At 39.2% G+C, this 115,343-nt stretch carries 100 protein-coding genes and 1 pseudogene (2 of these 101 running past the window's edge); 78 read left to right on the forward strand and 23 right to left on the reverse strand.

Annotated elements, in window-relative coordinates:
- From PLANO_RS02720 to PLANO_RS02730, 3 genes are all read left to right on the forward strand, one after another.
- Positions 1–50, forward strand: partial view of a flotillin family protein gene (locus PLANO_RS02720; RefSeq protein WP_038702781.1) — the end only. The gene continues 1,438 nt to the left of window position 1, outside the view; 50 of the gene's 1,488 nt are visible here — the last part of the coding sequence; its start codon lies beyond the left edge, outside the window; it ends in the stop codon at positions 48–50.
- Between the two features lie 137 nt (positions 51–187).
- Positions 188–1,507, forward strand: coding sequence for a short-chain fatty acid transporter (locus PLANO_RS02725; RefSeq protein ID WP_038702783.1), 1,320 nt, complete (start codon positions 188–190; stop codon positions 1,505–1,507).
- 251 nt (positions 1,508–1,758) lie between these two features.
- The gene (locus tag PLANO_RS02730) at positions 1,759–2,544 is read left to right on the forward strand and encodes an Ltp family lipoprotein (protein ID WP_038702785.1); all 786 of its coding nucleotides are present in this window, start codon (positions 1,759–1,761) and stop codon (positions 2,542–2,544) included.
- A gap of 291 nt (positions 2,545–2,835) precedes the next feature.
- Here the strand turns inward: PLANO_RS02730 and PLANO_RS02735 are convergent, their stop codons facing one another.
- A complete protein-coding gene (locus PLANO_RS02735) occupies positions 2,836–3,108 on the reverse strand; it encodes a hypothetical protein (RefSeq protein WP_038702786.1) in 273 nt (90 codons plus the stop codon).
- Between the two features lie 297 nt (positions 3,109–3,405).
- On the opposite strand from PLANO_RS02735, the gene PLANO_RS02740 reads away from it, so the two are divergent.
- The 9 genes from PLANO_RS02740 to PLANO_RS02780 all read left to right on the forward strand — a co-directional run bounded on the left by PLANO_RS02740 (position 3,406) and on the right by PLANO_RS02780 (position 16,338).
- The gene (locus PLANO_RS02740; protein WP_038702788.1) at positions 3,406–5,571 is read left to right on the forward strand and encodes a hypothetical protein; all 2,166 of its coding nucleotides are present in this window, start codon (positions 3,406–3,408) and stop codon (positions 5,569–5,571) included.
- Positions 5,552–7,438, forward strand: a complete 1,887-nt coding sequence (locus PLANO_RS02745; RefSeq protein ID WP_038702790.1) for a V-type ATP synthase subunit I domain-containing protein — start codon at positions 5,552–5,554, stop codon at positions 7,436–7,438. Before PLANO_RS02740 ends, PLANO_RS02745 begins: the two co-directional genes overlap by 20 nt.
- A complete protein-coding gene (locus tag PLANO_RS02750) occupies positions 7,413–8,393 on the forward strand; it encodes a syntaxin family protein (protein ID WP_038702792.1) in 981 nt (326 codons plus the stop codon). The genes PLANO_RS02745 and PLANO_RS02750 overlap by 26 nt, the downstream gene beginning before the upstream one ends.
- Positions 8,394–8,501: 108 nt before the next feature.
- Positions 8,502–8,789, forward strand: coding sequence for a type II toxin-antitoxin system Phd/YefM family antitoxin (locus tag PLANO_RS02755; protein ID WP_038702794.1), 288 nt, complete (start codon positions 8,502–8,504; stop codon positions 8,787–8,789).
- The gene (locus tag PLANO_RS02760) at positions 8,770–9,024 is read left to right on the forward strand and encodes a Txe/YoeB family addiction module toxin (RefSeq protein WP_038702795.1); all 255 of its coding nucleotides are present in this window, start codon (positions 8,770–8,772) and stop codon (positions 9,022–9,024) included. Before PLANO_RS02755 ends, PLANO_RS02760 begins: the two co-directional genes overlap by 20 nt.
- 231 nt (positions 9,025–9,255) lie before the next feature.
- On the forward strand, positions 9,256–12,015 hold the full coding sequence (locus PLANO_RS02765) for a type I restriction endonuclease subunit R (protein ID WP_038702797.1): 2,760 nt from the start codon (positions 9,256–9,258) through the stop codon (positions 12,013–12,015).
- 296 nt (positions 12,016–12,311) lie between these two features.
- Positions 12,312–13,895, forward strand: a complete 1,584-nt coding sequence (locus PLANO_RS02770) for a type I restriction-modification system subunit M (RefSeq protein WP_038702800.1) — start codon at positions 12,312–12,314, stop codon at positions 13,893–13,895.
- The gene (locus PLANO_RS15655; RefSeq protein WP_052124271.1) at positions 13,870–15,096 is read left to right on the forward strand and encodes a restriction endonuclease subunit S; all 1,227 of its coding nucleotides are present in this window, start codon (positions 13,870–13,872) and stop codon (positions 15,094–15,096) included. The genes PLANO_RS02770 and PLANO_RS15655 overlap by 26 nt, the downstream gene beginning before the upstream one ends.
- Positions 15,097–15,126: 30 nt before the next feature.
- The gene (locus PLANO_RS02780; RefSeq protein WP_052124272.1) at positions 15,127–16,338 is read left to right on the forward strand and encodes a DUF6119 family protein; all 1,212 of its coding nucleotides are present in this window, start codon (positions 15,127–15,129) and stop codon (positions 16,336–16,338) included.
- 32 nt (positions 16,339–16,370) lie between these two features.
- Here PLANO_RS02780 and PLANO_RS02785 read toward each other — a convergent pair whose 3' ends face one another.
- Positions 16,371–17,552, reverse strand: coding sequence for an IS256 family transposase (locus tag PLANO_RS02785; protein ID WP_038702803.1), 1,182 nt, complete (start codon positions 17,550–17,552; stop codon positions 16,371–16,373).
- A gap of 958 nt (positions 17,553–18,510) precedes the next feature.
- A complete protein-coding gene (locus PLANO_RS02795) occupies positions 18,511–18,927 on the reverse strand; it encodes an ATP-binding protein (protein ID WP_269429585.1) in 417 nt (138 codons plus the stop codon).
- A 373-nt stretch (positions 18,928–19,300) separates the two neighbouring features.
- Here PLANO_RS02795 and PLANO_RS16265 point away from each other — a divergent pair, with 373 nt between their 5' ends.
- The 12 genes and pseudogenes from PLANO_RS16265 (at position 19,301) to PLANO_RS02860 (ending at position 28,127) form a co-directional block, all read left to right on the forward strand.
- Positions 19,301–19,384: a PD-(D/E)XK nuclease family protein gene (locus tag PLANO_RS16265; protein WP_442956647.1), complete on the forward strand. Its 84-nt coding sequence runs from the start codon at positions 19,301–19,303 to the stop codon at positions 19,382–19,384.
- 551 nt (positions 19,385–19,935) lie between these two features.
- Positions 19,936–20,058 (forward strand): annotated as a pseudogene (locus PLANO_RS02805) (IS21 family transposase); the annotation flags it as partial.
- An 84-nt stretch (positions 20,059–20,142) separates the two neighbouring features.
- On the forward strand, positions 20,143–20,499 hold the full coding sequence (locus PLANO_RS02810) for a hypothetical protein (RefSeq protein WP_038702811.1): 357 nt from the start codon (positions 20,143–20,145) through the stop codon (positions 20,497–20,499).
- Between the two features lie 528 nt (positions 20,500–21,027).
- Positions 21,028–21,276: a DUF7669 domain-containing protein gene (locus PLANO_RS02815; protein ID WP_038702813.1), complete on the forward strand. Its 249-nt coding sequence runs from the start codon at positions 21,028–21,030 to the stop codon at positions 21,274–21,276.
- Positions 21,277–21,353: 77 nt separating this feature from the next.
- Positions 21,354–22,139 (forward strand): hypothetical protein, encoded by a 786-nt coding sequence (locus PLANO_RS16045; protein WP_197053103.1) that lies wholly within the window; start codon positions 21,354–21,356, stop codon positions 22,137–22,139.
- Positions 22,120–22,704: a hypothetical protein gene (locus PLANO_RS02825; protein WP_038702815.1), complete on the forward strand. Its 585-nt coding sequence runs from the start codon at positions 22,120–22,122 to the stop codon at positions 22,702–22,704. The genes PLANO_RS16045 and PLANO_RS02825 overlap by 20 nt, the downstream gene beginning before the upstream one ends.
- Positions 22,705–22,728: 24 nt before the next feature.
- The gene (locus PLANO_RS02830; RefSeq protein ID WP_038702817.1) at positions 22,729–23,169 is read left to right on the forward strand and encodes a hypothetical protein; all 441 of its coding nucleotides are present in this window, start codon (positions 22,729–22,731) and stop codon (positions 23,167–23,169) included.
- 184 nt (positions 23,170–23,353) lie between these two features.
- Entirely contained in the window at positions 23,354–24,253 is a 900-nt protein-coding gene (locus tag PLANO_RS15660; protein WP_197053104.1) for a DUF4839 domain-containing protein, read from the forward strand.
- Positions 24,254–24,760: 507 nt separating this feature from the next.
- On the forward strand, positions 24,761–25,582 hold the full coding sequence (locus PLANO_RS02845; protein ID WP_038702819.1) for a hypothetical protein: 822 nt from the start codon (positions 24,761–24,763) through the stop codon (positions 25,580–25,582).
- A gap of 322 nt (positions 25,583–25,904) precedes the next feature.
- Positions 25,905–26,471 carry a DUF4126 domain-containing protein gene (locus tag PLANO_RS02850; RefSeq protein WP_038702821.1) on the forward strand — a complete coding sequence of 189 codons (567 nt, stop codon included), beginning with the start codon at positions 25,905–25,907 and terminating at the stop codon, positions 26,469–26,471.
- Positions 26,472–26,736: 265 nt separating this feature from the next.
- Positions 26,737–27,300, forward strand: a complete 564-nt coding sequence (locus tag PLANO_RS02855; protein ID WP_038702823.1) for a helix-turn-helix domain-containing protein — start codon at positions 26,737–26,739, stop codon at positions 27,298–27,300.
- Positions 27,264–28,127 carry an IS3 family transposase gene (locus PLANO_RS02860; protein ID WP_156108882.1) on the forward strand — a complete coding sequence of 288 codons (864 nt, stop codon included), beginning with the start codon at positions 27,264–27,266 and terminating at the stop codon, positions 28,125–28,127. The genes PLANO_RS02855 and PLANO_RS02860 overlap by 37 nt, the downstream gene beginning before the upstream one ends.
- Positions 28,128–28,756: 629 nt before the next feature.
- Here the strand turns inward: PLANO_RS02860 and PLANO_RS16170 are convergent.
- Complete coding sequence (locus tag PLANO_RS16170) at positions 28,757–28,891, reverse strand: cytochrome P450 (protein ID WP_231554751.1); 135 nt, start codon at positions 28,889–28,891, stop codon at positions 28,757–28,759.
- Positions 28,892–29,045: 154 nt separating this feature from the next.
- Here PLANO_RS16170 and PLANO_RS02865 point away from each other — a divergent pair, with 154 nt between their 5' ends.
- From PLANO_RS02865 to PLANO_RS02880, 3 genes are all read left to right on the forward strand, one after another.
- A complete protein-coding gene (locus PLANO_RS02865; protein ID WP_038702825.1) occupies positions 29,046–29,738 on the forward strand; it encodes a GntR family transcriptional regulator in 693 nt (230 codons plus the stop codon).
- Position 29,739: 1 nt separating this feature from the next.
- Positions 29,740–30,351 carry a sterol desaturase family protein gene (locus tag PLANO_RS02870; protein ID WP_038702827.1) on the forward strand — a complete coding sequence of 204 codons (612 nt, stop codon included), beginning with the start codon at positions 29,740–29,742 and terminating at the stop codon, positions 30,349–30,351.
- Between the two features lie 389 nt (positions 30,352–30,740).
- Positions 30,741–32,048 carry a PQQ-dependent sugar dehydrogenase gene (locus PLANO_RS02880; RefSeq protein ID WP_038702831.1) on the forward strand — a complete coding sequence of 436 codons (1,308 nt, stop codon included), beginning with the start codon at positions 30,741–30,743 and terminating at the stop codon, positions 32,046–32,048.
- Positions 32,049–32,183: 135 nt separating this feature from the next.
- Here the strand turns inward: PLANO_RS02880 and PLANO_RS02885 are convergent, their stop codons facing one another.
- Positions 32,184–32,675 (reverse strand): hypothetical protein, encoded by a 492-nt coding sequence (locus PLANO_RS02885; RefSeq protein WP_038702833.1) that lies wholly within the window; start codon positions 32,673–32,675, stop codon positions 32,184–32,186.
- Between the two features lie 306 nt (positions 32,676–32,981).
- Between PLANO_RS02885 and PLANO_RS02890 the strand changes: the two genes are divergently transcribed.
- The 3 genes from PLANO_RS02890 (at position 32,982) to PLANO_RS02900 (ending at position 37,714) form a co-directional block, all read left to right on the forward strand.
- Positions 32,982–33,410 carry a hypothetical protein gene (locus PLANO_RS02890; RefSeq protein WP_038702835.1) on the forward strand — a complete coding sequence of 143 codons (429 nt, stop codon included), beginning with the start codon at positions 32,982–32,984 and terminating at the stop codon, positions 33,408–33,410.
- Between the two features lie 264 nt (positions 33,411–33,674).
- Positions 33,675–35,327, forward strand: coding sequence for an SWIM zinc finger family protein (locus PLANO_RS02895; protein ID WP_038702837.1), 1,653 nt, complete (start codon positions 33,675–33,677; stop codon positions 35,325–35,327).
- A gap of 599 nt (positions 35,328–35,926) precedes the next feature.
- Positions 35,927–37,714, forward strand: a complete 1,788-nt coding sequence (locus tag PLANO_RS02900) for a GmrSD restriction endonuclease domain-containing protein (protein ID WP_038702839.1) — start codon at positions 35,927–35,929, stop codon at positions 37,712–37,714.
- Between the two features lie 426 nt (positions 37,715–38,140).
- On the opposite strand, the gene PLANO_RS02905 is transcribed toward PLANO_RS02900, so the two are convergent.
- Complete coding sequence (locus PLANO_RS02905; RefSeq protein ID WP_038702803.1) at positions 38,141–39,322, reverse strand: IS256 family transposase; 1,182 nt, start codon at positions 39,320–39,322, stop codon at positions 38,141–38,143.
- 254 nt (positions 39,323–39,576) lie between these two features.
- On the opposite strand from PLANO_RS02905, the gene PLANO_RS02910 reads away from it, so the two are divergent.
- Both PLANO_RS02910 and PLANO_RS02915 read left to right on the forward strand, forming a co-directional pair.
- Positions 39,577–43,320, forward strand: a complete 3,744-nt coding sequence (locus tag PLANO_RS02910; RefSeq protein WP_038702841.1) for an AAA domain-containing protein — start codon at positions 39,577–39,579, stop codon at positions 43,318–43,320.
- Positions 43,321–43,483: 163 nt separating this feature from the next.
- Positions 43,484–43,753, forward strand: a complete 270-nt coding sequence (locus tag PLANO_RS02915; protein WP_038702843.1) for a hypothetical protein — start codon at positions 43,484–43,486, stop codon at positions 43,751–43,753.
- A 316-nt stretch (positions 43,754–44,069) separates the two neighbouring features.
- Here the strand turns inward: PLANO_RS02915 and PLANO_RS02920 are convergent, their stop codons facing one another.
- Positions 44,070–45,062: an MsnO8 family LLM class oxidoreductase gene (locus tag PLANO_RS02920; RefSeq protein WP_038702845.1), complete on the reverse strand. Its 993-nt coding sequence runs from the start codon at positions 45,060–45,062 to the stop codon at positions 44,070–44,072.
- A 420-nt stretch (positions 45,063–45,482) separates the two neighbouring features.
- Here PLANO_RS02920 and PLANO_RS02925 point away from each other — a divergent pair, with 420 nt between their 5' ends.
- Positions 45,483–45,938, forward strand: coding sequence for a hypothetical protein (locus PLANO_RS02925; protein WP_038702847.1), 456 nt, complete (start codon positions 45,483–45,485; stop codon positions 45,936–45,938).
- 262 nt (positions 45,939–46,200) lie between these two features.
- Positions 46,201–47,436 carry a hypothetical protein gene (locus PLANO_RS02930; protein WP_038702849.1) on the forward strand — a complete coding sequence of 412 codons (1,236 nt, stop codon included), beginning with the start codon at positions 46,201–46,203 and terminating at the stop codon, positions 47,434–47,436.
- An 82-nt stretch (positions 47,437–47,518) separates the two neighbouring features.
- On the opposite strand, the gene PLANO_RS02935 is transcribed toward PLANO_RS02930, so the two are convergent.
- Positions 47,519–48,976, reverse strand: a complete 1,458-nt coding sequence (locus PLANO_RS02935) for an amidase family protein (RefSeq protein ID WP_038702851.1) — start codon at positions 48,974–48,976, stop codon at positions 47,519–47,521.
- Positions 48,977–49,147: 171 nt separating this feature from the next.
- On the opposite strand from PLANO_RS02935, the gene PLANO_RS02940 reads away from it, so the two are divergent.
- The 4 genes from PLANO_RS02940 to PLANO_RS02955 all read left to right on the forward strand — a co-directional run bounded on the left by PLANO_RS02940 (position 49,148) and on the right by PLANO_RS02955 (position 54,598).
- The gene (locus PLANO_RS02940; RefSeq protein ID WP_038702853.1) at positions 49,148–49,990 is read left to right on the forward strand and encodes an aldo/keto reductase; all 843 of its coding nucleotides are present in this window, start codon (positions 49,148–49,150) and stop codon (positions 49,988–49,990) included.
- Between the two features lie 382 nt (positions 49,991–50,372).
- A complete protein-coding gene (locus tag PLANO_RS02945; protein WP_038702855.1) occupies positions 50,373–51,233 on the forward strand; it encodes a CPBP family intramembrane glutamic endopeptidase in 861 nt (286 codons plus the stop codon).
- Between the two features lie 252 nt (positions 51,234–51,485).
- Entirely contained in the window at positions 51,486–53,840 is a 2,355-nt protein-coding gene (locus PLANO_RS02950; RefSeq protein WP_052124274.1) for an ABC transporter permease, read from the forward strand.
- 11 nt (positions 53,841–53,851) lie between these two features.
- Positions 53,852–54,598, forward strand: a complete 747-nt coding sequence (locus PLANO_RS02955; protein WP_038702857.1) for an ABC transporter ATP-binding protein — start codon at positions 53,852–53,854, stop codon at positions 54,596–54,598.
- Positions 54,599–54,725: 127 nt separating this feature from the next.
- Here PLANO_RS02955 and PLANO_RS02960 read toward each other — a convergent pair whose 3' ends face one another.
- Positions 54,726–55,772, reverse strand: a complete 1,047-nt coding sequence (locus PLANO_RS02960) for an FUSC family protein (protein ID WP_038705352.1) — start codon at positions 55,770–55,772, stop codon at positions 54,726–54,728.
- 381 nt (positions 55,773–56,153) lie between these two features.
- Here PLANO_RS02960 and PLANO_RS02965 point away from each other — a divergent pair, with 381 nt between their 5' ends.
- The 8 genes from PLANO_RS02965 (at position 56,154) to PLANO_RS03000 (ending at position 64,662) form a co-directional block, all read left to right on the forward strand.
- Positions 56,154–57,329, forward strand: a complete 1,176-nt coding sequence (locus PLANO_RS02965) for a M20 metallopeptidase family protein (RefSeq protein WP_038702859.1) — start codon at positions 56,154–56,156, stop codon at positions 57,327–57,329.
- Between the two features lie 11 nt (positions 57,330–57,340).
- Complete coding sequence (locus PLANO_RS02970; RefSeq protein ID WP_038702861.1) at positions 57,341–58,657, forward strand: amidohydrolase; 1,317 nt, start codon at positions 57,341–57,343, stop codon at positions 58,655–58,657.
- On the forward strand, positions 58,650–59,888 hold the full coding sequence (locus PLANO_RS02975) for a M20 family metallo-hydrolase (protein ID WP_081976618.1): 1,239 nt from the start codon (positions 58,650–58,652) through the stop codon (positions 59,886–59,888). Before PLANO_RS02970 ends, PLANO_RS02975 begins: the two co-directional genes overlap by 8 nt.
- Positions 59,885–61,204, forward strand: a complete 1,320-nt coding sequence (locus tag PLANO_RS02980; RefSeq protein WP_038702865.1) for a helix-turn-helix domain-containing protein — start codon at positions 59,885–59,887, stop codon at positions 61,202–61,204. The genes PLANO_RS02975 and PLANO_RS02980 overlap by 4 nt, the downstream gene beginning before the upstream one ends.
- 15 nt (positions 61,205–61,219) lie before the next feature.
- Positions 61,220–62,734: an AbgT family transporter gene (locus PLANO_RS02985; RefSeq protein WP_038702867.1), complete on the forward strand. Its 1,515-nt coding sequence runs from the start codon at positions 61,220–61,222 to the stop codon at positions 62,732–62,734.
- A gap of 302 nt (positions 62,735–63,036) precedes the next feature.
- Positions 63,037–63,558 carry a DUF421 domain-containing protein gene (locus tag PLANO_RS02990; RefSeq protein WP_038702869.1) on the forward strand — a complete coding sequence of 174 codons (522 nt, stop codon included), beginning with the start codon at positions 63,037–63,039 and terminating at the stop codon, positions 63,556–63,558.
- 138 nt (positions 63,559–63,696) lie between these two features.
- Positions 63,697–64,374: a type 1 glutamine amidotransferase domain-containing protein gene (locus PLANO_RS02995; protein ID WP_038702871.1), complete on the forward strand. Its 678-nt coding sequence runs from the start codon at positions 63,697–63,699 to the stop codon at positions 64,372–64,374.
- Positions 64,375–64,377: 3 nt separating this feature from the next.
- Positions 64,378–64,662 (forward strand): putative quinol monooxygenase, encoded by a 285-nt coding sequence (locus PLANO_RS03000; RefSeq protein WP_038702873.1) that lies wholly within the window; start codon positions 64,378–64,380, stop codon positions 64,660–64,662.
- Between the two features lie 190 nt (positions 64,663–64,852).
- On the opposite strand, the gene PLANO_RS03005 is transcribed toward PLANO_RS03000, so the two are convergent.
- Both PLANO_RS03005 and PLANO_RS03010 read right to left on the reverse strand, forming a co-directional pair.
- Positions 64,853–66,154, reverse strand: coding sequence for an acetamidase/formamidase family protein (locus PLANO_RS03005; RefSeq protein WP_038702875.1), 1,302 nt, complete (start codon positions 66,152–66,154; stop codon positions 64,853–64,855).
- Between the two features lie 223 nt (positions 66,155–66,377).
- Entirely contained in the window at positions 66,378–67,238 is an 861-nt protein-coding gene (locus PLANO_RS03010; protein WP_052124275.1) for a hypothetical protein, read from the reverse strand.
- Positions 67,239–67,400: 162 nt separating this feature from the next.
- Between PLANO_RS03010 and PLANO_RS03015 the strand changes: the two genes are divergently transcribed.
- Both PLANO_RS03015 and PLANO_RS03020 read left to right on the forward strand, forming a co-directional pair.
- A complete protein-coding gene (locus tag PLANO_RS03015; RefSeq protein WP_038702877.1) occupies positions 67,401–68,075 on the forward strand; it encodes a response regulator transcription factor in 675 nt (224 codons plus the stop codon).
- Entirely contained in the window at positions 68,065–69,426 is a 1,362-nt protein-coding gene (locus PLANO_RS03020; protein WP_038702879.1) for a sensor histidine kinase, read from the forward strand. The genes PLANO_RS03015 and PLANO_RS03020 overlap by 11 nt, the downstream gene beginning before the upstream one ends.
- 224 nt (positions 69,427–69,650) lie before the next feature.
- Here the strand turns inward: PLANO_RS03020 and PLANO_RS03025 are convergent, their stop codons facing one another.
- Positions 69,651–70,517, reverse strand: coding sequence for a YitT family protein (locus PLANO_RS03025; protein WP_038702881.1), 867 nt, complete (start codon positions 70,515–70,517; stop codon positions 69,651–69,653).
- Positions 70,518–70,795: 278 nt separating this feature from the next.
- On the opposite strand from PLANO_RS03025, the gene PLANO_RS03030 reads away from it, so the two are divergent.
- From PLANO_RS03030 to PLANO_RS03050, 5 genes are all read left to right on the forward strand, one after another.
- A complete protein-coding gene (locus tag PLANO_RS03030; RefSeq protein WP_052124276.1) occupies positions 70,796–71,314 on the forward strand; it encodes a YcxB family protein in 519 nt (172 codons plus the stop codon).
- 264 nt (positions 71,315–71,578) lie between these two features.
- Positions 71,579–72,040: an inner membrane protein YiaA gene (gene yiaA, locus PLANO_RS03035; protein WP_038702883.1), complete on the forward strand. Its 462-nt coding sequence runs from the start codon at positions 71,579–71,581 to the stop codon at positions 72,038–72,040.
- 81 nt (positions 72,041–72,121) lie between these two features.
- Complete coding sequence (locus PLANO_RS03040) at positions 72,122–73,012, forward strand: hypothetical protein (RefSeq protein WP_081976620.1); 891 nt, start codon at positions 72,122–72,124, stop codon at positions 73,010–73,012.
- Positions 73,013–73,163: 151 nt separating this feature from the next.
- Positions 73,164–73,661 (forward strand): DUF4825 domain-containing protein, encoded by a 498-nt coding sequence (locus PLANO_RS03045; protein ID WP_038702885.1) that lies wholly within the window; start codon positions 73,164–73,166, stop codon positions 73,659–73,661.
- Positions 73,662–73,780: 119 nt separating this feature from the next.
- The gene (locus tag PLANO_RS03050; protein ID WP_038702887.1) at positions 73,781–74,227 is read left to right on the forward strand and encodes an SRPBCC family protein; all 447 of its coding nucleotides are present in this window, start codon (positions 73,781–73,783) and stop codon (positions 74,225–74,227) included.
- Positions 74,228–74,334: 107 nt separating this feature from the next.
- Here PLANO_RS03050 and PLANO_RS03055 read toward each other — a convergent pair whose 3' ends face one another.
- Complete coding sequence (locus tag PLANO_RS03055; protein ID WP_038702888.1) at positions 74,335–74,790, reverse strand: universal stress protein; 456 nt, start codon at positions 74,788–74,790, stop codon at positions 74,335–74,337.
- Between the two features lie 447 nt (positions 74,791–75,237).
- Here PLANO_RS03055 and PLANO_RS03060 point away from each other — a divergent pair, with 447 nt between their 5' ends.
- Together PLANO_RS03060 and PLANO_RS03065 are read left to right on the forward strand one after the other, a co-directional pair.
- On the forward strand, positions 75,238–78,012 hold the full coding sequence (locus tag PLANO_RS03060) for a bifunctional diguanylate cyclase/phosphodiesterase (RefSeq protein ID WP_038702890.1): 2,775 nt from the start codon (positions 75,238–75,240) through the stop codon (positions 78,010–78,012).
- A gap of 136 nt (positions 78,013–78,148) precedes the next feature.
- A complete protein-coding gene (locus tag PLANO_RS03065) occupies positions 78,149–78,400 on the forward strand; it encodes an SHOCT domain-containing protein (RefSeq protein ID WP_038702892.1) in 252 nt (83 codons plus the stop codon).
- Positions 78,401–78,459: 59 nt separating this feature from the next.
- Here PLANO_RS03065 and PLANO_RS03070 read toward each other — a convergent pair whose 3' ends face one another.
- From PLANO_RS03070 to codA, 6 genes are all read right to left on the reverse strand, one after another.
- Positions 78,460–79,284, reverse strand: a complete 825-nt coding sequence (locus PLANO_RS03070) for an STAS domain-containing protein (RefSeq protein WP_038702893.1) — start codon at positions 79,282–79,284, stop codon at positions 78,460–78,462.
- A 264-nt stretch (positions 79,285–79,548) separates the two neighbouring features.
- Positions 79,549–81,174 (reverse strand): FMN-binding glutamate synthase family protein, encoded by a 1,626-nt coding sequence (locus tag PLANO_RS03075; RefSeq protein WP_038702895.1) that lies wholly within the window; start codon positions 81,172–81,174, stop codon positions 79,549–79,551.
- Positions 81,175–81,198: 24 nt separating this feature from the next.
- Positions 81,199–81,822, reverse strand: a complete 624-nt coding sequence (locus PLANO_RS03080) for an NAD(P)H-binding protein (RefSeq protein WP_038702897.1) — start codon at positions 81,820–81,822, stop codon at positions 81,199–81,201.
- Between the two features lie 162 nt (positions 81,823–81,984).
- Positions 81,985–83,319, reverse strand: a complete 1,335-nt coding sequence (locus tag PLANO_RS03085) for a DUF4179 domain-containing protein (RefSeq protein ID WP_038702899.1) — start codon at positions 83,317–83,319, stop codon at positions 81,985–81,987.
- The gene (locus tag PLANO_RS03090; protein ID WP_038702901.1) at positions 83,312–83,830 is read right to left on the reverse strand and encodes a sigma-70 family RNA polymerase sigma factor; all 519 of its coding nucleotides are present in this window, start codon (positions 83,828–83,830) and stop codon (positions 83,312–83,314) included. The genes PLANO_RS03085 and PLANO_RS03090 overlap by 8 nt, the downstream gene beginning before the upstream one ends.
- Positions 83,831–84,018: 188 nt before the next feature.
- The gene (gene codA / locus PLANO_RS03095) at positions 84,019–85,278 is read right to left on the reverse strand and encodes a cytosine deaminase (protein WP_038702903.1); all 1,260 of its coding nucleotides are present in this window, start codon (positions 85,276–85,278) and stop codon (positions 84,019–84,021) included.
- Positions 85,279–85,572: 294 nt separating this feature from the next.
- Between codA and PLANO_RS03100 the strand changes: the two genes are divergently transcribed.
- Positions 85,573–87,075 carry a phytoene desaturase family protein gene (locus PLANO_RS03100; RefSeq protein WP_038702905.1) on the forward strand — a complete coding sequence of 501 codons (1,503 nt, stop codon included), beginning with the start codon at positions 85,573–85,575 and terminating at the stop codon, positions 87,073–87,075.
- 20 nt (positions 87,076–87,095) lie between these two features.
- Positions 87,096–87,233, forward strand: coding sequence for a hypothetical protein (locus PLANO_RS16050; protein WP_197053105.1), 138 nt, complete (start codon positions 87,096–87,098; stop codon positions 87,231–87,233).
- Between the two features lie 65 nt (positions 87,234–87,298).
- Here the strand turns inward: PLANO_RS16050 and PLANO_RS03105 are convergent, their stop codons facing one another.
- The gene (locus PLANO_RS03105; RefSeq protein ID WP_038702907.1) at positions 87,299–87,994 is read right to left on the reverse strand and encodes a FadR/GntR family transcriptional regulator; all 696 of its coding nucleotides are present in this window, start codon (positions 87,992–87,994) and stop codon (positions 87,299–87,301) included.
- Between the two features lie 163 nt (positions 87,995–88,157).
- Between PLANO_RS03105 and PLANO_RS03110 the strand changes: the two genes are divergently transcribed.
- The 3 genes from PLANO_RS03110 to PLANO_RS03120 all read left to right on the forward strand — a co-directional run bounded on the left by PLANO_RS03110 (position 88,158) and on the right by PLANO_RS03120 (position 91,709).
- Positions 88,158–89,543 (forward strand): FAD-binding oxidoreductase, encoded by a 1,386-nt coding sequence (locus PLANO_RS03110; protein WP_038702910.1) that lies wholly within the window; start codon positions 88,158–88,160, stop codon positions 89,541–89,543.
- Between the two features lie 188 nt (positions 89,544–89,731).
- On the forward strand, positions 89,732–90,511 hold the full coding sequence (gene nadX, locus PLANO_RS03115) for an aspartate dehydrogenase (protein ID WP_038702912.1): 780 nt from the start codon (positions 89,732–89,734) through the stop codon (positions 90,509–90,511).
- 64 nt (positions 90,512–90,575) lie between these two features.
- Complete coding sequence (locus PLANO_RS03120; protein WP_038702914.1) at positions 90,576–91,709, forward strand: glycerate kinase; 1,134 nt, start codon at positions 90,576–90,578, stop codon at positions 91,707–91,709.
- Positions 91,710–91,824: 115 nt separating this feature from the next.
- On the opposite strand, the gene PLANO_RS03125 is transcribed toward PLANO_RS03120, so the two are convergent.
- Positions 91,825–92,046 carry a hypothetical protein gene (locus tag PLANO_RS03125; protein ID WP_038702916.1) on the reverse strand — a complete coding sequence of 74 codons (222 nt, stop codon included), beginning with the start codon at positions 92,044–92,046 and terminating at the stop codon, positions 91,825–91,827.
- A gap of 459 nt (positions 92,047–92,505) precedes the next feature.
- Here PLANO_RS03125 and PLANO_RS03130 point away from each other — a divergent pair, with 459 nt between their 5' ends.
- From PLANO_RS03130 to PLANO_RS03150, 5 genes are all read left to right on the forward strand, one after another.
- Positions 92,506–93,006 (forward strand): hypothetical protein, encoded by a 501-nt coding sequence (locus PLANO_RS03130; protein ID WP_038702918.1) that lies wholly within the window; start codon positions 92,506–92,508, stop codon positions 93,004–93,006.
- Between the two features lie 240 nt (positions 93,007–93,246).
- The gene (locus PLANO_RS03135) at positions 93,247–97,017 is read left to right on the forward strand and encodes an AAA domain-containing protein (RefSeq protein ID WP_038702920.1); all 3,771 of its coding nucleotides are present in this window, start codon (positions 93,247–93,249) and stop codon (positions 97,015–97,017) included.
- A 4-nt stretch (positions 97,018–97,021) separates the two neighbouring features.
- Complete coding sequence (locus PLANO_RS03140) at positions 97,022–97,795, forward strand: hypothetical protein (protein ID WP_038702922.1); 774 nt, start codon at positions 97,022–97,024, stop codon at positions 97,793–97,795.
- Positions 97,796–97,896: 101 nt separating this feature from the next.
- The gene (locus PLANO_RS03145; protein ID WP_038702924.1) at positions 97,897–98,412 is read left to right on the forward strand and encodes a hypothetical protein; all 516 of its coding nucleotides are present in this window, start codon (positions 97,897–97,899) and stop codon (positions 98,410–98,412) included.
- A 462-nt stretch (positions 98,413–98,874) separates the two neighbouring features.
- Positions 98,875–100,821, forward strand: coding sequence for a lipoteichoic acid synthase (locus PLANO_RS03150; RefSeq protein WP_038702926.1), 1,947 nt, complete (start codon positions 98,875–98,877; stop codon positions 100,819–100,821).
- Between the two features lie 84 nt (positions 100,822–100,905).
- On the opposite strand, the gene PLANO_RS03155 is transcribed toward PLANO_RS03150, so the two are convergent.
- The gene (locus PLANO_RS03155) at positions 100,906–101,850 is read right to left on the reverse strand and encodes a bile acid:sodium symporter family protein (protein WP_038702928.1); all 945 of its coding nucleotides are present in this window, start codon (positions 101,848–101,850) and stop codon (positions 100,906–100,908) included.
- A 168-nt stretch (positions 101,851–102,018) separates the two neighbouring features.
- Here PLANO_RS03155 and PLANO_RS03160 point away from each other — a divergent pair, with 168 nt between their 5' ends.
- From PLANO_RS03160 to PLANO_RS03210, 11 genes are all read left to right on the forward strand, one after another.
- On the forward strand, positions 102,019–103,116 hold the full coding sequence (locus PLANO_RS03160; RefSeq protein ID WP_231554772.1) for a CdaR family transcriptional regulator: 1,098 nt from the start codon (positions 102,019–102,021) through the stop codon (positions 103,114–103,116).
- 126 nt (positions 103,117–103,242) lie between these two features.
- Complete coding sequence (locus PLANO_RS03165) at positions 103,243–104,676, forward strand: FAD-binding oxidoreductase (RefSeq protein WP_038702932.1); 1,434 nt, start codon at positions 103,243–103,245, stop codon at positions 104,674–104,676.
- Complete coding sequence (locus PLANO_RS03170) at positions 104,663–105,985, forward strand: (Fe-S)-binding protein (RefSeq protein ID WP_038702934.1); 1,323 nt, start codon at positions 104,663–104,665, stop codon at positions 105,983–105,985. Before PLANO_RS03165 ends, PLANO_RS03170 begins: the two co-directional genes overlap by 14 nt.
- 11 nt (positions 105,986–105,996) lie before the next feature.
- Positions 105,997–107,019 (forward strand): DctP family TRAP transporter solute-binding subunit, encoded by a 1,023-nt coding sequence (locus PLANO_RS03175; protein ID WP_052124277.1) that lies wholly within the window; start codon positions 105,997–105,999, stop codon positions 107,017–107,019.
- A 102-nt stretch (positions 107,020–107,121) separates the two neighbouring features.
- Complete coding sequence (locus tag PLANO_RS03180) at positions 107,122–107,613, forward strand: TRAP transporter small permease (protein ID WP_038702936.1); 492 nt, start codon at positions 107,122–107,124, stop codon at positions 107,611–107,613.
- Positions 107,610–108,935, forward strand: coding sequence for a TRAP transporter large permease (locus PLANO_RS03185; protein WP_038702938.1), 1,326 nt, complete (start codon positions 107,610–107,612; stop codon positions 108,933–108,935). Before PLANO_RS03180 ends, PLANO_RS03185 begins: the two co-directional genes overlap by 4 nt.
- A gap of 14 nt (positions 108,936–108,949) precedes the next feature.
- Entirely contained in the window at positions 108,950–109,696 is a 747-nt protein-coding gene (locus PLANO_RS03190) for an SDR family NAD(P)-dependent oxidoreductase (protein ID WP_038702940.1), read from the forward strand.
- Positions 109,689–110,174 (forward strand): PPC domain-containing DNA-binding protein, encoded by a 486-nt coding sequence (locus PLANO_RS03195; protein ID WP_038702942.1) that lies wholly within the window; start codon positions 109,689–109,691, stop codon positions 110,172–110,174. Before PLANO_RS03190 ends, PLANO_RS03195 begins: the two co-directional genes overlap by 8 nt.
- Positions 110,175–111,656, forward strand: a complete 1,482-nt coding sequence (locus PLANO_RS03200; protein WP_038702944.1) for a class I adenylate-forming enzyme family protein — start codon at positions 110,175–110,177, stop codon at positions 111,654–111,656.
- Positions 111,653–112,786 carry a thiolase C-terminal domain-containing protein gene (locus PLANO_RS03205; RefSeq protein ID WP_038702946.1) on the forward strand — a complete coding sequence of 378 codons (1,134 nt, stop codon included), beginning with the start codon at positions 111,653–111,655 and terminating at the stop codon, positions 112,784–112,786. Before PLANO_RS03200 ends, PLANO_RS03205 begins: the two co-directional genes overlap by 4 nt.
- 2 nt (positions 112,787–112,788) lie before the next feature.
- Positions 112,789–113,091 (forward strand): Zn-ribbon domain-containing OB-fold protein, encoded by a 303-nt coding sequence (locus PLANO_RS03210; protein WP_038702948.1) that lies wholly within the window; start codon positions 112,789–112,791, stop codon positions 113,089–113,091.
- 63 nt (positions 113,092–113,154) lie between these two features.
- Here the strand turns inward: PLANO_RS03210 and PLANO_RS03215 are convergent, their stop codons facing one another.
- A complete protein-coding gene (locus PLANO_RS03215) occupies positions 113,155–113,718 on the reverse strand; it encodes a DUF4256 domain-containing protein (protein ID WP_038702950.1) in 564 nt (187 codons plus the stop codon).
- 197 nt (positions 113,719–113,915) lie between these two features.
- On the opposite strand from PLANO_RS03215, the gene efeO reads away from it, so the two are divergent.
- Positions 113,916–114,761 (forward strand): iron uptake system protein EfeO, encoded by an 846-nt coding sequence (efeO, locus tag PLANO_RS03220; protein WP_081976621.1) that lies wholly within the window; start codon positions 113,916–113,918, stop codon positions 114,759–114,761.
- A 5-nt stretch (positions 114,762–114,766) separates the two neighbouring features.
- Positions 114,767–115,343, forward strand: the 5' end (the start) of a protein-coding gene (efeB, locus tag PLANO_RS03225; RefSeq protein ID WP_038702952.1) for an iron uptake transporter deferrochelatase/peroxidase subunit. Its footprint extends 698 nt past the window's final position; the window shows 577 of its 1,275 coding nt (coding positions 1–577); its start codon is at positions 114,767–114,769; its stop codon lies beyond the right edge, outside the window.

The raw sequence follows: 115,343 nt of genomic DNA on the forward strand, positions 1-115,343 counted from the left end.
AAAAAGAAGAAACGGTTGAGGATATGAATCAACCTGAAGAAGAATTGTAAGAGAATATTGCAAGGAATAAACCCTAGGGCCTTAAAGGTTCTTGGGGTTTTTATTGTCTAAATTTTTCTACATAAAGTAATCAAAATAAGGTAGCATAAGAAATGAAGTGAAAATTTAGATAAAAGGGGAGTTAGAAATGAAAGGGATTACACGTTTTTCGAATAATTTGATGGAGCGTTATTTACCGGATCCGTTTTTATTCGTGATCATTTTGACGGTAGTGGTGTTCGGACTGGGCTTAGGCTTAACGGATTCGTCGCCTGTGCAGATGGTAGCTTTTTGGGGGGAAGGATTCTGGGCGTTACTGGCATTCTCGATGCAAATGGTGCTCGTACTCGTTACCGGATTTGTACTAGCGAGCAGCCCGATTTTCAAAAAGGGACTGGGCAAGCTAGCGAGTTTTGCGAAGTCACCAGGCAGTGCTATTTTGTGGGTATCGATTGTGTCACTTGCAGCAAGCTGGATCAACTGGGGCTTTGGCTTGGTAATTGGTGCGTTGTTTGCAAAAGAATTGGCAAAGCGTGTGGAGAACGTCGATTATCGCTTATTGATTGCCAGTGCGTATTCAGGTTTCTTGATTTGGCACGCGGGATTTTCGGGTTCGATTCCGTTGTCGATTGCAACAGAAGGACATCCATTTGCAGACAAAATCGGTATTATTCCTACGTCAGAAACAATTTTTTCAAGTTATAACTTAATTATCGTTCTGGCATTAATCATCATTGTGCCGTTACTCAATCGCATGATGATGCCGAAAAAAGAAGAAACCGTTACAGTAGATCCAAAAGTGTTAGTCGAACCGGTTGCGGAAGACGTTCCGGCAAAAGGCGATATGACACCAGCAGAACGCCTAGAAAACAGCTGGATTTTATCGATGGTTATAGGTGTTTTAGGTATTGCATTTATTGTTTATTATTTTAACAATAACGGTTTTGCGTTAACGCTCGATTTGGTTAACTTTATGTTCTTGTTCCTCGGCATTCTTTTCCACGGAACGCCGCGCAAATACTTGATCGCCGTTCAAGAAGCGGTCAAAGGAGCAGGTGCCATCATCGTTCAATTCCCGTTTTACGCAGGAATCATGGGCATGATGACAGCTTCTGGATTGGCAGCGGTCATTTCAGAAGCGTTCGTTAGCATTTCAACAGTCGACACGTTCCCACTTTTCGCATTCTTAAGTGCGGGACTCGTTAACTTTTTCGTTCCTTCAGGTGGCGGACAATGGGCGGTACAAGCCCCGATTATGTTAGAAGCTGCTGAAATGCTTGGCAGCGACCCGGCGAAAGTCGCGATGGCTGTTGCATGGGGAGATGCTTGGACAAACATGATCCAGCCGTTCTGGGCTTTGCCAGCACTGGCAATCGCTGGGCTTAAAGCAAAAGACATCATGGGCTTTTGTGTGATTGTGCTAGTGGTTAGTGGTGTAGTGATTGGCGCAGGGTTATTGTTTTTGTAAAGTAAAGATGAAGAGTGGCCTTGCCTGTGATTTGGGTAAGGTTTTTTTGTGCTACTAATTTAGTAGTTTATTGTAAAAAAAATAACCAATTTCTATATAAATTAGTTTAATATTGTGTTAACTTAGTAATAATATAGTTCAAATGAATTAATGCGATAACCGAAAAGGCCTATCGATAGGAAATGGAATTCTGAAGAACAACTAATGATATCAGGAAAAATACTTTACTAGATGAAAGGGGCGAGTGATTTATGTGGAAAAATAAGAAGTTATGGACATCTGCGGGACTAATCGTACTGTTAAGCGGCTGTAGCGGAGAAGTGGTAGACGTAGATGAACCTGTTCTTGAAGTTGCAGAAGTCGATGCTGCAGAAACAGAAAAATCTGAGAAAGAAGTAGATGACAAGGAAAAAGAAGAAGCGGAGGTAAAAGCTGAAACCGAAGCAGCAGAAAAAGCAAAATCTGAGGAAAAGCAAAAGGCTGAAGTAGAAGCAAAAGAGAAAGCAGAAGCGGAAGAGCAAGCGAAAGCAGAAGAGCAAGCAAAAGCAGAAGAGCAAGCAAAAGCTGAAGCCGAAGAGGCAGAACGCAAAGAAGCAGAAAATGCAGGTTCAGTATCTCAGCAACAAGCTGTAGGAATGGCAGAAAATTATATCTCATACACCGCATTTTCGAAAAGCGGACTGATCGAACAATTGGAATTTGAAGGATTTAGTAATGCAGATGCAGCATTTGCTGTAGAACAAATCGATGTCAGTTGGAACTCGCAAGCAGTACTAGCAGCTGAAAATTATATCGCGTATACTGCTTTTTCGAAAAAAGGACTGATCGAACAGTTGGAATTCGAAGGTCATAGTAACGGCGATGCAGCAAACGCAGTAGAAGAAATCACTGTGGACTGGGGCGAACAAGCCATGTTAGCTGCAGAGAATTATCTTGAATACACGTCTTTCTCAAGATCTGGGCTGATTGAGCAACTGGAGTTTGAGGGGCATAGTAATGCTGATGCTACGAATGCAGTGAATGCGGTAGGACTTTAATAAAAGACATAGAAGACTGTTATCTGAAATAGATAGCAGTCTTTTATGTTGTACCGGATAGGAACAAGTAAAGGGATATCGTATGGTACTGTTCAGCTACTTGAAGATTGCTTCTAGAAATTTCTGAAAGGGCGAGGGATATGTCTATTCGAGTAGTTTTGCACCCATGAACGTCGCAAAATGTTTTTCTGTTAATAGCGTTTTTGATTGGGGTGTTCAAAAATCTTCTGCCGTAAAAATAGCTAGTTTTTTTCTCTGCGCAGTTTTAGTTCTAGTCTTGAAGTTTTACTTTCAGCAAATCGTCGCTTCGCCCATTTTAATGCTGCCACTCTGTCCATCCACATAATCGATGCCCCATTCACAATTCTCTTTGTTCTCCCATTCAACGATGTACTGTCCACTTTCATAACCAACGGAAAGTATGTCGACTGTGCCGATGGAATTTATATGGTGTTGCTCTACAAGTGCTGCAGCTTCATTTTCTGTAACAGTAGGATCGGTAGGAGAACAACCACTAAATAGTAAAAGACATGTCAGTAAGATGCTGAGACTACTTGTTTTCAACTTATTCACCTCTTGTTAGGTAGACGGACACGGGAGAAGTAAGGTTACATAGAAATTTTGAACCAACAGAAAAATAGATTTTAAAGAGAATATTAATAAAAATATAAAATATTTTGTTTTTTTACACTATAACAGTTAAATAATGTTAATATATTTTTATTGAGTATCTATTTGCTGGGATGATTAAATAAGATATTCATACTAAAGAAAGAATTAGAATACATAAAAAATTTATAAATATGTAGAGCTTGTCTATCTTGCAGAGAAACTATTATTTGGAAATAAGGAGATGAAGATATGAAAACAATGGGAAATTCAATTGAATTTAGTAGCGACTTAACTATTAATAAAATGGTGAAAGATTTACATGAACTAATTGCAAAATTAAATCGCGTCAATATTGATACAGAAAGTATTGAATCGATATTCAACAACTTAAATGTTCTAAATTTATTTTCAAAACGCCACATTATTTCTATAGCGGGTTTACAAAGTGTTGGGAAAACTTATTTAATCAAACAGGTTCTTGGGTTGCCAGAGGATCTTCTCTTATCAGAAGTGGGTGTTGGAGAAAAACGTCCTGTTTTAATCTCAGCAAATGCGAATTTAGATAAGATGCAATATTGTTGTACAAAGTCTATTCGTAATGCTTCGGGCAGCTTTGATGTGGTTACTTCATCTATTACAAAAGAGGAATTGAATATAGGGGTACAAAATCCAAGTAGCGATATGCTCTGGTTTGAAATTATTTTACCTACCGATAAACAGCTTGGCCATCTAACTTTAGCTCTTTTACCAGGGTTTGAACGTAGTTCTCAATCGGATTCTCAAAAGTTTTTAGATATCTTTTTAAATTGTTCTACAGGAATAATTTTAGTTTTAAATCATATGCGCTTAGCTCAAATGGATCAAGACATACTTCTACAAAAAGTTTCGAGTACATATAAAGATAAAATACCAGGATTCGTGTTAACACATGCTAGTGAATTATCAGAAGAGAAGAAAAAAAAGATTTCAGAAAATTTGTTGGAAAAATTTTCAATTGAAGACAATTCACAAATAGTTTTTTCAGATAAAGATATGGCAAGTGTACCAACCGAGGTAGAACGTTTAATTAAACAAAATAGTCAATTTACTTTCGAATCACTAAGCTTGCACCATAAAAAATTATTATTAATTGGTCAGGATCTTTTTCAAGAACTAAGTAAAATAGAGAAAATAATTGAAGTTAAATATGATATAGATGATGATTCAGACCAACTGCGCGTAATTCAAAAGGAGTTTATTAATCATCGTAAACAATACTTAAAAGATTTGAAAAAAAATATGGATCGTGAGATGAAACACCACGTAAATAGGAGTATTGGATTAGTAAACAAAGATTTAGAAAATGAAAACCCTAACTTATGGAAAAAATTTAAATCAGCTTTCAAAAATGATTTATCATTTAAAGAAAGGCAGGAAATTTTAAGAGGTATAAATGTTATTTATGCTACTAAAGATCCTTTGAAAATTGATCATATGATGATTCAAACAATTGATCAAACAACAAAAATTAAAGCAAATAAGTATGAGTCAACCACCGCTAAACCAATAACACAATTACAGCAATCGCAGACAGATTCATCACAAATTTCATTAAGTTTTTTACAATCTAAAAATAAAGAAGAACCTAGTTTACGAAACAATTCGAATTCTACTCAAACCAAGGATAATACTTCGAAACAAGATGACACAGAATTTCTAAATCGTGAAATTGAGCACACTTTGCAAGTAGTGAAAAGTTATTTGAATCCAGCTATAACTGATGTTAAATTAAGCAATAATGACCTACGATATATGCCTATTATTGCTGGTGCGATTGCGCAACAAGTCATTGTGTCAAAGAAAATAATTAATCAACATGAGATTTCGGAAAGTGAAATGAATAACTACGACTCACTAAAAACGAAAACAGGCAGTATAGATCCTTTTAAAAATGAAGTGAATAACTTAGCCCTTGATATGAAGCATATGGTTGCAGGAACAACAGTATTTTTTGGAATTGATGCTATTGATGGAGAATTCAATGCTTTTGGTGCAATAGTAGCTACTTTAAAAGGGTTGGGCTTAGCAACGGGGGCAGCAACAGGAGTAGCCGGGATTGGAATTGCAGCTTTTGCATCAGCACTCGCGATTAAAAAGGGTTCTGAAAAGATCGAAAAATATAAGTTTGAACGCCAAGATTATGCTAGTAATGTATTAACAGCCGCAGGAAATTATCAAGTAGAGTCCATGTTAGAACTTATGAATGAAATAATGGATGAAATGGAAGATAAATTAGTGTTGGCTTATCAATCGCGTCGCCAAAGCAAAGTGAATTTATCTGTCTATGAAGAAATCGATTCTCGTATTAGTCGGTTGAAATATGAGTGCGGAAAATTAAGGGAAGAAGCGTTCAGAAATGCAGCATTTATTAAGTGAATTCCAACTACGTCGCCTTGACTGGGCATTTGAAGCAAAAGATAGTTTTTTGAACAATTTTCAAATTTTTGATGCAGTCGAGAAAATGACAGAGAACAAAAAAGTTGTTGTTTCCGTCTACGGACCTACTCAAGTAGGTAAGACAACACTCATTTTAAGTCTGTTGGGAATAAAAGGGAATTACTTAGAAGAAATAACAGAATTTTTAAGAGGAAAGCGTGATGCAGGAAAATCTGCAACTGTCACTGTTACAAAATATAAAATTTCACCGACAGAAGATTATATTATCAAGTTGCCAAATCAAAAAGACATAGTTATTCATACTCCTACCCAATTAGAAGAACATATGATGCAACTACGACATCAAGTAGAAACTGGAGCGATTCGAAGTGTAGAACCGGTTATGATTGCAATTCCTAAATCAAAGTTTAACGACCAAGAAACTAAGATAGAATTAATTGACTTACCTGGCATTGAATCTGCTGAAGAGAAAGAAGTAAAACATGTTGAACGTTGCGTGAATTACTGGATTCCTAACTCCCATATTTGTCTAATAGTAAATGGTGCTGGAGATTTAACGTTTTTACGTGATATTCAAATGTTGCAGCTCAAGAACTGGTATGATTATCCCGAGAAATATTTTGTTGTTTTAACACGCGCTTTTTCACCTGAATCTGTGCAACGGCGAATTGATTCTAATCAAATAAAAAATACTAATGAAGTGATGGATTACTATAACAAGCAAGTGCAGGAAATTATAAAAATTCCACCTGGTACTATTTATCCTATAGAAATTGGTCAAAGTTTAAAACGATTAACGCAAGCCGAAAAATTGTTAGCAGATGATATTTTCACTCAATTAAAAGAGAAAGTTCGAACTGTCGATTTTCATAAAATTTCCTTTAGTTTTTTGACAGGCTATTATCAAGAGATATTGAAGAAAAGTGAGAAAGAAATAGAAAACCTAGAATTTGCGATAAAGGAAAAAGAAGAGGAACACTGTTTTTTATTGAAACTGCTTTCGAAAAGTGATATGGAAAAAAAGAAAGTTTTAAGAAAATTGAGTGAACAAAAGTCTGTTTTAAAAGAAAATCAACAAGCGTTTGTGGAATTATATGAGAAAGTATTTAAAAAATCAACTTTATCAAAACTAGTAAAGTCGAGTTATGATAGCAAAAATCCAGAGAAAAAGGCTAGTAAGTTGAATCAGCTTACTTCAACTATTATTTTTGAAGTTGAAGATAAATTGAAAGATACGCTAAAGGAAATGAATAAATATTTAGAGGAAGTCAACGAAGCATGCGAATTAACTCGTAATGAAAAACTTCTAATGAATGAGAATGTAGAAATTATTTTTGATAATTGGGATTATTCGAAAATGGATAATTATATTTCAAAAAAAAACTTTAATGCCAAAAAGCAGTCAATGTCTAAAAGTTTGACAGAGAGTGTTAGTAAAACTTGTATTAAGGTACAAAATTCCAAAAGTAAACTAAAGGTAAAGTGGGAAGTAATCGAACAAGACTTTAAAGATCGTGAATATCGTGTGACAAATAGATTTAATGTGAAAGAACAAGAACTACAGGAATTAATTCGCATAAAGAAAGACGAAATACGAATTTTAGAAAAAGAATTGAAAGTTGATCTTCAGCACTGGAACAGAGATTTAGAGCATGCGACAAAATATAGGAATTACTTTATAAAGCATTTTTTGGTACGAAAAGAATCATTATTGAAAATGGCCGTTTCTGACAATGTAGAAGAAAGATATTTGGCAAATCTTTATCTCTATACACTAGGTAGTGATGCCACAAAAATTATTAATTCATTGGAGTTTAATCATGGAGACAAAACAAAAAAAAATTAAAACAAATGACGATTATTTGTATGAAGAAGCTTTAAGTTCCTTAAAAGAATTAAATCAAGAAGTCTTTTTAAATAATTTAAATGAACAATTAAAACAATTTATTCAGAAAGTATCTATGGAGGTAGCTGAATTAAAGTCTCAAATTAAAGATGATACTCTAATCACGAATTCAACTCTAGCTTCTGTTAACTCTGAATTTGGCTCTGCGATTGAAAATTTTACAGACGAAACAAAAGAAAATTTAGAAATGCAAGATGGTCAAATCCGCAACTATTTTAGTGATTTTCTTAATTATCTTAATGCGAAGCTAGAAGAAACATTAGCTACTGCACAAGAATCAAACGATTTATTAATTCAAAATATAACTACATCAATTCATAAACACGAAGAGCGTTTTGAACAATTTAATAATCGTCATGACGCTATTTACCAAGTCCTCCAAAGTGAAAATGTAAAATTTGAGCATTTGGTAGAAAACTTTAGAGACAGTACGACACAAAGTATTGCAGTGTTAAAAAAGATTCATCTAAATTGGCTTTCAGCTATTGAAGAATTGCAATCAAAATTTTTGGTGGAAATAGACAAAATACAAGAAGTAAATAAAAAGCATCAAACATTTATCGACCAGTCGAATAGTGCTGTTATATTTGAACTTAGTCAGTTAAAGAAAAATCATGAGCGCTTAGAAAAAAATATAGAACAGCATGAACAACGGCAGCAATTTCTAAAACAAGAGACAGAGCAGTCGTTAAATCAATTTAAGGCATTCATGAGCGAGCAGCAAAAATCAAACTTAGAAACTATTTTTGATCAGATGAGAAATGAGCGCAATAATATAGAGACAAAACTAGAAGAACAAGAAAAACTAATAAAAATCAATCAAAAAACGAACAATATTTTCTCCACAATCATATGTGCCATGGTAATTGCGCTCATTGTGTTGCAGTTTGGCTAGAAATAATGGTATCACCTGCCCGCGAAATGGACTCCTCTACATAAGAGACAATCCATTTTACTTCGACCAACATGTACGCTATAATGTACATAAAAGGAGATGGTGAACATGTCATCAATTACTGCTACAACTCCAACCAATCTTAGAAAAAATCTTTTTAATGTTTTAGAAGATGTTACAGAAGCTAACACAGAAGTTATCATTACGCTAAAGTCTGGTAAAAATGCTGTATTAATTTCTGAAGATGAATTGAATTCCTATCGTGAAATGGCTCATTTGATGTCTACGAAAGAGAATAGAGATAGACTTAATGAAGCCATTACTCAGCTTGAAAATGGCAAGGGAACGGTTCGAGAGTTACTCGAGGAAGATAAACATGCTGAAAGTCTGGTCTGATCAGGCGTGGGAAGATTACCTTCATTGGCAAGCTACTGATAAAAAGATTGTGAAAAAAATTAACAAATTAATAAAAGAAATCGAGCGTCATCCATATACGGGACTTGGTAAACCAGAACCGCTGAAACATGACTGGACTGGTTATTGGTCTAGGCAGATTACACAAGAGCACCGCTTGGTTTATAAAGTTGAAAATGATTCCGTTAAAATTGCGCAAGCAAGATTTCATTATTGAAAAGTGTTCCTATCCTTATGGGCTTTAAAACTAGTAAGGAAATTTTATATAGTTATTGTTTGCGGATCCATTTGGGTTCGCTTTTTTTTAATTTAAGAAGCTTATGCAGATTTATTGATTGTAACAACAAATTCAAATCAAGTTTTCTTTAACATACCCCTCAGTTACATTCTCCCTCCAATGTGGTAAAATTATCTAAATAGAATGACTACCATAAGAGGGGGATATCATATGGTACATCAAGCAAGAACGCAGTCGGAAGCGCAGCTGGAAAACGAGATGATCGAGCAACTCGTGGGTCAAGGATATGAACGAGTTTCCATTCCTTCTGTCCAAGCATTACAAGATAACTTCCGCACACAAATCAACAAGCTAAACGAAGAAAACCTAGAAGGACAAGCGTTGTCTGATAAAGAGTTTGAGCGATTGCTGTTGAAGATTGAAGGCAAGAGCGTGTTTGAGTCGGCTAAAATTTTGCGCGATAAGGAAATCATTTCGCGCGATGACGACAGCATCCTTTACTTGAAATTATTCGATACGCAAAACTATCAAAACAACTTTCTCCAAGTGACGCATCAAACCACGGTGGTGGGACGTTACACAAATCGCTATGATGTGACATTGCTGATCAACGGCTTGCCACTCGTTCAAATTGAATTAAAACGGAGAGGTCTTCATTTTGCTGAAGGCTTTAACCAAATTATGCGCTACCGTAAAGATTCTTACGGTGGTTTGTTTAACTTTCTGCAAGTTTTTGTAGTGTCAAACGGCGTTGACACGAAGTATTTTGCCAACTCGGACCGGGAGCCGATGAAGAGTTTGATGTTTTTCTGGTCGGACGATGCCAATAAACGCATCACGAAACTAGATGCATTTACTGCTTCTTTCTTAAACCCCGTCATGTTACAAAATGTTTTGTCCAAATACATGATCATAAACGAAACCGATAAACACTTGATGGTCATGCGCCCTTATCAAATTTATGCGGTTGAACGCATTCTCCACCAAACCATTGAAAAAGAAGAAAATGGCTATGTGTGGCACACGACCGGGAGCGGGAAAACTTTAACTTCCTTTAAAGCCAGCGAACTTTTAGCGCAGCAAGAAGACATCAAGAAAGTCATTTTCCTCGTTGACCGAAAAGACTTGGATTCGCAAACGATGGAAGAGTTTAATAAATTCGAAAAAGACTCTGTCGACCGAACAACCAAAACCGGAGTGTTGGTCAAGCAGTTAAAAGATCCGAACCGGAAACGAATCATCACAACGATTCAAAAAATGGCACACGCCGTTAAAACGGAACGGTACCGCGACGTGATGAAACTATACGAAAACGAAAAAGTCGTTTTTGTTATTGATGAATGTCATCGCTCGCAATTTGGTGAGATGAATTTACTGATCAAACGTCATTTCAAACGCGCGCAATACATCGGTTTTACCGGCACCCCGCGTTTTGTCGACAACAAATCACAAGACGGCCGCACCACATCGGATTTATTTCAAGACTGTTTGCATACCTACTTGATTAAAGACGCCATTCATGATGGCAACGTGCTCGGCTTTTCAGTCGAATACGTCAGTACGATGAAAGGCAAAGACGGCATCGATGACGTCACCAAAGTGCCGGGCATTGACCAACAAGAATTGTGGCTAGCAGATACACGCATAGACATGATCGCGCGTCACATCGCAAGCATTCATTCGAATAAAACACATAATAAGAAATACACCGGTTTACTGACGGCAGAAAGCATTCCAGCTGCGATCAAGTATTACGATGCCTTTAAGAAAATCGATTCGGGCATGAAAATTACGTCGATTTTTAGTTTTGGGACAAATGAAGAAAGTGTGGAAGGCGAAGAACATTCGCGTCATTCACTCGAACGCATTATGGAAGATTTCAATCAAGAATTTGGCAGCAATCACACGACGGAAAACTTCTCTTCTTATTTTGCGGATGTTTCGAAAAAAGTGAAATCCGCACAAATTGATTTGCTGATTGTCGTTGATATGTTCTTAACCGGCTTTGACGCCAAAACCTTGAGTACTTTATACGTGGACCGACCGTTAAAGCACCACGGCTTGATCCAAGCGTATTCACGGACAAACCGTGTTGAAGGGCCGAAAAAACAATACGGCAATATTGTGTGCTACCGCAATTTAAAAGAAGAAACAGATACGGCTGTTCGGTTATTTTCTCAAACGGGAGACACGGAAACGGTTCTGATGAAACCTTACGATCAATACTTGGCAGACTTTAAAGACCAACTAGACCAACTTCTCGACATTGCGGTTTCACCAGAAGCGGTAGACGACTTAGAAGGCGAATCCAAGCAAAAAGAGTTTGTTATTTCATTTCGCGACTTAACACGCATTCTTACAAAGTTAAAAACATTTGTGGAATATGACTTTAACCAACCCGACATGGGCATTAGCGAACAAACCTATAAAGATTTCAGAAGCAAATACTTACTTCTTTATGAAAACGATAAAAACGCCAAAGATAAAGTGTCCGTCATTAACGATATCGATTTTGAAATCGAATTGATGCAGACGGACAAAATCAATGTCGATTATATTCTTGAGCTCTTGCGCAATACAAACTTTGAAAATAAAAACGAGCGTGACGCAGCGGTGCGTCGTGCGATTAAAGAAGTGAACGAAGCATCAAGCGATGAAATGCGCTTGAAACGAGATCTATTATTGGAATTCTTACAAGGCGTTGCGCCAACGCTTACGAATAAAGACTCGATTGATCAGAAATACCACGACTTTGAAAACGAGCGTCGCAAACGCGAAATCCAAGCAATGTCTGAGAAAGTCCAAGTGGCAGAAGACCGGCTCGAGTATTTTATGAAAGAATATGAGTATACGGGCGTATCCCCTGATCAAGAAATCAATGACGCGATCAAAGCACCGTTTAAAGAAAAGCGGAAACGTGTTCAGGCGTTAAAGGATTTTATCTATGATAATGTGAGGAAGTATTCTTGAACAAACATCACTCATAAAAAACGCTTCGGACGCTTTGGGGATGCCTCCCACAATAAGCCAGGCGAAAAAACCGCCAGTCTTATTGCTCCGGCTACCCCGTGGACGCGCCGAAGCTTAGTGCGTAAAATCTAACAAAGCAACTGATGAGAGACTATAATAGTAAAAGACCTGCAAGTAGCGGGCACAACAAACTTCACGCCACGGTGACAGACACAATTGTTCCTCAAATTGTGACTGACGCGGGGGCGCAATTGTAGCAGAATAGAACGTATCGATCACACCAAAGGAGAATCACAATGACAACTTCAGAAAAACAACGTCAGCAACAAGCTGAATTGCATAAGAAACTATGGACGATGGCCAATGACTTGCGCGGTCAAATGGAAGCGTATGATTTTAAAAACTATATACTCGGTCTTATTTTTTATCGTTATTTGTCAGAAAAGACAGAAGCGCGGATTGCGAAGTTATTAGAAGAAGACAATATTTCGTATGAAGATGCTTGGAAAGACGAAGAGTACCGCGAAGGATTGATCGAAACCTTGCTTGAGGAAATCGGCTTTGTCATCGAACCGGAATTCTTGTTTTCATCGATGGTAATGGAAATTCCAAAAGGCGATCAAGGGAAGTTTGACGTGGAACTGTTGCATAAAGCGATTAAAGCAATTGAAGAATCGACTTTGGGAACAGATAGCCAACAAGACTTTGAACATCTTTTTGATGACATGGATTTAACGTCAACAAAATTAGGACGTGACGTAAAATCGCGTTCAAAACTAATCGCGAAAATTATCTTAAGCATTAACGATATTCCGTTCTTACACGACGATGTAGACATTGACGTATTGGGCGATGCTTATGAGTATTTGATTTCACAATTTGCGGCGAATGCTGGCAAAAAAGCAGGCGAGTTTTATACGCCGCAACAAGTATCGAAAATTCTGGCGAAAATCGTGACACATGAAAAGCCAGACTTAAAGAATGTGTACGATCCGACGTGTGGATCCGGATCACTAATGCTGCGTGTAGCTAAAGAATCAAATGTACGCTTGTTTTATGGTCAAGAATTAACAACAACGACGTTTAACTTGGCGCGCATGAACATGCTGCTGCATGATTTGCGTTATACCGATTTCGATATTCAAAATGAAGATACGTTAGAAAATCCGAAGCATGTCGACATGCGTTTTGAAGCCGTTGTCGCAAACCCACCGTACTCCGCCAATTGGAGTGCAGACGCGAAATACTTAGACGATGAACGTTTTAGCGATTACGGTCGCCTGGCGCCAAAATCAAAAGCGGATTTCGCCTTTGTGCAGCATATGATTCATCAACTAGACGATAACGGAACAATGGCCGTTGTGTTACCGCATGGTGTATTGTTCCGTGGTGGAGCAGAAGGAGTCATTCGTCAATTTCTGATCCAAGACAAAAATTATTTAGATGCAGTGATTGGCTTGCCAGCTAACGTGTTTTTCGGTACCTCTATCCCAACATGTGTTTTGGTTTTCAAAAAGACGCGCAAAGAAGATGCCAATGTTATATTTATCGATGCATCAAATGAATTTGAAAAAGGCAAAAATCAAAACAACTTAACCGACGAAAACGTCGACAAGATTGTCGATACGTATAAATCGCGTGAAACAATTGAGCGTTATTCATACGCTGCGAGCTTGGAAGAAATTAAAGAAAGCGACTACAACTTAAATATCCCGCGCTACGTAGATACGTTTGTCGAAGAAGAGTCGGTAGATTTGGAAGCAGTACAAGTAAGATTGAAAGAAATTGATAAAGAAATTGAAGAAATTGATCGCGAGCTAGAAGAGTATTTTAAGGAATTGGGGGTTGGTTTAAGTGAACGTACCTCAGTTGAGATTTAGTGGGTTTGATGGGGATTGGGAGATTAAGAAAATTAAAGACTTTGCAACAGTAACTTCTAGCAAAAGGGTTTACCTAAATGATTATGTTACTAACGGAATTCCATTTTACAGAGGCAAAGAGATTACCGAATTGAAGTCGGGGAAAACTCCAGAGGATGTGCTATACATTTCCAATGATAGATATGAAGAGTTTAAAACAAGGTTCGGGGCACCTGTCAAAGGAGATATTTTGATTACAGCGGTAGGTACAATTGGGAATAGTATGTTGGTAGAGAATGATGTTGAATTTTATTTTAAAGATGGAAATTTAATTTGGTTAAGAGAAGTTAATCAAAACCCAAAATTTTTATTGTATGTCTTTTCAAATCCGGCTGGACATAAAAAATTACTTGATTCTGCTAGTGGTTCCAATCAAAAAGCACTTACTATCGTTGGCTTAAATAAGTTGGAGTATAAGGTGCCAAAAATTGAAGAACAAAATAAAATTGCTTCTTTTTTCTCGTTGATTGATCAAAAGGTCCAAAAACAACAAGAAAAAATTGAGAAACTAGAACAATTTAAAAAAGGCATGATGCAGAAGGTTTTCTCGCAGGAGTTGCGGTTTAAGGATGAAGATGGTGGGGAGTTTGGGGAGTGGGAAGCAAAGCAATTAAAAGAATTTGCAACTAAAACAGTTAAAAAGAATAAAGACATGAAAGTTACGAATGTAATTTCTAACTCAGCCAAACAAGGGTTAATCTCTCAGAGGAGTTACTTTAAAAAAGATATTGCTAATGAGCTTAACATTGACGGTTACTATGTAATTTCTAAAGGGGATTTTGTATATAATCCTCGAATATCTAGTGAATCGCCATATGGACCGGTTCACTTTTACGAACTAGAAGAGGATGGAATTGTTTCCCCACTATATCTTTGTTTTAAAACAAAAAATATTAATTCTAAATTTCTAAAGTATTTCTTTATGAGTTCTCAGTGGTATAAGCATATATATACTCATGGAGATAGTGGAGCAAGGCATGATCGTGTAAGCATTAAAGACGCTGCTTTCTTTGAAATGAAAATTGCTATGCCTAGTATGGTTGAACAAGAAAAAATAAGTGGTGTATTAGATGTATTGTATCTAAAAATTGAAAAAGAAAAAGAGAAGTTGAGGGTTTTGGAGGAGCAGAAGAGAGGGTTTATGCGTGGGATGTTTGTGTAAGAAAAATAGCCAAAAAGAGGGGTGGGGGAAATGGAGTTTAGTATTTATAGGCAATTAACCCGTAAGATAGATTTGATTCAGTATCTTATAGAAAAAGGGCTGCAAAGAGTTGGAAATACTCAAATTCATACAAGCACTTTAATAATTGAGAATGAAAAAGTGGAAAAAGAAGTTATTTTAGATTTCTTTTTTAAGTTGGATACAGAAGAAATCGAAATCAACTGGGCTAATTATTGGAGTAATTTTTTTGATGGCGCTAATATTCGGGAGAAAACAATAGAGTCCGCTTATGGAATAATTATTTTTGACATAGAAGGCAGTATATTCACAATATCCCTTGGTAGAGGTCATAGTTTAGCAAATAATTTTGCTGATTATGATTTTGGTTTTGACATGGCAGAAATATTGCATGACACAGAGACTGTTGAAGTGAAATCATCAAAATTTTTTAAACAAACTAAAAGTAAATCTCTAACTCAATATAATGCAAATTCATATGTTACATCTGAAATCGGTGAAAGCAACGAATTGTTAATTAGTAAAATTAAGCTAGCAGAGAAATATTCTGGATTTCATTTATACTCATACAGAAAAAAAGCTAAATTCGGTACAGCAATTAAAATAGAGGTAGATTCCTATATACCTTCCGTAATGATTGATGTAGTACACGAAATTAGTTACTTATTTTCTCATGAAGATAAATCCGGGGATCTCCCGAGAATGATTTTTTTAAAAAATATTGACGACAATCAGTATAAAATTTCCGATTTAAATGATAGCCTTTTAAGCTCTTTAAAAAGTGAAACATCTAAGGTCAATCTTTCATATTATATTGAAGACGGTGGAGATATACTGTTTAACCCTATGGATAACGAAGAAATTGAAATTGTTTACAATCGCTATACATATCCACTTCCATCATATTCAATAGATGCATTGAGTCAATTAATAAATGACATAGAGTGCACTGACATTACTAAGGTATCTATTAGAACGATATCAGATAGAAGTAACTCTAAACCACTAATAAAATTATTGGACTATGGTGTTGAATATCAGCGGAAAGATTTCTACTTGTATAAAGGAAGATGGGCAAGTTTTAATAAATCTTATATAGAATATATTGAACGAGAAATAAACAAAGTAAATGATTGTGTGGTTCTAATGGAAGAATACAACTTAACAGAAGAAATTTTAAGAGTGGGAAGAGACTTTCAGGAGAGCGTCAAGAATTATGTGTAAATAAGTAAATCCTTTTCTTGTATGTATATCCATTAAGATTGCTTGAACATCTCAGCCAGCTCTGCACGGGCTTGATCGAATCCGATATGGCAACGGGTGGAGAATTTCTGGTTATAGATTTCAAATTGGGAAACCAAGAAGCGATCTAAGGAATCTTCGTTCGGAAATTGCTCCTTGCGTTTGCTGTATTTCTTTACGTTCTTGTTGAACGATTCGATCAGGTTCGTCGAATAGATGCTTCGCCAAATGGATTTTGGGAAACTGTAGAAGGTGAAAATATAGGGATTCGCTTCCAACGATTTCGTCACTTTGGGATAGGCCGTTTTCCATTTATCGACAAAGACTTTCAACGCTTTTTCACCCAGTTCCCGGTTCTCTGCCCGATAGACCGATTTGAAATCATCAAGAATTTCCTTGCGATTGGTGACGCGAACTTTGTGTCGGATACCACGCGACAGGTGGACGCAGCACGCCTGATATTGAGCATCGGGAAAGACCGAAAAGATGCGATCAGTGATGCCTTTCAAGCCGTCGGAGATAAACAAAAGCACCTCTTCGACACCGCGCTCTTTCAAGTCCAACAGGACTTCTTCCCAAACGAATGCGGATTCCGTAGGGGCCACTGTATAGGCCAACACTTCTTTTGAGCCGTCCTCTCGGATGCCAACAGTAATATAGACAGCTTCCTTCGAGACCGTGTCGCGCTTGAGAGAAATGTAAGTTGCATCGAGATAGACGCAAGCATAGCGCTGATCTAATGGACGAGATTTAAACGCTTCGACCTGTTCGCTCATCACTTTCGTCATATTAGAAATGGTTTGTGGCGTGTAATGATGACCGTACATCTTCTCGATCAAATCCGATATTTCGGACATCGTCACGCCTTTTTGGAACATATGAATAACGAAGGCTTCCAGCGTATCGTTTGAGCGCTTGTACGGAGCGACCGTCTGTTGGTTGAATTCGCCGTTCCGGTCCCGTGGCATCGAAAGCTCCAAATCCCCATACTCCGTATGGAGTGTCCGCGTGTAGACACCGTTGCGTGAGTTGCCGGAATTGAAACCGATGCGGTCGTATTTTTCGTAATCCAGGAAAGCTGTAAGTTCTGTTTGGAGGAGCGTATTGACCGCCGTCTCCAGGTGCTTACGGAAAACTTCGGAGATGTCTTCTTTTTTTACTAGAGCTTGCATAATATCTGTTGTAAACTGAGTCATAGGGAAGGCCTCTTTTCTGTGAATTGGTTGTGGTGACTTAATTCTACAAGAAAAGGTCTTCCTTTTTCTATTTATTCATTTACACAAGATATTTTACGCTCTCACTTTCAGCTTTCTGATACAGATAAGTATGATCAAGTAACTTATGCTGAATATCCTTATAATGTGTATTTGGAAAACATATACAATTACAAACTTTTAGATAGAAGGAATGATCACAACTTATTTAAGAGTGTGGAATTTGCCGATCTCTATAATGATGAAGAATTGTCTTTAATTCATGTAAAGATAGGAAGCACCCCTGAAATAAGGTATTGCATTCAACAATCGCTTCATAGCACTGAGATTTTTAATACACAGAGCAATGTATTAGAAGTATATGGCATTCAGAGTATAAAAAAAATAAGTATGCTACTAGTTATTGGATCCCGAAATATGTTTTTACCCAATGGAAGCTTTGATTTCGGAAAAAATAATTCAATATACTTAAAAATAGAAATTATTGAATGGCTCACGAAAGTTCGTAGTTTAGGATATGTGCCTGAAGTAATCATTTGTAAAGATATACGAGGAACAGAAGTAAGTCCCGGTAAACGATAATATTCAGCATACGTCAAATTAATTTTAAATTGCGCCACTGTGTAAAACAATACTAATCGATTTCGATAATTTACTTCAATTTACACTTTGTACATAGCCACACCTTCTCGAAAAAATGCGCCCCTGGGAAAGAAACAATTCTAAATGATTCTGACAATACACGACAATTCGAAAAAACGCGTCCCTGTGTAAAAAAATATTCTAAACGATTCTGACAATACATGACAATTTATAATCCATACATTTCCATACTCGATGCATCAACATTTCGAGTGTGGTTTTTCGATTTTATTCATTCGTGTCAACGCCGGTTTAAATTCCCCCATTATAGCCGGAATAAAATTCCCCACTTTTGCTACTATGCAGGTGGGGTAGCCGGATAAATTCTGGCTTTTTTCTTTTCCTTCAGGCGATAGGAATCACCTTTGATGTTAAATGTCACTGAGTGGTGCAGTAGGCGGTCGAGAATGGCTGTAGCTAGGACATCATCTCCAAAGACCTTTCCCCATTCGATAAACGATTTGTTCGAGGTTAGAATCATCGCGCCGTGCTCATATCTCTTCGAGATGACTTGGAAAAATATATTCGCTGAGAACTCGTCGAAAGGAAAGTAGCCGACCTCGTCCAACACGATCAAATCCGGCCGTGTCCATTTCTTGATGAGGCGGGAGACCGTCCCTTTGGCCTCCGCCTTGTGACACTCCGCGACCAGATCGGCTGCGGTAAGGACAAATCGCGCCCCTGTGAAAGAAACAATTCTAAAAGATTCTGACAATACACGACAATTTATACTTCATACATTGCCACACCTGTAGTATCAACACTGCGGGTGTGGTTTTTCTGCTTTATTCATTCGTATGAATTGTGTGGGAATTGTACGGAACACAGGGGATATTTGGGAACTGCTGGAAACGCTTTTTAAAATACCTTAGTTACGAAAAGCTCTTTTTTATTCAGCAGAAACAAAACCCCATCCCTAAAATCCTCTGCTAAATACTCCCTCTTAATGATAAACTGAAAAGAAAGATAACAATCAAAACGAGCATGGTATAGAGGATATAATAGCGTACTCACTAGAAACAATTGCACTGCTCGAACATTTCAAAGAATTCGCACGTCTGCATCAGAAGTTTCGTCAATTCAACCCGTTGAAAGTCCTGCGGGTTGATCAGTTTGAAATTCGCCATTCGAATATTTTGGCATGGTTGCTGAATCCGAATGAGATGCATTAGTTGGCGGGCTTCTTTTTAAAGAAGTTACTGACACGGCTTGTAACCCGTGCGGAAAATGAAGAAAGAGCGGAAGGAATTGACTATCTTTCGTTTCTGCATAGTTCGTTCCACGACGGCGAAGTGATGCGGGAAGTGAATACACATACGAAACGTTTGATCGATTTGCTGGTTAAGGTATAAAGCAAAATTATAAATTGTAGCGCTCCCTAGGATGAAGTGTTTAAATTGTCCAACTCCAAGGGAAACGAAATAATTATATGCGTTCTAAATTTGTGTTTGTATTTAATGTAATAAGCATATATTTATAAAAGGTACTGAAAAAATTGAAATATGCGAGAAGAAAAGAAAGGAGGTTTAATATGATGGAGAATTAAGATTTTAGTTTTAAAAAAGAAATGAAAGTACGTTTAGGTATTGTCATTTCAAAATATAAGAACAAAAAATGTGATAATTGTCACTGCCGGTGATAAAATACCCAATAACGCCGTTTTAAAATTCCCCAATTATCAAGGATAATCGACACATACCACGTTGTAGAGGAGTATGTGTCGATGTTGAAAACGGAGGAATTTTTTATGATTCGGGAACTACACCAAAAAGGGTGGTCATTAACGGCGATCGCCAAAGAGACCGGCTTTGACCGGAAAACCATACGGAAATACATAAATGTAAACGCTAATATAAAAGTTGACCACCTTTATCATGTTTCCCGTATCATTATGTTTGTCTAGAACAAGCATGATTCGGGAGGAAAAGGAATGATAAAGATGGCTAATATTGAGCTTATCAGAAAACTTCATTATGTGGAAAAAAGATCAATCCGGCAATTATCAAAAGACTTGGGGTATTCACGACAGACGATCCGGAAAGCATTAGAACAGAACGAGATCCCTCGCTATACCCGAACGGCTCCCATCAAAAGGCCAGCTATCGATGCCGTCAAACCCTTGATTCTGCAATGGATGCAGGAAGATCAAACAGCTCCTTTGAAGCAGCGACATTCAGCTGCACAAATCTATCGCCGCCTTGTGAACGAATACAAATTCACCGGTGGTGAATCGACGGTCCGTAGAAAATCACGCCCCTGTGTAAGAAACTATTCTAAACGATTCTGACAATACACGACAATTTATAATCCATACATTTCCACACTCGATGCATCAACATTTCGAGTGTGGTTTTTCTTTTTTATTCATTCGTATAAATTGTGTTTGAATTGTTTGCAACACAGGGAGCAATTGGGGAATACTGGAATTGGGAAACTTATCTTACTAACTCTTATTTGCAAATATATTTAATGAATCGCGTCCCAGGGAAAGAAACATTTCTAAACGATTCGGAAAATACGCTACAATTTATATCACATACATTGCTGCACCCGCTGCTTCTATGTTGAAGGTGCAGCTTTTTCATATTATTCATCTATATGAATTGTTTGCGACACAAGGAGCTATCACCTAATAAATTTAAGCAATTTAAACAAGTAATTTCCAGCTATCAGGGAGATTGCTTTTTTCATATTTCATTTTAGTTGAATTTTATGGAAGTTAAATATATGAATATTTCAGAATAAATGATACTATTTACTTATATTTATTTAAGGGTACATTTACTCGCAGTGAAAAAAAGTAGGGGGAACGGATATGCGGAAATCGACCGCTCGAGAAGAAATTCTTTCAGCAGTGAAAATCATTACTAAAGAACGGGGTGAAGAGCATTTTAGTTTAAGTGAAGTACTGGAGTATATGAAAAGCAAAGAGACTACTTATAAAGCAAGTACCATTAGAACACATATTACTTCAAAGTGCTGCACCAATGCTCCTAATCATCATGGAACAGTATTTAATGATTATGAAAGAATCGGGAAAGGATTGTATCGCCTGATCCATTGAGTTATACCCATTATGAGTTTTGAATTAAAATTTAATCTCCTTTCCTATCATATTTTATTCTGAAAGAAGTGGTGTCGATGATCAGTGAAATCAAAGGAAAGATTTCAAGTACTGGAAGTAATTTAAGCGATCGGCTCGAAGATAAGTTAACTGGCGATTTTTTTGGAGCACTTCGCTATCTCCCTTTTGAGCAAGGGCTTAAAGGAATATTGGAACAAGCGGAAATTGCCGAATCAGAAGAAAGAACGGCTTGGATGAAGTTTCTGAATGAGGAGTCAGGATTTAAGCACAGTTACAACTTCTGGCCGCAGCATTCGAAGGGAGAAATTGATTTATTGCTTGAATTTGAAGACACTCTGGTAGGCATTGAAGTGAAGTATAAGAGCGGAATTTCCTCGGAGGATGAAGGAGAGATTGTCAGTTACGATAAAAGTCTTCACCAGCTCTCAAAATACTCACATATGATAGAGGAACTGGCCAATAAGAAGCAAGCTTTCTTAATTTTTTTGGCTCCGTTTTCAATTCAAAATAGTGTTCAACAGCAGGTAGGAATTGATTTTAATATATCTTCTTCAGTAGGACTCGGCTTTGTTAATTGGGAAGACATACATACTAAACTGGTACGAATGAGCAGAGTTGCCTTATCTGGAACCCAGGAATATATTCTTTCAGATGTTCAAGAATTATTAGAAGTAAAAGGGCTAAAAAGATTTAGTGGATTTGCAAACCTATTGGAAGAAGATCCAATTCTTTACACGCCCTATTTATTTGATGATTTGAGTAATTCGGTGAAGACGTCATGGACTTGGCCGGACTTAAAAGTAGAGAAGGAGAATATAGCATATGTCTATTACAAAAAATAAAGGGGAAAGCATCATTCAGGCGACCCGACTGTTAAAAGAAACTTATGAGAATCTGAATATACTCTTCCAAGAACTTGATCGTGTGGGGGAAGAAGAAGGTTATGTAACAATTAACCCGAGGTATATGCGTTATAAATCAGATACCGATACCACAGGATGGCTTACGACTAATTTCATCAAGTTATATGTGGAATCTGAAAAAATCCCTGAAAGTATCGAGGATATAAGGGATTTGCCCTGGTATGGAGTAATGGTCGATTTAACTGACGATGATGAAAACGAAATCCCTTTAGTATCTGTTATTCGTTATCAATTTGATCAATCGCATTGGCGTAGGTTACCGGTAGTATCTGACCACTGGACATTCTGGTCGCCATTTTATGGCGGGGATTATAACATTCTCCGAGAAAATAATGAGTGGCAAATTGATTCCAATGGTAAAGCTAAGAAAAAACATAATGGGTTTGAAAAACTGGTAGCTAAAGATGTACCGTTATTTGATTTAACCTCACCAGAAGACATTCGTGAAAAAGTGTTTAGAGAATTTGAGAATCTGCAGTTCTAAAATATATGAAAGTAGGAGAAATAGATGAAAGAAGTATTATCCGTACCTGGTGGCAAAACAAAAGAAATCGTCAAAAAGTATCTGATACATGCACATCCACACCCGCGATCATACAAGAATGCTCAGTATTTAACGATTCGGGAAAATGGGGGAATTATGGATACGCTATACAGTGTTCGATGTGAACTCGTTTTACGTCCACTTAGTCCTGAATGGGACAAAGCCATTAAATTTTTGCATGAAGACATTCAGAAGGATGTAACAGGATATATCGCTGAACGGGCAGCAGATTTTGGATTCGGAGAAAAAGAAGAATATAAGTTTTACTTATTAAATGTAGAAAAAGAATTAAACCATCTGCCGAGAACTTCGGGTCCTATTCAGGGACATACTTATTTTACTTTGGGTGAGTTGACGAGTGGCAGAGAGATTGTCCTTAGTGAATCGCTACTTAATAAAAAGTAGAATGAGAAACATTTTGGAAATTTTTAAAAATTCCTCATACATTATTTTAACTACTTAAATATGCGAAGAAAGATAAAGTAGCTGTTTGAAGAAATAGTATGGAAGAAATAAAATACCTATTGTTAATTTGGAAGGCGATTTAAATGAAAGTTTGATGGAAAATAATTCAATGAAAGAGGCTATTATGAAAAAACTGATGTTTATTCTCTCGTTAACGATTGTTGCTGTGCTTAGTGTGGCTTGTGCTGATGAAGCAGACCCAAATATTCTAAAAGTAAGTAAATCTTCAGATGAAATAATTGGAGAAAACTATGAGACAGTTATAACAGAATTAAAGGCAGTAGGGTTTACCGATATCGAGACAAAGGTACTCGATGATTTGATTACCGAATGGTTAACAAAAGATGGAGAAATTGAGCAAGTTGAGATTGATGGGAAAGCGGAGTTTAATGCAAAGGATAGTTTTCAGAAAGACTCCAAGGTAATCATTACTTATCATATATTCCCTGAAGAAGAGAAAGCTGATGAAAAAGCTGTAGATGAAAAAAGTTCTGATAAAGACGAAGAATTAAACAAAGAAGATAAAGTAGAAGAAACTGCTAATGAAGAGTTAGGTGACGATGAAACTGATAAACAAGCAAATAATGAAGTTGCAGGGGAAGAGGTAACTGAAAAGACAAAGGCAGAAAGCAGTCCGCAAGTGCTGACGATTAAAAATAATGAAGAATTGGCAGCCCTTTTAGCAGTTAAAGATGAATACGATCCAATAATCAGCGAATTCACTAAGAAGTATGCTGGTCGAACAATTGAATTTGATGCAAATATTGTAAATATGATGAATCATGGAAGTTATGATACCAGATATGACATTTTGATGTTTTCAGGGGACTTCAGTGAAACTACATTTAGTGGACCAAATTTTAAATTCGAAGATGTTAATATGAACAATTTAAACCTTACGGGTTCTAATATACCTGATTATTTAAGAATGGGACAAAATCTTCGGATCACTGCTATCGTAGAAGAATTTGATGAAGACATGGGGATTGTTTTTCTTGATCCTGTAATTACTGAAATAAGGTAGTGGTGTGTAAAAAAATGAAATAGCTATATTTAATGGAAGTCTTACGTGAATAGTTAGCGTCCCAAGGATAGAAATAATTCTAAACGATTTTAATAATACACTACAATTTACACTTCATATATAGCCACATCGGCTACATTAACATTTGGGTTGCGACTTTTTCTTTTTATTCATCAGTATAAATTGTTTGTGATTTTTTCCGCTCCCAGGGAATCTGAATCAAATGGAACTTTGAATAATTTGGTGTCCCAGGGGAAGAAACAACTCTACAAGATTTTGACAAGATACTACAATTTATATTTTTGCATAACTACTTCGACATTTCGGTTATAGTATTTCTTTTTTATTCATCTATACAGATAGTTTGTGAATGATAGGGTTTGTTAGGAAGTGAATTTATGAATATACCTATTCAATTTGAAAAAAGCCTAGTATACTAATACTTTTTTCATTGTATTGCTTTGATTTGTGAGTAATTTGTATTTCATAGAGTTGGAGGTGCTTTTAATGAGTAAATTAAATGAAAGCTTATTAGAAATGATTTATTTTTTTCCTATGAAAGCAGAGTTTGAATACATACTTGGAAAAAAAATTAATGCAATTTACAAACCTTCGCAACAAAAAGAAGCTTGGTTAGGTTTTGATCAAGCTTGGATAAGTGACGAAATAAAAGAAGATGAATTTTATGATTTTATAAAAAAAAAATCTAAAAAAACGAAATTTATTGCTTATATTATGCAATTTAAAATTGTAAATAAACAAAAGTATTATAGTAAACGAAAACGGAAATTCACGGTCCCTAGCCATTATAAGGAAGGAGAAATTTATTATAAATCACCACTTAAAACAGTAGCTAGTCTTACTACAAGCGATTCTCAGCATGAAATATTATATAATTTAAAAAAACATCATAATTTTCTTGATGTATGTTATGTCTGTCCAATGATATTTTCCCAATCAGACATTTTTCACCCTAAATTAATGAAAGATGAAAAAGAGTTTAGGAAGCATATACTCGAAAAACTAGTTATTGTTGATGTCAGTACTGCACCAGACCCTTCCACGACTAGTTGGGATCCATCGGATAATCACCATATTATATGGAACGAAAATGCTATGAATGTTATTCATTGGTGTAGTGATCCGCAAGAAGGTACCAGTGAAAAATATAGTAGTTGGGTAGAGAATCTTAGTAATAGAATTTTAAGTGCTGAAGAATTGATTGATACTATAAAAAGAATTAAATCTAGTATGCCGATAGAAACGGATAAGCAGCAAGCTTTCAAGGATATATTTTCAAAAATGACTATATTGAAGATTGAAGATTAATAAGGTAGTAAATCATCTCCCTTTAAATAAAATCGCGCCCCTGTGTAAGAAACAATTCTAAAAGATTCTGACAACACACGACAACTTATATGCTATACATTGCCACACCTGCTGCTTAGGCATTGCAGGTGTAGTTTTTTGGTTTTATTCATCTCTATGAATTGTGTAGAAATTGTGCGGTACACAGGGAAGTTCCGGAGACAATTCATCTGTATAAATTGTTTGCAAATTGTTCCGCTTCCTGGGACGAAAAATTAACGAGCGTTTAATAACCTTCTCCTATATAATGGTGAAAAGTCTTTAGGTAGGAGTGGAGCTTCTTATGGAGATGATTCTTGCAATATGCATCGGCTTGGCTTTGAGCGCGACAGTCGGATTCCGGATTTTTACGCCTTTATTTATAACTGGTGTTTTCGAACGGGCAGACTGGATTACGGTGTCAGAAGGATTTAGCTGGCTCGGCAGCACCCCTGCGTTGATTGCATTCGGAGCGGCAATCGTATTTGAAGTAGCGGTCAATTACATTCCGGCTGTCGGATCAATGATGAAATTTATTGCCACGCCGATCGCGGCACTTGCGGGTATCCTGCTAACAGCGTCATTCATTGGAGATATGAATCCGCTGCTTGAATGGAGCATCGCTATTATTGGCGGCGGTGGAGTTGCCACGGCATCACATACTGCGATGACTGCTGTTAAAGGGGTAAGCGAAACGGCGTTGCTCAGTCCTGCTGTCGCCGTTGTGGAAGATGTAACTGCAACGACAGTACCGATTGCCATTTTCCTGATTCCGGTGCTGGCCATTGTTTTTGTTGTGCTGATGCCACTGTTGATTTTCATTTATTACCCTAAGCGAAAACAGCAGAAGAATAATCATAATACTGTTTAAGCCTATATGAGGAACTAAATTTTATGGGCTCTAGAACTCCTAAGAATTTCGTGTGTACCACAAGATTGAATAAAGAATCCGCAAACTACGGGAAAAATGGATTATTCATGTATTTAGAATCGCGTCCCAGGTAAAGAAATAATTCTAAACGATATTGACAATACACTTCAATTTATACTGTATACATAGCGACAACGTCTACAGTAACATTTGGTAGTGCACCCCAAAAGTTAGAGTTCAAATCTAACTTTTGGGGTGTTTTTCTATGGTGAAATATAGTGAAGAGTTCAAGTTGCAGATGGTGAAAGAATACGTGGATGGGACGCTGGGCTATAAGCTATTAGCCCGTAAATACGCACTGCCTGATCCGTCTCGAATTAGACGCTGGGTACGTGCTTATCGGGCGTTTGGACAAAAGGGCTTGCGAAGGAAGCAGACGAAACAGGTGTATTCTGTTCAATTCAAGGTGGATGTATTACACTTTATGAAACAAACAGGTGCTTCCTACCAAGATACTGCGATCGAATTTGAGATGAACGAGCCATCAATCGTTGCGAGGTGGAATCGTGAATTTTTGGCGAAAGGGGTAAAAGGCCTGGAAGAACGAGCGAAAGGACGACCCTCCATGTCAAAAAAACCGAAACAAAAACCCATCAAACTAGAAAAGACGCTATCCCGAGAAGAACAACTGGAACGGGAGAATGAGCTTCTCCGTTTAGAAGTGGCGTATTTAAAAAAGTTAAAAGCTTTCCAGGAGAATCCGGATGCCTTCCTCGAAAAGCACAAGCAGCGCTGGCGTTCGAACTCCACGAAGAAGGATTCCGACTAAAGGACGTGTTGAAGATCGTCAATCTTCCGGAAGCGACGTACCATTACCACCGCCAGCGATTCGGTTCGGAAGACATGGACCACGAGTGGAAAACCATGATCCAATCGCTATTCGAAAAACACGAAGGCCGTTACGGGTATCGACGGATTCACTTGGAATTACAAGCACAGGGATACGTCATCAATCACAAGAAAGTTCAACGTCTCATGGGTGTACTGGCGTTGAAATGTGTGAAATTCATTCGGAAGTCTCGCTACAAATCGTATAAGGGCAAAGTCGGAACCATCGCTAAAAATCGAATGAACCGCAGGTTTTCCACTCCACATGCCTTGCAGAAACTGACGACAGACGTCACCGAATTCAAATGTACAGGCGAGGAAAAGCTTTATTTGAGTCCGATCATGGACCTGTATAACGGCGAAATTATCGGGTTGAGCATGGCAAAACGGCCAACTCTCGATTTCGTCATGGAATCGCTTCATCAAGCCCTGCCAACGATCACTGGGCAGGCTGTCTACCGAACCACCATTCATTCCGACCAAGGCTGGCATTATCAGCACGCTTCCTGGGTGAAGGCGTTGAAGAAGCAACAGATCTTCCAAAGCATGTCCCGAAAAGGGACGTGTGCCGACAACGCAGCCATGGAAAATTTCTTCGGCCTCTTGAAACAGGAGATGTATTACGGAGAACCATGGGTATCCTACGACGAATTGAAACGCCGGATCGACCAATACATCTCCTACTACAACAATGAGCGCATCAAACAAAAATTGGCCGGCATGAGTCCGGTGGAATACCGAACGCATGCCAGCCAATTAGCTGCATAAACTAAAACTCTAACTTTAAGGGGTCACTACCTTTCGGCTATGGTTTTTTCTTGTTATTCATCCGTATAAATTGTGTGGGAATTGTGTTGCTCTCTGGGAAGCGAAGCTCAAAATATAAAACACCCCGACCGTGAGTCTCTGATTTACCAGACTTTCTCACAGGTTAGGGTGTTTTTTGTTATACACTTTTCGCTCCATTTTGTTATACATTTTTGACACAGGGAACATTTGGGGACTGCTGGAACTCGAACTTTAATTCACTGCGGCTTTCTTTAAAAGTCGTTTAATCTCTCCCAACTTAATCTTGCTCCTCAAAATCTCCTGCCAAATACTTCCTAATAAAGCTGAACTGAAAAGAAAGAAAACACTTGGAACGAGTATGAAATCGAGGACATGATGTCCTACTCACTTGAGCATTCCAAAGCGTTTGCTCGGCTGCACCAGAAGTTCCATCAATTCAACCCGTTAAAAGTGTTACGGGTGAATCAGTTTAAAATGGGACGAAGATGATGAGTGTTTCCATGCCCGCATGCCGCATCAATATTTCGGTCATGGTTTTTTAATTATATTCAACTATATAAATTGTTTGGGAATTGCGTCGCTCCTAGGGAAGCGGAATTAATAACGAGCTAGCCGAGCTGGCCGTCAGGAAAACCCACCTGGTGCACTGGATCTTCTTCCCGCAGTCGGGCATAAGCCAAGTATAGATTCTTTATGAATTCCAGTGTGAACAATTCCATTTCTTCGACGTCATGGAAAGCCATTTAAACGACTCCTTTCCAGTTTATACCCTGAGCAGGATTGGACTTTCTTGTTCAATCTGTCTATTTTTCAGAAAGTTCTTGCAATAATTAATTGATATATTTAAACTGGTATTACCAGATGGATTATTGGTAATACCAGTTTAGAGGTGGAAGTGTGAAAGCGACCGATCGAATAGAAAAGATTTTCATACAAAAAGTGTTGAAAGGGGAATTGCCGCCGCAGTCATTGCTTTCATCCGAACGGGAGCTGGCTTTGGATTTCGAAGTTGGCAGACCCGTAATCCGGGAAGTGATGCAGCGCCTGGAAAGGGACGGCTGGCTGACAATCCGCAGCGGCAAGCGAGCGGTGGTCAATGATTACTGGGAACAGGGCAATTTAATGACCTTGAATCATTTGCTGACAGATGAAGAACATATACAGGAAGAATTTATTGTTTACTTGATGGAACTGAGAAAAAATCTTGCTCCTGCATATACAAAAGATGCAGTGAATCACAAAGCTTTAACGGTGGCTTCGTTATTGAGTGAAAGTGAAAATATTGCCGATGAGCCGCAGAGTTTTGCCGAATATGACTGGCATCTTCAAAAAGGGCTGGCGGCCGCTTCGCCAAATCCGATTTACTTATTGATGTTAAACAGTTTTCAGCAGCTTTACATCAAAACGGCTGTCCATTATTTTCAAGATGGACAGTCTCGTCAAGCGACCAGAAAATATTACCGCGATTTGATGGAAACTGCGATGGCGAAAGACGGTAATTGGGCGGAAATCCTGGTGAAAAAAGAAATGGAAGACAGCATCAAAAGGTGGAAACAGCAATTGACTACGAAGAAAAAAGGAGAAGATTAAGATGAAAAAAATCTACAAAGAATTCTTTTTGTTTCCGGATATCGCTGTTCTTCTGGTTATTCTCGCTGCCAGTATCTGCGTTCAGGTGTGGCACGGCTTGACTCTGCCGGCAATCGGCTTATTCGCTTTCGGTATGCTGGTCTTCATGTTCAGTGAATATTTGTCGCATCGGTTTTTCTTCCATTTAAAAGCGCCGGAAAACTCTTTTTTTCTGAAATTATTAAAGCGCTTACATCATGACCACCACAAAGATCCGAATAATCTGCACCTGCTGTTTTTACCATTATGGTACAGCCTTCCTCAAATTTTGCTCATCTCTTTGGTTTTTTATCTGGTCTCCGGGAGCTTTTGGCTCACCCTGGCTTTTGCGGCAGGATTAAAAACGATGCTTCTGCTGTATGAATGGAAGCATTACGTGGCGCACCGGCCAATAAAACCGAAAACCAAATTCGGCAAAAATGTGAAGAAATTGCATATTCTCCACCATTTTAAAAATGAAAATTATTGGTATGGCGTCTCAACGCCTTTTGTGGATGTCTTGTTCGGAACGTTGAAAGATGAAAAAGATGTGGAAACGAGCCGAACGGCAAAAGATCTGGAAAAACGGCTGTAGATGAAAGTTTGCGTTTTGCTGTTGGTACTATTTAAAAAATCGTGCCCCTGTGTAAAAAACAATTCTAAAAGACTCTGACAATAAACGACAATTTATATGCTTTACATTGCCATACCTGCTGCTTAAACATTGTAGGTGTGGCTTTTTGATTTTATTCTTCTCTATAAGATGTCTAGAAATTGTGCTGTATACCAGGAAGATATGAAGAATACTACAAATGTTTCATTTATGTTAAAAAATCGGTTTGCTGGAGTAGGTCTAAGGGAAAGTGCAATTATAAGGGAGTTTTTAATCTTGATATATAACTTTTTATCAACTTCTGGTATTTGGTTTCTGGAAACTAGATTTAATAGTTATTCAGTTAAAATTTTAAAAAGGGAGGAAAAATGATGAAAAATATTTCATGGTCAAAATTAATATTTTTTATGATGCTAATGTTCGCATTGACTCTGGCAGCGTGTGGCAATGATGATACTTCAGAGGAAAAACCAACTGATGACTCGGATGGTACAACAGAAGAAAGCGCTGAAGAGGGTGCTGAAGAAAGCACAAATGAAAGCGCAGAAACTGAACCAAAAGTTACGGAGTTTGAACCAGCATTTCCAGAACAAACACGAGCACCTGCAGTAAAGACTGAAACCGAAATTAATACGGAAGTGATTGTTGAAGGTCTTGGCGTGTCTTGGGGTATGGCAGAATTTGAACCAAATCGCTTACTTGTTACGCAAAGAGATTCAGCAGAACTTCTTATTATAAACCTTGAAGACGGTTCTGTTTCAGATCCAATCGAAGGTACACCAGAAGTAAATAACGAAGATCAAGGTGGTTTACTTGATGTAGCCACTGCACCTGATTTTGAAGACTCACGATTAGTCTTTATGACGTTTTCGCAAGATATTGAAGGTGGTACGGTAACGGCTGTCGGTAAAGGTGTTTTGTCAGAAGATGAAGCCTCACTTGAAGGTTTTGAAGTCATCTTCCAAGCGACACCAGCATATGAAGGTACCTTACACTATGGTGGACGGATTATCTTTGATGAAGAGGGCAACCTATTCCTAACAACTGGTGAGCGTTCAGATGATCCTATTCGCGAACGTGCACAAGACTTAGATGCTTATCTAGGTAAAGTCATTCACATCACACAAGATGGAGAACCCGTAGAGTCGAATCCATTTGTCAAAGATGAAAAAGCACTAGATGGTATTTACAGCTACGGTCACCGCAACATTCAAGGGATAGACTATAACCCTGCAACGGGAGACTTATGGATTGTTGAATTCGGTCCACAAGCCGGGGATGAACTGAATATTATTGAACCTAGTAACAACTATGGATGGCCAATTGTTTCTTACGGTATTGAATACACGGGTGAATTGATCAATGATGGTATTTCAGAACATGAAGCGCAAGGCTTTGTTGAACCAAGATATTATTGGGATCCAACAAGTGCACCAAGTGGTATGGCATTCTATAATAACGACGCAATTCCTGAATGGGAAAACAACTTGTTCATCGGTGCTTTAGCGCCGAGCTATATTGTCCGTGTCGTTATTGAAGATGATATGATCGTTGGAGAAGAACGTCTGTTAACGGATGAAAACGAACGTTTCCGTGATATTCTCGTAACTGAGGATGGCGCGCTTGTTGCCATCACTGATGGCGGTAAAGTTTATAAGCTTACTGCAGCAGGTGAATAAGTTATTATTCTCTAAATGCAGCTAACCTTATGTCAATGTTACTAAGGTAAGGCGTACGACAATATTAGAGAAGCAGGCAATCATGGATTTTCATGATTGCCTGCTTCTTTTTAGCTTGTGCAGAAACGGCGTCTTCTAGTTAATTGTTTCGAGTTCTTCATGAATTTCATTAACTTTCTTTTCATATTCCTTAAGACGAATATCTTCCTCTTCTTCGCTAAAATCATTTTTAATAATCGTTAATTCAAAAGCAATTTCTTGAAGTTCCTCAAATTCTAGGTACAATCCAAAATCAATGATTTCTTCTTTGAATTCGTTGATGTGAACAACCACCCATAACAGATGTTTTTTAAGATCGCGATTAGCCGTTGGGTTTTCTTTCAAGGCTTCGGCAAACTTTTTGAAACCTATTTCTGGAATTCCTTCTACTTGATAGAATTTACTAGTAGGGTTCGTTGGGTCATTCCATCTGTAGTTTTCTCTATCCTGACGAGTAACTTCTTGTTCTACAGACTCTACTGCATGAACAGTACTCTCAGATTCGCTTCCCTCTATGTTCACTAAAACAATTAAGATTGCTACAGCTGCTAGAACTACGAAGGGAGAAGCAAAAAGAATCTTCTTCATAAAAAACCTCCTATAATTACTTAACCCTACCATATTGTACATCTCTCTACATCTCTGATTTATAAGAAAGGGAGCTCCCTAGAACTCAAAGTCTTAAAGGGGTTTTGCGCTAAATAGGAGCGACCTGGTAAGGAAAGAAAAGATTCTAAGCGATTTTGACAATACACGACAATTTATACGCTATACACTGCAGTAATGTGTCTAGAAATAAGTGTTTTACAAGTTGAGAAAATGTAATTTATAGAATTCTAATATGGTATTCTTAATTAAATTACCTTTTATAACCACTGCAGGGGGAGACGAGAATTGAATCCTTGGCCATTTCTACTAATTAATTGGAGTATAGTAATCCTTGGCAATATCGCATTAATCGTCTTGTTCAAGAAAAGTAAATCGATTAAAAGCAAAGTATTCTTCCAAACGAGCGGCCTTCTTTTGTTGATCATAGACTTGTTTTTCGCGCATTTAGCTTATGATTGGATTTACCCGAACGAAAGTTACGAACATACGATTGGATTAAGCTTAGAGCTAGTCGTAGGGTTCATCAGCTTTTTCAGTATGATTGTGCTAGGCTCGATGGGTTTGATCGAAGTCAAAAACCAGCCACGGAACCTGCTGACGTATACTTCCATCTTGTGTCTAACAGCGATATTCTTTCCTTTCTTTTTGTTTATTATCGCTGTGCTCCCGGTAATTATGATTGTCTGGAAATTTACTGAAAAGCGAGAGACATGAATAATTTGCTGACTTTTGTAAGAAAAGATTCTAAGCGATTTTGACAATACACGACAATTTATATCCTATACACAGCCACACTTGCTGCTTCAACGCTGCAAGTGTGGTTTTTTATGTTATTCATTCATATAATTGTGCAGTGCACTAACCCGATCAGGAATCTTATTAGTCTTATTACTTTCGATAAATTATTTGGCTGTTCCGAAAAGAACTCCCTGCAATCACAGTTTCACAAAGGTTATAATCGACACAGGGGGGATTCTCATGAACTTACGCAATTTGAAAACCTATGTACCGGCAGTACTTTACAAACGCGGCTTGGATTATTTTGAGCGAGATTTTGTGGAGCAACTGGCAGAAGATGCACCGAATCGCTGGCATGCGTTAGTGGCGGGTACCCATGATTATGAGGTGATGGTTAAGCTATCGGGGGAAGACTCCGTGGCGTGGACTTCTTGTACGTGTCCGTTTGAATCGGATTCGCTGTGCAAGCACGAAGTGGCGGTGTGTTTGGCGATTCGTGAAGTTAAAAAAGAAAACAGTTCGGCAAGCATAGATGTGCTAGCGCAATTAAAAGCAATGAAAAAAGCAGAGCTGCTAGAAATATTAGAAGAGTTGTTACAAAAGCAACCAGCAGTAGAACTTTACTTAACGGAGAAATTTTCGAACGCGGACGGTATGGATGAACAAACTGCGTGCCAACTTATCCAGAGGTCGGCTAACCGCGCGAGTCGAAGTGGGTTTATCGAATGGGACCGGGCAAGTCAGTCGATTGAAGGGGCAGAAGAAGTTCAAGAATATGTAGATAGCTTGCAGATAGAACAAGATGCTGAGAAGATAATTTGCCTCAGTTTGGTTGTCATCGAAGAGTGTTGTGAGATGTTGCTAGGGGCAGATGACTCAGCTGGTGAAATTAGTTCTGTAGTCTATGAAAGTCTTGAGAAGATTAACGAAACGTTAGCAAACTGGCCGGTGGAACTCGACGAATCTACTGTTGATGGTATGCTCAATTTACTTTATCCACATATCATCTCAGGTTTAGAAAGAGATATTACAGACGCTGCGGGTGATTTGCTGGAATCTGTATTGCAATGGAATGATAAAGGCGATTTTACGGGCAAATTCTATGATTTTATTGAAAAAGTGATTGGCAGTAGGGAAATGCAAAATAAGTCGTATTCGTATACCGAAGAGCGGTTCCGTATGTGCCAGCTCGTGGTTTTGCAGCAAGATGGCGATCAGCAAGCGATTGATTCGTTTTATACAGAGCATGGTCAATATCCAGAAGTCCGTAAAGCACAGGTTTTGCAAGCGTTAGATGCGGGTGAATTTGAGAAAGCAGCACAGCTGTGTGCCAAGTCAGAACAATTAGATGTTAAACTGGCAGGCTTAGTACATGACTGGAAAAAGCTGCGCTTTCGAGCTTATGAAGGAATGGGCAATACGGCAGAGTTGATTGATTTAAGCTTTCAGTTTGCGTTGGATGGGGAAGAAGAGTATTACCATAAGTTGAAGAGTCTAGTAGCTATGGAAGACTGGCCGAAAAAGATGGAAGCGATGCTTGCGGAGATGAAAATGCGTCCGCGGTGCCGTCCACTTTATCTTGGCATTTTGATTGATGAAAAGAGGTTTGATGAACTGCTGGACTATTGCCAGAAAGATGTCGCTGCCATCGAACATCTGCATCCGCATTTGTTAGCTGAGTATCCACATGAAGTGAACGAAATTTATACGAGCTATATCTACCGAGTAATCAAACAAGCTTCCAACCGAAAAGCTTATTGGAGTGCATGTCAAAAAATTAAAGGTTTCCAACGAGCACTTGGAGCTGAGGCGGCAACGGGTCTGATCAAAGAGCTGAAGTTTATGTATCCGAAACGTAGAGCGTTGTTGGATGAGTTGGATAAGATTCAGTAGGAGCCATAAAGTATTGGAAAAAGCCGGACCGGTTGACCTGAAGACAATCGATTTGGCTTTCATATCTCTATTTTGAAGCTAAGAAATTGTATCACAGAGAAAGAAGTAATTTTGAACAATTCACATTACATGGTTTGTTGCGCCTCTTGCATCTATATTGTAGGTATAGTTTTTTATATTATTCGTCTATATTGTCTGAGTGGCAATTGTTTAGCTATCAAATAATTGATAAGTAAGGTATTGAAATACGAGAATTAGACATATCCTACTTCTTTACATATGCCTTTTATAAGACGTTTACAATGCGAGCTATTTCTTATAATTTTATTTTAGAAGGACTATAAAATTATAAAGTCTGTTAATAAATAAGTAACTGAACAATCCATATTATTTACACTTTTTAAATAGTGTATTGAATAGTCCGCATTTAATTTCAACAAATGATAAAATAAAAATAAATATTAGGAATAATTAAGAAATCTACTATAACAAGTTGTGAATTAATGTGAACACATAGAAAAATCAGCAACCAGCTAATGAAAGTCATATAAGTTACTTATTACATCAATTTCAATAATAGATAATTTAGGGGGACTACTATGTCGAACTATACTGTAAGCAATACAACTATAAATGCTTTAATTAGCTGGATCGAGCAAGACATAATAGCTATTCCAGAAATACAACGTCCGTTCGTTTGGGATGCTATTAAGGTAAGAGATTTAATTGATTCTTTATATAAGGATTATCCAGTAGGTTATATTATTACTTGGCAAAATCCAAACATTCGTTTGAAGGATGGATCGATATCAAGTGGTAAAAAAATCTTGATTGACGGACAGCAACGTGTAACGGCACTTATGGCAGCACTTGCAGGGTTAGAAGTAGTTGATAAGGATTATAAACGTAGAGGCATTAAAATTGCTTTCAATCCACTAGAAGAAAGATTCGAAGTTTCTAATCCTGCTATCGAAAAGAATAGCCGTTGGATTTCTAATATAGCTAAGTTGTTTTTATCTTCATTTAGTACATTTGCATTTGTAAACGAATATTGTTCGAAAAATATCGAGGCAAATCCTGATGCTATACATAAAGTGTTACAAAATTTGGTTAATATACGAAATAGCTCAATAGGTATTATAGATCTTTCACATAATTTAGATATTGAAAAAGTAACTGAAATTTTTATACGAATAAATTCTGCAGGCGTGGTACTAAGTCAAGCGGATTTTGCTATTTCCAAAATCACTTCAAACGAAGATTTTAATGGACCTACCATTAGGAAAACTATTGATTATTTTAGCAACTTAATACGAAATCCAGAAGTCTTTAAAAATATAAAAACTAATGATACCGACTTTTCTGGAACCTTGAATTTTCGTAAGATATCGTGGGTAAGTAGTTACAATACTAGTGTCTATGAACCGAGCTATTCCGACTTATTAAGAGTTGCATTTACCTTTAAATTTCGGAGGGGCAAGCTTGCGAATTTAGTGAGTTTATTGTCTGGGCGAGATTTTGAAACTCGCGAAAATAAATCTGAAATTATTGAGTCTTCTTTTAAAGATTTAGAGCAAGCCGTATTACAATTTGTGGATGAAACTAATTTCAAACGATTTGTGCTGATTGTTAAATCCGCAGGCATAATTGATAAAAAGTTGATCCGATCTCAAAATGCATTAAATTTTGCTTATATTCTTTTTCTACTTTTGCGTGAGAAAGGTTTTGAAGGTACAAAAATCAATCATATAGTTAGAAGATGGCTTGTCTTATCCATATTGACACAACGTTATTCATCTTCTCCAGAGTCTCAATTTGAGTATGATGTGAAAAAATTCGCTGATACTGAGGATCCATTGAAGTATTTAAAAGATATTGAAGAAGGGGAACTGTCAGAAGCATTTTGGAACAACGTGCTTGTTTCAAGTTTGGATACGTCAGTTACAAGTAGTCCGTTTTTTAATCTATTTATTATGGCACAAATTTATGAAAAAGATTTTGCTTTCTTATCAAAATCTGTTACGATTCAACATTTGATTGAAGAGCGGGGAGATATACATCATGTTTTTCCTAAAGATTATTTGAAGAAAAATGGTTTTACAAACCGAAGTACGTACAACCAAATTGCTAATTACGTCTATACAGAACAAGTTGTAAACTTAGCAGTAAGAAATAAACCTCCAAAATTATATTTGTCTAAGGTACTATCTAATGATGCAGATTATCTAAGTGAAATATCTACACAATCAGAACTTGATAAAAATTTCGAAATGAATGCAGTTCCAAAAGTTCTTTACGGTATGGAAGCTTTAGATTATCAAGAATTCTTATTAGAAAGACGAAAGTTGATGGCAAAAAAAATTGAACGGTTCTATAAAAGTTTATAGATTTTGAGTGATGAGTTGATATTAGGACTGAAAAAATCATGAAATAAGGTGAGGATTTGTCTATTATAATAATATCTTTGAGTAAGAATTAAGTCCAAAAGATTTCGACAATACACTACAATTTATATCGTAAACATTGCCATACCCGTTGCTTCTACTTTGCGGGTATTTTTTGTATTATTCAATCGTATAAGTTGTATGATACACAAGGGGATCTGAAAGCTATTAAGAATTAATATTCAGGTATTTTTGGAGGATTAGTTCGTTCTATAATTCTTTTTTTAAAAAAGAATTATAGCTAAATTAAAACAGTCATGTATAAATGAGATCCAGATAAAGTTTGGTAAGTGCCTATATTATTGATGCTTTTGAGAGCGTCAAGAATTATGTGTAAATAAGTAAATCCTTTTCTTGTATGTATATCCATTAAGATTGCTTGAACATCTCAGCCAGCTCTGCACGGGCTTGATCGAATCCGATATGGCAACGGGTGGAGAATTTCTGGTTATAGATTTCAAATTGGGAAACCAAGAAGCGATCTAAGGAATCTTCGTTCGGAAATTGCTCCTTGCGTTTGCTGTATTTCTTTACGTTCTTGTTGAACGATTCGATCAGGTTCGTCGAATAGATGCTTCGCCAAATGGATTTTGGGAAACTGTAGAAGGTGAAAATATAGGGATTCGCTTCCAACGATTTCGTCACTTTGGGATAGGCCGTTTTCCATTTATCGACAAAGACTTTCAACGCTTTTTCACCCAGTTCCCGGTTCTCTGCCCGATAGACCGATTTGAAATCATCAAGAATTTCCTTGCGATTGGTGACGCGAACTTTGTGTCGGATACCACGCGACAGGTGGACGCAGCACGCCTGATATTGAGCATCGGGAAAGACCGAAAAGATGCGATCAGTGATGCCTTTCAAGCCGTCGGAGATAAACAAAAGCACCTCTTCGACACCGCGCTCTTTCAAGTCCAACAGGACTTCTTCCCAAACGAATGCGGATTCCGTAGGGGCCACTGTATAGGCCAACACTTCTTTTGAGCCGTCCTCTCGGATGCCAACAGTAATATAGACAGCTTCCTTCGAGACCGTGTCGCGCTTGAGAGAAATGTAAGTTGCATCGAGATAGACGCAAGCATAGCGCTGATCTAATGGACGAGATTTAAACGCTTCGACCTGTTCGCTCATCACTTTCGTCATATTAGAAATGGTTTGTGGCGTGTAATGATGACCGTACATCTTCTCGATCAAATCCGATATTTCGGACATCGTCACGCCTTTTTGGAACATATGAATAACGAAGGCTTCCAGCGTATCGTTTGAGCGCTTGTACGGAGCGACCGTCTGTTGGTTGAATTCGCCGTTCCGGTCCCGTGGCATCGAAAGCTCCAAATCCCCATACTCCGTATGGAGTGTCCGCGTGTAGACACCGTTGCGTGAGTTGCCGGAATTGAAACCGATGCGGTCGTATTTTTCGTAATCCAGGAAAGCTGTAAGTTCTGTTTGGAGGAGCGTATTGACCGCCGTCTCCAGGTGCTTACGGAAAACTTCGGAGATGTCTTCTTTTTTTACTAGAGCTTGCATAATATCTGTTGTAAACTGAGTCATAGGGAAGGCCTCTTTTCTGTGAATTGGTTGTGGTGACTTAATTCTACAAGAAAAGGTCTTCCTTTTTCTATTTATTCATTTACACAAGATATTTTACGCTCTCATGCTTTTAATATTTAATTTAATAACTTTAATTATTAAAATGACTAAAGTAGTAAAGTTAATACATATAATAAAGATATGGTAAAATTATGAAATGATGATAACCATTAATCAGCATCGAATTTACTTTTAAAGAATATAGAGGTGAAGATATGAAACAGGAATTGGTACATATGCGAGACAAATTGAATAATATCAGCAAACGAAATCGTTCGATCCGTTTGTTGAAGCTTTACGATAAATGGAGTTTTGATTTGATGCGTAGCTCACCTGAAATCGTTGAAGGAATAGTGGAAGGCATAAAAAGGAAGTCGACAAAGTCTTTCTCTTTACTAACAAAAGAGGAAGAAAGAGATACTGCGAATATGAGAAAACTGACGACGCTCTATAGAAATATAAAAGGCATTGAAGATGAGACAGGTGTTCATGATTTTTACTTAGGAACACCTTTTGTTTCTGGTACTTTCTCAGATGGGACGTTCTTCCAAGCGCCTCTATTCCTTTACCCTGTTCGTTTGGAAAAGGGGGCAATCAACCGGCAGACGTTTGAATTGAAAAAAGATGAGGGTGAGCCAATTCTCAACCGGACTTTATTTTTGGCTTTCAAGAAAATAGATCAATTGCGCTTTTCAGAAGAGTGGATGGATGAAGCGCAAGAAGTGGCATCAAAAGGAGATGCAGAAATCCAGTCTTTTCTGGAAAGATTTCAATTAGCTTTTACACAAGAATCTGCTGGTTATGAATCTTTAAGAGAATACAAAGTGGATAATATTCCCCCAAAGAGCCAGTTGAAACTCACAAAGAATGCTATCATTGGCCATTTCCCACAGGGGAGTTCTTCGCTTGTTCGCGATTATGATCAATTGATTGATCTGAGTGAAACGAGCAATTTGTCGTTAATTGGTGATCTTCTAGATCCTGAAAATGCAGCAATAATGGAAAGTGATTGGGATGCTCAAAAGTCAGAGCCAGAAGACATCCGTGAGTTTAATCGTCTGTATCTGTTGAACACTGATGGTTCCCAGGAAGAAATTTTGAAAGAAGCCCGCTACAAAAAAGGATTGGCGGTTCATGGTCCACCAGGAACGGGGAAATCACAGGTAATTGTCAATCTGATTACAGACGCCCTCCATCATAAGAAGAGAATTCTCGTAGTGTGCCAAAAAAGGGCTGCTTTGGATGTCGTCTACCAGCGACTCCATAGTCTCGACTTAACCGGTTATACCGCTTTGATACACGACGAAAATCAAGACAGAAAAGCACTTTATGGAAAAATAAATGATACCCTCTCGTATTCCTTAAATTACGAACAGGGATGGAAGCAAAATTTGCGGACTACGTCTCAGAAACTTGAGCAGCAGGAAATGGAACTAAATAATATTGCTGTTGGGCTGCATTCGAAAGATGAAGTTGGACTATCGTTGTATGATTTATATAGTAGAACCAAAAGTACAGGGGATATTGAAGCTTTCATCGTAGTCGATTCAGCTGCGAATGAGTTGAATGCTGAAAACTTGGAAGAAATTTTGGCAACGGTTTATACGTATGCGGAATGGTATGAACGGTTCGGCAAAGATTCCTATCCCCTGAAAGACAGACTTTCCTTCGCCAAGTTTGGTATGAAGGAAAAAACGGAATTCACCCAACAAATGTCTTACTTAATTGAACAAACAAAAAAGGCGGAAGAGTATTTAAATCTCTTAGATGTTGAAGACATAACTCCTGGCTATACGTGGGGAATACAGCAAGATCTTCTTAAAATTCAGCCGGATATATCTAGTGGTGAACCACGGACAATGCAGGGCTTGCGTTTGTGGTATTGGACAAGTTTTACCGGCAAAAAAATTATTGAGGATCTAAACAAAGGCGCTAAGTTTTCAGGTGTTAAATCTCAAGAATGGCCGAAGATTAAAAAGAGCTTATTACTGATGAATGATCTGGCGCAAATCACAAGTGAAATCAATAAAGAAATGGAAATCTTGAAACATTTTCTAGAACCTTCGAAAGTAGAGAAGTATAAAGAACTAGTTTCTGATGGCGCGTTGCCCGTAAAGGAACTGGAACTAATTCAGGAATATCTTCATACTGATTTTGAAGATTTGCAGCATATGGATCAGTTTGGACAGGAATGCACTCCGACTGAACAAAAGCTGATAAAGCTCTTGATAGAGAAAAAGAATCAAATCGGATTTGATAATCTTCCAGAAAAATGGACAGAGGCGCTAAGACAATCGGTTTACCTTTACTGGATCGACAAAGCGGAGCGAAAGCATCCAGCGGTGAAAAAAGTATCGAACTCTGAATACAACCGGCTGCAATCTACTTTTGAAGAGTTGGTAGAAAAGAAAAAAGAACTGGCTCGTCAGTATTTGATCAACGAATTGAAGCTGTCCTTGCAAGGAGCACAGGAGTCCTCACGAGATGTGTTCAAAGATCTGAAGCACCAGACCGGTAAAAAGCGGCAAGTTTGGCCGTTGCGGAAACTGGTGAATGAATATGCAGATAAAGGATTAATGGACGTTGCACCGGTATGGCTTGCATCTCCAGAAATCGTTTCATCCATTTTCCCATTGACTAAAAATCTGTTTGATCTTGTCATCTTTGATGAGGCTTCGCAATGTACCGTTGAAAACGGCTTGCCTTCTATATATCGTGCGAAACAAGTAATTGTGGCAGGTGATGAAATGCAGTTGCCGCCATCAAACATGTTCATGTCTACTATTGAAAATGATGAAGATGAAGAAGACTTTCTATCCAATGACTCACCGAGTTTATTAAATTTGGCTAAACGAAGATTCGATGAAAAGACGCTTCAATGGCATTACCGTTCCAAATATGAGGAATTAATCAACTATTCGAATCACGCCTTTTATAACGGGGCAATTCAAATATCGCCGAATGTTCAACCTTATAAAGAGCCCCCAGCTATCCAATGGATCAAGGCTGAGAATGGTAGGTGGATTGATCGAGCAAACGAAGTGGAAGCGATAAAGGTAGTAGAAGTTCTCAAGGAAATTTTAATTGCAAAACACGAAAAGTCAGTTGGGATCATCACATTCAACAGCACCCAGCAGACGAAAATTTTGGATATGATTGAGAAAGCGGCAATCGATGATGTGGAGTTTGGTTCCTTGTATGGGGAAGTGATGAGCAGAGGTCTGGATGAACGAGTTTTTGTGAAAAATATTGAGAATGTACAAGGCGATGAGCGTGACATCATCTTGTTCTCAGTCGGATACGGCCAAAATGAAGAAGGGCGCGTATACAATCGCTTTGGTTCTCTGAACCAGGAAGGCGGAGAAAACCGTCTGAATGTCGCTGTGACACGTGCAAAAGAAGAAACAATTGTCGTAAGCAGCATCGAACCGGAAGAACTGGAAGTAGCGAATTCGAAAAGCAATGGTCCACGATTGTTTAAGGATTACTTGAAATATGCGAAAGCAGTTTCCAATGGTCAAATCGAGAGAGTTCAAGAAGTCATACAAGGCGTCAATGAACTCGGTAACACAAGTGTCTCCACATCAGCATTGCAATTCGATTCACCTTTTGAAGAACAGGTCTACCAACAGTTGCGAAACCTAGGATATGAAGTCCAAACGCAAGTCGGCATGTCGGGATACCGAATTGACTTAGCCGTTATCCATCCAAACGATCCTTCTCAATATATCTTAGGAATCGAATGCGACGGCGCGATGTATCATAGTTCTAAGAATGCAAAAGAACGCGACATCTACCGTCAAAAGTTCCTCGAAAGCCGGGGCTGGACAATCGAACGTATCTGGAGCCGCAACTGGTGGAAAAACCAGAGTGTAGAGATTGAGCGGATTGATCAGGTTATTAAGGCTTTGGTGAAGAAGGATGAGGTTAAAGAGGATATGGTTGGGAGTTTGAAATAAAAAAATTATAAGTGGAGTAAAGGCTTTCCATTAAACTGGAAAGCCTTTTTTATAAGAGTAATGTTCCAAACACAACCATCAAACACAACCATCAAACACAACCTATGCTTACTTACATTAATTTTCAATTTGATATATAGTAATTTTTAAAGGAGTGGGAATTATGAAAAAATTAATGAGTACCGTTGACGTAACATCAGTAAACGGAGCGTATCGTTTCTACCAGTATCGCGATAGCAATGCCTTACCACAAATTGAGCTATATAAGATAGAAGGTGAAAAGGAAATCACTATTAGTAATGTTCTAGGAGAAGTAAAAAAGTTAAATGATGAATTCAAGTTTCAAATTGAATATGCTCCTAAAAATAGAAAGAGCACTCTTAATACGAGGGAATTCACTGAAAAATTTATAAGTTTATATAGAGAACGATAGGCTAATGAGAGGTATTTATAAATTACTTAATTCATGCTATTCGATAAGAACTTATCCTAAGTGATTTCGACACCAAGCGACAATTTATACTATATACTGCCATACTTGCTACTTCTAAGTGTGGTTTTTCATATAATAGTATTCATCTGTACAATTGTGCGCTATGCAGGGTCAATCTATATCTTTAATGGACCGGGTTGTTAGATGAGTTAGGAAAGATTCAGTAGAAGCAATAACGTAGTGAAAAAAGCCGGACCAGTTAACCTGAAGAGGTAACCGATCCGGCTTTTGTTTGCCTATTTATGAAATGGGTTTGTTACAGTAATTGCTCTGCTAGTAGCTGATAAACAGCCAATCGTTTTTCTTGAGAATGCGGGATACTGCAGATCATGGCTTCTTCAAAACCGTATTCCGTTTGTTCTCGCTGCAATTGATCGGCGACGTCTTTGGCGGAACCGACTAAATGGATGTTGCGGCTTTCCTTGATTTGCATGCGGTCCATTTCAGTTAAGGCAGAATTTTGTGCTTGTTCGGGTGTCATGAGAGGCATAATGCGGCCTTTCATCAACATCAGACGTGAAATATCTTGTGGCAATGCTTCGTATTCTGCTTCTTCGGCCGTTTCAGCTGTAGTCACCAAATAGGACACCGAAATTTCGGGTTTTACCATAAAAGCGGAAGGGACGAAGTTAGCTCGGTAGGAATCTAATATGTTTTTTGTCATGCCGCCATTGAAAAACTGGGCAAATGAATAGCCGACGCCCATACGTCCAGCTTCTAATGCGCTATTGCCACTTGAACCGAGTAGCCATGCTTCTGGCAGTTTAATATGTGTCGGAGCTGCGATGGTTTTATTGTACATCGTCTCTTCCGGTACTTCGTCGTTAATCAATTTTAATGCCGTGTCGAATTTCCCGTACATGTCGTCTGTCATCGGGCGGCGTCCTTGAGCCAAAGCATACATGGCACTATGGTCACCACCGGGTGCGCGGCCAACGCCAAAATCGATGCGACCTGGCGCAAGTGCAGCCAACGTTTTAAAGACTTCTGCCAGTTTTAACGGTGAATAATGCATCATCATCACACCGCCCGTACCGATGCGAATATTTGTTGTCTTGGCACTTAAATATGCGGCTGTGACTTCAGGTGCGGAGCTGGAGAATGCGCTGGAGCCATGATGCTCAGCCATCCACATCCGACTATAGCCCAAAGTATCGGCAAGAACCGCAAGTTCTACCGCATTTTGCATCGCTGCTGCGGCTGTGTTTCCAGTCGTAACAGGCGCTTGGTCTAAGACACTTAGTTTCATTTCGAAAACTCCCTTTCTTTCCCTGTCAGTTTGCTCATTGAGGAGTATAGCAGTATGGCGTAGCGAAATCCTTTCTTTTGTCTTAAAGGTTTTTATTTAGCGTTATGAATAGTTTTAGGAAAGTATTGCTAGGGAAGTTATGGAAATGGAGCGTTCCAATCGGATGGGGGGTACTTTTTGAATTGAAATGACTGTATAGTTATAGCAAGAGAGAAAAGCCTAGCTTTAGTAGACTGCACTGTATTTTTCAGAATATGTAAGGATTGTGTTTATTCGAATAAGGTGTGAGAGAGTAGTAGATTAGAGTTAATTATGTCTCTACGAAAGAAATAATTCTACAGCGTACTAACAATCCAATCGACAGAAAAGAACTATACAATGTACCGATAAAATAAGTAAGTATTCTAAAGGAGTGACATAATGGACGGAGTAGTAGAACAAAAATTAAAAGAAATACGCGAAGTATTTGAGAATCTCCCGAATTGTAAAGTTGAAACGAGCGTAGACAACCAGCTTGTAATCACAGGTGACAAACCGGTTTCTTGGAGTGAATCACTTGAGAATCAGGATGCAGAAACTACGCATAAAATTGGAACGATTAAACCGCATAAATCTTCACTTGGGCTTTACATCGATTTTCCACATGGCTATATTGATGACAGCAAGTTAGAAAACATTATAAACCCAGAAGGAACGTTAATGTATTACCCACCCGGTACGAAGACGTCTACTGTGAAAAGCTGGTGGCGATTCCGCTCTGATGAAAAATTCGACAGCATTCACTTGGTTTTAAGAAAGATCGAGTTGGCTTATTACAATTTTAAACGAGAAGACTGGATTGAGTTAATGCGAGAGATCACGGAAGCCAATAAATAAAAATGAAAACAGGCTCCTTGGCAAGAAGCAATTCTAAAAGGTGCCGACAAAACACAATAATTCATAGATTGCTACACCTGCCAAATCAACAGCGCAGGTGTAGCTTTTTGATTTTATTCACTTCAAAAATTATGTGCAACCTAGAGAATAATAAGGTAATCACCCGAGAAATTGGGTAAATATGAATAAAGTAGATCTATAAGAGCAAAGTAGAAGGTTTTTATGGGTATGCTAGGACGACTCTAGAAATGAGGGATAGCTCATGGAATACATTTTCATCTCGGCTGCAGTGGTGCTGACTTTGCTAGTGGCCGTCTTTATTTATAGTAGAAAGGATAGGGAGACCATAGCGCGAGTTGAAGAGCCATACGTTGAAGAAGCGACAGAAGAAAGTAGCGAGGTTGAACCAGAGCCAGAAGATGATGACAGCTACTTGAACCCTACAGTGTCAGAAGTAGATAACGAGGAAATTGCCAAAAGCGGTTACAAGAAAATCGAGCTTCCTACGAATATGATTCCGATTATTGCACAGACCTTAAAAGATGGGGCGGTAGTTCTCCAACAAAGCCGGACATTTCGCGTGGAGTTTAGTCCGGAAGTGGTAAAGGGGCTGAAGGACAAGAGCATGACCTTGATTGAGCGGACAAACGGCAGAGGCTATGTACCGGCAGTGAAAAAAGCTGGCATGAAAAGGATTTATGAACAAGCGGTCCTTGTGAAGCGCGTGAATCCAGGGCTCTTGGCGCACGCGAGTATGAACTTGTTGACGACGGTTGTTGGCCAGCAACAACTTATTGAAATCCAAAGTTCTTTGAAAAGCATGGAACGGCAGCTCGAAGCTTTGATTCAGCACAGGGAAAATGATTTTACGGGACGGATCGAGGCGCGCTTTAGTTATTTCAAAGAAGTTATTGAACGGTTTCGTCGAAATGGCATCACGCTTGGCGGTGTGGAAGACGCAGAAATCGAAGGGTTTTATACGGCGACGCTGCAGGATTTGAAAGTGTTGACGAAAGACTTGAAAACAGTTGTTGCAAACATTGAAGGATTAAGAGAGCATGAAACGCTGCGGAAATGGGGAGACGCACCCATAAAAAAAGACTACCAGCAGCTTATTGGGCAGTTTAACGCCAAGCAAGAACTTGTGCTGCTCAATGTGCAGTTTATTGAGGAATGCTATGAACCGTATCTCCGGACAATTCGGAATTACGCAGAAGAGGACGTTAAATCGCAAGCTTTGGCGGCAATTGTTGTAGAAAACCATTCCATCATCAAAGCGATCGAAGAAAAAGTGAAGAGCATCGAAGAAAACTATCGAGTGAAGATTAATTTTGGCATCAAGGCCTTGAAATACCGTGACTTGGAAAGCCTGAAGAAACTAGAGCCTAAGAAAATCAGTCAGCAAAAAATATCAGAAAAAGAAGTTCCAGCCGAAGTGCTCGTCGAAGTAATGGAAGATGACAAAGCATATGCGTACATTCCACAGGAAAATTACTAGTCTAAACTGACAAACACCCTCCGCTGAGCGGTTGGCTTCTGCCAACTTTTCAGTAAAGGGTGTTTTATTATATCTATTAAACTCAGTAAGATTCCAAGTCCGGTGCTTGTCGTTTCAAGCTTGCCTGTTCATAAGAAAAGGCGAGTTCAATCAACCGCGCTTCGCTAAATGCTTGTGCGCTGAACGTAACACCAACGGGATGTCCACTGCTCGTGTATCCTGCCGGAACGGTGATAGACGGGTAGCCTGCTTTTGCAGGCATATCGGCACCGCGATTGTTTTGGAATAATAGCGCGTCGAGTTGGTGTTCTTGCATGACGAGATCCAATCCTTCTGAAGTAGAAGTTCGTAAATCAGTTTTGCGGTGTTCCAGGTATGTCGGGTTGTTTAGATCATCGCTCAAAGCCTGTGATTTTTCCAGTTCAGCTTGGCCGAATTTCATGCGACGCTCGGGTTCTTGTTTGTTGAATTCGATAACGTCCGCTAGTGATTTGACTGGCACTTCAGCGGGTGTGGTGCGCAAATAGTCGTTGACGTTACGCTTGAATTCATACCACAAGACGTCTGACTCAAATGATGTCTTTGGAATGGTCACTTCGACAACCGTGGCACCGAGTGTTTTGAATTGCTCGATGGCCTCATCCATAATGGCACGTTCTTCTGGTGCTTTGTCGTTTAAAAAGCTAAGGTCGACGCCAATACGGGCACCGTTCAAACCGTCCTTTTTCAAGTGCGGCGTGTAATCAGTGAGCGCATGTTCCGCGCTTTTTAGTGTTGCCGAATCTTGTTCGTCGACGCCAGTCATCGCGCCAAGCAAAATCGCGGCATCTGTCACAGTACGCGCCATTGGTCCAGCTGTATCCTGACTTTCAGCAATTGGAATGATGCGCGAGCGACTAATGAGGCCCAGGGTTGGTTTGATACCGACAATCGAATTGGCACTTGACGGACTCAAGATTGAGCCGGATGTTTCCGTACCAACACCGACCACAGCGAAATTCGAAGCAATAGCGGCACCTGTTCCTGAACTCGAACCGCCAACGTCTTCTGCTTTAAAAACACCGACGCCGTATGGATTTAGCACTTGTCCGCCAAGTGAACTATAGCCGCTTGGTCCATCTTGCGACATGAAATACGCCCATTCGCTCATGTTTACTTTGCCGAGAATAATGGCGCCTGCGTTTCGCAATTGCTTAGCGACAAAGGCATCGTCTGTTGCAAAATTGTGTTCGAGTGCAATTGAACCGGCTGTTGTTGGCATCGGGTCTTTTGTTTCGATATTGTCTTTTACTAGCACCGGTATACCGTAAAGCGGCCCTTGGTTATTTTCTCCTCGCTTTTCGTCGAGTTGTGCTGCGATTGTTAACGCGTCCGGATTGATCGTCAAGACGGAATTGATTTTTGGGCCATTCTGGTCGAAAACTTTGATCCGGTCAAGATAAGCTTGGACCAATTCCACGGAGGTGAGTTTATTGTCACGGAAAGCTTGTTGAATGTCTTGGATTGTTGTTTCGTTTAACTGGAATGTATTTGTTTTCATATGTAGGCTCCTCACTAAAATGATGTGCTGATGTTAATTGTACATTAATTCTTAATTTTACATAAAGTATATTGTACTGCTTGGTGTAAACAACAAATCCGAAACCAAAGTGTTTGAGTTTAGAGAGAAGTAAGAGTAATCTGAAAATAGAATTGAGAGGAGTGGGAGTAGATGGAAAAAGCAATTCCAGAAGTGACGTTAAATGACGGAACAACTTTACCCGTTATGGGACTCGGTACATACGGACTGTGGGGCAATGCAGGAGCGAACGCAGTCAGCAGTGGAATCAATGCGGGTTACCGGTTAATCGATACGGCGTATAATTACGAAAACGAAGGAGCGGTCGGCGAAGGCATACGACGCAGCGGCGTTGCGCGTGAAGAGCTATGGGTAACGTCCAAGCTGCCAGGTCGCTACCACACATATGAAAAAGCTTTAGTGGCTATTCAAGAATCGCTGTATCGTTTACAGCTAGATTATTTTGATCTGTATTTGATCCACTGGCCAATGCCCAATCAAGATACTTACGTAGAAGCGTGGCAGGCGTTGATCGATGCGCAGAAATGGGGACTCGTGCGGTCGATTGGTGTCAGCAATTTCTTGCCAGATCATTTAGAGCGCATTATTCAAGAAACGGGAGTGATACCGAGCTTGAACCAAGTGGAATTGCATCCGTTCTTTAACCAAGCACATCAGCGAAAAGTGCACGCGGACCACGGAATCCAAACACAGTCGTGGAGTCCAATTGCCAAAGCCAAAGACATTTTGACGAACGACGCCATTGGAAAAATTGCCGAATCCCACAACAAGACCATTGCTCAAGTGGTATTGCGCTGGCAATATCAAATTGGTTCAGTCTCGATTCCGCGCTCTACTTCGCCCGAGCGTCAGCGTGAAAACTTGGCTATTTTCGATTTTGAGTTAAGCGAAGCCGAAATGACATCAATCTCAGAACTGTCTCGCCCAGACGGCAGATTGTTTGATATGGACCCGGCTACGCATGAAGAATTTTAAGAGAAGGGGATATAAAGTGTTCGAGCCTAATTGGAAGGAATCTGTGCTTATACTCTAGAGATTGCTGCACCTACCAAATCAACATTGTAGGTGTTGCTTTTTTTTGTTTTGTTTGTTCTGATCAATAGGGTGGGAGCTGCTGATAACTTCTGTAATTACAGGATAAGCAAAGTTAGAACTGCTAAAGACATGCGAGTATTACTCCTGTATAATAAATATACTGAATATTTAGTTTTATGGAGGTCGACTTTCGGGAAATCGTGATTTGCTATAGAGGCTCAAAAATTGAATATTTTAGTATGGGCCATTTAGAGAATAGACAGCTTCTTAAGCTATGACTGAGGAGTAGCATAGCAAATAGTCGTGGTCGGGAGGAATAAAAATGAATACTGAAAAAAGATCTCAACGATTTTTCATAGGTTTTGTTTTTATTTGGTCTTTTGTATTTTGGGGAATAGGAATTTTTTTATCGTTAAAAGATGATGTTCAATTGCTTGAAAACATGGAAGTGTTACTTGGTATTTTAAATTTAACACTATCAGAAGAATTGCGTACAGTTACCATCTTATATGCTTTAGCTGGGTATGGACCTCTACTTGGCGCAATTTTTATTACACTATTCATACCCGAAACGAGAAGGTATTTTAAAGGTAAATTTAGATTTAATACTCCCTTAAAATATACTTTTCAGATAATTGCTTTATTCGCGGTTATTACCATTGTCCCAGGTGTAACGCTAGTATTTAAGAATGGTTTGGACACTTCGGTCACGTGGTCAACAGTAGCCCTACTACTGCTATTTTTTATCTACCAACTTATTACCGCTGGAACTGAAGAAATTGGCTGGAGAGGATACCTACTGCCATCAATGTTACAGAAATTGACCCCATGGCAGGCAAGTGTGAGGATTGGGGTAATTTGGGCATTGTGGCATACACCTATTATATTATATGTGTTTTATTCACAAGGATTGCCTGTGTTTCAAATCATATTCTCTTTTGCTGGTTTCATCGCAGGAACTATCGCTATGTCGGCCGTCCATACGTATTATTACTTAAAGACTCAAAATGTAGTATTTAATATGTTTATCCATGCCGTCAGCAATACATTTCCGATGTTTGTGGGAATGGTGCTTTCTAGTTCATACGAGGTTTCAGTAGTTACTCAATTATTACTTTGGGTTTTTGTAGGGATCATTATAAAGAAAAATAAAGTTTTCTTTGATACAGTACAAAATTGCTAGCTATTACAATCTTTTGAGATGGCAATCGAGTGTAAGAAAAGCTCAGCAATACACTACTACATTAACTCCGGATATCGCTACGCTTGCTAAAATAATATCGCAGGCGTAGTTTTTCATTTTATTCGTTACTAGAGCTTGCTTAGTATCTGCTGTAAAATGAAAACACGAAATGATTCAGTTTTCAAGATCTTTATAATATAGATTAGTGCAATATTTTTTTAAAAAGAAGGAAATTGAGGGGAGGGGTAATTGATGAACATGAACTTAAATATGTTTAAAAATGACTTCAAAAGAAACCCAGCAGGAAATATCGCTTTAATTTTGTTTATGACATTATCAGTTACGCTTGTAGTAGCTGCAACTATTGTTGTGGTCCAACTTACTACCTCTATGACAGGGATGTATAAAATAGCAGAGCCACCTCATTTTCTACAAATGCACAAAGGAGAGATAGATCAGGAGGCAATTGATGAGTTTACTGTTTCTTATGAGGGGGTTACGTCTTGGCAAACTTCGCCGATGATAAATGTCTATGGTGATGATTTGCGCATTTTGGGAGAACAACCATTTAGTTTAGCTGACTCTAGGTTAGACATCAGCTTAGTTAAACAGAATACAGAAAAAGATCTTTTACTTGATTCAAATAGAAAAGTAATTAATGTCAACAAAGGTGAAATTGGTGTGCCTGTAATTTTCCTTAGCTCTTATGATATCAACATTGGCGACACAATTGAGTATAGCAGTAATGGAATAACCAAGAAATTTAAAGTGACTACTTTTGTTCACGATGCACAAATGAATTCAACACTTGTTTATTCTACAAGAATGCTAATAAGTGATGAGGATTTTGTAGAGCTTTTTGGGAACGTGGGGGAAAGTGAATATCTTATTGAAACGTATTTTACTGATTCCGGTATGGCTTCAGATTTCCAGTCAGCCTATGAAAATGCAGGGCTGCCACAAAATGGACCAGCAGTAACTTATCAAATGATTTTTCTGATCAGCGCATTTACTGACATACTCATGGCTATGATTATAATTTTGGTTAGCCTGTTACTTGTACTAGTTGCTTTGATGTCGATTAAGTATACATTGATGGCCAGTTTAGAAGAAGAAATCGGCGAAATCGGAACGATGAAAGCTATCGGTATGACGCATAGAGATATAAGGGATATCTATCTTAAAAAATACAAGCTAATGATAGCGCTTGGCATAGTAATTGGTTACGTCATTGCTCTTGCACTCGCCAGTTTCTTTACATCACATGTAAGCAATACATTTGGTAAACAACCATTATCAATTTGGACTATTGGGATCCCGATTTTAGCCTGTTTATCTTTGTATGTTATAAGCAATCATTATTGTAAAAAAATACTTAAGAAAATAAAAAAAGTAACTGTCGTAGATGCACTTGTATTCGGAAAAGGGTTTGATCAAAAAAAGCGTGTTCATGATGGGCTTTATAAATCTAAACAGATTCCGATAAATTTGCTTTTAAGTGCAAGAGAGACATTTTATCATTTTAAAGGATTTTTCTTAATTTTTATTTCTATGATGATTGTTACCTCAATCATGATTGTGCCCATGAATCTGTTAAGTACTTTAAAGTCTAAAGATTTCATACCTTATATGGGAAGTTCGATTGGTGATGTATTGGTCGAAATCGATATAGGAGAAAATCTAGAAAACAGATATGCAGCCCTTCATGATCTCATCAAAACTGAAACGGATATTAAAGACTACAGTGAGATTAAAGTCGTACGTGTTGAGACGGCTAACGCCGATAAGCAATGGATGAATTTACGCGTAGGCAGTGGGGATGCTGCAGGAAAAAAACTTAAATACATTGATGGCAAAGAGCCAATAAAAGAAAATGAAATCGCAGTATCAAAACTCAATGCAAATGAGATGGGTAAACAAGCGGGAGATAAAGCAATTTTAAGGTTCAATGGAATAGAGAAGACATTTTTTATTTCTGGAGTTTATCAGGATGTGACAAGTGGAGGGATGACGGCAAAGTCTAAATACAGTTTTGAAGGCGTAAAAGCAGAAAAATATCAATTGATTGTAAATGTAAACGACAAAGTAGATATAGAAGAAAAAGCAGCTGAGTGGAGTAGCGAAATGGGGACAGGTTACGATATCCAACCAATGGAAGAATTGATAGATCAAACATTGGGGGTTGTGTCAAAGCAAGTACAAGTAGCAACAATTGCGGTCATGACAATCGGAATTTTAATGAGTGCATTTATCATTGTCCTCTTTATGAAACTGAGACTTATCAAAGATGCTTCCCAAATAGCAATCATAAAAGCGATAGGTTTCACAAATAAGGACGTAAAAAAACAATATCTTTATAAGATGAGTATGATTTCATTTGCAGGCATAATGAGCGGAACAATTGTTTCAAATATACTTGGAGAAAAAATAATCAGTCTTGCATTTAATATTATGGGACTTGGTATATCTGAATTAACATTTATTGTAAATCTGTGGATTGTATTTTTATTTGTACCACTAGTCCTTCTAATCGTAGCAGCAAGTGTTACGTGGTTTAGTACGAGAAATATAAAAGACTATAATATCATTTCACTAATCAATGAATAGGGGGTGGGTGTATGGTAGATATCTTACAAGTAAAAGGGCTATATAAGGAATTTAACGAAACAAAGATTTTAAAAGGAATCAATTTTTCAGTTAAAGCTGGAGAATTTGTAGCAATCATGGGAAGGTCTGGTTCAGGGAAATCAACGCTGTTATACAACATAAGTGGTATGGATAGAGCAACTAGTGGAGAAATAATATTTGATGGCGAAAACATTTCGAAATTTGATGACGAGAAAATAAGTCACATAAGACTACAAAAAATGGGGTTTATTTTTCAGAAATCACATTTACTTAAAACCCTATCAATACGTGACAATATTGTATTTCCAGGATTTAAAGCAAATAGTGAAAGTAGAGAAAATGTAAATAAATATGCAGAAGAGCTCATGAGAAGAACCGGTATTGATCATGTGGGCAGTCATGATATTAAAGAAGTGTCTGGAGGACAACTTCAACGCGCAGCGATATGTCGTGCAATAATAAATCATCCAAATATAATATTTGGGGATGAACCGACCGGATCACTTAATTCATTAGCGTCAAAAGAAATTATGGATATTCTCAATGAGATTAATAAAACAGGTACGGTCGTCATTTTAGTTACACACGATCCAAAAATCGCAGCTAGAGCAGATCGTGTGATTTTCTTATCGGATGGCAATATTATTGATGAAATTACCCTAGATAAATATGAAGCAGAAAACTTTCTTGAAAGAGAAAATAAAATGGTTAGGTGGCTTGCGGAACAAGTGTTTTAATGAGGATAAACCACAATTGTGCCGTTTTCTGCGATGCGATCATATTACAAAGAATGAGACAATACATTTACTAATAAAACGGCCATGTTAGAAACTACTCAGTTTCCAGCACGGCCGTTTTTATTTTTTATTTCTCCACATTCTTCTCTATTTTCACACTCTCCGGATCGAAAAACTTATCCACTAAATCGTAAATCGTGATCAGCTCATAAAGAATGGTGAATTCGGGTGGGAATTCCGTTGGACGCAGAGCATCGCTTGCGGTGATGTTTTTACTATTGTCCCAAAACAAATCGGTAATATTTTTTAATTGGCATTGGTGCTTTTCGTGATCATAGTCGACCGAGTGTTTTAAGTCGTTTGCGAGCTCTGTGACAGCGTTCATAATAATCTCTCGCTCCGAGGTTGTCCACGTCAACTTATGTAGCGGGATATAAAGTAGGGCATCTAAATGGAATTCTAAATTATGTAAGAAGAGCAATTGCTTTTCTGCCATTTGAAGCTCGGCTTCTCGCTCGCGCACCCACGGGTACAAACTAGATTCGTCTCGCTGAAAATGGATGAGTTTCTCAGTCTTACTAACTTCAGTGATCAGTTCTTTGACGATTAACTTTTCTTCTTGGCGATTTGCATCACTGTCAAAAAGAATCGTTTGGAATGTTTGCTCCAACATATTGCCAGCTCGTTCACTGATCGATTGAATGCTTTTCAAAATGTCTTTTCGGTAGTTAGGTGGAAACACCAGCATATTCACAGCCGTAGACACCAGCAATCCAACGGACGTCGTACCCAGTCGAATAAAGAACGATACTAAAACATGGTCGTGGATAACTTCGACCATAGCGACAGAGGTCAATGTAGCGACTAGTAATCCGGCGTGCAGATTGAGCCGGTAACAAGCTAAAATCGTAGCAACTGCAGCAAGTGTATAAGTAATCGGGGAATTCCCGAAGAGTGAGATAAAGAGAACAGCGAAGGCAGAACCAATGGCAGAAGCCGGGAACCGAACCAGTCCCTTTTTGATCGAATCGCTAACGGTTGGCTCGATGGTCACAATGGCCGTGATAACGGCGAAGACAGGCGGCCAGCCAAACCACAAACAAATTGTCGCGGTCAAAAAGATCGCAATGCCGGTTTTCACAATTCGTCCGCCACTGAAATGAAAAGATCGCATCATGTTGACTTCACCATCTCCTTTCTAAAGTAGTTTTTACTGGTGTCTAGTATAGCATTCCTATCTATAGGATAAAAATTGCGTTTTTGGGTCTGAAACAAGATCCAACGTCTATGACAAGGGACAATTTACACGTAGGTACATTCGCAAGCGTTTCTATGAGATTACTAAAAATAAAGAAATCATTAATTCTCTAGCAACAAAACATTTTTAGCCATACACCAAAAGAAGCCCGCTATAACAGCGAAGCTTCTTTTTTTATTGAATTTATATTCAGAACAATCAAAATTAATGTAGCGTTTTATAAGTAGAATAGTGTACACTCGTTATTAACGGAATGATTAAGGTTTATTTCCTTAAATAAAGGAGCAGGTGACAGCGTTGAAAAAGCAAGCACAAGAGTTGTTTGAAGAGGTTCGCGCATTTAGACGGGATCTTCACGAGAATCCGGAATTGAGTGGCGAAGAAATAGAAACTTCTCTAAAAATACAAAAAAAATTAGATGAATATGGCATCGAGTATTCTACAGGATATGCCAAAACGGGCGTTCTCGGTGTAATTCAAGGTGGTAAGCCAGGAAAGACAGTGGGTTTACGTGCAGATATTGATGCTTTACCGATTTTAGAAAAAGCGGATGTGTCTTTTAAATCTAAATTTGATGGCAAAATGCATGCATGCGGTCATGACGCGCATACGGCCATGTTGCTCGGAGTTGGGAAGTTACTGCATGAGCAGAAAGCTGATATTGCTGGAACGGTGTTATTAATTTTTCAGCCGGCTGAAGAAAATGCGCCTACTGGTGGTTCGGAACAGATGATGGCAGACGGCATTTTTGACCAATACAAACCGGATGTTTTAATAGCGCAGCACGTCTGGCCAGGTCTTCCAGCTGGGCAAGTCGGCGTTATCGACGGAGCCATCATGGGAAATTCTGACCGTTTTCAAGTAACGATTCACGGAGCGGGTGGGCACGCATCAATGCCTCATCAAACTGTTGATGCGATTATTATTGCCACTCAAGTGATGTCTGCGGTCCAAACGATTGTTAGTCGAAACGCAAACCCGATGGATTCAGGTGTTATTACGTTTGGGAAAATTACTGGGGGCTATCGCTATAACGTTGTGGCGGACACGGTTGTGCTTGAAGGAACCATTCGCTCACTCTCAGACGATACGAAAAAACTATTGAAAAAACGATTCCATGAAGTGGTTCAAGGAACTGCTCAAATGATGGGCGGTTCATGTGACATCGATTATTCAGACGGTTATCCAGCGACGATTAATACGAAACGCTGGGCCAAAGTAGTTCGGGAATCGGCAAAACGTCAATTAGGCGACAAGGGCACACCAGAAGTAATCGGAAGCATGGCTGGAGAAGATTTCGGTCGTTTCTTGAAAAAGTACGAAGGGGTTTATTATTGGCTCGGTACTTCAGTTGGTGAAAACCAAAAACCACTCCACGATCCAGGCTTTATGATCGATGAACAAGCGTTGTTGGTTGGCACAGAACTGATGGCGAAAGCAGCGCTTGACGTGCTAGCCGAATTGAATAAATAGGAGGAACAGACATGGCAAATTCCATTGAACAATTCATGGAAGAGATTGAGCCGTACGTGATTAAGCAAAGACGTGAGCGACACCAGTATCCGGAAATTGGCTTTGCGGAATATGTCACGACATATGAGTTGAGCGAACAATTAGTTGGAAAAGGATTTTCTCTTTTTTATGGAACAGAATTTTTAACCAGTGACCAGCGTATGGGTGTTCCGAACAATCAACTACTAAAAGAAAATGAACAGCGAGCACTCGAAATGGGCGTGCCACCTGAGTTTCTTGAAAAGATGAAAGGTGGACATACCGGGTTTGCCGCTGTTCTTGATACAGGCCGACCGGGACCGAATTTTGCTTATCGTTTTGATATTGATGCATTGCCAATTGAAGAAGCCGATTCTTTAGAACATGTGCCAGTACAACAAGGGTTCCGCTCTCAAGTTGCGGGAATGATGCATGCTTGTGGTCATGACGGTCATGCAGCTATTGGGCTCGGACTCGCCAGTTATTTATCGAAAGAAAAAGACAATATGCGTGGCAAGTTCACGATTTTATTCCAACCTGCAGAAGAAGGCGGGCGCGGAGCAAAAGCGATTGTTGATAAAGGGTGGCTGGATCACATTGATTATTTTATGAGTGGCCATGTGGGCATTCATGATTTACCGTCCGGTACAGTCGCAGCGACGACGTCCAAGTTTTTGGCCAGTTCCAAAATCAATGCAAAATTTATTGGCAAGTCGGCGCATTCTGGATTAGAACCTAACGAAGGACGCAATGCATTACTTGCCGCCGCATCGGCCGCTTTACATTTACACAGCATTGCCAATCATAAAGACGGAGCGACGCGTATCAATGTCGGCACCTTGCATGCAGGGGCCGGTCGCAATGTGATTGCAGACAAAGCTTTGATGGAAATCGAGACGCGCGGCGAGACGAACGAATTGGATGCTTACATGCAAAAAAATGCTGAGCGCATCTTACAGGCCAGTGCCGCATTATACGATGTCGAGTTAGAACTTGAACATATGGGTAGATCGGTATCGACAACTGCGGATCATGATTTCGCTAAAATCGTAGAGCAAGCGTGTGTATCGTCAACAAGTTTGAAGATTGTTCCACATTTGGAAATAGGCGCTTCAGAAGATGTGACGTATATGATCGAACGTGTACGCGAACAAGGCGGTAAAGCGACATTTATGATTTTTGCCAGTCCACTTCCTGCCGGTCATCATCATCCACGTTTTGATTATGAAGAAAAAGCTTTGTTAGCTGGATTGGAAACAATTATCCGAACGACAGATTATTTATTGAAGGAGGATGGATTACGTGAATAGCTGGCTAATTGAGCATTTACAGCGGATGAATATGACCGACGCTTTAGTTAGACCAGAAGGGTTTACGCGAGAAGGCTATACGTCAGAAGAAACGAATGCCATTAGAATCTTTAAAGAGATTGCCGGAGAACTCGGCTTAACTGTTAAAGAAGATGCGGTCGGAAATATCATCGCGCGCTGGGAAGTTCCGGGTGGCGAAGAGGCAGCGGTAGCAACTGGTTCTCATCTGGACACGGTGCCAAACGGTGGCGCATTTGACGGCGGGGCAGGTGTTGTCTGTAGCCTCGGCGCAGTTAAATTACTGAAAGAAGCCGATTTCAGTCCAAAGCGACCGATTGAAGTGATTTGTTTCCGTTCGGAAGAATCTTCGCGATTTGGCGTATCAACGATTGGTAGTAAAGCGATGAGCGGGTTATTGGATCCTGCCATTGGAACGCTTAAAGACCAACACGGCATAACGCTTGCAGAAGCTGTTGAAAGCCAAGGTTTTCGCTGGGAAGATTTACTCTCTGCGAAACGTTCAAAAGAAGAATTGAAAAGTTTTGTTGAATTGCATATTGAACAAGGGATGCATATCGTTGAGCATGAAAAAAATTACGGAATCGTCAAAGGCGTGGCTTGTCCGATCCGGTTAGCGGTTACGTTTAATGGCAAAGCGGGACATACCGGCACAACGCCAATGGATCGTAGACAAGATGCTTTGGCAGCAGCTGCTCCTTTTGTTTCGTTTGTTCAAGAAACGGCTCTTCAACTAAATGATGTGTACGAAAAACCACTAGTGGCGACAGTGAGTACATTGACAGCTTCTCCAAATTCGATGAATGTGATTCCGCAAACGGTTACAGCTGGAGTGGATATTCGCAGTGTCGATGATCTTTTGAAAAAGAAAATGGCAGATGCGATACAAAGTGAAGTAGCGCGTATTGAACAAGTAACTGGCGTATCGGTCACTATCGAAGTATTGGTCAACAATCCATCTGTTTTACTCGATGAAACGATAGCGGAGCAGTTGTTTGACGCGGGCAACCAAGAAGCGTATTTGGCACACCGGATGGATAGTGGTGCTGGACACGATGTCATGAATATGGCACAAATGTGGCCGAGCGGGTTGCTGTTTATCCCTTGTAAAGACGGTTTGAGTCATCATCCGGATGAACACGCAACTGTTGAAGATTTGAAGATGGGCTCAGAATTACTAGCCCGTTATTTGATGGAGGCAACGAAGATATGACAGAAATCGTGAAAGTCGGATTAATCGGACCTAAAGACTCGGTTAATGAAACGATGAAAGCGGCCGGCAGTTTAGACGGCATCGAACTAATCCCCTTTGTTTATGAGAAAACTGAGGAAACAAAAGAAATTATTCATGAAAATTCAGCCCGTATTGGTCATTGGCTATTTTCAGGGCCGGCGCCTTATCACTTCGCATTAAAAGAAAAGTTAATCGAAGCGGATCACGCGGATTATATTTTGCTGCATGGGTCGAGTTTACTCGGCACGATGCTGGACGCGATTATGCAGGAAGGTACAGTGTTATCGAGCATTAGCGTCGATTCGGTTCCGCGCCGAGAAGTATTGAAAATGCTGAAGGATTTCGATCTGGAAAAGATGAAAATCCATACTGCTCCGGAACTCGGTTATATTCCTGCCGAAGAACTGGTCGATTACCATGAAGCACTTTATCGTTCAGGTGAAATACAGGTAGCACTAACTTGTCTGAATGCCACCTATAATTCCTTAAAGGAAAGAGGCGTGCCGGTTTACCGGATTAATGTATCGGAACTAGCGGCGCACCGAGCGATATCCGTTATTAAAGAAAGAAGCTTGTCTGATCTTTACCGAATGAAGCAATTAGCGATGATTGGCATCGAAATCATTTACCCAAGCCAAGCGCAACAACGCAAGACGCCGTTTAAAATTGAACGCCAAGAACTCGCCACCAATCGTGTGCTCATCGATTTTGCTGAGGAAGTAAAAGGTTCCAAAGTGAGCATGGGGAATGGTGTTTATTTCATCTATACAACGCGAGGTGAATTAGAGCTTTACGGCAAGTCCCACCATTTAAAAGAATTGCAAGAAGAAATTTTTGCCAACAGCAATATGCACGTCCGCATTGGTGTAGGCTACGGCAGAACAGTTACAGATTCCGAACAAAACGTCCGATTGGCGCTAGATTATATTCGCGAGAAAGATAGTGGCATCATCATCAATATTGACGAAGGTGGAAAAGTAACAGAAATCAATTCAATCGGAGATCAGCTTCATTATAGTCGGCGTAGTAGTGATGCGAAATGGCAGGAAGCGTTAAAAGATGCAGCCATTAGCCAAACCTTAGTCGCGCGTATTGAATCACTGTCCCATCACTATGCAAAAGAAGAAATCACAGCACTGGAGTTGTCGCAATGGATGAATAGCACCGAACGCAATGCACGCAGAATTTTGACAGAACTTGAAAGTGTCGGCGTAGCAGAAGTGTCGGGGGAAGAATCTGGCCGAAGAGGGCGTCCGCGGAAATTATACCGCTTACTGTTCGGCAAAGATAACTAAAGAGGAGGAATGGGTATGACAGTATCGAAAGAAGAACAAGACAAAAAGGGATTTTTGAATTTTATTGAAAAATGGGGCAATCGCTTGCCCGATCCATTCTTTATCTTTGTATACTTAGCAGCATTTGTTGTCTTACTGTCATGGCTCGTTAGTTCGTTTGGTACGACCGTAATCCACCCGGGTACGGGAGAAGAAATGGCCATTCGCAGCATTGTTTCAGGAGAAGGAATTCGTTATATTCTGGCTGAAACCATTAACAACTTCACAGGGTTTGCGCCACTCGGCCTTGTGCTTGTTATGATGCTCGGAATTGGATTGGCTGAACGAGTTGGTTTGATGGAAACAGCCATAAAGAAATCAATCTTGAATGCGCCAAAATCATTGATAACTTACGCGGTTATCTTTACAGGGATCATGGGGAACTTGGCATCGGATGCCGCATTTATCTTGGTGCCACCACTTGCTGCGCTAGTCTTTGTTTCGGTCGGCAGACATCCACTCGCAGGTCTAGCAGCTGGATTTGCCGGAACCGGCGCTGGATTTACAGCGAATATGTTGATTACTGGAACAGATGCATTATTATCTGGGATTTCAACAGAAGCAGCACGTACGATTGATGAGACGTTTGTTGTAACACCTGTTGATAACTGGTACTTCATGAGTGCATCCGTTATTATTATGGCAATTGTTGGGGCAATCATCACAGAGAAACTAATCGAGCCGCGCCTCGGTGAGTATACAGGTAAAATCCATAAATCATTTGAACCCGTAACAAAGCTAGAAAACAAAGCTTTGTTAAATGCCTTGATTGCTGGGGTCGTGTACATTGGCCTCATCGCATTGTTATTGTTCTTCCCAGGTTCTCCTATTCGAAATGAAGAAGGCGGCATTATCCCGTCACCGTTTTTATCAGGTATCGTACCGATTACACTTTTCTTCTTTATCGCTGTTGCGATAGCATACGGTGTTACAGTGAAGAAAATTACAGAATCAAAAGATATTCCTATTTACATGGCAGAATCGATCAAAGACATGTCAGGCTATATTGTTCTCATTTTTGCAGCGGCCCAGTTTATTAGTTACTTCAATTGGAGTAATCTTGGTATTTGGTTGGCTGTGAACAGCGCAGAATTCCTGACAAGCATTAATATGACAGGCTTGCCAGTCATGGTCTCATTCAGTGTTCTCGCAGCATTATTAAATCTGTTAATTTTCAGTGGATCTGCGCAATGGGCGTTAATGGCGCCAATCTTTATCCCAATGTTCATGCTGCTTGATTATCACCCAGCATTTGTTCAATTGGCGTTCCGTATTGCCGATTCATCGACGAACATCATTACGCCGCTTAATCCGTACATTTTGATCGTCCTCGCCTTTATGCGTGAATACGATAAAAAAGCGGGACTGGGTACATTGATTTCGCTAATGCTTCCGTACAGCCTAATTTTCTTCGGTGTGTGGGTTATCATGATGATCATCTTTGCATTAACTGGACTTCCAATCGGACCAGGAATTAGTTTGCGGATGTAAACTACTCATTAATAAAAGCTGCCTCACCATTGTTAGTTGTGTCTAACAGTGGTGAGGCAGTTTTTGTTGTGAAAAAAACGCTCTGGACGCTTTGGGGATGGCTCCCGCGAGAAGTCAGGAAAACCACCTGTCTTCTCGCTTCGCCCACCCCGTGGACGCGCCTTCGCTAGTGTCCTGTTTTTTCGTTTTTTAGTTAAGAACATCAGCCTAATTCCTATTTGGTTATCATGTAACCTTCGTTTCAATCTATGTGCCAACGGGTAACTTTGAATAAACTTCTTGTTTTGAGAGGACGTGAAAATATGCTAGATACACTATTATTTGATGGATGGAAAAGCATTTTTCGTGTGGCGGTTATGTGTTTGCTGGCCTATCCTTTTCTTATTTTACTGCTCCGTTTGTTTGGAAAACGGTCGCTTACAAAAGTGAATATTTTTGATTTCATCATAACGGTAACATACGGCGCTACCTTGTCGAGCATTATCACGAGTGAGAAAGTATCTTTTGCAGACGGTGTTGTTGTGTTTGTGATGCTGACATTGCTTCAGTTTATTGTCACGAAACTAGCCGTGAAATCGAAAAGTTTTTCGGATTTTATAAAAGCCACCCCGACATTTTTATATTACGAAGATGAATTTAATGAAAAGTTGTTGTTAAAAGAACATCTGCGAAAAGAAGATTTAAGAGCGAAGGTACGTCAAGAAGGGCTAAGTTCTTTTGAGAAAGTAGAAGCTATCGTGCTCGAAGGAGACGGCTCGGTGTCTGTTATTAAAAAAGAAGATGTGCAATCTAAGGATGCATTAGAAGGTGTAGCCAAGCAATAACTGGGGATTAAAGTTTTCTATAGTCTAAAGTGAAAATCTATTTTGAAAGTTGTCCCCCTAGTCAGTTTGTTTAAACACAAAAGCATTCGGGAACAACTAGTATTAGGATGATTTATAACCTAGAGGAGGAAACTCAACATGGCAAAAGTTTTAGCAGTATTATCAAGTGGACATAAGGATACAGAAAATAATTACGAAACTGGCTGGTGGGCAGAAGAGTTATTCGCACCGAAAGAAATTTTAGAAAAAGCAGGACATCAAGTAGATTTAGCTTCACCACTAGGTGGCAAACCGACGTTAGATAAAGTCAGCATTAGCGAAGAAGCAGATCCAGACGGCAAATACAAAAAAATGTACGAATCGGGAATCGCAGATCACACAACTGCTCTTTCAGAAGTAGAAGCAAAAGAGTATGACGTAGTATTTATCGTTGGTGGTCACGGGGCTATGTACGACCTGGCTGAAAGTCAAGAACTGCGTGATATCATCAATACGGTTTACGACAACGGAAATATCGTTTCGGCTGTATGTCATGGACCAGCTCCATTAGTTTGGACAATGCGTCCAGATGGCAAGAGCATCATCGATGGCTTAGACGTAACAGGCTATCCAGAAGCGGTTGAACCTGAAGGTCTTCCAGCTATTCTCCCATTTAGCTTAGAAGCGAAAATGGCTGAAGTGGCAAACTATAGCGCTGACAATAAAGTGGTATGGGGTAACGATCAATTAGTTACTGGCCGCGATCCATTCTCTGCTGAAGAATTAGCAGAAGAATTGGTGAAAGCTTTAGAAAAACGAAACAACAAAGGAAACTAACTGATGGAATCTATCGTCATTACCGCGATTTTAAAGCCAAAAGAAAACATGGCAGATCAATTATTGACGGAATTGAACAAAGTTCTAGAAGCTTCCCGAGCAGAAGCGGGTTGCTTAAACTATGTTCTCCATCAATCGATCGAAGATGACACCTTTGTCCTTCACGAAACGTGGAAAGACAAAGGCGCACTGGAGAGTCATGTTGCTTCTCAGCATTACCAAGAATACCGTGCGAATACGGCGGACTTGGTTGCAAGACGAGAAGTTTTTAAGTTAAAGACTGTCTAACAATATGTGAAACTTCATAACTACTACATGCAGCACTTTGTGATGATTCATCGCAGAGTGCTGTTTTTTTGATTTAATAGTAAGAGACTAAAAAACTTCTGACAATAAGATTCAATTTCAGTGATTAATTAGTAGTTAAATAAACATGAAAATAACCGCCACTCCTTTTCTAGAGTGACGGTTATTTTTATTATCCGTATTGAGTTTTGACCAAATCGAGTAATCCCGTTTTCGTTAAATACGGTTCAGGGGCGAGGAATGTTACCGTCACCACACCTGGGTGTCGGCCGATTTCAATCGCGCCCGTGATTGTTGAGCGATTCATGATTTCTGGGATAGACACCCCGAAAAAGTCAGCGGCTCGCTTTAAGCCATTATCAGTAGCGTCGTTTAAGTTTGGACCGGATCCGATAAAGGAAACGGGATAGGATTCTTCTATTTTGGCAACGTTCCAATTGTCTGCAATTTGCTTAGCGGCTCGCTTTTCTTCAGCTGTAAATGGTTTTGCAGTATATGGAAGGTCCTCGACATTAGGCAGCAAAATCGGTCCTTTAATAGTTAAGCCTTTGAGAACATGAACCTGAAGATGGGTAATCCCTGAAACGTCGGTTGTATGTCCCGCAATTTCACCGTCACCTTGCATGGCATGCATATCTCCTAGGTAAATACCACCGCCTGCGACTTTGACCGGACAAATAAGGATAGCGCCAGCACGCACGCGGTTAACATCCAAATGACCATCTGTTCGGTGTGTTTCCAATTCTTCTTGAGTGCTCTTGTAGTCGTGTGTGGCACCGACTAGGAATGAACCAAAATCTCCAGCGTTATGAGAGTCTGGTGTAGGCCGTGAAGGCGTAGTACCTAATTGTCCGAGAAACGGACGCATCCGTGCCATGGTGCCAACGAGATCGTGAGGTGCGAACGTTACGACTGGATTTTGAATAGAAGCTTCAGGAGTTTTCATGTAAAAACGTCCCGCTGCTGCAATCGTTTCTGCTGCATCTTGTGGTAAGGTGAGGCCGATATCCCCATTCTCACCAAAGAACATGGTATATCCATTCGTGAAAATAAATGGGGTAGCATCTGCACCGCAGTTTGCACAGCGGATAGCTTCCATGCCAATGCCTTTAATAACGGTTTCTGGATTTTTGGTGCCACATTCTGGACATTTAGCTGCCACGTAGCCGTCGCCATCAGCACGGTCTTCGATCATTTGGTCGTTTCCAGACGCTGTCGCTTTGGAAGTTACAGTGATTGCTTGAATTCGAATTGCAATAGCATCACCTGGTTCTGCACCTTCTACATAAACAGGTTTTGTAACTTCGTGTCCGCCTTTGATACTTGGGGTCATCATGGGTCCCCAGCAGCCAGGAGCTGTATTGGCAATGATATAGCCACCGTCTTTTACAGGTCCCAACATTTCTTTTTCAGGATCCAAAATACCATCTACGAAGTGATTAACAAATAAAGTTTCAACCGCTGTTTTATTCACACTATTCCTCCTCACCTTCTAATTGTCAGACTACTTGGATTATATATCTTTGGTTAGCTTTTAACAATTTAAAGAGACTGCCGAAAGTTTCGGGAAAGTAAAAGTCACTAAAAAGGATTTTATATAGAGAAAACGATTGATTTATCTATTCGAACTTTAATAATGAAAACCTACTATACATATCTCCGCAAAAAAATCGGCACCAAAAGGTACCGATTTTTTCTTACAAGCCTTCGTTAGAAGTTTCATCTACCGAGCTGTTGCTTTCTTCTGATGATTTGTTATGGCGTTCACCATGTCCATTTTGACGTTTAGGCAGTTCGACATCAAATGCTTTGAGTTGAGTTTTTGCTTCGTCCTTCGTCAACGTCCCTTCTTTAACTTGATCGAGAATCGCTTCGACTTGCGTACGTGTTTCTTCATCCAAGTCTGCGAAACGATCTCCTTTTAGTTCAGGCAATTCAACTCCAAGTGCTTCAAGCTGAGCCTGAGCTTCTTCTTTCGTTAACGTTCCATCTTTTAGTTCGTCCATAATCGCTTTAGCTTGAGTTTGTGTTTCCTCTTCTAAATCTGCGAATGGATTGCCGTGGCGATTGCCTTTCCCTTGACGTTCGCCCATCTCAGGCGCTTCAACTCCAAGTGCTTCTAGCTGAGCCTGCGCTTCTTCTTTCGTCAATGTGCCATCTTTTAGTTCGTCCATGATGGCTTTTGCTTGAGTTTGCGTTTCCTCATCTAAATTTGCAAATTGATTACCGTGACGTTCGCCTTTGCCTTTATGCTCGCCCATCTTAGGTAATTCAATGCCAAGTGCTTCGAGCTGAGATTGCGCTTCTTCTTTTGTAATTACGTCGTCTTGGAGTTCATCCAAGATTGCTTTTGCTTGATCTTTTGTTTCGTCATCCAACTGAGCAAAAGGACTACGGCGTTCTCCTTTGTCTTTTGAAACGGCTGTTTCACTTTGTTCAGTTGCATTTTCTGTTAAAGTGTCTGTTGTATTAGATGCAAATACTGGAGCCACTGCAGATCCAACAACACCAATTGATAATGCGCTTGAAGCGATTAATAAACTAAATTTCTTATTCATTTACGATTCCTCCTAAGTTTTGATGTGATGTCTTACAATGCTCACTATAAAGAGGGTTAGTGAAAGTTTAGTGAAAATGAAAAAGAATTTTCATTTGATTTTCATAAAGATGTGTTATTTTTAGAAAAGATAAAAAGATTTTTTTAAGAGAGGAGGATTCACATGAAAGTGTTGTTAGCGGAAGATGATGAGCGTCTTGGTGAACTTGTGGTTCATTTATTAAAGAAAAAAGGAGCTTCAGTCGTCGACTGGGTAACAGAAGGGGAAGATGCGATTGCATACGCGCAGGCTTCCTTTTATGATGTCGTCATTCTCGACTGGATGATGCCAAATGGGGACGGGGTGTCTGTTTGTCGGCATTTACGAGCAGCAGGTTATAGCGGTGCTGTGTTGATGTTGACGGCAAAGGGAGCTGTGCCTGATCGAGTAGAGGGACTTGATGCCGGAGCGGATGATTATATCGTCAAGCCATTTGAAATTGAAGAGTTATGGGCGCGTCTGAATGCTTTGACGCGGCGAACGCGAACACCGATCAGAGAAGAAACCATGACGCTCGGGGAGTTATTGCTCAACCGAACGAGTCACACGCTCTATTATAAAGAAGAAGAAATTTTGCTCACGCCACGTGAGTTTCAGCTGTTCGAACTGCTCGTCCTAAATCGGGGACAAGTGCTGACACGTGAATTGATTCTCGATCGCATTTGGGGACTCGATGCCGATGTGTCTTTAAAAACGATTGATGCAACTGTGAAGTTATTAAGGAAGAAAATCAATCGCACCAGCAACGGAGAGTTTATCAAAGCAGTTCGCGGGGTGGGATATAAAATTGAAGCGTAAATTAGAAAAAAAGCGAGCCAAAAAAACGACAGATGTCTTTCGTGCAACACATAAACGGTTGACCTTGTTTTATAGTGGCATTTTTTCTGTCTTTTTAATCCTTTTCGTTGTGATTGTGTTGTTCATCTTGTACCAAGTTGTCTTTAATGAACAAGAGCGAGAACTACGACAGCTTGCCGAACAGGAAATAGTAGAGCTTAGTGGAGGGATTTTTGGTGCGGATTCGCCTACAAGAAGACCATCAAGACAAGGTTTTTTAGCGGAAAATCAATTGTTTTATTATGTGCAAACTTCAGCGGGAGAGCTTGTTGTTTCGAACGAAGGAATCGATCAGTTACAACCTGTGTATTTGGATCTTGTTTCGGATTGGACACCTGCTGAAACAGAAATCAAACAAGAAGCCATTACGATTCCATCCGAAGATCCTGACTTTAGTGAGTTCCGCGACTTTGATTTTACAGTTCTCGCTTTAGCACGTCCGATTAAGGTTGAAGGAGAAGTTGTCGGTACGATGTATATCGGTCTCGACATTTCCAATATTAGTCGAATTTTTCGTTGGACCGTCATCGTCCTTAGTGGCTTAGCTGTTCTCTTTATTGGAATTGGGGTTGTGCTCAGCTATATCATGTCGAAGCGTGCGCTCGTGCCGATACAGCGGAGCTATAACCAACAACGCGAATTGGTAGCGAACGCATCGCATGAGTTGCGGACACCACTCAGCACGATTTTGTCTTCTATAGAAGTGCTTGAACTAGAGCGCGAAGAAAAAAATCCTTTTACAAAACGTATTATGGATGGATTAAAACATGAAGTTCGCCGAATGACGATTTTGGTTAGTGATTTATTGACGCTTGCACAAGCGGACTCACCAGAAGCTAACGCATTGATCCGTAAGTGGTGTAATTTAACGCCGGCGAGCGAACAGTTAACAGTCTCTTTTAAAGCGAAAGCTAGTGCTAAAAAAATCGATTTAACTCTAGAGGCACCTGCAGAAGTTAACGTATATGCGGATTGCGATAAACTAATTCAGTTATTATCAATTCTGCTCGACAACGCGATTAACTATACACCAGAAGGTGGCAAGGTAACTGTCAAATTGCAAACGAAAAAAGAATCATTGTTGCTCTCTGTACGCGATACCGGTATTGGCATTGCAGCTATTGATCAAGATCGTATATTCGAGCGATTTTACCGAGCGGACAAAGCACGAACACGAAAAGAAGGCGGTCATGGACTCGGACTGTCAATCGGCAAATGGATTGTCGACGCGCACGAGGGAACTATTTTGGTAGAAAGTTCAGCAGGGGAAGGATCGTTATTTCAAATATCAATCCCGAACAGTGACAAGTAAAAGTAGCCAAACAGTATTTAAAAGAATGTGAATTTGAACAGGTTAACAGTCGACTTGTAAAATAGAACGGGATAAGAGACACCACAAAAACCGCCATACAGTATTTCTGTCGGCGGTTTTTGTATGGGATAAAGGAAATAAGAAATTTTTTACAAGTTCGTAGACTTGAATCAGACTTTATAACAAGAGAGAAATCGGTATACTTTTATTCACAGGTAACAAACTTAGTGAATGTCCCGCTTTTTAAAGCTGCCGCCTCTTACTTCGGCTACATCGTAAACTGCGACAAAGGCATTGTTGTCGATTTCGAAGATGATTTCTTTCATTTTACTGTCTTCAAGTCGGTTGATGATGCAAGTGATTTCTTTGTAGTCCTCGTTTGTGTATGCCCCTTTGACAATATTATAAGTGGCATTGCGTCCGAGACGGTCGTAGATGGTTTGGACGAGTAGCTCAGGGTTACGCGAAATGATTTTATACGTTTTAGAGCCGCTGAATCCTTCTTCGACCAGGTGAATTACTTTAGCTGCGATGTAATAAGCAATTCCGGACAGGAAAGCACCTTGCAGGCCAAAGACGAAGGAGACGATGACAAAGACGAACATGTTAAGAAATAAAATCAGGTCACTTGTCCCAAATGGCAATTTGCGTGACAACAATACTGCCAGCATATCGATTCCATCGAGAGCCCCGCCGTTTCGCAAAGCAACTCCCATTCCAAAACCAATAATGATTCCACCAATAACTGTGATCAGTAGCGTGTCTCCTACGATGATAGGTGGAATATGATGCATAAGGGTCGTTGCATAGGCAAGAGATGAGATACCGATGGTGGAATAGATCGCGAAGCTTTTCCCGATTTGCTTGTACCCTAAATAGATGAATGGAATATTCAAGACGGCAATCAGCAGACCTAACGGCATTCCGGTCAATTGAGAGCCGACGATGCTGATGCCAGTGACCCCACCATCCGATACATTGTTCGGAATCAGTACGGTTTCAAGGCCATATGCGGTGATAAAAGCACCGATGATAATGGGCAGTGCTCGTAAAAATATTTTAGCTTTTCGTTTTTTATTCGGTGCAGTCATGTTATTCCTCTTTTCTATCTTTTCATGATGTTTTTTTATTCTCAACTATTAACTATAATCCTTTTATTGCTCGTTAAGTAGCGTCAAGTTTAATAGAAGCAATTAAAGAATGTTTTAATTGCTTCCGAATTTTGCAAGACTACAGTCTTTTCATTTTACTTAGAAAGGTGAAAGTAATAAATTATTACATCCAAAATATTCCTTTCGCATGATATGATAGAATCCTGTTGAAGTCATGAGAAACTGCAAAGGTCAATAAAAAGGAGCTAACTAAGAACATGGAGATTGTCTATGATGTAACCGAAGAGGCGTATATTGATTTTAATTTATACCACGCACAAAATTCCAAAACGGTAAGAAAAACAATGACCATGCAGCGAGTGTTGGTCCCTATTATTTATGTAGTGATGGCTATCGTACTTTCGTTTGTATTGGATATCCCAATCTTGTTCATGGTGATTCCATTTCTGATCATGGGAATTTTATGGGCTGTGTTTTATCCGCGGTATTTTTATCACCACATACGGAAATCGGCCAAGAAGTTACTTCAAGAAGGAAAAAATGCAGGAATACTAGGTACGCATACAATGATTTTCACAGAAGTCGGTCTTCGAGAAGTCAGTGCAACGGGTGAAGAACTCGTATCATGGGCAGGTATCGAAAGTTTCGGCGAAGACACATCCAATTTGTATTTATATAATAGTGGCTTATCTGCTTTTATTGTTCCCAAAAGCAGTTTGGTGGATGTTGATAGAGTTCGTCAATTTTTACTGGATAAAATTAATAATGAGAGCTAAAGCTTAAGTTAGCACTCATTTTGTTACATGAAGATAAGACGATAAACTAAATCCAATACGCGTTGCAGGGTCGCCGGCAGAAGATATTCTGTCCGGTGGCTTTTTAATTTCTATGAAATCAGGCTATTAAAGATTAATTCAAAATCAGTTGTAAAGTTTTCTATTATATATGGTAAAATAATCTTAATAAAAGATTTGTAAAATTAAGACATCAATACGACAGAAAGTAAGATTCGCGCTATTAAAAAGTTAGGGGATATGTGTATGTTAGGGGAAAAAGAAGAAGACGTGTTCGCGAAAAAAACGGTAGAGAAACGCAGGCTCGGAGAACCGACCGGCGCGTTTAAAGGCGCGGCTTGGGGAGCATTGCTCATTGGAGTATCGACGTACTTGGTCGGTTTGTACAATGCAGGAATGGAATTAAATGAAAAAGGCTATTATATTACGGTAATGATTCTTGGACTGTATTCTGCCGTATCGCTTCAAAAAGCGGTGAGAGACCGCGATGAAGGAATACGCGTTACCAATTTGTATTACGGCATTAGCTGGTTTGCGCTCATTTCGGCAATCGCACTTATGGCGATTGGCTTATTTAACGCGGGCAGTATTACATTAAGCGAAAAAGGCTTTTACGGTATTTCGTTTGTCTTGAGTTTGTTTGCGGTTGTAACGGTACAAAAGAACGTCCGCGATACAGAAGAAGCAAACAATATGGATGAATCATAAAAGTGCTGTAAGAGTTTAGGTAGATCTATCGACAAATAAAGAAAAAACGATAAAAGTTTAAAAACAGAAAGAGGAAACCAATTGAAAATCCAATTTAAAAAACTGATCGTCTCTGCCTTATTAACAAGCATGTTATTTACAGGAGGAGTTGGCAGCGTTTTTGCACATGAAACGTCGTCAACTGTTCAACAAGCGCAACAACATAAAGAAGATACGAAGTATTCAAAAAAAGTCATGGAAGCGGTGCGTGTTGGTTTAGGCGAAGATGCAAAATCTACAAAAGTGGATGATGTCATCAACAAGATGCCGAAAGCAGAAGTGATGGATTATTATTTAGTTTCATTTGGTAAAAAGCTAAAAGGAAATGAAGTTCGACGTGCGGTAGAAGAAGTCTTTCTTGTTGATTTGAATACGATTTCGAAAAAGGATTACGGCAGTAGGTTGGACGTCTACTTGGATGACATTATGAAAAGTTTACGAGTGTCTTTAAAAGAAGAACCAACATCTAAAGTAAAAGACGAAAAAATTATGGATATGTCAAAAAACAAGGTAATGGATCGCTATTTGAAAGTACATGGTTATGTACTTACGGGAGCAGAAAGTCGTAAACTAATTAATTATATTTATGGCGTCGACTTGGAAGGGATTTCTAAATTGGAATACCTGCAAATAGCCATCTACTCTAAAGGACAATGGATTATTAAAAGTGATAAGGATTTATTCTTGTTGAAATCTAGCCTAGACGATGTGGCTGTATCGATTGAGACAACACCGTATTTTAAAGAACTGACAGGTAGCGACCAATTGCCAGCGTCTTTAAAAAGCAAATTTCTAGAAATGGGCTTTACTTATAAGGAAGATACAAACCTTCTGTATTATAAAGATCCTGCAGGTAAATCTGTTTCAGATGAATTTAAAGGCTTAGTAATGGGGCATCTTATTCAAACCGTAATGACTCAAAATCAGAGGTAATTCATAGAAGTTTAAATAAATCACTCAACACAAAAGCGGTAGAGAAAAATTAACATTTTCTCTACCGCTTTTTAATTTGTTTTTCAGAAAATGAAACTCTGAGTGAATTGAATCGTTAAATTAAATAGAAGAATAAAAAGGGAGTGTAAAATTGAATCGACTAAGTCAATCTTTGATTTTGTTAGTTGTATTAGCCTTATTAAGTGGCTGTAATTCAGAGGCAGACGGCCCCTATACCGATTTGTTTAAATATAAAGACTCATACGTAGGGGATAATAGTGCAGTAGTTAACACGGTGATCCAGCTGCAAGGTGCAGACTATTTTAGAGGTGTTGAACTTCAAACAAAACAAGAGCCTTATGGAATTATTGTTGACTATGACTGGTCAGAATCAGCTATCGATATAGAAGAAACCGTTATTACCAACACTTCTTATTTATTTACATTGATCAAAAATGTAGATTGGGTATCGCTAAAGTTCGAAACAGTTGATGGTCTTGAAGAGTTTCAACTGACAAGAGAAGAACTGGAAGGTTGGTACAAAGTAAACTTAAGTGAAATTAATAGTGAAGAAAAACTAAATGAGCTGATCCAAGTTCAGCTAGAAGATAGAAAAGTGAGAACGCAATTCTTAAATAAGTTTAAATAAAATGAAATAAAGTCAGAAAAATCAGTTTATTTAAATGTGACACATGTTATATTTAAAAGAGAGTCATATTCTAGTAAGCTATCAGCATTCGGTGATTTCATAGGAAGGGAGTACGCGGAATGTGGAATGTGAAAAAGACTGTTTTTATCGACTGTGGGATAGGCGAAGTCCATAAGTTCGCAACAAATCCGAAGTTTTGGTATCAATGGTACGCAGGATTGTCCGAAGCAGAAAACCTCCTGGGATCCGGTGCTAAAGGGACGAGTATGGATTTAAAGTATTTCTTTTTTGGGACAGGTTTGGAATTGCATTTACTTGTGGAAGAAAACGCGACGATTGGCGATAGTTATGTTTGGCGTTGTCTTATTACAGGCGCGCTTGATGCGAGACAAACATGGCGTTACTACCCTAAAGAAGGGGGGACCGAAATCCATTTCGAAATGGATTATGATTTAAACGGCAATATTATTGGGAAACTGGTTAATACACTATACATTAAAAAGCTAATGGCTAATTCTGTAGAACAAACTTTGCAGAACTTAAAAGACATCAGTGAAAGCGAGTAAATTAAGTAAAAAGATGAAAGTGACTTTTTCTATGCTAATTTCCGAATACAATATAGTAAAGACCAGTAGACTTGTAAAATAAGCCTACTGGTCTTTTAAAGTTTTGTTTATTCTTCTGTTTTTTGCTCTCTACGAACAACTAAAACATCACAAGGGCTACTACTGACAATATGTTGAGACACACTGCCCAATATATATTGCTCTACTGCATTTAACCCTTGAGCTCCACAAACGATAAGGTCGATGTCCAAGCGTTTTGCATAATCACGCGAAATTACTTTTTCGGGGGAACCAGGGACTGCATACACATGTACACTCGAGATTCCTGATGCTAAGGCATCTTTTTTGTAGTTGTTCAATAGTTCTTTTCCGTGATCAAAAATTCTGTCCTCTGGGTCTGGTACGCTCTTTGTCATTGCTGAATAGGAACGCGTATCCACTACATAAATTAAGTTCAACGCAGCTTCATTACGTTTCGCAATTTCAAGGGATTTTTTAAATGCCCAATCGGCTTCCTTTGAACCATCAATAGCAACAAGAATACGTTTGTATTGCAATGTCATGCTAATTCCTCCTATGTTTTTTTTCGCATCTTTATTATAATTCTTCAAAACTAGTGAAAACCCTTTTTTAATCTGAATATTCTAATAAATAATTAAGTGGTCTTAATATTAAATATGTTCATATATTAAGTTAGGTACGGACAAAAAATGCTAGACTATTTAATGGAGTAGGATTCCACGGGTTATCGCTAATTCTCAATTCACATAAAATATTATCAATTTCTTATTAACTTTTAAAAGGTTTATGCCGATATTAATGATAAAGTAATAAAAGATAATGATAGACATGAAAAACCATTTTTACATTTCTTTTATCGTTTTTAATAGTTCGAGAGTAATAAAAATATAGAAAACATATTACCTAAATGCTTGATTAGAGATTATATAGATAAATCGTTGCTTATACTAAGCTAATGAACACTAGGTCAATGAATGGAGGCTTTGTTAATGGAGATTGAACAAACTAGGTATTCACGATTGGCCCATATAACAAAATTGATCAATACAAACTTTGAATTACGCCCTTTGCTAGAGCATGTTATAACAGCTATATCTGAAGAAGTTGTACGTTGTGACTCTGTCGGAATTTACTTGCCACAAGAAGACGGGAGTTTCCGAGGGTATGTTGGAAAACCAGCTATTATTAATGGCATGACACTTGATATGCATGTAGTGGATACAGAATATGATTTATTAGCAAAAGAAGTAATCGAAACGCAGCAAACCATTTACATAGCAGATACGTCGAAAGACAACCGTCCTGATCCAAGGGCAGTTGCAGGGTTCGGTATCAAGTCGCTATTAGCACTTCCAATTTCGTATGAAGGCGAATTATTCGGTCTGGTATTTCTCTTTGACTATGGTATTCCAATGGATTTGACTGCAGATGAAATACAAACTGTAGAAGCTTATGTCAACATGGCAGGTGTAGCCATTCGCAACGTTAAGAATTTGCAGCGTAAGGAAAGCATTCTTGCTGAAAAGCAATTACTGCTAGATTTGACGCGGGACTTGTCTATGACTTCCTCAATGACTGATGTTATGGAAAAATGCTTCCATTATGTCGGTAAGGTTTTGAAAAATGACAATATTGGTGTGCACTTATTAGATCCAATAGTGGATGCAAAGATGAAACCGACTAATTTAAGTACTAAAAGTGAATGGGTTGAAGAGGACTGGTTAGACAAACACGAGCAACTTCAGTTTGACCCATCGAATGATCGTGTGTTTGACGCTGTGATCGCTTCTAAAAAGCCACTTTGTATTCGAGATGTGACAAAAGACGATAGAGTCAACCAAGAGGTATGTAAAACATTTGGAATTACAGGTATGCTCATGCTTCCTTTTGTATCAATGGGAGAAGTTTTAGGAGCACTCGTTCTTGTTAGTTTTGAGGAAGATAATAAGGTCTTTTGTGAGTCAGATATTGAGCTTGCTCAATCAATTACAGAGGCTACTGCGTCAACACTTTCCAACTTGTTGTATATGGACAAGCAGGAACTTTTGATCGAACAACGGACATCAGAAGTTGTTTCAAAAAATAATGAACTAAATACAGTGGTTTCAGAGTTAGAGAATCTTAGTAGAGAAAAAGAGCTAATATTGAATTCGGTAGAAGAAGGTATTTTTGGTTTTGATTTAGAAAATAAAATTACGTTTTGCAACCGAGCAGCTGCTTCAATATTGGGGTATCAAAAGGAAGAATTAATCGGTCAGTCCTATAAAAATCTTTTGCCAAAAAACCAAGATTTAATCCTGGCAACTATTTCTTTAGAAGAAGATTTAAAGTTTCTAAAAAAAGATGGCAATCCGTTTTCTGTTGAGTATGTTGTTTCTTCTATAAAAGAAAATGAACAACTCATCGGTGAAGTAGTTACGTTCAGAGACATTACAAAGAGAAAGCAATTAGAAAAAGAAGTTAGTCATTTAGCATATTATGATCATTTGACTGATTTGCCAAATCGTATTTTACTAGAAGATTACTTAAAGCAGCAAACAGAAAAAGCCATAGGTTCTGGACAAAAAGTGGCGGTATTATACTTGGACCTGGATCGTTTTAAAATAATAAATGATAGTTTCGGCCATAGTTACGGAGATATGTTATTAAAGAATGTAGCAAATCGCTTACGACGGAGTGTACCGAAAAAAGCATTTGTGTCGAGACAAGGAGGCGATGAATTTACCATCGTCTTACCAGACTATGACAACAATCAAGAAGTGTTAAACCTTGTGAATAAACTAGTAGAGTCATTTACTGAACCATTTTCTCTAAAAGGAAATGAAGTATATGTTAAAACGAGTATTGGCATCAGTGTGTTCCCAGAACACGGCAATACAGCAGAAGTGTTGATTAAAAACGCAGATGCCGCGATGTACAAATCAAAAGAAAAATCCGGCACATATCATCATTTCTTTAATAATGATATGAGTGATTGGAGCATGGAGAGCATTTATTTGGAAAACGCCTTGAATAAAGCGTTAGAAAATGAAGAACTGAGTCTTCATTTCCAACCACAAATAAACTGCAAAACCAACCGCATTCTTGGAGCAGAAGCATTGCTTCGATGGAACCATCCTACGCGAGGGATGGTATCACCAATTGAATTTATTCCGGTTGCAGAAGAAACAGGGTTAATCGTACCAATTGGAAGATGGGTGCTTTTGAACGCATGTAAACAATTGAAAACATGGCATGCACAAGGCCACACACAAATGACCGTCTCCGTGAATTTATCAGGTAGACAGTTTGAAGAAGACGACTTGATCCCGATGATTGAAAGCATATTAGTGGAGACAGACATAGCTCCAGAATTTTTGCATATTGAACTGACTGAAAATCAGATTTTCAAAAATACGCATGTAACTTTGGAGAAGATGAGAGAAATAAAAGCGTTGGGTATTAAAATAGCGTTAGATGACTTTGGGACAGGGTATTCATCTTTAGGTTATTTGAAAAACTTCCCGATTGATACGTTGAAAATAGACAGATCGTTCATGCTTGATATTTTAACAGATAAAGACAACGCCGCGATTACAAGTACAATCATCACGCTGGCTCAAAACCTTAACTTGAATGTTATTGCTGAAGGTGTAGAAACGGTGGAACAATTAGACTTTTTAATCGCTAAAAATTGCTTTAACATCCAAGGGTATTATTATAGTAAACCCTTGCCTGCTGAAGAGTTAGCAAAGTATATTGACCAATTAGTACCCAATATTTAAGCGAATATTTATCAGGAACCGCGATTTGAATCAATTCAAATCGCGGTTTTTTTATGTAGTATCCGAGTCAAACTTCACACATTCTGCACGTTAAAGGTATACATTTAACTTAATGAAGTAAGGGAGGTTGAAAGTAATGATGGGACCAGGTTGGGGAATGAACTGGGGTATGGGCATGGGAGGAGGGCTTTGGGTGTTAATCTTATTAGTCATAATCATCGGCTTTGCCATTTACTTTTTTATGAAAAACAGCAATAACACGAACAATAATACACCTAATACCCGAAAAGATTCGAGTGCAGACGCGATGGAAATAGCTAAAAATAGGTTAGCGAAAGGAGAAATTACAACTGAAGAATTTGAGGAAATCAAGAAAAAACTTTTATAAAACATAAAAACCGCGGTCTGGATAACTAACTCCAAATCGCGGTTTTTTCTGTATCATTATTACACAACCAAATACTCTTTTAGCGCTTGCTGCAAGGTGCCAAGTGTTTTTGTTTTTGGATCAAATAACAATCCGAGGGATACCATTTTCCGAACGACCTCTGCGCGTAATCCAGTAATGATGGATTGACAACCCATCATTGAAGAGCCATCAATAATTTTCATGATGTGGTGAATGACTTCAGGCTCCATGTCGACAATTCCAGACAAATCTAGAATCAGTGTTTGAATGCGAGATACACTAACTTCAGTTAACACTTTTTCTTCGATAATTTCTGCTCGGAAAGAATCGATCGAACCGATTAATGGCAAAATAGAGACCGAAGTACCAATCGGGATAATGGGTACGGACAAGTTTTCGACAAGTTGTCGATGTGCCAAAATCAAGGAATCTTTATACGTCGAATAGCTAATAAAAAATGTGTTTAAAAAAGTATCGACGCGTGTATTGATATCTTTTTCCATAGTGAAAAAATCGAATGCGACTTCGTTAGGTGTAGCTTCATCGTATTTCTGAAGGAAAGTCCAAAGGGTACGGCGAATGGCTTGAATCCATTCTAATTTAAATGATAGCTCAATCGAGTGTGTTGCCCAGGCAATTCCTTCTTGTTTGGCAAATAATTTTAGTTCTTCTTCTTGTCCGTCAATAATATGCCCGACAACTTTATGAGCATTGGTTACAAGGTCGATGTTGCCGACAGTCAATATTTCATTAATCTTGTCCTTCACAGTAACTGCTTCTTCAACTAATTTTTCTTCAAATGCTATTTGATTTTGCAAAAAGTACGCTTTAATTTTTTCTGAACTTTGTAATGCCTCAGTCATTAGTTTATCTCCTTTACCATGAAAACTATTTGGTCACTTTAACTTATGTATTTAGTATAGCATTAATAATATTCGTTGAATGTAGTATCAATAAGGTAGCAAACATTTTACTATTACCCATAGGCGTGTAGAGAGAAACATTTTCATGATCAAAAAGAAAACGTTTACTTTAAACAATCCACTTTTTTATCAGAAGATATTAATTGTGTCATGAAAAAGCAGGAAGACTCCTTAAAAGGATTATCTTCCTGCTTTTTAATAGAGTTAGTGTTTAGCTGGCAAATCTTCTACGTCTTTTTCTTCGCGTTCTTCTTGTTCGATTTTATGAAGCATACTGCCAACAGACGAAATGCGTCCTTGAATGTCTTTATGAGTTAAATGTTTGCGCTCAAGCATAGTTGGCGATTCGACTCCTGCTGCCGCCGCCACGTTAAACAATCCGGCACGCAACGACATAACGTAATTGGCAACGCGGTACATTTTCTCGCCAACGACTAACCCGTCTTGTAAATCAGGATCAGTTGTCGCGACACCAACAGGACAGGTATTTGTATGACAAACTCCGGCCATGATGCAACCGACACTAATCATAAAGCCTCGTGCGATATTGACTAAGTCAGCACCCATTGATAGCGCAATCGCTATTTTATCGGGGGTGATGAGTTTTCCAGAAGCAATCAGTTTCACACGGTCACGTACACCGTATTGACGAAGCAATTCGTCGACAATGGGTAAAGCAGTTAAGATCGGCAAGCCAACTGAATCAGCAAGTTCTTGATAGGTCGCGCCAGTTCCACCTTCACCGCCGTCGATGGTGATAAAGTCAGGCCCTTTACCGCTGTCTTTCATAATTTGTACCATTTCCTCGAGTCCTTCAACGTCGCCGACCACAATTTTCATGCCAACCGGTTTACCACCAACTTCACGCATGTCTTCAATAAAATCAAATAGCTTATCAAACGAATCATATTCTGTGAAACGGTTTGGACTGTTTACAGTTTTACCTGGTTCAATCAACCGTATACGTGCAATTTCTTCAGTTACTTTCTGACCTTCTAAATGTCCACCACGTGTTTTTGCACCTTGTGCGAGTTTCACTTCAAAAGCTTTTACTTTTTCCATGTCTGCTTTTTCTTTAAATGCTTCCCAAGAAAATTCACCACCAGGTGTCCGCACACCAAAAAGACCTGGACCAATTTGCATGATCAAATCTGTGTCACCAGCCAAGTGATGATCCGAAATTCCGCCTTCTCCCGTATTCATCCAAGTGCCACCTGCAATGCCGAGTCCCTTTGATAATGCGGTAATGGCATGTTCACCTAATGCGCCGTAGCTCATTGCGGACATGCCCACTTGTCCTTTTATGCGAAATGGTTGTCTACAATAGCCTTCACCGAGCACAACTGCATCTTCATCTCGTAAGTAGTAAGGGTCACTAAGAACTTCTTCTCTATGCTCTTTCCGTGACATCAAGCCTTCATTGTCAATGACATATTGATACGTCGTCACTTTTTGACTATTGTCGACTCTTAACTCGGTCCGTAATTTGGGGAAGAGGGAGTTGCGAATATAGAAACCGTCTTCTGCAAAATTGCGACTAGAGCCAAATCCGATTAACCGCTCATTGTATTTTCCGGCTTTGACGATATCTTGGTACTGTATGCGAGAGAAGGGCAGCCCTTCATTGTCACCAGAAAATAAATATTGGCGTAGCTCTGGACCCACGTGTTCAGCCATATAGCGAACCCGTCCGAGTAGCGGGAAATTACGGAGAACCGCATGTTGTTTTTGATGATTATCTTTTTGATAGATATATGCAATATAAGCAAGTGGAGCAGCAATTGTAGTCCCCACTAATGCTGATGGTAAGTATTTCGTTATTTTTCCCATAAAATCCACCTTTTTTAAGTTTTTTTATCCGTTTTTCAACGCATGTTCAATTGGCATGTTTCCAGCTACTATTTTGAGTGTTTTATTGTATGTAGCTTTGTTGGTAAGGGATTGGACTAAGACAGCAGCGATGTCTTCATAAGGAATTTCCATGACCTTTTTGCTTGGAGAAGTAATAATGTCTATCAGTCCTTTACCTGGTTTGTGAACGCCACGGCTCGAATAGACGACTGTATAAGTAAAGCCATCCAGCTTAATAAGTTCTTCGGGAATTTTCTTGCCGCCTGTTTCTTGGGATTCCGCAGACTCGTCTACACGAGCGGGGCTTAAGTAAATAACCCGTTCAATGCCTTGTTTACGTGCTTCTTTCATGGCACGGGCAACCGCTTTTTTATCAACAAGGACGTTTCTATTTTCACCGGCAGTCGGATTTGCGCCAGCTATATAAATAATCGCATCACATCCTGAAATCGCTTCGACAAAATCATAATCCTTCGTGACGCATACATCGGCAGCACCAATCATTTTCAGTTCTTCTGCTCGGTTCTCGGTTTCTGCAATCGTGATCGCTTCATGGTTTTCTGCAGCAAGCTTCCGTAACAAATACTCACCGACATCTCCGCCGCCACCAAATACGAATACTTTCATCCAATCCCTCCCCATATAAATTGCTGTATTCAACTTTTCCCTTCCGCTCGAGCAATGAAACCATTTAATAGAAAAGAACGGGTTTATTAACTAGAGAACAATAGTCTTAATTATAAAGAACAAAAGACAGGACCTGCGGTAGGCCCTGTCATGTGCATGCTGCTATTTTGTTGGGATTTTAACCTTTACAGTCTCGTCGAGGTAATTCGGATAAGCGAACAAATTCACTTTCAAAGGATTTGTATACCCGTTGTCTTCAATGCCAATATCAATCATTTTTCTTCCTTCATAGGCACCCGATATTCCGGAATAGCGGGTATCAATGGGGTCGCCATTGGCATCTGTAATTTGCTGGTCAATTCCATAAGGAAGTTCTTCTCCTTCTTCCATTTTTAAGGTCAACTCAAATCCAGACCGGTTTGATTTGGTTAACGTTAATCGATTGTCTTTTGGACTGTGGAGCAGTAAGTTCTGATCAGTATCGATCATGAAATAAGAATCTTCTTGATCAACTGCTTGGATTTTATCTATTCGCAAATACAATTGTTTCGGTTTTTCGAAATAATTACTTTGCAAATAATATATGACTTCTCCGTCTTCAGTAAGATTAGAAGCTGAAATTCCATTTGTGGCTGAACTCCAGATTTCTCCGTCTTCATCTTCAAGTCGCATGTCTTCAAATTGTAGAATTTTCTTCGTGTTCGTTGGATCAAATGAGATTTTCACACTAACACGAAGGGGGTGAATCGTGACTTGATCAATGGAAAATTTTTGGCCATCCACTTCAACTTCTTTCCCCATTTCATAAGTGATGCTTGGCTTCGTATTTTCCGGAATTGTGAATGGTATGGAAAAATCAAACGGTTTGTTGTTTAAAAGAGTTTCTAATTCAAGTGTAAAGGATAAATCTTCAAATTTTGTTGGTTCGTCGAACGCGTATTTAATAATATCTGTATAGATTTTTGGCGATTGTTCTTCAGATGCCGGAAAACTATACGAAATGCTTGTTGAATCGAGCTTTTGTTGATTGAGTAAAACGGGATTTTCAATGACGATATCATTCATTTCTACAGGTGATTCTATTGTATAGAAAATATTCATTCCCGATTCATCTAAAATGACGCCATCAATTGTCAATGTAGTATGCCCGATTGTTTGTGATTCTCCAATAGATTGGTAATAGTCATTTTCAAATATAGCCGTAAGCCCTTTATCGTCTTGAATTAACTCCACGAACTTCTCCATTCCTGGAAGGGATGCCACAGCATTTGCAAAAGTAGGAGACACACGAATGGTCGTGACCAATGTAAGAATTAACAATGCAGCTGCAGCTAGACTCCAAAGTGTTCGTTTCCGTTTAGCGCGGGTGTGCATTTTTTCTCGTTTGGCTCGTTCAAGTCCTTGTGAAATTGCTTGATCAGCTTTATCGATAGGGAGAGAAAGTTGTTCCAAGTGGTTTTTGAAATCGTTCAATTTCTTTTCCTCTTTTTCATACATGATCAATCTCTCCTTTATCTTCAAAATATTTGCGGAGGGTGCGCAAGGTTTTATGTAAGCGTGATTTCACCGTACCTTCAGGAATCTTTTCAATAACTGCAATGTCTTTAATTTTAATATCTTGAAAATACTTCATGTAAATTAATTGTTGGTCACCGGGGGATAACGCATTCATCGCTTCTTGTAATTCGATTTGTGTTAAATCATCCGAAAAAGCGGAGTCGATAGCGTTTCCGTTATGTAAAAATCGTTTGTCTTTTTTTAGTTGATCTTGGCAATAGTTAATCATAATGCGGATTAGCCAAGTTTTTGCATAGTTAGGTTCTTTTAATGTATGGATTTTTTTGAAGGCTCGATAAGTGGTTTCTTGTAAAGCTTCTAGCGCATCATGTTCATTTTTGAGGAACGCCAAAGCAGTACGCAACAAGGATTCTTTATGTATATGCATTAGTAGGATAAAAGCTTCTTCCTCACCACGTATTGCTTTTTGAGCGATCTTGGTTTCGTCCACAGTTAACACCTCATTTTCTCTAGTTATATATTAGACATAGCAGAGCGGAAAAAGTTCATGCGAAATTAATTATTTTTTGAGAGGGGAATTTTCATGTAGGAAATGAGAGATTAAAACTCATTCAATAAAAAACCGCGATTCTTTTTAAGGAATCACGGTTTTTTGTATGCTATTAACTGTAATAGGGCTTACGAAAAGAGCGGAATGTTCATGGTTGTTTGGGCTGGTTTTGTTTCAACAATGATTTCTCCGTTTCGAATCGAGTAAAGAACGTCTGCTTGTGTCCGAACGGCTTCGTATTCAGAATCAGAATCGATGACGATTAAATTGGCGTTGTTGCCTTCTTTAACGCCGTACTCTTCTTCGATTGCGAGAGTTTTAGCGCCGTTTACTGTGATCAAGTCGAGTGCTTTAATGATATGTGCGTAATCGGTCATGTGACACGCGTGAAGACCTGTATCCACAACAGTCATTAAATTGCCGTCGCCAAGCGGATACCATGGATCCATAATGGAGTCGAGGCCGAAACAAACGTTAATGTTTTCAGCTAGTAATTCTTTAACGCGAGTCACACCACGACGAGCGGGATGCCCATCAAAGCGGCCTTGCAAGTGAAGGTTCGCTTTTGGCAATGAAACAAAGTTGATGTTGGCTTTTTTTAGCGTTTGGAATAATTTATACGTATAAGCGTTGCTATAAGAGGCCATAGCAGTCGTGTGACTTGCCGTTACCCGATGTCCGATACCGAGTTTCATGGCCTCTCCTGCTAGAACTTCTAAATAACGCGATTGGTCGTCGTCAATTTCATCGCAATGAATATCGACTAATTTATCGTATTTCACTGCCAGTTCTAAAGCTTTCACAACTGAACGAACGCCGTCTTCACGTGTTAGCTCGTAATGAGGGATTCCACCAATTACGTCAGCTCCCATTTCGAGTGCTTTGATCAATAACGCTTCACTATCGGGATTGGTGTACAGTCCTTCTTGTGGAAACGCCACAATTTGCAGGTCCATCCACGGCTTAATTTCTTCTTTTAGTTCCAACATTGCTCGTAATCCTTTTAGTTCAGGATCGCCTATGTCCACATGCGTTCGTGTATATTGAATGCCGTGCTTGATTTGCATTTCGATGGCTTTTAACGCACGCTTTTTCAGATCATCTTTTGTTTCATGAATAAGTTGTTTGCGTTCTCCCCAAATTTCAATTCCTTCAAAAACGGAACCAGATTTACTCCATCTCGGTGTGCCTGCCGTCAATACATAATCCAAGTGAATATGCGGCTCTACATAAGGAGGTAATACCAATTTACCATTCAAATCGATTACATGGTCATCGCTTGTGTGGGGATCGTTTGATGCGGCTTGGATCGAGTGGATTTGCGCTGCTTGAATCGCAATATCCCATTTTCCTTCTTGTCCGTAAAGTTTTGCGTTTTTCAATAACATCTAACATTCTTCCTTTCTTGGTCTATACGTACTTGTTGACTCATAGCTATCTTAACAAATTGGGGGGATACATGCAGGAGCGACCCCTTGAAAACTAAAAAGGATGAACTTCATTGTTAATAAAATGAAGTTTTTAGTAAGAACAGATAGGGAATAAAGAGGACAATGACAAGATTTGAAGAAACTATACATAACGGGATATAGCATTCGATTTCTCTGTCTTAGTAGTATGTTTTAAATTAAGTTTCAGACTTTTCAGCAACTAATACTATGAGGGAGAAAGGCGGTACATAAATGAGTAATTCACAAAAATCCATAATCGTAATTGGCGGAGGACTTGGCGGCTTGTCCGCAGCGATTTCTCTTGCGCAAAAAGGTTACGAGGTTTCGTTGTATGAAAAAAATGATCATATTGGTGGCAAAGTAAATCGCTTAGAGCAAGATGGGTTTGGATTTGATCTCGGCCCATCTATTTTAACAATGCCTCATATTTTCGATAAATTGTTTCAAGAGAGTGGCAAGCGCATGGAAGACTACGTCCAAATCATACGTCTAGAGCGGGAATGGCGGTCATTTTTCCCGGATGGTACGGTATTGGATTTGTATCATGACCTTGATTTGATGGAAAAGACCAATCCTGCGCTTTCCCGAAAAGACATGAATGAGTATTATGCATTACTGAAATACGCAAGAAAGATTTACAAGACGACCGAACACAGCTATTTAAAAGAAGGTTTTGAATCACCACAAGAAGCAGTTGCGCAGAACGGCATCCTCGCAACTTTAACCGGATTTGATCTGACGTCCACTATGTATAGCGCGATATCTAAACGCATCAGCAATCCGCATTTACGCGATATGCTTTCATACTATGTGAAGTACGTAGGGTCTTCTCCGTACAGTGCGCCTGCCGTGTTGAATATGATGATTTATATGCAACATGCTCAAGGCTGCTGGTACGTAAAAGGTGGTACACATAAACTAGCAGAAGGGCTAGTGAAACTTGCAGAAGAAATTGGTGTTAAACTCCATACAGGTATGGGGGTCATTCGTGCGTTGACAAGTGAAGAAGGTAAGATTGTCGGTGTTGAACTTGAAGACGGGTCATTTGAAAAAGCCGATTATTATGTATCAAATATGGAAGTAATTCCGTTTTATAAAAAAATGGTGGCAGCAGACGAAACCTTTGTCGCAGATTTAAAGAAAAAATACGAACCCGCAAGTTCAGGGCTTGTATTGCATCTCGGTGTTAAAAAAACTTATCCATTCTTAAATCATCACAACTTTTTCTTCTCAGAAAACTTGCATGAACAAATGGAGAAAGTGTTTGAAAAACACGAACTGCCAGACGATCCAACGATTTACCTGGTGAACGTCAATAAAACCGATCCAACACAAGCGCCAGAAGGACACGAGAACATTAAGATTTTGCCACATATTCCTTATATCCAGGATAATCCGTTTACACCTGAAGATTATGCGAAGTTTGAAGAAATCGTTCTCGATAAACTTGAACGCATGGGCATGCATGACCTGCGTGACAATATCGTCACACGTGATGTTTGGACTCCGCATGATATCGAACGTGTTTACGGTTCAGACCGCGGAGCGATTTATGGAACGGTTTCCGATAAAAAGAAAAACGGTGGATTTAAACATAAAAAGCAAAGCGAGCTATATGACAACTTGTACTTTGTCGGCGGCACCGTCAATCCAGGTGGCGGTATGCCAATGGTGACATTGAGCGGGCAGCAAGTTAGTGATAAGATTGTGAAAAGAGATAGTGCTGGTAAGTAGAACCAGAAAGGAGCAATTTGATGAGCTTCATGGATGATTTAATGGGTGCGATGTTCGATTTATTGAAACTCTTCGGGTATTTTATTGCTGGAGTAGTCATCGTATCCATAGTTATGTACGGACTTGCTGGATTGTTTGACTGGATTAGCTATTTTTAGTTTTAACATATGAATATAAACAAAGACCATCTTCATGAAATCACTAGATTTCGAAGATGGTCTTTTTAGATAGAGTTTCCTAATTCAGTTTGAATACGCGATATGTGCCGGTCCATAAGCTGCTTTGCTAATTCGCTATTGTTTGATGCAATAGCGTTATAGATTTCTTCATGTTCAAAGAGCGTTTCTTGGTGACGGTTCGTATCAATAAAGCGATGGTTACGTGTTTCACGGATATTTTCTTCCATACGTGTTGCCAATGTCTCCATCAAATCGATTAATAAGTGATTGTTTGTAGCATGTGCTATTTGTAAGTGAAAATCAACATCTGCTTGAACACCTAACTCGGGATTATTTTTAGCTTGTGCCATTAACGTTAAGGATTTTCTGATCATTTTTAAGTTTTCAGGAGTGGCGCGTTGTGCGGCAAGAGAAGCGGCTTCTACTTCGAAGGCACGCCTTACTTCAAGCATTTCATTGATCAAAACAGCTTTTGTTTTATCAATTTTTGTCCGTAGTTCGTTGCCAAGTAACTCTCGTTTGGGTGTTGAAAGAAAACTTCCACCGCCTTGCCGAGTTTCGATCAAGTCGTTACTTTCCAGTTTCTTTAGCGCTTCTCTAATGGAATTTCGACTGACTCCAAACATACTTGCAAGAGCTCGCTCAGAGGGGAGTCGGTCGCCGGGCTGTAAATTTTCTTCAAGGCAGAAGAGGGTAATCTGTTCTACAATTAATTCGTATGTCTTTTTCTTATGATTCAAAACAAATTCTCTCCTTGCGTTCAGGTTTTACGCTTTACTTTATCATACAGAAACAAAGCGCTAATGTCTGATAAATTCATTGTGATTTTCTGATTATTATGTATAATTGGGTTAATTGGTTGGACCAATTTTACAATGAAACGCAAAAAGGGAGCGAAAAAATATGGCCATTGCAAATCAAGAGAAGATTTTAGATAGTTTAAAAGAGCATTTAACCGCTGAGCAAATTAGCGTTAATACAACAATTAAAGAATTACATGGCCAAGATGAATCTTATCATCAAATGAAATTACCGGATATTGTGGTTTTTCCTGAAACAACAGAACAAGTTTCAGCAATTATGAAGGTATCTGCACAACACAAAATTCCTGTGATTCCATTTGGTCTAGGTTCCAGTTTAGAAGGCCACGTCATTCCACAAAGCGGTGGCATGACAGTTGATTTTTCATTGATGAATAAAATAATAGAGGTTTATGAAGAAGACTTTTTAGTGACAGTACAACCTGGAGTGACTCGTACGCAACTCAATAAAGAGTTAAAAAAGTATGGCTTATTTTTCACAGTAGATCCTGGAGCCGATGCGACACTTGGTGGAATGGTTGCGACAAACGCGAGCGGGACGACTACGGTGAGATATGGGGTTATGCGTGATCAAGTTCGTGATTTAGAAGTGGTATTAGCAGATGGCGCGGTCATTCATACCGGCAGCAAGGCTGCAAAATCTTCATCGGGTCTGCATTTAAACGGCTTGTTTGTCGGTTCTGAAGGAACGCTCGGTTGCTTTACTGAAATGACGCTGCGTGTTTACGGGATTCCTGAATTTATCACGGCGGCACGTGCATCGTTTGAAACCGTAAAAGATGCGGTAGAAGCGGTTGTTTCTATTTTGCAAGCGGGCATTCCAATTGCGCGTGTTGAACTATTGGATGAGGAATCCATGAGACAAGTAAATAAATACAACGATACAGCGTATCTCGAAAAGCCAACGCTATTTTTAGAGTTTCATGGCAATGAAGCCGGATTAAAGCAAGATGTTGAATTCACACAAGAAATCGTTCAAGGACATGGCTGCAAAGAAGTGGATTTTGAAACGGATACGGCAGCACGGAATCGTTTGTGGGAAGCACGCCACTCGTTAGCTTATGCGTATATCCATGCCCACCCAGGCAAGAAAATGATGGTAACAGATGTATGCTTGCCCATTTCAGAACTGGCTGGAGCGGTCGAACATGCCCGTGAAAACCTGTTAGAGCTCGGTTTGCCTGGTGGAGTACTTGGACATGTCGGAGATGGCAATTACCATGCGCTCATCATGATTGATATGAACAATCTAGAAGAAGTAGAAAGATCACAGAAATTCAATGAACGCATTGTGTTGTACGCACTTGAAAGAGGCGGCACATGCACGGGGGAGCACGGCGTAGGAATTGGAAAGCAAAAATATCAACGCCAAGAACACGGCGGTGCTTTTGACGTCATGGAAAAAATTAAAGTCGCTCTAGACCCTGCTAATCTATTGAATCCTGGCAAAAATATTAAAATAGAATAAATAATAATTAGCCGTCCGTATGTTGGACGGCTTTTTTAATAAATGAAGTAGTTGCTTAGATCTTTCTTCTACTGGTAATGAATTAGAGCTATTTTAGTTCTTAATCGAACAACTGTATTAGTAACATCGAATAGCTTACAATTTAGAAAACAGCGTCTAGAGGAACTAGTTACGTGAGGAGGATTAGTATGAATATCGGAATCATTGGAACAGGGAATATTGCTGCGTATTTATTGGAACAAATAAACGTCAATCAGTTAGTCGACGGCAAAATCACGGCGGTTTTTGGGCGCAACAAAAGAGTGGGTCCGCGCTTAAGTGAGCAGTATCATATTGATTTTTATACAAATATTGAGGAGTTTTTGAACACGCCGCTCGATATTGTTGTAGAAGCATCAACAATCGAAGCGGCTAGTCTTTATGTAGAGGACGTGGTCGCCCATAAAAAAGACCTCGTCGTTAGTAGCATCGGCGTGTTTAAAGAAACTGCATTTTTAGATAGAGTTAAAGAGTTAGCAGCGTCTTTAGGTACGACCGTATTCTTGCCTTCAGGTGCAATTGGCGGATTGGACGTCTTGCAATCAGCTAAAGCGGCTGGTGGTTTGACACGAGTTCAGATCACGACACGAAAATCACCCGCATCGCTCGGGATAGAATCAGAAGAAGAACAAATAGTATTTGAAGGATCTGCATATCAAGCAGTTGAAAAGTTTCCTAAGAACGTCAACGTGGCGTTAGTGCTCGCAATCGCAGGAATCGGTGTTGAAAAAACAAATGTACGTGTCATCGTTGACCCAGCCGTTACGCAAAACTCTCACGTCATTGAAGCTGAAGGGGATTTTGGACGGATGGAACTTAAAGTCGAAAACAACCCGATGCTGAGTAACCCCAAAACCAGTCTTCTTGCGGCTTTGAGTATTTTGAGTGTGTTGCAGAATAAAGAAAGTGCGTTGCGAATTGGAAACTGAGTAGCATGAGGTTTTCTTATATACTAGGATCCTAAATACACGAATCTGGCGGGAGGGTTCTAAATTGAAAATCATAATAGCACCTGATTCGTTTAAAGGCAGTTTATCTGCGCTAGAAGCGGCCGAAGCAATGGCTGAAGTGATACGGGAACTTGACTACCAAATAGATGTTGTTCCATTACCAGCAGCAGATGGCGGTGAAGGAACTATGCTGGCGATGGTTAGAGCGACTAGCGGTAAATTAGTGGAACATCAAGTTGAAGATCCGCTCGGACGTAACGTATCTGCTTGTTACGGTGTTTTAGGCGATGGTCAAACTTGTGTGATCGAAATCGCTGAAGCATCCGGTCTGATGCTTTTAACTGAAGATGAAAGAGATCCCTTAATAACTTCTTCATTTGGTACCGGTCAATTGATTGGTCACGCATTAGACGCGGGGTTCCGGAAATTTATCGTTGGGCTTGGAGGAAGTGCTACGAATGACGGCGGAACTGGAATGTTAGAAGCTCTTGGAATGAAGTTTTTAGACAGCGCTGGACGACACTTAGCGCGAGGTGGCGGCTCACTCGGAGAGCTTGTAGAAATAGATGGTTCCGGTTTTGACCGCCGCATTGAAGAAAGTACCTTCTTAATCGCCAGTGACGTGGAAAATCCCTTTGTCGGCTACCAAGGAGCTTCGGCCATATTTGGGCCGCAAAAAGGAGCAACGCCTGAGATGGTCCAACAGCTGGATGTTAATTTACGAAACTTTGCTGATAAAATCGAGCAATTAACAGGTCTAGCTCTGCATAATAAACAAGGTGCCGGTGCAGCAGGTGGGGCGGGTGGTGCGTTACAAGCCTTTTTCTTAGGAGACATGCGACGTGGTATTGATGTGGTATTAAACGCGATTGGCTTCGAGTCTTATTTAGAAACAGCTGACTTGATCATCACGGGAGAAGGCAAAAGTGACAGTCAGACATTATCTGGTAAAACGCCTTTCGGTATTGCTGAAGTGGCAAAGCGAGCGGGTAAACCCGTAATTTTGATTTCTGGAATGGTCGATTCAGAAAGTAAAGATTTATTAGAGCCTTATTTCAGTGAGATATATTCGATTGTTGGAGCAGAGGTTTCGGTGGAACAAGCGATGTCGGATGCTTATGAGCAATTGAAGGTGAAAACACAAATCGCTGTTAAGACATTTATGGAGAAGAGCTAGCTAGAACAAAAAGCGGTTTAACCTATCCATATTCTGAGAATTTCTAATAGAAATCCCACACCACTTTGAAGAAAGTAACAAAAAAAGGACACTCTAAAAGAGTGCTCCTTTTTTGTTACCATTTGTTATTTGCTTCAAGAATTGCTTTTAAATCTCTAAACAAATTATCATGGGTTCTCGCCATTTGTTTACCGTCGTGTTTTTCAGTATTTTCAATACTTGTCAACCATGAATCTTTTCCAACATGAGGATTTTTAATTGAAAGGTGAATTGTATGTTGATCTTGTTTCCAAAAGTTCAAATTAAGTCCTGATAAAGTTTTAGTTTCTTTAGTCATTTTCAAGTTCCTCCCAACATGTATGATGCATAGTATACATGAAGAATTTTTAAAGAGCATTTTTAAAAAAATGAAACGAATATTTATATTTTTTCGCTTTCGCACAAAATAAGTCTATATTAAGATAAAAAAACATTATTATTGATAATAATTTGACATTCCGTGTTAAAGGGAATATAATATAGCCATCAATTATTGGATACATACTAATAAACTTAGAATAAAAATGATTTTTTTCAGAAAATAACCAGTGCCTTTCAGTGTTTCATACACATACACATTCCTCTGGCGGCAAACAAGACACCAGTTCCAACATCCAGATACTGCATCCAGCGAATTCTGTTTGTCTGTTCATTGCCAGCCAAGCCCAAGGAAGGAGGACTGCTATGATCGATGATTTTTTAAACCAACCTGTCTATTTGCCTACTGAGGAAAATATGTTCAGGAAGGTGCGAACTAATGAAGTACATCAGAAAAATCCTTTTTCTGCTGTTGTCTTCCATTGTCATCGGAAGTGTTTCAATGTTACCTGTTTTGGCACAAGCTTCAGAGGCTTATACCACAAGCTACTACTCTGATTATTCGATGCATAATATTGCATGTGAATATAACGAGGACTTAGGTCAGCATGTAGTTAAAGCATATCCGCCAAAAAACGTAACATCGATGTCGAATACAGAACTGGATGTGGTTACGTGGACACCTGTACTTTACCACTGGGACGGTGTACGCTTTCACGTCTGGTACAAGTTCGACATGCCTTCTGCTTATTCTAAAGTAACTCCACATGGCATTGAGCATGGTGGATGGTTCGACACTGAAACACAAGAAAAATTCGATTCAGTCACATTCAAGAACTTACCTTCAGGATCATTTGCGGTCATGAATGTAATGACGTTTGAAAGTAATGGCGAAGTTCTGCGAAAAGTTTCGCCGAATACGTGTGACATCGAACGATAAGTTAAGATTGTTGTTCGTCAAACCAACGAATAACACAAAAGTCGTTTTCATGGATTTTTAATCCGTACAAACGGCTTTTTTATTATCTTGAAAATTCAGCGTCTACATCTAAAAGCCTTTCCTATAAATTTCACAATTTTAAAAGCGCATATCGGACAATAGATGATATGATTAGATGAAAACAAATCAGGCAAAACGCGTCGGTTTGAAATTTTTTAGCTCCAAAGAACAGGTGATTACATGAGTAAACAACATTCAGCGACATATAAAACATCGGTACGACTAACCAAGACGGCAATGGAAAAAATGGGCGTGTTCGGCATCAGCGAACGCTCATTTTTTGTTGCGGACAAAGCGTTTAAGGTGTTTATCGAACGCTATCCTTCTAATGCGGATGGTGAGCTTTCGGTTGCGTTAATTTTGGACCGATCGGAAAATGTCCGGTTAACGGGAAAAGAAGCAGAAGCATCGTTTGTTTTACACGGTGTTTTTACGAATCACAATTTGTTGATCACCAATGTAACACAGCGAAAATCCTATCAAGCGCTTGGCACGAACTGGCAGCGTGAGGAATATATGCTATTTGATCGATCGCGTGAGGCAGCATCTATCCCATTGATCAACCTGATTAACCGAATGACACCAGCTAAGGAAAGTTCGGAATACGTTAAAAAACGGATTGGTAGTTGGGAAGGCTATTTGAAAATTCAAGAACGCGGGATGGATATTCCAGACATCAAAACCGCTTATTCGAGTTTGTCGTTTAGTCATGATTTCAGTCGCATCACATTAAAAGGTTGCCAGCTAAAAGAAACCGAGTGGAAATCGTTAAAAAACTTAACGGTGCGATTAACTGGAGTTTCCGGAGACGTCGGTACCGTGATTAAAGCGGCGAACAGAACGGTAGAAATCGAACTTCAAAATTACATGGTCAAACAGCTGAGAGAAAACGACTTGTCACTTGATAAAAAAGAAGTGGTCTTTAGTAATTTTGCAGCATTAAGCCAAATAAGACGACTTCGTCAAGGTTTTGCCAATTTGGAAAAAGGACTTGCGGTAAATCCGAATTTGGATCGTCTTTTATTTGAAGAAAAGCCCCCTGTTAAACCGCTAAAGCCTTTCGAAAAACTATCGTTTCATAACCGTTTAAACGAGTTTCAGCAAAAAGCGGTGTCAGGTGCAATGGCAGCAGAGGACTTGTATGTAATACAAGGGCCACCAGGAACAGGAAAGACTACGGTTATTTCAGAAATCTGTTTGCAGAATGCTAAAAAAGGATTGCGAACACTTGTCGCATCGCAGTCAAATTTGGCCGTTGATAATGCACTTGGACGTTTATTGGCCAATAAAGACATCCGGATTTTACGAGTGGGCCGTACCGAAAGCATTGAAGAAGAAGGCAAAAAGTTTATCGAAGAAAATGTTGGCCAATATTGGAAAGACCATACCTTAAAAGAAGTATCGGCACAGTATGAAATGCGCAAAAAACGCGAACCAGAATTGAAAAAAGAACTAGCACAAAATGAACAAGCTACAGAAAAACTTCAGCCCGTCTATGAAAGTTTAGTAGTTGCAGTAGAAGAGAAAAAGCGAGCTGTAGAAAAACAACATAAGATTAAACAGCAACTCGAACAAGAAGAAATAAAAAAATCTGCATTCGAGCGTGTGCAAGATAAAGCGTTACAAGACAAACAAGGGATCGAAAAAGCAATTCAAAAACTAGAGAATTTGCTTCAACAAGACACAGCATTTGTTGAAGATAAAGAAGACACCGAGTGGCTCGTACAAGAACAGAACATTAAAGGCACGATTCAACAACTCGAACGCGCGCTTGGAAGAGAACGAATAGAGCAAGATTTAGAAGTGAAAAGGCAAGAACTAGAAGCCATCAAAGAAAAACGCGATCAAATGGCGGAAATTATAGAACAAAAAAAATTAGCCGTTGCTAATATGGACAGTATTAAGAAAATCGATAGTTTGCTGGCCCTATTAAAAGAAGAACGTGTCGAAGAAACGGCGTCAATTACGTATTTGATCAACCGACTAGAAGCCAATCGTGAAAACATGGCAGACTGGACGAAGCTAAACGAATACAACGAACTCGTCTCTACGGCAATTTCATATATAGAAAAACTATTAGCCTCAGTCGATATTTCAGTGGCTAGTTTAAAAGAACAAGCCTTATTAAAAACAGAAGCGTATAGCTCTGCAGAAATTGATGAGTATTTAGAAAAGTTGAGAGCGATCTTAAAAGGCGCACAACGCAGCAACCCGACTGTTTTGCAAAAAGGGCTTATCGGCTTATATAGAAGACAAAGCGATTTGTGGAGAAGAGGTGCGAAGTTTAAAGCGGTTGATGTGTATATTGCAGAGTCAAAACGAGCTTTTAGCGATTTGAAGAAAACCTTGTGCGCGGAACTAATTAAACAGCAAGAACAGTACCGTGTATGGGACGAGAAGTGGTTAGAAAAACAAGAAAAACAGCAAGAAGATATGGCACCACTCGAGCTGCGTTACCGCCAATTGCCAAACGCTGAAGATCTACCCGCTGACATTAACGGGGCAATTCACGAGTCTAAAGCGCAACTCAACAAGCTTCAAAAAGACAAAGCGTTGGTTGACCAAACCAAGCAGCGTATAGCCTCACAACAAGTTGAACACGAACAAAAACGTAGGTTGTTAGAATCTACAAATACACAATTAGCTACAGTAGAAGCTGAAATTGAACAAGTCGAACTGGTAATAGCGGATTGTGAACAGCAACTCGGTGTTTTATCGGAAGTTGTGACTTCAAATCCTGAACAGCGACTAGAAGAGACAACAAAACAACTCGCCAGTTTGTCATTTACCAAAGAATCGCTCAAACAAGAAATGAAGAATTTGCCTTTATTGCAATCGGTACAAAAAAAATGGTTGGATTTATTGGCCACTGCGAACGAGCATGATTTAGATGAAATCCGCAAATTATATATTAAACACGCCAATGTGATTGGAACGACCTGTGTGGCTTCAGCACGTAAAGATTTTATCGATAATTACCCAGAGTTTGATGTGGTCATAATTGACGAAGTGTCAAAAGCGACGCCACCGGAATTATTGTTGCCAATGTTAAAAGGACAAAAAGTCATTTTAGTAGGAGATCATCATCAATTGCCGCCGCTTCTCGGCAACGACACATTAGAAGAAACGCTGCAAGAAATGATTGCTGAAGACAATGGCTTTGAAGAAAAGAAAGAGCTAGAAAAGCTATTAGAAGAATCGCTATTTGAACGACTGTATAAAAACTTACCAGCTGCCAATAAAACCATGCTTGCTATTCAATACCGCATGCATGAAGACATTATGGAAACCATTTCACCGTTTTACCGGTTGGAAAACGATCAATTGCAATGTGGTATCGAGGACTCTGATAGCGAGCGAGATCATTTATTAGAATCACCGATTGTCAAACGAGATAATCATTTGATGTGGCTTGATTTGCCGAATGAACCTGTCTTTTTTGAAGAACGCATGAGCGGTGGGAAGAGTTTGTATAACGCTTCTGAGCTTCAGGAAATTCGTGCGTTATTAATCGAATTGAATGACGCAGCCGCCAGAGCAAAACAGGCTGGTCGAATTGCTCCAGACGAAGTGAAAAGTATTGGCGTTATTAGTTTTTACGGCGAACAAGTGAAACGACTGCAACGCATGCTCGACCAAGAACTGCGCTTGCCGCATTTGACGGTTCGGACAGGAACGGTTGACCGTTTCCAAGGAAGCGAACGTGACATTATCATTCTGAGTATGGTTCGTAACAATCAAAACAAGCACGGTGATATCGGTTTTGCGAAAGACTACCGCCGCTTAAACGTCGCGTTATCGCGTGCAAAAGAGTTATTAGTGCTCGTCGGCAGTTCAGAAATGTTTACCAAAAGAGCGAAACAGGCGGAAACGCGCAAAATGTACAAACATGTACTAGAAGTTGTGAAGCAGAAAAACGGCTTGAAAGCATTAGCAAACAGTAAGGGGTGACGATGTGGACAATTTAGGAACGGAATTACGGACGACGATAACGAGCAATCCGGATGTCTCCATCGTCAATGAGCAATATTGGAAGCTGCCGATTGTTTTGTATGATGTTGGTTTTGATCGAGTTAAACGATTAAAGATGGATATTTTGATGAAGATGCTACTACTGGCTTTTCAAGAAGCCGATATTCGACGAGCCGCCAATTTATCGGAAATGCTATTTGTGGAAGAGTTGTTTATTAGCGACTTGATCTATAAAATGCAGCGCATAGGATTGATTGGATTGGAAAAGACAGGGTATAAGTTGACGCCAAAAGGACATGACTATTTGGAAAAAGGAATTTTTGATGAAGAAATGGAAGGCGGTCAAACGGTCATTTCGTATAGCGCGATTCATGATGAGTATCGTTTGACGCCAGAAGACTCTTTACTAGTAGCAGACGAAAGGCTTGCACTTTACCGTTATCCTATTAAGGGGAGCTTGAACAAAGACCGAATCGAACAGTTGTTGTTCAAAGAAGGTGTTCAGGTTGGAGAAGAAAGCTTTCAAACCATTATTACGGGCATAACGAGCTGCATAGAACAAAAGACAAAATACATTTCTTGTGTTGAATTTCAATTATATGACGAAAAACAAGACATCTTTTTTGCACGTGTTTGGAATACGATGACGAATAGCTGGGATGAAATAATAGAAAAACAAATCGAAGCGCGCGAACTTGTAAAGTGGCGTAAAGCGATGGAAGAGAAAAATGCAGTAAAGGTAGGCACAGCGAAATAGTTGTGTCTACTTTTATTCATATACGTGAAGATTGTAAAAAAATAGGTGGTCTGCTAGGCTAGTCAGTATAAGAATGATTACGAATTAAAGGGGACCGGATTATGTCGAATCTTTCATTAGCCGAAGCTGTAAAGTTGAAATCTGTATTAGCAAAACGCATTCATGAATTGGAAGAGGAAATGGACCGCGTAGCCTTTGTGGAAATTGAAAAAGGCGGCAAGAAGCCAAAACAAGCGCGGTCGCTTTCGCAAGTTGAAGAGGAAATCGATGATATTCGCAAAGATTTCCGTTTACTTGATAAATTGATGTATCAAGCCAATTATAAAAACAAAGTGAGCTTTAATGGAGAAGAACTAGCAATAGTTGAAGCCATCGAATTGGCTACTCAATTACGCGCCAAAGCACGCAAGTTCAAACAATTTGGATCATCTGCAAAAGAAGAGCTTCAATTTGGTTACGGCGAGGGCGTTCCGGTTATTCGAAAGGCGATGTTCGAACCGGAAGAATACCGCATCAAAGCAGTAGAGCAAGAACGGTTAGCAAACCGACTGTCAAATGCCATCAACACCAAAAATTATTCGATCGTATTGGATTTTGATAGCGAGAAGTATTTCTAAACCTTGGAGTGGTGAGACTCCACTCCAAGGCATGGAAGGAAACCTCTTGTACTTCGGTGCATTCAACTCTAATGGCTAAGGCAAACCAATAACCTATACCCCATTACGATTTTACCTGTTACCGATAACCAACTAAAAGCAAGTGACGGTCGATGACCACAATCCTGTTTTAAAACTCCTTCCATGAAATCCTCTTGCTTTCGAGCAAGAGGGTTTTTTTGTTTTTAATCAGAAATGAACTTTTCTTTGTTTAATATCAATACCAATAGAAAAAGGTTTAACTTCACTAACAGAAGATGAATATTCTGAAAAAACACCAAACTGTCATTTTCTAGTATATTAGAGTAAAATAGAGCTTGTCATAATTTTTACAATAAATTTACGTTCGCTATTGGGTTCAGAATTTCACTTTAATGTCCCAACGTCCTGATGAAGATTACTAATGAGAAGGTGCAATATAAAATGAATAACACTGACAATAAAAAAACAATGAATAAGTTCTTACCACTGTTTGCTTTAGCTGTTGCTATGCTGTGGATAAAAACCTATGTATCACAAAAAACACAATTTAAATTGGATGTTGACAGTACACTCCAAGAATTACTGCTGTTTATCAATCCGCTTGGTTCTGCTTTATTACTACTAAGCTTATCGTTCTTTTTTAAAGGGGCACGGAAGTACTGGTCACTATTGTTAATATACACATTAATGTCTGTTATGTTATATGCGAATGTTGTATATTACCGATTTTTTAGTGACTTTATCACCTTGCCAACTTTATTTCAAACACAAAACTTCGGTGATTTAGGCGGCAGTGTGCTGACTTTAATCCAACCAACAGATGTGTTGTTTTTTGCCGACGTAATTATTTTAGGTGTTCTTGTATTCTCGAATAAACTTAAAAAAGAATCTGGAAATTTTAAAACTAAAGTGATTCTACCTGTTATTACAATTGCGCTCGCTATTTCATTCTTTAACTTAGCGTTAGCGGAAAAAGATCGTCCTCAATTGTTAACGAGAGGATTCGATAGAAACTACATTGTAAAATATTTAGGTATGTACAACTACGCGCTCTATGATACTGTCGAAACTCTGAAAGCCTCTACTCAACGAGTTTTAGCTGATAGCGACGATAATACAGAAGTGTTAAACTACACGAAATCCAATTATGCGAAACCAAATGAGGACTATTTTGGTGCAGCTGAAGGCATGAATGTTGTTTACTTACATTTGGAATCGTTCCAAGAATTCTTGTTAAATTATGAGTTAGATGGAGAAGAAGTTACACCGTTTTTGAATTCGTTAATTGGCGATCAAAACACGTTGTATTTCGATAATTTCTTCCACCAAACGGCTCAAGGTAAAACTTCAGACGCGGAGTTTATGCTTGAAAATTCGTTGTTCGGTTTGCCGAAAGGTTCAGCATTTATTACAAAAGGACGTAATACGTATCAGGCTGCACCGGCTATCTTAAAAGATAAAGGCTACACATCAGCGGTTTTTCATGGCAACAACGGAACGTTTTGGAACCGAAATGAAGTATACAAATCTTTTGGTTATGATTACTTTTTCGATATTGAATCGTATACCAATTTGACAGAAGAAGACATGGCGGAATATGGCGTTATGGACAAACCGTTCTTTGAACAGTCAGGTGAAATGATAGAATCATTGCCAGAACCTTTCTATACGAAGTTACTGACGGTTTCGCATCATTTTCCATACCACATGGATGAAGAGTTAACAACGATTGGAAAAGCGACAACGGGAGATTCAAGCGTAGATGATTATTTCCAAACAGCTCGCTATGCAGACGAAGCGATCGAGCAATTCTTTACGCAACTAGAAGAGTCTGGTTTAACTGATAACACGATGGTCATCCTATACGGAGATCATTATGGTATTTCTGATAACCATAACCAAGCGATGGAACAAATTCTTTCAAAAGAAATTACACCAGTTGAAAATGCTAATCTTCAACGTGTGCCTTTGTTTATCCACGTGCCTGGCATGGAAGGCGGCATTGATCACACGTATGGTGGCCAAATTGATCTTCTGCCAACAGTGCTTCACATGTTAGGAGTAGAAACGGAAAATTATGTTCAGTTTGGTGCAGATTTATTATCTGAAGACCATGAAGAATTGGTAACGTTCAGAAATGGCGATTACGTCAGTCCTGAAATTTTCTCAATCGGTGAGAAATTCTATAACCCTGAAACTGGTTTACTGATTGAAGACGAGCAACTAGCGAAAGCAGAGCAGCTTCAGCAACAATCAAATTTCGAGCTTGAGTTGTCCGATCAACTGGTCAATGGTGATTTGTTGAGGTTCTATACACCAATCGGGTTTACGCCTATTGATCCATCGGACTATAGCTATCAAAGCACGTCTTTAGAGGAAACTGAATAAGCAATAACTAAAGAGCATCCTTAAGACGGATTTTACCGTCAATGAGGATGCTTTTTTTTGAATAAAACTATTCAACTGTTTTTTCTATTTTGTCTCTTCCGCAATACCGTCCAATTTACTGAACCGATTTGCAATCATTGCGCCGATTGATAAATTAAAGACCATATTAAAAATTGGCGCTATTACGCCAAGTTCTCCGATAAATTTATAAGCAAGAATCGCAGCAAGAGCCGTATTGCAGAGCCCTACTTGGAATAGAGCAGCACGTGCGTCTTGTTCTTCCATCTTTAGTCCTCGCGCAATAAAGTAAGCAGCAGCCATTGGTAAGGTAACTTGTATAAATGTCGCCATTGCGATTAGGGGAATAGTTGCTAATTCGGAAGCGATTGCTTCTTTACCACTGCCGATAATGGTATGAACAATAACTAGTAACGCTATCGAGGTCCCAAGCTTTGTGACAGAACCGGTGTAAGACTTCAAACTAGGAATTACTTTTTGAAGAAATAAACCCAGTCCCATCGGCAATACGACAATTAGCATAAACGATATGAGAAGATCGAAAAAGGATAGGGAGATCTGTTCGCTCGATACACCGACCATTGCTAACGGTGTAACGATAGGACTAATTGCAACATCAAGTAGAGATGCAACAACAACGAGCGAAGCGTTACCGCCTGCTAAAAACGTATATACAGTAGCAGCCGTAGCACTTGGAACAGTTCCAGCTAAAATAAGACCAGCAGCAATTTCAGGTTTAGAAGAAAAAAAGAGATGAGCCAATGCGATTGATACGGATACAGTGAGTGTCCATTTTAGCCCCGTAATCACCAGTAATTCTTTCTTCTTTTTTCGAATTTCTTTAAATGCTTCTATATTCATCGACAATCCAGCAAAGAAGATAACAGCTCCTAGCAGTAAACTAGGTACCCATGATGATACTTGCCAATGAACAGGAGAGAAATAAGTAGCAACTGAAACCAATAAAATTAGAAAAGGTAATTTCCTAGAAATGAATGCTATAAGAGACATGCGTCTATTCTTCCTTTCAATCGAATTATGCTAATAGCATTTATTATACTCATTAATGTTTAATTATTCAGTCTTATTTATAAAAAAAGAAAATTTAAAAAATCTGTTAAGCTAAAATAGAATATACAAAAAACTCATGAAATATTTGATGCATAGTGGATAGGGGTGGTGAATTTGTTTGATTTAGAATCATTAAGTTCTAAAATAGTAGAAGAACTCACGTCTTTAATGGATAAAAATGTGATAGTTACAGATAAAAATGGTTTTATCATCGCGAGCACCGATTCTAATCGGTTAAACTCATTTCATGAAGGTGCCGCGATTTCAATGAGAAATCAACAGGAACTCCATTTAACGGAAGAGCTGTGTAACAAGTTACGTGGCGTGCGTCCTGGTATAGTCATGCCAATCATTGTTTCAGGAGCACCCATTGGCGTTCTAGGGATTACCGGGAAACCGGCAGAAGTAGAACAATATGCGAAGTTAGTGAGGAAAGTTGTCGAGCTGTTTATTACGGATTCTATCTCAAGAGAGGAAAAAGAGCGAGACATCCGTGAAATTGAATTCTTTTTCTTTGATTTGGTAACAACGGAATCTCCTATAGAAATCATTGAAGACAGAGCACGTATGATCAATATTGATAGTTCTCTTTACCGGCGTATCGCTGTAATACAAACATACCAACAACTTGAAATTGCCGATGTAGAAGCTTTGTTGAGAATTCAAACCATTCATCCCGAACTGAAGATTATCAGATGGGGAATGGAAAAGTTAGTATTGTTAATGCCAGATATTAAAAAAGAGCAAATGATGGAAGGATTAAAGAGTTTATCATTGAAAATCCAAAAGAAGATACGACAAAAGTTACCGATTGGTATAGGAAGTTTTAATAACTTCCATCAGTTAAAAGAATCATTTAGCCAAGCAGAAACCGCGCTAGCAGTTTCCGCAAGACAAGGGAAAATAGTATTTGAAGAAGATCTGAAATTGGAATTGCTATATTATTCGATTCGAGAAGAAGTACAGAAAGAGTTTTTAAAACGTACAATTGAGCCTTTAATAAAAGAAGAAGAGTTGATGTTAACTTTAGAGGCTTGGTTAAAGCGGAAAAGTTCACTTCAAGATTTAGCAGATAGCTTACATATACATAAAAATACCTTGATCTATCGGATAAACAAAATCCAAAATATATTAAATGTAGATTTACATGATGTAAATGATTTAGTAATCGTATATACGGCGGTTCGCCTTTACCGAAAGAAATGACTCTCTGAATTTCAGAGGGTCATTTGGTCTTTTGTACAAAAAAAAGAATGAACTTTCGATTGAATTTGTGACAAAGAACATAGAAGTTAGAACAGTTTGAATATTATAATTATCAAAAGAGTTTACATGAAAGTGGTGAGAAAAGTGGAGTTGGATATAAAAAACTCTTTCATATCAATAGTTGGAGAAGAAAATGTAAAACATTCGCAAGCTCACTTGCTTGCTTACTCCTATGATGCAACAGCAAATTTTCAAGCGATGCCTGATTTAGTGCTATCGCCTAGAAATACAGAGGAAGTTGCAGAAATTGTCAAATTCTGTGCAAAAGAACAAATCCCCATTGTTCCGAGAGGATCAGGAACCAATTTGGCGGCAGGTACTGTTCCGTCTCGAGGTGGAGTAGTTCTATTATTTAACAACATGAGCGAAATTTTAGAGTTAGATCAGGAAAACTTAACGATAACCACTCAGCCTGGAGCTATTACACAAGATGTAAGTATATATGTAGAAAAAAATGGCTTATTTTACCCTCCAGATCCAAGCTCAATGAAAATCTCAACGATAGGCGGTAATGTCAGTGAGAATTCGGGGGGATTACGAGGACTTAAATATGGTGTTACTAAAGATTATGTGAAAGCGCTTACTGTTGTTACGCCTAATGGAGATGTGATGAAAATTGGCGGGAAGTTGGCGAAAGACGTTGCGGGATATGATCTATTATCGCTTTTAGTTGGCTCTGAAGGAACGCTTGGAGTTATTACGGAAATCACGTTGAAGTTGATCCCGCTACCTGTTGCTAAGAAAACCGGAATTGCTTATTTCAATTCGTTAGAAGAGGCCGCAAAAACGGTCTCATCAATTATTTCAAATCGAATTATTCCAGTAACACTTGAGTTTATGGACAAGGGAACTATCGGTGCAGTAGAAGACTTTATGAAAATTGGGCTGCCTCGCGAAGCAGAAGCTATGTTGCTGATGGAGCAAGATGGCAGCGAACAGCAAGTTGAGGAAGATATGAAAAAAATGATTGCTATAGCAAAAGAAAATGGAGCAACGTCAGCTATTCTAGCTGCCTCAGAAGAAGAGTCAGAGGTCTTAAAAACAGGAAGAAGAGCTGCATTATCTGCTTTATCTAGAAAACGTCCAACGACTATTTTGGAGGATGCAACGGTTCCACGTTCTGAAATTGCAAAAATGGTCAAAGCGATACAAGAAATTGCGCTGAAATACGATGTTCAAATCAGTACATTCGGTCATGCAGGGGATGGTAATTTACATCCTACTTGTTTGACGGATGTACGAGACAAAGAAGAAATGGAACGAGTTGAAAAAGCTTTAGATGAAATATTTCAAGTAGCTATCGATTTGGGTGGAACCATAACAGGTGAACATGGTGTAGGAGAAATGAAATCACCTTATCTGGAATGGAAACTTGGCGCATCAGGTATGGCTTTGATGCGTAACATCAAGCAATCGATTGATCCTAAAAACATTATGAACCCCGGCAAAATTTTTGCGAAAGAAACAAAGAAGAGGCTGGTGATTCATGGTGGTAACTGAATTGCAGCAACGGATGCAACAATCGTTTAAAGAAAATGTGGATGAAGAGTATTTGATGGATTGTATGCGTTGTGGTTTTTGTTTACCAGCTTGTCCGACATATTTAGTGACGAACAAAGATGAAATCCATTCTCCACGTGGTCGCATTGCATTAATGAAGGGGATGCGTGATGGGGATGTGGTTTGGGACAGTTCAGTTAAAGAGTCATTTGATATGTGTCTTGGCTGTCGAGCCTGTGAGCCAGCCTGTCCTGCAGGAGTACAGTACGGTGTGTTGATTGAAGAAACGCGTGTTGCGATAGAACAAGTAAAACCTCAAACAATAGCAGAAAAAGCAGTTCGAAAATCTACTTTTGATGGTGTGTTTGCAGACCAAAAGAAAATGGCCGGAGCAGTAAAACTTGTTCAGTTTTATCAAAAAAGCGGATTGCAAAAAGCGACAAGAAAAATTGGGTTTTTAAATCTTTTCCCACCTTTTATGAAAGAAATGGAAGGCGTATTGCCAACTATTGAAACGAAGAAAAAAAGAACAGCTGCTTTAAAACCGAAAACGACCACCGTTGCATTCTTTGCTGGATGTTTAATGGATACACTTTTTCAAGAAACTAACCGAAAGACCGTCGAGTTATTAGAATCACTTGGAGCTAATGTCGTAATTCCAAAAGAACAGCAATGTTGTGGTGCTTTGCATGGCCATAGCGGAGAACTAGAAAAAGGATTGCGTAACGCGAGAACGAATATCGATGCATTTGATTCAGACAGCTATGATTTTATCGTCAATAATGCAGGTGGTTGTGGTGCTTTCTTGAGTGAATATGAGAAACACTTACAAGTGGATTCGGCATACGCTGAAAAATCAAAGCGTTTTTCGGAGAAAATGATCGATATTTCTTCACTGTTAGTAAAACTGGGCTTAAACAATCGATTAAAAGAAATTCAAGTTGAGAGCCAAGCGATTGTTACTTATCAGGACTCTTGCCATTTACGTAACGTCAACAAAGTGTTTTTAGAACCTAGGTCTCTATTACAAGATGCGCCAGGTTTTGAATATAAAGAATTGATTGATGCAGAAAGCTGTTGTGGCTCTGCAGGTATTTACAATATACTGCAGCCTGAAATGGCGAAAAAAATACTCGACTTAAAAATGAAAGGAGTGAAAGAGCTGCAACCCGCGAAGGTTGTAACGTCTAATCCGGGCTGCTTGATGCAAATGCAAGTAGGTATTCAGCGCGAAGGGTTAGAAAAAGAGATGCAAGCAGTACACATTGTTGATTTTTTATATGATGCAATTCACAAAAACCAAAACTAGGGGTGAAGAGAATGTTGAAGAAAAAAATGAGCATGGCAGTTATTGGTTTATCAACGGCATTAGTATTAGGGGCGTGTGGTTCAAACGAAGCAGAAAGCGGTGGAGAATCTGACAAGGAAGAATATGATCTGAAAATGTCAGTAACAGTTTCGGAGTCTTCAACTTGGTACGAGGCTGCCGAAAAGCTTAAAGAAGATCTTGCTGAAGAATCAGATGGACGCATTAATCTTGAGCTGTTTGGGAATGAGCAGTTATCAGGTGGTGATTCTGGTAAAGCAGTAGAAAGTTTGGCAAAAGGCTCGATTGATTTAACATTTAACTCGACGATTATTTACTCAATCTTAGATGAACGTTTCGGTGTAGCGAGTGCGCCATTCTTATTTACAGGAGTAGATGAAGTAGATCCTGTATTTGCTGGAGAAGGCGGAGAGATGTTTAAAGAAATTCTTGCAGAAAAAGGTGTTCAAGCACTTGGCTACGGTCAAAATGGTTTCCGCCAACTAACAAACAGTAAAAAGGAAATCAAAAACCCAGAAGATTTAAAAGGGTTAAAAATTCGTATTCCTGGTATCACAATGTATACAGATCTATACCGAGAATTGGGAACAGATCCACAAACGATGACTTTCTCTGAAGTATTTACAGCGCTTCAACAAGGAACAATCGATGGACAAGAAAATCCGATCGATGTTATCTCGTCTTCTAAATTACAAGAAGTTCAGGACTACATGACGCTTTGGAACTATTCATATGACCCACTGGTACTTGGGATGAATAAAAAACTCTACGATTCAATGAGTGAAGAAGACCAAGAATTGTTTGATCGTTTAGGTAAAGAAGCTGCTGAATATCAAGTTAAGATTGCTCGTGAAAAAGAAGAAACGCAAATTGCAGAACTTGAAGCTGCTGGCATGCAAATTTACACACCAACAGAAGATGAAATTGCTCAATTTAAAGAAGCAGCAAGTCCAATCTATGATAAATACACAGATATCTGGGGTGCAGATTTACTAAAAGCATTCCAAGGTGAGTAAGACAGGGATTCTATGAATTTATGACAGTGCAGGGCTTCTTTTACTTCAAATAAAGAGGCCCTGCTACTCGTTATAAAGCTAAGGTACGGGGAGGCTACTCTATTGAAAATCTTAAATTATGTTGAAGAAGGCATTTTATTCCTCACCTTTTTAACCATGACCATAATTGCATTCTCAAATATTGTTTCACGAAACATAGCAAGTATATCTCTTTCGTTTACGGAAGAAATTACGATTAACTTGTTTGTCTTACTCACTTTTGTTGGAACTGCTGTAGGTGTTCGTCGTTTTGGACATCTTGGATTTACGCTGATTTTTGATCATATGAACCCATTGTTTAGAAAAGTTTTTATTGTCTTTTCTTCATCAATGAGTTTGATCTTATTTGGTGTCTTGCTTTGGTATGGCCTTCAAATGGTATCGTTCCAAATGGATATAGGTCAAAAAACTCCTTCTTTAGGTTGGCCTCAATGGATTCTATCTTCTGCACTCCCAATTGGTGCTTTCCTTTGTGTGGTAAGGACGATTCAAGTATTTATAGAAGAGATGAAATTAGAGATGCATTCGCACAGTAAAGGAGATGAGACATTGTGATTGCTTTAGTATTATTTGGGCTATTCTTCTTACTTGTATTTTTGCGAGTGCCAATTGCAATATCTCTGGGTGTTTCTTCGATTATTGTGCTCGTCTCCTCAAGCGGTATTTTCGGCTTAGAGATGGTCACAGACATTATGTATACAAGCGTCGCCAAATTTACATTGCTTGCGATTCCGTTTTTTATTTTAGCGGGCGTCATTATGGAACACGTCGGAATTTCTAAGCGACTTATTGATTTTGCCCAAACTTTAGTAGGGCACCGAAAAAGCGGTATTGTTCTAGTCACGGTTATTGTCGCTGTCTTTTTTGCAGCAATTTCAGGGTCTGGTCCAGCAACGGTAGCAGCAATCGGAGGAATCTTGATTCCCTCGATGATCAAAAATGGTTATAAAAAGGAAACTGCTGGAGCACTAGTTGCAAGTTCTGGTGCGATAGGAATCGTTATTCCACCGAGTATTGCATTTATTGTCTTTGCAGTTGTAGCTGGAGATCAAATCCCTGTAACAATTAATCGGTTATTTATGGCAGGTGTTGTTCCAGGCATTTTAATGGGAGCTGCCTTCGTCGTCGCAGCATTGATCGTACGGTCCCGGCAAGAAAAACGTGGAGAGTTTATTTTGCCAGAAGGCGTAGAAATTCGAAAAGCAACAGGGAAAGAGCGCTGGGATGCTTTTATTGGTGCACTACCTGGACTGATGATTCCGGTTATTATTTTAGGTGGTATTTATGGAGGCTTCTTCACACCGACAGAAGCAGCGGTAGTTGCAGTTGTTTACGGCTTGCTCGTTGGTATGTTTATTAATCGACAAGATACATTTAAAAAGATGTATCGAATCTTTATTGAAGCAGCTGTACAGACAGCGGTCGTCATGATTATTGTAAGTGCAGCATCTGTCTTTGCTTACATCATTACGACTGAGCAAATTGCCCGAGATATATCAGAAGGTATTTTAGGTTTAACTAGCAATCCGATACTTATCTTATTGCTAATCAACGTAGTTTTGTTAATAGCAGGTGCTTTTATCGATGCCATTTCTGCTTATTATATTTTTGTTCCGATTTTATTGCCAATTATTATCTTTTTAGAAGTTGATCCGACCGTTTTTGGTGTCATTATGACAGTTAACTTAGCAATTGGTTTATTTACACCTCCTGTAGGGTTGAATCTTTATGTTGCTGCTGGAATTTCGCAGACGAGCATTGTCGAGATATCGCGAGGAGTTTTACCATTCATCATTGCTGCGGTTATTGTATTGATGCTCGTTACATATATACCGCAAATTTCAACATTCTTACCAGACTTACTAAATGTAAAATAGGGGGATAACGATAAATGAAAATGCAAAATGAGGTAGCTATTATAACAGGTGCAGCAAGTGGGATTGGACAAGCAGTAGCGATCGAAATGGCAAAAGAAGGGGCTCGTGTTGTTTTAGTAGATTTAAATTCCTGCGAGAAAACAATTGCCTTACTAGATGGAGCGGAGTATTTGGAATGTCTAGGAGATATTAGAGATGCTGATTTTGTTAAAGCAGTGATCAATCGAACTATCGAGAAATACCATGAAATTCACGTGTTAGTTAATAATGCAGGTACCTGTAGTCGTTTAGATTTAGAAGATATGACGATTGAAATGTGGAATCGGGATATGGATACAAATTTAAAAGCGACATTCCTGTTTACACAAGCAGTTGTTTATCCTCATATGAAAGAAGGAGGATATGGACGCATAATCAACATTAGTTCAGTATCAGGGCTTAACGGTGGCGTTGTTTCAGGCGGTGAGAAAAATGGCCGTTCAGGTCCAGCCTATTCAGCATCCAAAGGCGGAGTGATCGCTTTAACAAAATGGGTAGCAAAAGAAGTTGGCAAATACGGAATTACGTGTAATTCTGTAGCGCCAGGAGCAACGTTAACGGGTATTACCGCAGGAGTGCCATATGATACGAGTCAACAAGTAATCGATCGCATGGGAGAGTCGCGTGATATTGCGAACGCAGTCATGTATTTTGCTACAAAAGAGGCGAGCTATACAACTTCACAAGTACTTAAAGTTGATGGAGGGATTAGCATTGGATAATCTTCGAATCCAAGCTGTCTTTGATGAGGCATCTCATCGAATTGCAGGTAGATTCATGAAAGATGTCGATTTGTTTGAAGGAATCAAAGAGGTCTGTCGGTATTACGATGTGGAATCTGCTCATTTTCAATGTTTTGGATCACTACAATATGCAACGTTTGTCCAAATGGAGCGTGGAGATGAAGAAGGTTCTGTTCGCTACTCTGAGAAAATTCAATCCACATCTCCAGTTGAACTATTATCTGGATCTGGATTTGTAGGCTATGGAGAAGATGGGGAACTTGATGTTCATTTTCATGGAATGATGATTGACTGCGATCGACAAATTAATGGCGGACATTTCTTGAATGGGGAAAATCCGGTAGCAGTTACGGTAGAGTATGTAATCTTTCCAATTAATGGAGTAGGTATGCAACGCGGAGTAGATCCTCACTGGGGCTTGCCTGTATTTCAATTTTCAAAAAGGAGTGTCTTATAAATGGAAACAATAGGCCAGTTAGCGGTAAAGTCGGCACATGCATACCCGGAAAAAATAGCAGTAAAAGATGATCATCGTTCATTAACGTATAAAGAGTTTTTAGCTCGTGCAAATGCATTGGCTGCATATTTTCATGCATCTGGATATAAAAAAGGAGACCGAATCGGTATTTTAATGTCTAATCGCATCGAACATATCGAATTAGACATTGCTGTTTCACTGGCTGGACTTATTAAAGTCCCGTTAAATTACCGGTTGCATCCAAAAGAACTAAAGTACATGATTCATGATTCTGATCTTAGCTTGTTAATCGGTGAAAAAGAACTGTTGGATACAATCGAAACGAGCATTCCACTTTTATATATGGGTGTAGATTTTGAAGAAACCATTGCTCAGTATGAAGGTCAGTCGTTTACTGAACAAGTGGCAGAAGATGACTTGTTTGCGATTATGTATACATCAGGTACGACAGGTAATCCAAAAGGGGTGATGTTATCACATCGCAATATTATTGCAGGGGCATTATCGTTAGCTCAAGTTTGCGAAGTCGATTATAAAGACGTAATAGGCCATGTTGCACCGCTAACTCACGGCGCAAACTTTTTAAGTCATGTAGCTTGGCTCTACGGTTTGACTCAAGTGGTTTATAACAAATTTGAGCCAGAAGAATTTTTAGATGGACTTGTCGAGGACAAAATCTCAGTCTTGTTTTTAGTACCTACCATGGTCAATTTAATGATCCAACATCCTAATTTTGATGCTTCAAAATTAGCTACAGTAAAATCGATTAATATGGCAGGATCGCCAATAGCTGCAAGTAAACTTCAAGAAGCTTTAGATAAAGCTGGGAATATTTTTGTAGAGACATATGGACAAGTAGAAGCGCCTATGTGCATTACGATGATGCCACGAAATGAAATTCATAAACGTCTAGATTCATGTGGTCGGATTGGCGTCTTTGTCGACGTGAAAATTGTAGACGATGAAAACAACGAAGTACCGCATGGCGAAGTTGGTGAAATTATTGCCAAAGGTTCACTTGTTATGCGCGGTTATTGGAATAATGAGAAGGCAACAAGCGAGACGTTAAGAGACGGATGGTTGCATACAGGAGATCTCGGAAGACGCGATGAATCAGGATACGTGTATATTGTTGATCGTAAAAAAGATGTCATCATTTCAGGTGGAGTCAATATTTATCCGCGCGAAGTAGAAGAAGTCTTGAATTTACATACGGGGGTAAAAGAAACCTGTGTCATTGGAGTTCCTGACGATAAATGGGGAGAAAACGTCGTTGCGTTTGTTGTCCCAAATGGACGAGAAGAAGTAACGGTTGAGAGTTTAATCGATTTATGTAAAGAAAATTTAGCAAGCTTCAAAAAGCCTAAAGAACTATTTATTGTTGAAGAATTGCCGAAAAGTTCTTATGGGAAAATTTTGAAACGTGAAATGAAAACAAAACATACGGAGGTGATCCAATGACGAATGTTTATGTACATGGTATTGGCATGACGAAGTTTGGTACATTAACGTCTTCATTGAAAGAATTACTATTAGAGGCAAGCGCTGAAGCTTTGATCGATGCTGGCCGTCCAAAAATAGATGCTGTATTTGTTGGTAACTTTATGGGGGGCAGTATTGCCAATCAAGAAATTTTAGGAGCTATTGTTGCAAATGAATTAGGTCTTGGCTATATTCCTTCAACAAAAGTCGAAGGTGCATGCGCTTCAGGAGGAATCGCTTTTCGTCAAGGGTTATTAGGTATCATGAGTGGAGAATACGAAACGGTATTAGTAGCCGGTGTTGAAAAGATGAAGCATGCTACTACGCCAGATGTTACGCAAGCAATCAATGCTGCAATGGATACGACGACCAATGAAAAACATGCAGGACTAACATTCCCAGGTTTCTTCGGCGTTTTAGCAAACCGATATTTCCATGAGACGGGTGCAACCAAAGAGCATTTGGCACGCGTGGCATTAAAAAATCGTCAAAATGCGGTAAATAATCCGCTCGCTCAATTCGCTAAGCCGACAACACTGGAAGAAATAATGAATGCACGTATGATTACAGATCCACTCGGTTTGTTCGATTGTTCACCAATGACCGATGGTGCATCTGCTATTGTCATTTCACGTAAAAAATCTCCGATATATGTGAAAGCATCGTCGCAAGTGTCGGGACCTACTAAAATGCAAGACGCTTCTAACTTATTATCACTACCAGCGATTGGCGAATCAGGGCGTCTTGCTTACGAAAAAGCAGGTGTAGGGCCAGAGGATATTGATGTAGTAGAAATTCATGACTGCTTCTCGATGACTGAAATCATCGCTACAGAAGAACTTGGATTTTTTAATCCATTAGAAGGGTGGAAAGCGATAGAAGAAGGGCGCACACAAGTAACGGGGGATAAGCCTGTAAACACAAGTGGTGGGTTATTATCTCGTGGTCATCCAATTGGCGCAACGGGAATCGCACAAATTTATCAATTGGTCCGTCAATTGCGAGGAAATGCAGCCAATCAACTAGAGAAAACGCCTCGACTCGCTTTGGCACAAAATTTAGGTGGCACAGGTTCGTACTCAACTGTCCACATACTAGAAAGGGTGTAAGAATGAAAATTTACTCTTGCTGTGACAAAGAATCTATTACGAAAAAGTATTTTTGTTCAGAATGTGGGAAAAACGAATTTGAAGAAAGAGAAGTGTCTGATTCAGGTACTGTCTACAGCTTTACGAAAATTCATATAGCTCCAGCGGAATTTGCGGACATCGCACCCTATAATGTGGTGCTAGTCGATTTAGATGAAGCTGATGCCAAAGTTACTACGCGGATTGAAGAAGATGTGAAAATTGGTGACAAAGTAAGCTTAGACCGAATAGAAAAGGATGCTTATATTTACAAGCGGGTTTCTTAATAAGGCAATGAAAAAAGCTTCCAACCGGTGAAATTTCACTGGTTGGAAGCTTTTTTTATGCAATTAAATTCGCGCCATTCCTCTAAATCCTCTAGCTCCGTAATACGAGTCTGCCCCATTATGGTATAAGAAAACTTGACCATAGCGGAAATCGCAGAACAAAGCACCACCACGATCTCGTACTTCTGCTGGTGTTAACACCCAACTCGATGTTTTCGAATCGAAAGTGCCAAGCTTTTGCAATGCGCGATACTGCTCTTCTGTTAGAATTTCGATCCCCATTTCAGCAGCCATAGTCATCGCATTATTATCGGGTTTGTTTTTCTTTCGTGCGTCGAGTGCTTTCTGGTCGTAACAAATGCTTCTCCGACCACTTGGGCTTTCTGCTGAACAATCATAAAAAATATATTCATCGTTCTCTTGATCGAAATTCACGACGTCTGGTTCGCCACCTGTCCGTTCCATTTCAAAAAGTGACCATAATTTGTACGGATGAGCTTCTAGCTTTTGCTGAATAGGTTCCCACTCAAGTGAGTCATGGCGTTCCATATTTTGTTCGAAGCGCTCTTTCAAACTAGTTAACAATTCTCCATATTGCTCTGTAGATAAAGCTTTTTTCTTCGTCATTTGATTAGCCTCCTTCTTCGATAATAAATACTCAGAATAATCTTACTTAATTGTGCACGGATAAAAGAATTTTAGCAAATAGATTTTAACGAAAGAGAGGTTACAAGTTTCTCGTATTTTTAAAAGACAGCCCTTGACTTTCAATTGATAACGATTATCATTATTAATTAGAAACAAATGATGAAAGAGGGATATCCATGAAAAAAGCTCCATTTTTACTATCTTCCATATTACTAAGCGCCGCATTAGCGGGTTGTGCAGAAAAAGAAGCAAGTACACAACCTGAAGAAGCTGCTGAAACGATAGATTTGCAAACTGAAGTAGATGCCTATAAAGAATTTGCAATCGAGCAAATGAATGAATTTGTATTAGAAACTGAGAAGTTCACAGAAGCTGTAAAGAGTGGCGATGTTGAAGAAGCGAAAGCTATTTACCCTCTTGCACGTATGTATTTCGAACGTTCAGAACCAATTGCGGAAAGCTTTGGTGACTTAGACCCGCGTATCGATGCACGTCTAGCAGACGTAAAAGAAGCAGGGCAAGGAGAAGAAGAGTGGTCGGGTTATCATAAAATTGAGTACGGTCTTTGGGTTGAAAATACAACACAAGGTTATGAAGAAATAGCGGACCAATTATTGATAGATACAAAAGAATTAAGAGCGCGTGTTGAAACGGTAGACGTTACACCCGACTTGATGATGACAGGTGCAGTTGACTTGTTAAATGAAGTTTCTACTTCAAAAATCACCGGTGAAGAGGAAATTTTTTCTCATACTGATTTATACGACTTCCAAGCAAACGTTGAAGGAGCAGAAAAAATCTTCCGTATTCTAGAACCAGAAATCACAGCTAAAGACGAAACATTAACAGAAATTCTTGAAACTAAATTCGATGCCTTATACACTTTGCTAGATAACTACAGAGTAGGTGAAAATGGCTTTGTATCCTATGAAGAATTAACTGCAGAAGATACGAAAAAATTGGCGACTGCAGTAAATCAGTTAGGCGAACCGCTTAGTCAAATGGGAATCATAATGGAGTGAATAAAATGACCTCAACAGATGAGAAATGGCTAGAAAAGAAAATATCTAGACGGTCCATGCTAAAAATTACGGGCGCTGGAGCAGCTGGAGTTGCTGTTCTTGCTTCGGGTATGGGCGGAGTCGCAAAAGCATTTGGATTTGATATTCTTGACGACGATCATAAAGCCGAAAACAAAGTGATGTTTTACGGAAAGCATCAACCAGGTATCACGACAGCGACAACTTCTCACGTTTACTTTGCTTCTTTAAATGTGCTCGTTGAATCACAAAGTGAGCTGCAAGACTTGTTTAAAACGTGGACGCCTTTAACTGTACGTTTGATGAACGGTGAGCAACTTGAAGAAGTTTCTCAAGGAGTATTTATGCCACCGAAAGATACTGGTGAATCATCAGGATTAGATGCTTCAAACTTAACGGTGACATTTGGAGTCGGACCTTCACTGTTTAGCAATAAAAAACTTGGATTAAGCGGTAAAAAGCCTTCAGAACTAAACGAGTTACCGCATTTTCCACAAGATCAGATCGATGAGAAATATTCTGGTGGAGATATATGCATACAAGCTTGTGCAGATGATCCACAAG

Source organism: Planococcus sp. PAMC 21323, assembly GCF_000785555.1.
Classification (GTDB): Bacteria; Bacillota; Bacilli; order Bacillales_A; family Planococcaceae; genus Planococcus.

Excerpts from the sequence above, each read along its gene's own strand:
- PLANO_RS02725 (WP_038702783.1), top strand. The coding sequence starts at position 188 with ATGAAAGGGATTACACGTTTTTCGAATAATTTGATGGAGCGTTATTTA.
- PLANO_RS02730 (WP_038702785.1), top strand. The coding sequence starts at position 1,759 with ATGTGGAAAAATAAGAAGTTATGGACATCTGCGGGACTAATCGTACTG.
- PLANO_RS02740 (WP_038702788.1), top strand. The coding sequence starts at position 3,406 with ATGAAAACAATGGGAAATTCAATTGAATTTAGTAGCGACTTAACTATT.
- PLANO_RS02745 (WP_038702790.1), top strand. The coding sequence starts at position 5,552 with ATGCAGCATTTATTAAGTGAATTCCAACTACGTCGCCTTGACTGGGCA.
- PLANO_RS02750 (WP_038702792.1), top strand. The coding sequence starts at position 7,413 with ATGGAGACAAAACAAAAAAAAATTAAAACAAATGACGATTATTTGTAT.
- PLANO_RS02755 (WP_038702794.1), top strand. The coding sequence starts at position 8,502 with ATGTCATCAATTACTGCTACAACTCCAACCAATCTTAGAAAAAATCTT.
- PLANO_RS02760 (WP_038702795.1), top strand. The coding sequence starts at position 8,770 with ATGCTGAAAGTCTGGTCTGATCAGGCGTGGGAAGATTACCTTCATTGG.
- PLANO_RS02765 (WP_038702797.1), top strand. The coding sequence starts at position 9,256 with ATGGTACATCAAGCAAGAACGCAGTCGGAAGCGCAGCTGGAAAACGAG.
- PLANO_RS02770 (WP_038702800.1), top strand. The coding sequence starts at position 12,312 with ATGACAACTTCAGAAAAACAACGTCAGCAACAAGCTGAATTGCATAAG.
- PLANO_RS02780 (WP_052124272.1), top strand. The coding sequence starts at position 15,127 with ATGGAGTTTAGTATTTATAGGCAATTAACCCGTAAGATAGATTTGATT.
- PLANO_RS02785 (WP_038702803.1), bottom strand. The coding sequence starts at position 17,552 with ATGACTCAGTTTACAACAGATATTATGCAAGCTCTAGTAAAAAAAGAA.
- PLANO_RS02810 (WP_038702811.1), top strand. The coding sequence starts at position 20,143 with ATGATAAAGATGGCTAATATTGAGCTTATCAGAAAACTTCATTATGTG.
- PLANO_RS02815 (WP_038702813.1), top strand. The coding sequence starts at position 21,028 with ATGCGGAAATCGACCGCTCGAGAAGAAATTCTTTCAGCAGTGAAAATC.
- PLANO_RS16045 (WP_197053103.1), top strand. The coding sequence starts at position 21,354 with ATGATCAGTGAAATCAAAGGAAAGATTTCAAGTACTGGAAGTAATTTA.
- PLANO_RS02825 (WP_038702815.1), top strand. The coding sequence starts at position 22,120 with ATGTCTATTACAAAAAATAAAGGGGAAAGCATCATTCAGGCGACCCGA.
- PLANO_RS02830 (WP_038702817.1), top strand. The coding sequence starts at position 22,729 with ATGAAAGAAGTATTATCCGTACCTGGTGGCAAAACAAAAGAAATCGTC.
- PLANO_RS15660 (WP_197053104.1), top strand. The coding sequence starts at position 23,354 with ATGAAAAAACTGATGTTTATTCTCTCGTTAACGATTGTTGCTGTGCTT.
- PLANO_RS02845 (WP_038702819.1), top strand. The coding sequence starts at position 24,761 with ATGAGTAAATTAAATGAAAGCTTATTAGAAATGATTTATTTTTTTCCT.
- PLANO_RS02850 (WP_038702821.1), top strand. The coding sequence starts at position 25,905 with ATGGAGATGATTCTTGCAATATGCATCGGCTTGGCTTTGAGCGCGACA.
- PLANO_RS02855 (WP_038702823.1), top strand. The coding sequence starts at position 26,737 with ATGGTGAAATATAGTGAAGAGTTCAAGTTGCAGATGGTGAAAGAATAC.
- PLANO_RS16170 (WP_231554751.1), bottom strand. The coding sequence starts at position 28,891 with ATGGCTTTCCATGACGTCGAAGAAATGGAATTGTTCACACTGGAATTC.
- PLANO_RS02870 (WP_038702827.1), top strand. The coding sequence starts at position 29,740 with ATGAAAAAAATCTACAAAGAATTCTTTTTGTTTCCGGATATCGCTGTT.
- PLANO_RS02880 (WP_038702831.1), top strand. The coding sequence starts at position 30,741 with ATGAAAAATATTTCATGGTCAAAATTAATATTTTTTATGATGCTAATG.
- PLANO_RS02885 (WP_038702833.1), bottom strand. The coding sequence starts at position 32,675 with ATGAAGAAGATTCTTTTTGCTTCTCCCTTCGTAGTTCTAGCAGCTGTA.
- PLANO_RS02895 (WP_038702837.1), top strand. The coding sequence starts at position 33,675 with ATGAACTTACGCAATTTGAAAACCTATGTACCGGCAGTACTTTACAAA.
- PLANO_RS02900 (WP_038702839.1), top strand. The coding sequence starts at position 35,927 with ATGTCGAACTATACTGTAAGCAATACAACTATAAATGCTTTAATTAGC.
- PLANO_RS02905 (WP_038702803.1), bottom strand. The coding sequence starts at position 39,322 with ATGACTCAGTTTACAACAGATATTATGCAAGCTCTAGTAAAAAAAGAA.
- PLANO_RS02910 (WP_038702841.1), top strand. The coding sequence starts at position 39,577 with ATGAAACAGGAATTGGTACATATGCGAGACAAATTGAATAATATCAGC.
- PLANO_RS02915 (WP_038702843.1), top strand. The coding sequence starts at position 43,484 with ATGAAAAAATTAATGAGTACCGTTGACGTAACATCAGTAAACGGAGCG.
- PLANO_RS02920 (WP_038702845.1), bottom strand. The coding sequence starts at position 45,062 with ATGAAACTAAGTGTCTTAGACCAAGCGCCTGTTACGACTGGAAACACA.
- PLANO_RS02925 (WP_038702847.1), top strand. The coding sequence starts at position 45,483 with ATGGACGGAGTAGTAGAACAAAAATTAAAAGAAATACGCGAAGTATTT.
- PLANO_RS02930 (WP_038702849.1), top strand. The coding sequence starts at position 46,201 with ATGGAATACATTTTCATCTCGGCTGCAGTGGTGCTGACTTTGCTAGTG.
- PLANO_RS02935 (WP_038702851.1), bottom strand. The coding sequence starts at position 48,976 with ATGAAAACAAATACATTCCAGTTAAACGAAACAACAATCCAAGACATT.
- PLANO_RS02940 (WP_038702853.1), top strand. The coding sequence starts at position 49,148 with ATGGAAAAAGCAATTCCAGAAGTGACGTTAAATGACGGAACAACTTTA.
- PLANO_RS02945 (WP_038702855.1), top strand. The coding sequence starts at position 50,373 with ATGAATACTGAAAAAAGATCTCAACGATTTTTCATAGGTTTTGTTTTT.
- PLANO_RS02950 (WP_052124274.1), top strand. The coding sequence starts at position 51,486 with ATGAACATGAACTTAAATATGTTTAAAAATGACTTCAAAAGAAACCCA.
- PLANO_RS02955 (WP_038702857.1), top strand. The coding sequence starts at position 53,852 with ATGGTAGATATCTTACAAGTAAAAGGGCTATATAAGGAATTTAACGAA.
- PLANO_RS02960 (WP_038705352.1), bottom strand. The coding sequence starts at position 55,772 with ATGCGATCTTTTCATTTCAGTGGCGGACGAATTGTGAAAACCGGCATT.
- PLANO_RS02970 (WP_038702861.1), top strand. The coding sequence starts at position 57,341 with ATGGCAAATTCCATTGAACAATTCATGGAAGAGATTGAGCCGTACGTG.
- PLANO_RS02980 (WP_038702865.1), top strand. The coding sequence starts at position 59,885 with ATGACAGAAATCGTGAAAGTCGGATTAATCGGACCTAAAGACTCGGTT.
- PLANO_RS02985 (WP_038702867.1), top strand. The coding sequence starts at position 61,220 with ATGACAGTATCGAAAGAAGAACAAGACAAAAAGGGATTTTTGAATTTT.
- PLANO_RS02990 (WP_038702869.1), top strand. The coding sequence starts at position 63,037 with ATGCTAGATACACTATTATTTGATGGATGGAAAAGCATTTTTCGTGTG.
- PLANO_RS02995 (WP_038702871.1), top strand. The coding sequence starts at position 63,697 with ATGGCAAAAGTTTTAGCAGTATTATCAAGTGGACATAAGGATACAGAA.
- PLANO_RS03000 (WP_038702873.1), top strand. The coding sequence starts at position 64,378 with ATGGAATCTATCGTCATTACCGCGATTTTAAAGCCAAAAGAAAACATG.
- PLANO_RS03010 (WP_052124275.1), bottom strand. The coding sequence starts at position 67,238 with ATGAATAAGAAATTTAGTTTATTAATCGCTTCAAGCGCATTATCAATT.
- PLANO_RS03015 (WP_038702877.1), top strand. The coding sequence starts at position 67,401 with ATGAAAGTGTTGTTAGCGGAAGATGATGAGCGTCTTGGTGAACTTGTG.
- PLANO_RS03025 (WP_038702881.1), bottom strand. The coding sequence starts at position 70,517 with ATGACTGCACCGAATAAAAAACGAAAAGCTAAAATATTTTTACGAGCA.
- PLANO_RS03030 (WP_052124276.1), top strand. The coding sequence starts at position 70,796 with ATGGAGATTGTCTATGATGTAACCGAAGAGGCGTATATTGATTTTAAT.
- yiaA (WP_038702883.1), top strand. The coding sequence starts at position 71,579 with ATGTTAGGGGAAAAAGAAGAAGACGTGTTCGCGAAAAAAACGGTAGAG.
- PLANO_RS03050 (WP_038702887.1), top strand. The coding sequence starts at position 73,781 with ATGTGGAATGTGAAAAAGACTGTTTTTATCGACTGTGGGATAGGCGAA.
- PLANO_RS03055 (WP_038702888.1), bottom strand. The coding sequence starts at position 74,790 with ATGACATTGCAATACAAACGTATTCTTGTTGCTATTGATGGTTCAAAG.
- PLANO_RS03060 (WP_038702890.1), top strand. The coding sequence starts at position 75,238 with ATGGAGATTGAACAAACTAGGTATTCACGATTGGCCCATATAACAAAA.
- PLANO_RS03065 (WP_038702892.1), top strand. The coding sequence starts at position 78,149 with ATGATGGGACCAGGTTGGGGAATGAACTGGGGTATGGGCATGGGAGGA.
- PLANO_RS03070 (WP_038702893.1), bottom strand. The coding sequence starts at position 79,284 with ATGACTGAGGCATTACAAAGTTCAGAAAAAATTAAAGCGTACTTTTTG.
- PLANO_RS03075 (WP_038702895.1), bottom strand. The coding sequence starts at position 81,174 with ATGGGAAAAATAACGAAATACTTACCATCAGCATTAGTGGGGACTACA.
- PLANO_RS03080 (WP_038702897.1), bottom strand. The coding sequence starts at position 81,822 with ATGAAAGTATTCGTATTTGGTGGCGGCGGAGATGTCGGTGAGTATTTG.
- PLANO_RS03085 (WP_038702899.1), bottom strand. The coding sequence starts at position 83,319 with ATGTATGAAAAAGAGGAAAAGAAATTGAACGATTTCAAAAACCACTTG.
- codA (WP_038702903.1), bottom strand. The coding sequence starts at position 85,278 with ATGTTATTGAAAAACGCAAAACTTTACGGACAAGAAGGAAAATGGGAT.
- PLANO_RS03100 (WP_038702905.1), top strand. The coding sequence starts at position 85,573 with ATGAGTAATTCACAAAAATCCATAATCGTAATTGGCGGAGGACTTGGC.
- PLANO_RS16050 (WP_197053105.1), top strand. The coding sequence starts at position 87,096 with ATGAGCTTCATGGATGATTTAATGGGTGCGATGTTCGATTTATTGAAA.
- PLANO_RS03110 (WP_038702910.1), top strand. The coding sequence starts at position 88,158 with ATGGCCATTGCAAATCAAGAGAAGATTTTAGATAGTTTAAAAGAGCAT.
- nadX (WP_038702912.1), top strand. The coding sequence starts at position 89,732 with ATGAATATCGGAATCATTGGAACAGGGAATATTGCTGCGTATTTATTG.
- PLANO_RS03125 (WP_038702916.1), bottom strand. The coding sequence starts at position 92,046 with ATGACTAAAGAAACTAAAACTTTATCAGGACTTAATTTGAACTTTTGG.
- PLANO_RS03130 (WP_038702918.1), top strand. The coding sequence starts at position 92,506 with ATGAAGTACATCAGAAAAATCCTTTTTCTGCTGTTGTCTTCCATTGTC.
- PLANO_RS03135 (WP_038702920.1), top strand. The coding sequence starts at position 93,247 with ATGAGTAAACAACATTCAGCGACATATAAAACATCGGTACGACTAACC.
- PLANO_RS03145 (WP_038702924.1), top strand. The coding sequence starts at position 97,897 with ATGTCGAATCTTTCATTAGCCGAAGCTGTAAAGTTGAAATCTGTATTA.
- PLANO_RS03150 (WP_038702926.1), top strand. The coding sequence starts at position 98,875 with ATGAATAACACTGACAATAAAAAAACAATGAATAAGTTCTTACCACTG.
- PLANO_RS03155 (WP_038702928.1), bottom strand. The coding sequence starts at position 101,850 with ATGTCTCTTATAGCATTCATTTCTAGGAAATTACCTTTTCTAATTTTA.
- PLANO_RS03165 (WP_038702932.1), top strand. The coding sequence starts at position 103,243 with ATGAAAGTGGTGAGAAAAGTGGAGTTGGATATAAAAAACTCTTTCATA.
- PLANO_RS03170 (WP_038702934.1), top strand. The coding sequence starts at position 104,663 with ATGGTGGTAACTGAATTGCAGCAACGGATGCAACAATCGTTTAAAGAA.
- PLANO_RS03175 (WP_052124277.1), top strand. The coding sequence starts at position 105,997 with ATGTTGAAGAAAAAAATGAGCATGGCAGTTATTGGTTTATCAACGGCA.
- PLANO_RS03190 (WP_038702940.1), top strand. The coding sequence starts at position 108,950 with ATGAAAATGCAAAATGAGGTAGCTATTATAACAGGTGCAGCAAGTGGG.
- PLANO_RS03200 (WP_038702944.1), top strand. The coding sequence starts at position 110,175 with ATGGAAACAATAGGCCAGTTAGCGGTAAAGTCGGCACATGCATACCCG.
- PLANO_RS03205 (WP_038702946.1), top strand. The coding sequence starts at position 111,653 with ATGACGAATGTTTATGTACATGGTATTGGCATGACGAAGTTTGGTACA.
- PLANO_RS03210 (WP_038702948.1), top strand. The coding sequence starts at position 112,789 with ATGAAAATTTACTCTTGCTGTGACAAAGAATCTATTACGAAAAAGTAT.
- PLANO_RS03215 (WP_038702950.1), bottom strand. The coding sequence starts at position 113,718 with ATGACGAAGAAAAAAGCTTTATCTACAGAGCAATATGGAGAATTGTTA.
- efeO (WP_081976621.1), top strand. The coding sequence starts at position 113,916 with ATGAAAAAAGCTCCATTTTTACTATCTTCCATATTACTAAGCGCCGCA.